We start from the raw sequence: 111,061 nt of genomic DNA on the forward strand, positions 1-111,061 counted from the left end.
TCGCGGAAATCCGCGGGACGCATGGGTGGATCCTTTCGGCGGGAGCCCGGCCAGTCTACGAGGGCTGAGGCGGGAGGGAAGACGTTGCACAGAACGTGTCGATGGGGTGACAAGAAAGCCCCCAGCCCAGACGGCCGGGGGCCGCCAGTGAGCACCATCAGGCAATGAGCCGGTTCTGGCCTCCATTCTCGAAAGCGTTGATCAGATCGACGATCTCGGCGTACACCTGTTCCAGCACGGGTCGGTCGTCCTCGGTGTAGACGGCGACCTTGTCGATGCGGGAGCCGGCCGGGCCGGGGATCTTCTCGGGACGACGGCCGTGCACCTTGAAGTACCGGTTGCTGACCCGGGAGCCGAAGCCGGACTGAAACTTCGCCACAGTCTTCGGCTTGTGGCCTTTCTCGGCGAGGAACGTGGCCGCGTACAGCGGCGTCTCCGACGACTCCAACTCGGGCCGCTCGCCCATCGCTCGGGCGACGATGATCTTTGCCGTCGCGGTTGCGTAGGACTCCGGGAGGACCCCAGCCTGCGCGAACAGGACCACAATCTCCGCCTGCTCTTTGTAAGGGCGCGGGCCGGCCGCTGCGGTGATCTCCTTCATTGCCGGGGGAGCGGCGGCGACCTCGTAGCGGCCGTGCTTGCGCAGGTTCGGCAACACGTCGCCGTAGACCCATGCCTGGAAGCGCTCCACGCGGCTGCGGATCGCCGCGTCACTGATCCTCTTCGCTTGACGCTGGCCGATCACCCGATAGAAGCCGGCCTCGAGCAGAATGTGAACCTCCTGCTCGCCGCCAGGGGTGGGAGACAGCTCCCACCCTTTCTCCTCGTCGGGCACGGTGCGCAGCATGTCTCGGGCTGCGTGGAAGCCGAGGGCGTGTGCGACGCCCGATGCGACCACCTTGAAGCTCTCTCCGCTGGGGATGAGCTCGATGTTGAACTCGCTGTTCGTGAAGCGTTCGAGGCCCCGGTTCTCGCCGGGATCGCTGAGGGATGCGACCATGTGGATGGTCCTTCCGGTCTGTTTGAGCGCAGCGGATTGATCGATGGGCCCGCCCGGTTCTTGGCGGTTCGGGGCGGGCCCGCCACGTCTCACGTTAGCCCCTTCCGTGGGCATCTCGCTACATCCAAAGGTAGCTAGAGGTAACTGGGGGCGTCCGCTAGTGATAGTTACCTGCTGTTGTGCATACTGAGGGCATGACCGACAGCCCGCCTCGCGACTACTCCCGCCTCGCCGGCATGGCGCGCAAGCGGCGAGCAGAACTCGGCCTCGCCCTCAATGATGTGAACGCCAAAGCCGGAGGCCTCTCTAACCGGACCTGGCAGCGCGTCGAGAAGGGCCTGGAGATCCGCGAGACCAATTACGTCAAGATCGATGGCCTGCTCCAGTGGGCCCCTGGCAGCTGCATCAGCATCCTGGAAGGTGGCGAGCCGGTACCGGTGCAAGAAGTCGCCGGAGCCCCGGGCATCCAGAAGTCGCCGGTCCCGCCCGAGGTGGTCGACGGTCAGGCGCGTGACGTCGTGCAGTTGGCTCTCATCGCGACGGCGAAGGGGACCACGGTCGAGGAGATCCGGGAGATGAGCGAGCGCGTCGTGCGTGATCTGCGCGAGCGAGGCCTGTTGTAGGGAATGCAACGAGAAGAGCCCCGGCCGACCGGCCGGGGCTCTTCTCGTGTCCGCACTACTTCCCGTAGCTCCAGCTGCTCCCGGTGCCCCGGTACTCCGAGACCGGGATCGGGTGCGCGCCGTCCCGCATCCGCTGCCGGTACAACAGGCCGTGCAGGTGGTCGACTTCGTGTGCGACGAGTCGAGCCATACCCCGCTCGAAGATCGTGATCCGCTCCTGTCCGTCGATGTCCATGTGCTCGACACTGATCGCCAGCGGCCGGGGGACCCTGCCGCGCACGTCGAAGAAGCTCAGGCAACCCTCGTACTGCTCATCTGTCTCGCGCGACACTTCGACGATGCGCGGGTTGAACAGGGTGATGGATCCGCCGTCAGGGGGGCGGACGATCGCGACGGCCCGGTCGATGCCGATCTGCGTTGCCGCCATACCCATGCCCTTGCCGAAGACGTGCACGGTGGATGCCCGTTCGGCAGCGGAGATCAGTTCGGCGACAACCCGGCGCGCGTCCTCGGCTTCGTCCGGTAGGACGAACGGGCGCGCGGTCTTCGTCAGAATCGGGTCGCCCTCTTGGACGATGCCAACGGCGCGCATCCTCTCGCTCGCGGTGGCTTCGGGCTCCAATACGTGCAATGCATCCTCCTGGTTTGGGCGGGTTCGGAACTTCCATTCAAGCCGATATCGGGCGTGCAGAGGCGGGTCTTCGGTCGACCACGAGAAGACGCGCCGGTCGTCTTCTTCAGTGCGGCGGATTGCGGTGCGGAACGGCATCGCCTCAGCGGTCATGCTCGTCTCCGTGCCCCACACGACTGGGTCGAGTTCGGCGGGGAAGTCGAGGCGAACGCTCATGCGCTGCGTCGGCAGGCGCACCGCTCGCTGGAACCACGAGCCCCACTTCTCGTCGCCCACGGTGTAGCTGTACTCCAGCCACACGGACTCGCCCGGGTATAGCGGGTATTGGCCGAAGAGGAGCCACAACTCCTTGAAGGCGTCCCGGTCGTGCTTCACCCGCCACGTCAGTGGCTCGCCGTCGATCGAAGCGCTGAGGCCGATTTCCTCCCACGTCAGGGGATGATCGCGGTAGTGCCGGTTCGAGCGCTCGGGATCTCCCGGATAGCGGTCGACGGAGATCCGGACCAGGTATCGGGTCACCGGGTCGGGGCTGTCGTTGTACAGCCGGCGCCGCTGGGTGGCTCGGTAGGTGCGGCCGTCGTAGTGGAGCGTCGTGTCCTCGTGCTTCACGATCAGGCTGGTGGCGTGCGAGTCCTCGCCATTCGATGCGGTGTGCGGTGTCGCGGCCGGGCGTCCTTGAGCCTCAAGTTCCCGGAACGTGCGACGCAGAGCGCCGCCGGCGTTGAGGACGTTGTCTGCCTGGTTGGCGAAGGAGCCCGAGGGGGCAAGTTGACCGCCCTCGACCTTCGACACGTAGGACGGCGTGTATCCGACCCGGTTGGCGAGGGCGGATTGCGAGAGCCCTCGCACGTCCCGCCAGTACTTGAGCTCGGCGACGAACGCCTCTGCTGCTGCCTGCTGCTCCGGCATGGCTCCCCTGCCTGTGCCTGTGATTGATGTGTGAGTGATCGACTCTCAGGCTGCCGTCACACCCCGTACTGGCGGTGTCCTCGATAGCGAGAGGCGGGCGTCTGCCCCGCCGCACTTCGAGGAGCGATCTTGGCGGCCAAGCTCAGAGGCTACGAGGGCGCGACGGGCGGCTTGCTGGGCCGCCTCGGAAGCTCGTCCGTTTCGTGCGTGAGCCAGCGAAAGAACGCATTGATGTGGTCGTTCAGGGTGGAGTCCACCTCGGCGACAGCGACCTTGGCGAGCGCCAGGAGCTCGGGTTCCGGGCGGTACGTCTTCGCGGGGATTCTGTGGACTCCATGGGGCATGGCGAAATCTTCGCATGGTGGATTGCCACCGGTCCATAGGTCGGTCTATGGTGGTGGAGTTCCACCGCGGAGCTGTCTTCCACCAGCATCTGTGTGCACAAATGAACGTGGCCCCGCCCTGGGCTTCCACACACCAGGACGAGGCCTGCCAGAACTCCCTGACGTAACCAAGGAGACGGCATGACCAACCATACCGGTGCGTCCGTGCGCGCCGATCACCCCACCGAACGATCGCTGTCCCTGTCCCTCGAAGCCGAGGTGATGGCCGACGCCGACACCGGCCGCCTGGCCCTGGTCGCGTCGACCGACCCGCAGCTCTCCGACTTCGCCGAGACGTCGCCGGCCCGCCTGCGCCAGATGGTCACGGCAGCCCGGGCGTGCCTCGCCGAGTTCGAGCGTCTCGCCGACGAGCAGGAGGCCCGCGACACGCTGGCCGCCCTCCTCGCCGAGCAGGACGTCGCCATGATCGAGGCGCCGCTGGACAAGCTGATGGACGTCAATGACGACCTCGCCGATCGACTTGCCTGCTGGGCGATGGAATCGCCCGACGGACGCCACTACGTCATCGTCCCGGCCGGGCAGGACCCGATCGCCCGCGTCGCCGCAGTCCGCCGCGTGATCGAGGACATGCGGGGTGCGTCATGACCGCCCCGACCGCTCCCCTCCCCGACCTGGCGGTTGCCGCGCTGCACCGTCTGGAGGCCCGTTTGGCGGGTCTGGCGGACGGCGAGTCGGCGACGATCAACGGCGTCGTGTGTACCGCGGTGTCGGTGCGGGTTGCGGATCTGCTGACCCGACACGACCGGCTCCAGTCCCGCTGTCGGCGTCTGTCGGCTGAGGCGGCGACGACGGAGGACTACAACCAGCTGCTGGACTGGCAGGTCATGCTTGCCGACTGCCGCTGCCAGCTCGCTGCCGCCGGTCGGCTTCACCTGGTCGAAGGTGCGTCGTGATCGCCGCCGACGACCACGCGAAGACGAAGGATGCGCTGCCGTCGCGGCCGCGCGGACCGCACCCGTACCGGACGGCGGTGGCGTCATGACCGACCAGATGTACCTGCGGCGCTGGCAGCGGGACGCGCACAGGGCGCTCGGCGAGTTCCTCCGGGTCGACGGCCTTCCCGCCGTCACGTGGACGATCCCCGTCTCCGGGGCGCTGGTGGCCGACGTCGACTCGTTGACGTCGACACCGGACGAGCAGCGTTCGGCGTTCGCCGCCTGGGCCCGTCACTTGGGCGCGGACGTGATGCCGGAGCGGACCGACTCGGGTGGCACGGTCCACCTGTACGCGAAGTTCTCTTGGCGCGGCCAGGGCGTTCGCGCCGCAGTTCGCGGCGCCATCCGGGCATCCATCTACCCGCCGATGGAGGACGACCGGTGACCGACGACCAGTACGCCGAGATGCTCCGCAAGCTCCGCGAGGCCAACAAGCGGTCCGAGGAAAACCAGAAGTAACCCACGATCCGCCGCGGTGCGGTCCGACACCCCCGTCCCGCACCGCGGCACCCCATCCCTGCATCACCAGCCGAGGAGATCAGCCATGTCCGCGTCCGTCGAGACCAGCGAGAACGCCGCCCTGTCGCCCGGAACTATCCACCACTGGGTCATGACCGTCCAGGCCGACGATGGCCGTCAGGGGACGACCGACGGCGTGATCAACGTCGTGCCCGGGGTCCACACCCGCGAGGCCACCTACAGCGAAGTGCTGCGAGCTGTGAAGCAGTGGATCGGGTCCGACAGCGTCACAGTCCTGTACTTCGCTCTGCAGCCCAACCAGCTCTGACTCCAACCTCCCACTGCGCCTGAAAGGCACCGCCATGTCTCCGTTCCTGTTCGACGCCGATCTCGCCGCCACCGATCTGGGCCGCAACGCCCGGGCCGTGACCCTGGTGGGTTCCGTGCCAGCCATGTCGATCTCCGACCTGTTCGCCGAGTACGCGGCCGCGGTCGCCCGCCGGGACACAGCCCGCCAGGCGGAGATCCGCCGCAACGCCGGCCCCGACCTGCTCGCCGAGCTCGACGGCTTCCACTACCTGGCAGCGGCGTGATGCACACCGGATCCGCCGACGAACTCCGCGCCAAGACGGCCCGCAGCCAGGAGATCGGCCACCAGATCGCAGCCCTCTTGAACGAGGCGGAGCGGCTCGCCCCCGGCGGGGTGTCCGCGCAGGTCCGCGGCCTCGGATTCACGGTCCGGCGGACTGTTGCTGGCTTCACCGCAGACACGAGGTGAACGGCATGCGCCTCATCTATGCGGCCGGGATTCTCCTGCCGCTACCGCTGATCGTCATCACCTACCTGATCACTCGCTGACCCTGGAAGGGACTGATCCACCGTGACCGCCACATCCGTCGAGAAGGTCAACGGCACGCCGAAGACCTCGCCCGAGCCCCGGTTCGACCCGGTCGCCCTGGCCGAGGCGGAAGCGATCCGGACCCGCGCCGCCGCCGAAGCGAACGCCGCCCGCATCGACGCCGAAGCCAAGGCGGAAGCCGAGAAGACCAAGGCGGCCGAGGAAGCCGAACGGCAGCGCATCCTCAACGAGCGCGCCCGCATGCGCCTGGAGAAAGAACAAGCCGACCACACCGCTGCGCTCGCCAGGCGCGCCGCCGACACCGCCAAAGCCAACGCCGAACGCGAAAGGGCGGAGAACGCCGCCGCAGAGCAGGACACCGCGGACGCGAAGCGCGAGGCGGAGCAGCGGCGGTCGGAACACTGGTGGAAGTGGGGTGCCCGCAGCATCTACGCCACCGGCCTGATCATCGCCGCCCCCGTCCAGTTCATGCACTTCTGGGACCCCGCGCGGAAGTTCCTCATCGCCGCCCCCGCACTCCTCGAAGGGTTCGCCCTCGTCCTCGCCCTCGGCGCCGCGTGGGCTGTCGCCCACCGCCGCGACGTCCTGCCGTACCGGATCGGCATCATGGCCGGCGCGATCATCGCTGCCGCCGTCAACCTGTACGGCGGCCTTACCGACGAGGCCATCGGATTCAACGCAGGCCTCATCGGCGCCCTCGCCTCCGTCGGCGGCCCCGTCGTACTGATGGCCTACGAGCACGGCATCGCGCAGCGCGCCGACGGCATCCCGTCCAGGCGTGAGCGCCGCGCCGCACGCCGGGCGAAGGAAGCCTCCGACCGCGCGAGGGAGAAGGCCCGCGTCGAGAAGCAGGCCGCCGACGCGAACGCTGCCGCCGATAAGGCCGCCGCACAGAAGGCTGCCCAGGAGGAGCAGGCCCGCAAGGACGCCGACCGTCAGACGAAGCACCCGGACGTGTGGGAGGTCGCCGACGCGCTGCGCTCCGCCCGCGGCTCCCGGTACGTGACGGACCAGATTTGGGGCGAGACGTGGCTCCTCGTCACCGGCTGCAAGACGGTCGGCATCCGCGCCGAAATCGAAGCCCAGTCGCGCGCCGCACAGGCTCACATGCGGACCGTCACCGAAGCCCCCGTTCTCGGATCGTTGTCGCTGGTCAATTCCCAGCCACCCGCGCGCGGAAAGAAGGACCCGAACGCCCCTGACGGGCGCCGAAACAACGGCGGCACACCCCCTATCCGGCGGCCTGGTGACGCCCCTCCGCCCAGCACTCTCGCCCGTACCCAGGCGCGCCTTGAGCGCACCAGCCCGAACGCCGACTAACCCACCACACAGGAGAGATCACCATGTCCACCGTCATCCGCCGGATCGCCATCTCGGGCAGCGCCGCCGTCGCTCTCCTCGGAGGTGTCGCCACCGTCGCCGCCGCCGCTTCGGAGACCACGTCCGCCGGCGAGATTCAGCACCGCATCGACCGCGCAACCGGAGCCCCCGTCACGCTCCCCGACGGACGCGTCATGCACATCCGCGGCCTCGACACCGCCGGCCAGTCCGCGACTCCGGAGCAGCACACCGCCACCGCGGTCCTCGCCGCCTACAAAGCGGATGCCGACGACCCGGCCGGCATCACCAACGGCCTCACCCCCGACAGCGGTTCCGGCAGCGCCCTGCAGAACCCGCTCAACAGCGGAACCGGCGCGGTGCAGACCGGCGTCAACGATCAGATCGTCACCCAGGCCAGCGGCGGCACGGTCGCGGTCGGAATCGTCGCGATCTTCGTTCTCGGGATCATCGTGTTCGTGCGGGTCAAGCACCGCGACATCAAGCCCGGGGACGCCGTCCTCGTGGGCCTGTTCGGCATTGCCATCTCCGGAACCGTCATCGGAGCCATGGGCAATCAGATGACCACCTCCCTCGTCGGCTCCCTCAGCGGAGTCCTCGGCGGCCTCTAGCCACCCCGCGGGGCCCACGCCGGGCCCCGCCACCTCCCGGAAAGGACACGGCCCCGTGGCCACCGAAGCCCAGCCCAACCCCGTCGAGCAGCAGGCAAGCATCCCGCCCATGCCCGCCGAACCGCCCCGCATCCCCGGGCCGTCCCGCAGCGGCCGCGCCAAGGGCGCCCTCAAAGAGCAGTCCGGGCACGCCAAAGCCCGGCTCTCCGACTGGCTGGGCGGCGGCGACCTCGACCCCGTCACCGTCATCCAGCTCGCCACCGAGACCAAAACCCGCAAGCACACCGAGAAGATCGCCCAGCAGCAGCGGCGCGTCGCCGAAGCCCACGCCCGGTTCTCCGTCGCCAAGATGCGGGCCGAAGTCGAGGATGGCGGCAACACGTCCGCCCTGGCCAGCCTCGGCGGGCGGGTCGCCGCAGAGGAAGCCAAACTCGCCGGCCTGCAGGCCACGCCGCTGCTCCCGCCGACCGACCGGGAGATCGCCGCCGCCCGCACCGGCAAGAAGGCCGGCCGCGCCGCCATCGTCGCCGGCAGCAGCCTCGCCACCTTCCCCGCCCTCGGCACCGCGATCGAGCAGGCCGCAGGCGGACAGCCCATGCTGCTTGGCCTCGCCGCCACCGGAGTCGCCTACGGCTGGTACCTCCTCTCCCGCCCCTTCACGGCGCGCACCGTCGAGGGGGTGGAGATCCCTTTCGTGACGACCCCGACCGGCAGCCTGCCCGCCACATTCCAGGCGAGCCCGGCCGGGGGAGCGGTGATGCCCGGCATGAACGGCGTCGTCATGTCCGTCGAGCAGCTGCCCGAAGGCGCCAAGCCGTTCCCGCTGCGGAACGCGTCGACGCCTGACCAGCTCGCCCAGTGCGTCCTGCTGGCCGCCCGCGCCGAGAGCGTGCCCATCGTCGAGGTGTCGGATGTGGTGCGGCAGCCGTGGGGCTGGCAGTGCACCGTCCGCGTCTCCGAGGGCACACCCGAGGTCATCATCACCAAGGCGGGAGATCTGGAGACCCGCTTCGACCTGCCCACCAACGGCGTCCGCCCGCAGCCGATCAAGGCCCGCCGGGCATGCGCAATCCTGCGGCTCATCGACGGCAACCCCTTCGCCACCGCCCCGGGCCTGCCCTACCGGGCCCCCAAGTCCCTGTCGATCACCGACAAGTTCCGTGTCGGCACCTCCGTCGGCGGCGACCCGCTCGAGCTGTCCCTCGCCGGCGTGATGGGTCTGTGGGTGGCAGCGTCGGGCGGCGGCAAGACCGGCATCCTCCAGGCCCTCGCCGAGGGCGTGACGGCCTGCCGCGACAACATCACCATCGACCTCGACCCCTTCGGCGACGGACTCGAAGACCTCGGCGACGCCGTGAGGATCACCGCCCGCACCAACGAGCAGATCGAAGCCGTCCTGCTGTTCTTCCTGGTCATGGCCAAGGGGCGGGCCCGGCTGCGGGCCAAACTCGGCATGGGAAAGAAGTGGCAGGCGAGCCCCGAACGCCCCGCCGTCACGATCTTCTTCGACGAGCTCCCGAAGGCCAGCACGCTCGCCAAGCGGCTGTACTTCGACCTGCTGCTCGTCGGCCGCAAGGAGCTGATCGTCGAAGAGGCCGCAGCGCAGGGCGGCCAGAGCAGCTACCTCGGCGCCAACATCGCCCAGATGGTCGCCCTCAAGGCGGTCGGCCCCTGCAAGGTCGAAGACACCCGGTCGGTGTTCGGGGACGGCTCCGTCAAGGAGGGATACCTGCCCCACAAGCTGTCGCCGGCCACCGCCACCGACCCCAAGGACGCCGGACACATCTTCATCCAGGGCGTGCCCGGCATGGCCGACGAGCCGATCGAGTACGCCATCCATGAGGCGCCATCCGACGTCCTGCGCCAGCTCGCCCAGGAGCGGCTCGAGGCCGGACTCCTCGACCCCGACCAGGACAGCCTCGACGCGATGCGCGGCGTCGACCTGCCCGAGTACGTCGAGGCCGAGTACGACAACGAGGGCAACCTGAAGAAGGCGGCCCCGGTCGAGCTGCTGTCGTGGGAGTCGCTGCTGAAGTTGTGCGGCGCTGAGCCGTCGGCCCGCGCAGAACTGGTCGACGGCCCGGCGCGAGCCGCCGTCGAGGACGCGGTGGCCGTGATGGAGAAGGCGGGCGTCGACCGGATGAAGACCGAGGCACTGCTTGGCGCCGCGCAGGAGTACGACCCCGCCGCCTATGGCGGAATGACGGTCGAAGAGTTCAAGGCGCTGATGACTCAGGCAGGGGCCGGAGGGCCGGTGACGCTCGGCCCTATCGGCGTGGAGAAGAATCCGCGCGGTTTCAAGCTCGCCAAGCTGACCACCCTTCTGTGACCGCAATGCGAAGTATGTACCGCTGATCAGGGCCCGATCAGTCTTGCTCACGCCGTGAACCCGCAGGTCACAGCCGCTCAGGTCGCCGCTCAGGGCCCGCTCTGAGCAGCGCCTGAGCGGGGCCCCGGCTGGTTCTGACCTGCATGTTTACCGCCTGAGCAGGCCTGATCAGCAAGAACAAACCGTCACAAACCAGAAAAGGAGCCTACCCATGCCCAAGACCTGGGGCCGCGGCGATGCCAAGCGGTTCGCCCGCCAGCTCGAGCTCGGCCGGACCTACTGGATCGTCATGAACGTCGCCCGAAACATCGCCCCCTACGAAGACGCGCAACTCTGCTCCGCCTACGTCTTCACCAAGCGGCTCCCGTTCACCGGCACCCCCTGCACCGACGGCGACTACAGCGCCGAAACCCTCTGCCAGAACTTCGGCCCCGTCTACGACGAGAAGCCCCGCGGCATCCGCGACATCGCCGACGCCGCCCCCCAAGTCGCCGGCCCGCTCCCCGCCGGCTACGAAGCAATCCTCGACCACGCCGAAATCCGCGGCATGGAGAAGCTCGCCAGCGACGGATCCAACCCCCGCAAACGCCGCCTCATCGGCACCTGGCGCGTCTGACCCCCACCCGAGAAGGAGAACCCCGATGTCCGACCTGGAGATCACCCACCAGTCCGTGCACGACTACATCGCCGCGAAGAAGCGCGGCGACCGGGCAACCACCGAACAGATCATCGACCAGGCCAAGGCCCGCTTCAACACCCGCACCACCGACGGCAGCGAGATGGCGCAGCTCCTCCACGCCAGCATGCACGTCCGCCTCGGCGAAGACCTGTAGCCGAGCCGGGGCGCCCCTCGAATGCCTGGAAGCGACCAGGGGCGCCCCGTCCACCCCGCCCGACACGAAACAGAACGAGGAGATCGACATCATGCCAGGCCGAATGACCGACCAGGAATGGGAAGCCCAGAACGGCGCCCTCTCGCCGGAGGAAGCCCGCGCGCAGGGCCTCTGCTGGCATTGCACCGGGAAGAGCGTGCTGTACACCGCCTTTGGCGGCGACCAGGTCACAGTCCCGTGCGGCGAATGCCGCGGCGACGGCAAGGACCGGCCGTGACCACTCGGACCGCGGCCCGCACCGCCACCGCGCCCGCACCCGCCGTCGATCTGGAAACCCGGCTCGCCCTCACCGAAGCCGCAATGAACGTGCGCCTCGCCAACGCCTCCGCCGCCATCGAGATCAACACCGCCCACATCCCCATCGACCCCATCCCGCACATCGACGCCGCACCCCTGCTCACCCCCGCCACCAGCCCGTGCCCCTATCGGACCACCGTCGCCACCGCCCTGTGGCGGGCCCGCAACCACCTAGCCGCCCGCGGCTGGTGCACCGGAGCACTCCGCGACGAACAAGGCGCCATCTGCCTCATGGAGGCCATCCGGGTCGCGGCCCCCAGCAGCAGCCTCGCCGACACCGCCATGAGCGTCCTCCTCGAAGCCATCCGGCGCGACTTCCCCGACGCCGTCAGCGTGCCCGCCTGGAACGACCGGCGCGCCACCCCGCACCTCGCCGACCGCTACCTCGACCGCGCCGCCGAACTCGCCCACGCCCGGGGGATGTGACCGTGCCCTTCGAACGCATCAGCAAGATCCTCGAAGCGCCTGACGGGGCATTCGTCTACGCCCAAGCCGACTACGCGGGCCACGCGTTCAGGGTCGTCTGCTCTGGCTGCCCTGATCTGCAGGACACCCCCTACAACAGCAGCGCAGGAGCCCTCCTCGCCGCCTCCTATCACGCCGAACACGACGCCAATCAGCGGCACGTACCCACCCGCAAGAAGTGAAGGAGCGCCCATGTCCATGCCCACGCCCGAACAGATCCAGGAAGCTGGCCGCCAGCTCCAGCGCGGCGGACTCCTCGGAACCGGCAGCAGCAAATACGCTGACAAGCTTGTCGAGCAGGCAGTCGAAGCAGGAATGAACGAACAGGAAATCGCAATGCAGATCCTGGCCGCCGCAGCAGACCACAACCCACGCCCCTGGGCCAGGACCTGACGGCCGGCCGCGGCCAACGGTTCTAGGCGTCAGCCAGGCACGCCAGGGCCCCGACCGGAACCTTCTCCGCCCGGGGCCTTTGCCTTGCCGAGAACGGCCCGCGCCATCCACCGGGCACCCGCCACCTGACGCGGCGGCATCGCCAACTGCAAGCCAGCCGCGACAAGCAGCCGCAGGCCCTCCGCCGTCTCCGACTCGTCATCGCCCTGCACCGTGAACCTCAGCGCCATACCGGCAGTCTGCCCGGCAGGTGGGGGAGGCGGGGCGGGAATCGGAGAAGCGGCTACCCGCTCCAGGCGTCGTCGTAGCCGTTCGAACCCCGGTGCTCGTCGGCGAGCATCCGCAGCTGCATGTCGGCGATCTGCCCCGTCGGGCCGGCGGTACCCAGGTAGGGGACCACGGTCTCGTCGAGGAAGCGCATGCGGGTCTCGGCGGCGTGGACCCTGCCGAATTCGCCCGCCCGGGAAGGGGCGATGTCGAGTTCTGGTACCTGCCCGGTGGCCGCCAAGTTCCGCATCGTCCGGGCCAGTTCCACGCTGCTGGCGTAGCGGCCGCGCAGGAAGTCGACCATCGCCGCTTGCTCCGGGGTCACTCGGCGGCCTCGGGTAGTGCGACCTTGCGGGCGCGGGCGAGTTCGGCTCGGCTCTGGTAGCGGGGGTCGACGGGGATGTCGTTGGCGTCACGGAGACGCCGGAAGGTCTCGGCGGACTCGCCGGTCAGTTCAGCCAGCTGAGCCGGGGTGGCGCCCTTGTGGAGCGCCTCCAGGCCGATGATGCGGGTCGCGGGCTTCAGCTCCCTCTCGACCTCGCGAGCCTTCTTGTAGCGGGCGAGGGTGCGCGCCTCTTCTTCTGTGGGGGTCCAGTCGCTGGTCATGCCTGCATTGTGGCACGCGTTCGAGCACTCAGGGTAGTCCACGCATCAGTCCACATGTGAGGACTCTTGACAGTCCTCAAGAGTGGACTGCATGATGAGGTCATCGCCAAGAAGAACAGCAAGGGGAGATGGAATGACGACCCAACTGATCAGCACGGACAAGCTCCAGCCTGCCGCGATCCGTGCCATCGCCCGGATCGAGTACGCCCACGCCAGGCCTGAGCGGGAACTGGCCGCGAGGGTCGGCAAGGCTCTCGGCTTCCGCAGCGGCTGGCAGCCCAACGCCCACCTCGGCGAGACCGCCACCAGCCTCACCCTGTGGTCCCAGCACGAACTGAACACCGTGTACGAGCGCGTCGGCGGGGCGGTCACCACCCGCCAAGTCGAGCGGGGCGCCTGCGACGGCGACGCCACCTGGAAGGCCACCGAGATCACCCTGACCGTCGAGGTGGACGGCATCGGCCCGGTCCGGGTCTCCACCGACTGGGACGAGGAGTCCGGCGGCCGCGACCTGCCGCTGATGCGCGCCATCCCCGACGCCGTCCTCATCGCCTGACCGGCACAGCCCAGGGCCGCCGCCCCCACGGCGGCCCTCCCCGTCACCGCCCCGACCCGCAAGGAGCAGTCCATGGCCCACCGCCCCTGCTGGAACTGCCGCCAGCCCGCCACCCACACGCTCACCCGCGACGGTTCCATCCCGCTCGACGCCTGCGACAACTGCACCCGCATCGACCGCGAACAGGCGGAGCGGCAGGGCTGGACCATCACCCCCATCAAGCCCGAGACCGCGCAACCGAAGCCTCTCGCCGTGGACCAGGAAGTCGAGTTCGACGACGGCCAGGGGAACACCCTGACCGGCGTGATCACCCTCGTCTGGGACAAGCCGAAGGTCGACCCCTACGTCACCGTCGTCACCTCGTTCGAGGACCAGCCCCGCAAGTTCGTCCGCATGTCCAGCAGGGTCCAGCGCACGGCCCATGCCTCGACGAACGGCGCGCCCCTGCCGGACTGCACGGCCGTGCAGCACGGAGACCGGAGTCTCTGCAGCTGCATGGACTGCATCGAGTACACCGCTGACCAAGACGGCGAGTACGGCTGCTGACCCGCCCGCCCGGTCCTTCGGGGCCGGGCCCCGCCACTGTCCTCCACCCCGTCGACTGCCCCGCCACCGCCCTCGCCGCCTAGGAGCCCGTCATGCTCAACCCCGTCACCGACTGGGAGCCCGGTCTCCAAGTCCGCTACCACGGCACCCTCACCGAGCTGCACGGCGTGTACCAGGCGTACCCGTGCGACTGCCTGCGCTGCGACGACCCGAACTACGGGGCGGTTCGCTACCGGCTCGTCGACGAGCAGGGCGTAACGATCGCGTCCTGCGTCCGCGCCGGCTCCATCACCCCCGAGCCCGAGCCGGACGACAAGGACGGCGACTGCGAGGAGGACTGCCTCGGCATCCACCGCAGCCCGGACGGCTACCGCGACTGCGACGGCAAACCCATCTGACCCATCGCCGCCGCGGCGGCCGAGAGGAGCATCCCCATGCAGGTCATCACCGTCACCGACGACGGCACCCTCCGAATCGAGTTCACCGCCGACGAGGCCAAGCAACTCCGAGAGGACGTCGAAGCGAACTGGACCCAGGCCAGCAGCGCGGGCAAGGAACTGGTCCGCTACATCGACACCCTGTACGGCGAGCAGCGTCCCCGCCACCACCGGCCCACGTTCCCCGGCGGCGGATTCTGACCCGAGCACACCCCGCACCAACCCGCGAGAGGATCCACCCATGACCGTCACCGACTGGCCATACGACGCCGACCGCGACGACCCGCTCACCGAGCTCCGTATCCCCGTCACCAGCACCCACCCGGACTGGCGATATATCGCATGCTTCGACCGCGAGTCCGAAGCGCGACCCACCAGCATCGAAGCGCAGCAACTCGCGTCATACATCGAGCAGTACAAGGTCCACTTCTTCGGCCCCGACGGCTGGTACAAGCGCAAGCTCGAAGGAAAGCCGTTCGACACCGACGCCGTCACCCGAATCTTCCACAAGTGGGGCGACGACGACTGGTCCTATCGCATCGTCACCTGGACGTCCGGCCCGTTCTGGGTGCCGCTGGCACCCCACAGTCGAGGGGGCCGCTACGACACCGTCAAGACTGGCCCACTCTCCCTCGAGCAGATCATGGATCGCGACAAGCACATGCACACCGAATACCCCAGCAAGGACTGGGCCGCGTGGAAGGCCACCCACCCGGACGTATTCCCGACGTGACCACCACAACCGTGTGGCCCTGCTTCGCCGTCCGAAGCAGGGCCCACAGGCATGTCATGGGCCATTGGCCCGGCAATGTCAACCGATAGTGCACCATTGGCTCAAGAACAGCTCTGCTTCCCGCACCACACGAGAGGCCGCGCCATGAACCACCACCCCACCGACCTCGACAGCTACGACTGGCCTGTCTGCGTGACCCCCCGATGCGACCGGAAGTTGTGGGTGGCCGAAGCCGGCCGGTGGTCCTGCCGGCCGTGTGAAGACGTCACCGTGACGCGCCTCGCCGAGCTCCCCGGCCTGTACCGGCAGATCGACACCACCGCCATGCTCATGCGCGGAGCCCGACGGGCCGGCGGCGGAACGTCCGGCAGTAAGACACCGCCCATCCCGCCCCGGCTCGAGATCCTCTCCCTCGTCGGCCCCGGCGGCGTCGCAGCCCGACTCTCGGCCATCGAAGACTCCTGGCGGCAAACCCTCGGCTGGACCATCGCCCCCTGGCGCGGTAGCCCCGCCCAAGCCGTCCCCGAACTGGCCCGGTTCCTCGCCACCAACCTGCTGTGGGCGTGCGAACGCTACGAGCCTGTCGGCCAGGACATCGACGAACTCCGCAAACTGCACGGCGAGCTGAAAGCCCTCGCCTCCGGGGAGAAGCGCGCTGGCCGCGTCGGCATCGGAGCCTGCCCCGCGCCAGCCGAAGACGGCTGGTGCGGGCAGCCACTCACCGCCGCCACCGACAACCACCGCGTCCACTGCCGGACATGCGGGGCCCGGTGGGACGGACTTGCGGAATGGCGGGAACTCCGGGCCGCACAAGAAGCCGTGGCAGCGGAGCAGGCGCAGAAGATGGAGGCAGCGGCGTGAGCGACATCGCCGACTTCCTCCGCGCCCGGTTCGCGGAACGGCGCGCCGTCGCCTTGGCGGCCAGCCCCGGCCCATGGCACGCGAACGCCGAATCCGACGAAGTTGTCGCCGAAGACGGCATCACCGTCGCAGACGGATTCGCCCTCAGCGGGCAGCAGCTACGAGCCACCGTCGACCACATCGCCCTCCACGACCCCGCCGACGTCATCGCCGACCTCGACGCCAAGCTCGGGATCGTCGACCATTACGAGAGGACCCAGGCATACGCAGAGGTCCAGCAGCGGCACGAGTACGTGCTTGCCGCTGGAGCCTGTGCGGTTGCGCTCAAGACCCTTGCGCAGCCCTACGTCGGTCACCCCGACCACCGAGGCGAGGAGTGGACACCGTGAACCTCCGTGACCTCGCCGACGAATGCGACCGCGAGGCCAACAAGGCCTGGCACCACGCTGAACGCTGGCGGCTCCGCGACACTGCCAACCTCTACCGGCGCATGATCTGCAACCGGGCCGCCGCCGACCCCGCCACCCACACCCTCGACCACTCGATGCTCATCGACGTCACCGAACGCTGGTGCCGCCAACACGGATACAGGGTCGTCGCCGGGATCGGCGGTGCGACCATCCAACGCGGCGACGAACCCGCTGTCGTCGTTCAGCCCGGCGACACGCTCCGCTGGGACGGGCAGCGAATCACGGTGGAGGCGTCGGCAACGTGAACGACGCGGTTCCCAATCAACGGCTCTTCAGGCTGTACGCCGCGGCCTGGGTTCTCGCCGCTTCAGCAGCTGTTGCAATCACATTCCAGCTTGTCAGGCCGTCACCGACGGCCGTTTTCATCTACCTGGGCATCGCGGCTGTCATGTGGGGAGTCGACGCAAGGCTGGCCGGGGGCCGCCGACCGCACGGCCATGGCGTCTCGCATGGTCTGCTGATCGCCGCCATCGCCCTCGTGTGGCCGCTGGCCATCGTGGTGCTGGCCGCGCTCCTGGCTGGGGACGTTGCCAAGGGCCTGCGGCGATGACCAGGAAGTCCAGCCAGCCGCTTGACAAATCGGACTGTAAGTCCAATTCTTGATCGTGCAACACTAGTCACCACACGCTTTCGAGGCCCCCGCCGTGAACACACCGGTGGGGGCTTTCGCGTACTCCGGGGGGTGTCGTGGTCGCCTACCCCAACCCGGACGGGCTTGAGATCCACTTCGCCAACCTTGACGGCAAGCGTGAACTTGGCGACCTCTGGGAAGCTGCCCGCGTCGCCAAAGTGAAACCCGGCACGATCCGAGTCTGGGTCACACGGAGGAAGATCGAGCCGGTGATCGATGGCGAAGCAGGCCAGTACTTCCATCTGCCCACCGTTCGCGCAGCGGCAGCAGGCGGAGCCAAACACAGGCCCGCCGACCCCGCCGCCAACAGTCGCGGACCCCACGCCCACGCCGCCTGAAGCTCCTGCGCTGGCGAGGCGCAGGCCGGGCCTTGAAGCGCACCGCGCTCGGCCCAACCGTCCGCCCGGTCCTCGTGGTGCGGGACCGGGCGGACGAAAACTTTCGAGGGAGGCGAGATGGCGGCGATCTACCGGTACGAGGTGCCCGTCGACGACCGCTGGCATCCCCTCCAACTTTCCGGCCGGATCGTGCACGTCGGCTGCCGCAACATGCGCGCCGTCGAAGTGTGGGCCCTCCACGCCGACGGCGCGCAGACAGTGCGCAGCTTCCGCGTCTACGGCAGCGGACACCCCCTCCCGCCCGACGTCGAGCACGTCGGCACCGCGATCGCGCCCGGCGGCCAACTCGTCTGGCACCTGATCGAAACCGCCTAGACCGGGGCTGGCCGCTCACCCCGAGCCCCGACGTCCCGCCGCCCGCGCCACCCCATGCCCGCAGGCGGCGGGACAGCCAACACCCCGACGAGGAGGCCGCCGTGGCCGACACGCACACCATCACCATCACCGTGACAGCCACCGGCGAAGTCACCCACCCACCCCAGCCGGAGACCGAAGAGTCTCCCCACGACGAGGAGACCACCGATGGCTGAGGGACTGTCCACCTCCCTGGTATCCAGCTGGCTCAACACGTTGCGCGCAGCCGGCGCCGCCTTCGGCCCCGTCAGCACCTACGCCCAGCTCCACACCGCGAACCCCGGCGCGGCCGGCACCACCGCCATCAGCGCCGGATCGTCGAGCAGGTCCGTGTTCACGTTCGCCGCGTCGTCGTCCGGGTCCGCGCTCGCGCTGACGGGCACGAACCCGTCGTGGACGAACGGCGGCACCTCGGAGACGATCACCCACCTTTCGATCTGGACGGCGTCCAGCTCGGGCACGTTTCTGTTCTCCGTCGCCCTGTCCGCGTCGAAAGCGTGGTCGTCCGCGGATTCCTTCACGGCGACCGCCATTGGCCTATCCCTCGGCGCCCAAGCAAGTTGATCCAGCCCGCCGTCTGACCGTCGGGAGGCCGTCGTGGCACGGATGTGGACGACGGGCTTCGAACTCCAGTCGACCAGCCTGGAGTTCGGCGTCAACTCTGGGGCCGTCGTCACCGGATCGCCGTCGATCTCCACCAGCGTGCACCGCGCCGGCGCCGCCTCCCTCCGCTCCAACCCGACCGCGGCGACAGCGTTCATCGAGCACCAGCTCACCACCGGCGTCGTCATGCGGACCATGCACCGGCTCTACCTGCGCGTCGACACCCTCCCCGACACCGCGACCAACGTGTACGGCATCGGGCAGAACGGCTACTTCCCCGGCCTGCTCCGGCTCCAGACCGACGGCACGCTGGTCCTGCGCGACGGATTCACCGAAACCACCCTCACCGGCACCTCGGCCGCGCTCACCACCGGCGTCTGGCACCGCATCGAGCTCGACTACACCGACGTCGACAACGGCGGCGTCATCGCGAGCGGAATCTCCGCATTCAAGGGCTACCTCAACGGCACCCTCTTCGCCGACACCCTCTGCTCCAACATCACCGGCTTCAGCCGCATCCGCATGGGCGTGCAGCTCGCCGCGACCACCGACCTGTACATCGACGACGTCGCCGTCAACGACACCACCGGCACAGCCCAGACCGGCCTCCCCGGCGCAGGCAACGTCGTCCACCTGAAGCCCAACGCGGCAGGCGACAACAACGGATTCGCCACCGTCGTCGGCGGCACCGCCGGAGCCGCGAACAACTACACCCGCGTCTCCGAGACCACCCCCGACGACGCCACCTCCTACAACGCCACCACCGCGACCGGCACGACGACCATCGACGACTTCAACGTCGACTCGACGTCGTCCGCCGGCATCGGAGCCTCGGACACGATCACCCTCGTTCAGGTCGGCGGCCGAGTCGGCTCGAACGCGGCGACCGCAGCATCGATCGTGTACCGGATCAAAGGGCAGGTGTCCGGGACCGTCTCCGAGTCCGCATCCGTCTCCGTCGCGGTCAGCGGCTGGTCGACCCACAAGGTCGGGTCGCCGTTCCCGTACCAGCTGACCGCCTACACCAACCCGCAGACCTCCACCGCCTGGACGCCCTCGACGCTGGACACGGCGCAGATCGGCTACCGCGGCAACGTCAGCCAGTCCACCGCCCGGCGCGTCTCCACTCTGTGGGCGCTCGTCGAGTACGTGCCCGCCTCCGCAGTCGAAGGCGGCGGCAGCCTCGCTGCCACCGCCACGGGGTCTGCCACCGGGACGGTCGCGGTATCCGGAACGGCAGCGCTCGCCGCGACCGCGACCGGAAGCGCGACGGGCGACCGGCAGGCGATCGCCAGCGGTACCCTCGCAGGCGTTGCCGGGCTCAGCGGCACGGCGGTACGCGCCACCGGCAGCACGGCAGCCCTCGCGGGCACTGCCACCGCCGCGGCAGACGCGGTCGTCGACGCAGCCGGGACCGCGGCACTCTCCGCGACCGCCACCCCGACCAGCGCAGGCAGCATCGGGCGCGCCATCGCAGGCGATCTCAACGCCACCGCTGCCGCCGACAGCACGGCACTGCGGGACGCTGCGGCAACCGGTGCCCTCGACGCAGTCGCGGCCGGGACCGCGGACGCGGCGATCAGCACAGAAGGCACAGCAGGGCTCGCGGCGGAAGCCACCGCCACCAGCACCGCCTTTACCGGACACGTCAGCAGCGGCCAACTCGACGCCATCGCAACAGCGACCGGCGAAGGCCTCCGCGCCGCCACCGGCAGCGCGGCCCTGGCCGGCACCGCCACGGCAGACGCCTCCGCCACCCTCCAAGCCCGAAGCGGCAGCGCACTCGCCGCAACCGCGACCCCGGCGGCGGATGGAACGGTCACCGGCAACGGCGAAGTCACGGCCGGCCTCACCGTCACAGCCGAGATCGCCGCCGACAGCCACCTCGACCTCGTAGCCGCCGGCGAACTCGCGGCCGCCGCTGCACTGGCCGCTGCAGGAACCCGGGATGCGCGCAGCACGGCAGCACTGCCCGCGTCCGGCACGCTTGCCGCCACCGGCAGGATCGACACAGCCTCGGGCAGCAACCTGGCCGCCACAGCCGTCGCGGCGGCGGCAGGAACCGTCGACGTCCGCGCCAGCGGATCCCTCGCCGTCACCGCGACAGCGTCCACGGCGGCCAGCCTCAACCGGCTCCTCGCCGCGGCCCTCGCAGCCCACGCAGGCATCACCGCAACGGCAGGCGGCGACGAAGGCGCCAACGTGACGCTCACCGTCGGGCCGCCGACATCCCGGTGGTCGGCAGTCGTCCAAGAGCGGCGCCGGACCGCGACCGTGCTCCCGCCGCGATGGGAGGCCAGCGAACCGTGCAGCTAGCCCAGACCAGCCGCGAATACGTCCGCGTCGCCATCACCGCCACCGACGACAACGGCAGTCCGGTCGCCTCCACCAGCCCGCGGCTCGCATTCCTCACAGGCGAAGGCAACCCCGAAGACGACGACTGGCACGACGCCGAAACCGTCAGCGGCTACGCCCGCGTCATGGTCGGACCCGACGCCATCGAACTCGACACCGGCAACTACTGGGTGTGGATCACCGCCACTGCGGGAGCTGAGCAGCCCGTCGAACGCGCCGGCCGCCTCCGCATCTACTAGCCCACGCCACCCCTGAAGGAGCCCGCGCCATGGACGATCTCCTCGTCATCATCCCGACCCGCGGCCGGCCCCAGGCGATCCCCGAGATCATGCGTGCGTGGGACGACACCGGCGCCACGGCCGACGTCCTGTTCTGCGTCGACAAGGACGACCCCGAACTCGCCGCCTACAAGGCGCAGGCCAAGAGGTTCGCGGACGATGGCCGGGTGCGGTTCGTGTACTGGGCGCGGAAACGGCTCTGCGGCACCCTCAACCAGGCCGCGGTGAAGAACGCGGGCGACTACCGGTTCCTCGCGTTCCTCGGCGACGACCACCGCCCGCGCCCGGCCGCGATGGCGTGGGATGCCCGCATCCGCGAGTGCCTGTCCGGCGGACCCGGCATCGTCTACGGCAACGATCTCCTCCAAGGCGAAGCCATGGCGACCGCAGTGGCGATGACGTCGGACATCGTGACGACGCTCGGCCTCATGGTCCCGGAATGCCTGGTGCACTTGTGCGCTGATCTGGTGTGGGTCGAGTGGGGCCGCGGAATGGGCCGGATCACGTACCTCGACGACATGGTCATCGAGCACCTTCACCCTGCGGCGCAAAAGGCGCAGATGGATGCGGGCTACGAAGAGGTCAACAGCGAAGCCATGGTGTCCGCCGACTCGGCCGCCTACATCGACTACCGCGACAACGGCGGGTTGGAAGCCGACCTCGTCAAGCTGCGGGCGCTCGTCGCTGCGGGCTGAGCTTGGTGGAGGCCCAGGGTTCAACCCATCCCGGGAGCACGGGGTTCGCGCGGGCCTCCGTGGACCACCCAGTGATCAGCCGGGTGGTGCTCCATCAGAGCAACCGCAGCAAGGAGGGCCATGGGCGCCGCCGACATCATCGAAGCCTGGGACCGGGCAGACCCGTCCGCGATCCACCCCACCCGAGGCATCGACGAAGACGCCTACTGGGGCAGCGGACGCGACCAGGCAGCAGACCTCGCAACAGTCCTCCCCGCCGGCTGCAAGGTCGTCGACTTCGGGTGCGGTGACGGACGCGTCGCCATCCCGCTACGGACCCTCGGCTACGACGTGACGGCTGTCGACGCCTCACCGACGATGCTCGACCGGCTGCACCAGCACGACCCCGACATGCCCACCGTCCTGAGTCCCGGCGCAGGTCTGTACGCGGCGCTCGGCAAGAAGGCCGACGCCGTCGTCTCCCTCGCCGTCCTCATCCACCACAACTACGCCGACTGCCTCGACCTCCTCACCGAACTACGGCAGGCCGTCAAGCTCGGCGGCACCCTCATCCTCGACTGGCCCATCAGCGACGAGCCCGTCGAAGGACAGGTCTGGCTCGACGTCACCACCTGGAGCCAGGAAGCCCACGACGACGCCTGCACCAGCATCGGCCTCAAGCCCGTCGACAGCGGGCTGCCTTGGGGCGTCTACAAGGCCGTGAAAGCCAACTGATCCCACACCACCCATGCGCCTGCGGTTGATCCCCGCAGGAAGGAAGCCCCGGCGAACTCCAAGCGTCGGGGCTTCCGCACATCTTGGAGACGACCATGGATATACCGGAGACGACCCGCACGATCGCGCGACGGGTGAAGGAACTACGCACCCGCCAGGGCATCACGGCCGAGCAGCTAGCGCACCTGCTGTCGGGGCAGGGCATCCACTGGGACCGCTTCGCGGTGGCCAACCTGGAGAAAGAGCGTCGGAAGAACCTGACCGTCGGGGAGATGCTGGCCCTCGCCCGTGTCCTCCATGTGTCGCCCGTCCACCTGATCGTGCCACCGACGAACGAAGGCACGTTCCAGGTAACGCCCGAAGAGGCTTGCCCCCCGAGCGATGCCAGGGCCTGGATCCGCGGTTCCGCAGAACTGCCCCGAACGGACAGGCGGATCTTCAGGACTGAGGTCCCGTTCAGCGAGCTGGGGCAGTCATGGGCGTGACGGTCACCTGCATCTGCGGCGCCGATTTCAAGACGACGGAGAAGCGCCGAGCGTCTGGTCGCGGGAAGTACTGCTCGAAGGCCTGCGCGTACAGCAACATGCAGCGCCCGAGCGGCCTCAAGTACGACATCACGGCCGTCAACAAGGCGTGGTTCAAGCCCGGCCACGAGGTGCCGACCGGCGAGCAGAATCCCGCGTGGCGCGGCGACGAAGTGACGTACCAGAGACTGCACCGATGGGTCCGACAGCACAAGACGCTGCCCACGGCATGCGAGCACTGCGGCGGCGAAGAGCAGTTGGAATGGGCGAACAAGAGCCGCGAATACCGCCGCGACCTGTCCGACTGGTTGGCGCTCTGCCGACTCTGCCACCGCCGCTACGACTCCGGACCATGGCGTGGCGCTGCCACAGCGAAGTACGGACGAGCAGGCATGCGAGGACTCAGGGGGTGACGCGATGAGGGTGTTTCTCAGTGGAGCGAAAGGCTTCGTCGGCAGGCACATGCACGCCGCGATGGACAAGCGGGGCTGGGACGTCACCGGCATCGATCTCGTCGACGGCGACGACGCCCTCGACTTCTTCCGCACCGACGACCGCACCTGGGACCTCGCCATCCACGCAGCGGCCATCGTAGGCGGCCGGGCTGGCATCGACGGCAGCCCACTCAGCGTCGCCACCAACCTCGCCCTCGACGCCTGGTACATGCGCTGGCTGACCCAGACCAAGACGCCCCGAGCAGTCTTCTTCAGCTCGTCCGCCGCATACCCGGTCGCACTTCAGCAGCCCGGCGACGTGCGGAAGCTGTACGAGGAAGACATCAATCTCGCGTACATGGAAGGGCCCGACGCAACGTATGGCTGGGCAAAGCTGACGGGCGAGAAGCTCGCCGGATACGCCGAAGCCGAAGGCTGCCGCATCCTCATTCCGCGCTCGTTCAGCGGCTATGGCGCAGATCAAGACGACTGCTACCCCTTCCCCGCGTTCATTCAGCGGGCCAAACGCCGGGATGACCCGTTCGAGATCTGGGGCGACGGCGGCAGCACCCGCGACTGGATCCACATCGAGGACCTCGTCGGTGCCGTCCTCGCCGGTCTCGACGCCGGTGTCACCGGGCCGGTCAATCTCGGCTGGGGCAGGGCGACCAGCTTCGACGACCTCGCCCGCATCGTCTGCGCCGGGGCCGGATACCAGCCCCAGCTCAAACACCTGCCGTCCTCACCCCGCGGCGTCCACCACCGCGTCTGCGACCCCGGCCGCATGCTCGGCTTCTACCAGCCGACTGTGACGCTGGAAGAGGGAGTGCGGCGGGCGCTCGCCGTATGAGCGGGCAGTGGCTGGCCAAGCAGGCCAGCGCCGCCGACGTGCACGTCATCCCGCTCGACGATCTGATCGTGCACGACCACACCGACCTCTGCCCGTGCGGGCCAACGCAGCGCCGTGAGCTGCGCGGGGACGGATCGGACGGGTGGATCCACACCCGCCACAGCCTCGACGGCCGCGAAGCCAACGAGACCTGAACCCACGAAAGGACCGCCGCATGAGCACCACCGCCGACAGCACCCGGCACCTCGGAACCGTCTGGCGCGGCGAGAAGCCATGGCACTGGAAGGCCCTCAAGACCGGACACGTCCAGCCGCTCGGCTACCGCACCCACTACAGCAGCCGCTGGCACTGGCAGTTCCACCTCACGCCGATCCACATAGCACGCGACAACAACAGCTGGGAGATCGGCCTCTGCCTCGGCAAGCGGACCCTCTTCCTACTCACCCACCGCTGAGCCCCCACGGAGCCCGCGCCATGCCCGAACCCTTCGCCGCCGAGAGCCTGTGCGAGCACAGATGGGCATACAACAAGCCCGCCCACGCCAGCGCCTCCGTCCGCATCTGCTCGATCTGTCACAAGATCGACGGCGAAGATCTCATGCGGACCCTCAACGAATACACCGAAGAGCAGATGGCCAAGCTCAAGCAGGCACCGACCACCCTGCTCTACGCCCACTCAGACGGCGCGACCTTCAGCTACGTCGACCAGCCCGGCGGCATCCCCGACAACGGGCGCGAGCGGGCCATCCTCCGCGGACTCCTCACCTACGCACTCGCCCAACTCGACCAGCACGAACTGATGCCCGACCTGTTCACGCTGCCCCGCACCTGACCCCTGATCGGAGGTGCCCGTGGCTCTCCGCCTCCGCTTCCTCCTCGCGCTGGTCGCCGCCGCAGGCCTGCTGTTCGCCGCCGCCCCACCCGCCAGCCCGGCCGCCGCACCCGCCTACTCCGGCACCGGCTGGAAAATCTGGACCGGAGCCGGCATCTACAGCCTCAACCCCGACCCCTACACCATCGTCTTCGCCGACACCGCCGCCCGCACCAAACTCAAGCCCTACCTCGGCAAACCGGCCGCGCAAGCATCAACCGTCACCGGCGTGCAGATCACCGTCACCGACACCATCGACACCACCCCCACCGACACCTGCCCGCCCAGGCACCGCATCATCGTCCACTACAGCCACCAACCCACCGGCGAACCCGGCATGTCACAAGCCCGCCCCTGCTACCAGATCCCCGACGGCTCCGCCTGGGGCGGCCACATCCTCATCGACAGCGAGTACTGGACATCACCCGCCTGGTTCTCCACCGACACGGCCAAGAACGACGCCTACCGGTGGAACGTCATCACCCACGAACTCGGGCACACCCTCGGCCTCGCCCACGTCAACCAAGACCTGAACGCCGACGGCATCGTCAAACGCGGCGAATGCGTCGCCACCTCCACCGGCAACAAACCCATCATGTGCGACCCCCAAGGCGGCTACCTCAACCCCGTCGACGCCGGAAAATTCGTCCTCTCCTTCGACGTACCCGGCCTCCGTCAGCTCGCCGCCAACTGGTACCTCCGCTAACCCCACCCAGGAGCCCGCGCCATGGCCCAGTACACGATCAACTACCTCAACGGCGACACCGAGACCGTCACCGCCGAGAGATCCGAATACGACCCCGACTCCCGCCCACTGTTCCTCTACACCGGAGACCAGCCCGTCGCCTGGATCCCGCAGGCCAACGTCCGCAGCGTCCACCGCCTGAACAACCAGGCGGCGACCGACTGATGGCCCGCATCCAGATCCTCGAACTCCCCACCATCTACCGCGACGAAGGCCCCGACGAGACCCCGTTCGTCCTCGTCATCGACCAAGTCGAGGACATCGAAAGCGTGCACGCCTTCCTCGCCGATCCGCCCGGGCTAAAGGATCAGCTCGGCGCCCGCGCCATCCTCGTCTTCGATGAGCGCGTCGAGATCCCCGCCAACGAGACGCCCGTCGACCCCAACGGATACCCGCTCAAAATCCGCGTCGAAGGCGACTTCGAAACGTTCCACCAGCAGGTGCAAGACGAGATCCGCAAGGCGGAAGCCGAGATCCTCGACCGCAGGCAGGCCGCCCTTGACGGGCAGCGCCTCGCGCAGGAACGCACCGGAATCGCCCACACCGGCCAGATCTTCATCCAAACCCCGCAGGGACCTCAACCCGGCAAGGTCGTCGGCAGCGACACCGAACGCAGCCCGGAGAAGTAGCCGTGGCGGTCTGGACTTCGGACGAATGGCGCGCCCATCACGCGCTACTCACTGGCGGACGGATGGGCCCACTCACCGGCGCATGCTCCGACGAGCGCCACGAGGAATGCAGCGGGCGCGCACAGCCCGGCAACCGCTTCTGCAACTGCCTCGTCTGCCATGTGCAGGTTCGGGTCGTCGAACCCGCAGGACAGGACACCTGATGCCCGCCTACCTCGTCATCCACCCCCACGGCCAGAAGCGCGACGACGCCCTCATCGAAGCCCCAGACCTCGTCCTCCACTTCGAAGCAGGCTGGGCCGTACTCGCCGACACCAACGGCATCTGCCTCGCCATCCCCAGCGGACAAGGCGCAAGCATCCAACGCGTCGACAAGAAGACGGAAGACCACGCCGGGGGAGGCTGAGAGCCATGGCCGCAGGACAGGAAGCAACACCCTCTGACGTCGCAGGTGCCGAACGACTCCACACCTATTGGACGACCGGACCCGGCGGGATCAAGATCGCATGGGGAACGCCGGGCGACTTCGACCGCTGCGTCGCCCTCGTCGAACGCCACATGCCCGGCAGAGCCGAGGGCTACTGCAACCTCCTCCACAAACGCGCCACCGGCATGTACCCGGCCGAGCACGCCGAGCTCCTCCGCGACGGCAAGGAGAGCGACTGATGAGCCAAGGCCGGCGCTCAGCGCCGCTGCCCAAGGACTGGGAGCGACGCACTCGGCCCCGCATCCTGCGCCGCGACCGGCACTCTTGCCAGTGGCCAGTGGAGGTTGGCGGAGTCTGCGGCGAACCAGCGAACCAGGTCGACCACAAGATCCCCACTCACCTTGGCGGACCCGAGTCCGACGAGAACTACTGGGCGCTCTGCGAGTGGCATCACAACAAGAAGACCGGACGCGAAGCGGCCGCGGCCTCTCACGCCAAACCGCCGAGGGAAAGGCCACAGGAGAATCACCCCGGGCTCATCAACTGACCCGGGACAATGGGGGGATGAAGACCTGCCAAGTCTGCCCCGCACCCATCGAGCGCGCCGGCCGCAAGGGCGGCCCACTGCCCACCTATTGCTCAGCTAAGTGCAAGCAGGACGCACGACGAGAGCGCGAGGGCCAGGACGGCAGAACCGAGGCGCGTCGACAGCGAGGACTAGAGGCCGCAGCGCGGAAACGAGCACAGCGCCCCACGCTTCCCTGCCCGCACTGCGGCGATCCAATGGACCAGCGGCGCACCCAGTGCGACAAACCCGAGTGCTCCAAGCGGGCGAAGGCTGAACGCATGCGGGACTACATGCGCAAGTACAGGGCCACGGACGGCGGCGGATGCAGACGCCGAGAGATGCAGTACGCCAAGGACTGGCGCGAGAAGAACGGCCACTGGCGACAGCTCTACCCGGCTGCTGCCGCAGCGATCGATGCGCGCCGGCGCATGCTGGTGCAGGCCGCTACCGTCGAGTCCTTCATGCCGCGCCAGGTGTACGAACGGGACGGCTGGCTGTGTCAGCTCTGCCGGCTGCCCATCGACTCAACGATCGCGTGGCCAGACCCGCAGAGCCCTTCGATCGACCACGTCGTGCCCCTGGCCAAGGGCGGTGAGCACTCGATGACCAACGTTCAGGCGGCTCACGTGGGGTGCAACAGCCGGAAGGGTGATCAACTCGGCGTGGATCTCGGGATGGGCTTGATCGCTTAGGCGAGCCTGATGATCACCCTGGGGGGACCCCCAAGATCGTTTCGAATCTCAGGGTCGGCCACGTTAGCTTGGCGCGGTGGCTACGGGTCTGTGACCTGCAATGATCACGCTGTGACGTTGATGGCCGATCGCCGCCCGCAAGGAACTGCCAGGTCAGGACTTCTACTCGTTACGCGGCTCCGCTATCATGGACGCATGGCCAACACGCTGTGTGAGCGATCCGGATGCAAGGCGACGTTGCCGATTGCCGGCCGTGGCCCGGTGCCTCGTTTCTGCTCGACCCGCTGTCGCGTAGCGGCTCACCGCGCTCGTCGCGCTGAGACTGCGCTGCCCGCCGAGATGATTGGCCGCCCACGCTGGGTGCGTCGTGACGAACGGAAGGCTCCGCGCACCGTGGAGGGCGGCTTCGCCTCGGTGACCGCGCCGAACACCTGGTCCGCATACGCTGACGCAGCGTCCTCCGAGGCCGGTGTAGGACTTGGGTACGTCCTGGCGGAAGGCGACGGCGTCGTCTGCATCGACCTGGATCACTGCCTTGACGAGGGCGAGTTGGCGTCATGGGCGCGCGCGATCGTGGACCGCTGCCCGGCGACGTACATGGAGATCAGCCCAGGCGGGGACGGCCTGCATCTGTGGGGGCGTGGCGAGTTGAAGCGCGGCCGCCGTATCCGCCGCGGCGGAGAAGCCGTCGAGGTGTACGGACAGGGCCGGTACGTGGCGATGACTGGCCGCCGGTTCGAGGGCGCTCCGCTGGAGTTGGCGGATCTCTCTGAGGTGGTCGCCTCGCTCATCTGACGAAGGGGGGGGTGCCATGGGCGGCTACGGTCCCCCGCCGTCGGAGAACAAGCGGCGTGCCAACAAGGACGAGTTCGAGGAGCAGGCTGTCACGGTGGCCGACGATGGCCTCGTGCACGGCCCTGCGCTTCCCCACGGAGTGCTGTACACGCCTCGGACGGTTGACTGGTACGAGACATGGCGGAGGGCGCCGCAGACGGCGGCTTTCGTGGGAACCGACTGGCAGCGCCTTCAGATGCTTGCCCCACTGGTCGACGAGTACTTCCTTGAGCCGTCGACGAAGCTCCTTGCGGAGATCCGCCTGAACGAGTCGCTGCTCGGCGCGACGCACGTCGACCGGATGCGTGGCCGCATCAAGGTGGAGCAGCCGAGGCCTCAGAGCCACGCCGCGCCGGCCGGGGTGGCTGACATGACTGAGGCGAGGCGTCGACGGATGACGGATGCCTCGTGAGCTGGTCCACGCTCCAGACCATGACCGGGATCGCTCTCTCGGGCTGCTGGGCTGGGCGTGGATCGAGCACTGGTGCGTGCACGGTCCTGGCGACATCCAGGGCCAGCCGGTTGAGCTCGACGGGGAGTTCGGCGGTTTCATCGTCGACGCTTACGCGTTGCGCCCGGAGGGTCGGAAGCTCTACGACTCGGCGGTCATCTCGCGCGGCAAGGGCCGGGCGAAGAGCGAGCTGGCGGCGTTCATCGGCTTGTTCGAGGCGAAAGGACCGTGCCGGTTCGCGGGCTGGGCTGAGGGCGGCGAGGTCTTCGAGCATGAGGGGTTCCGGTACGAGTATCTGCCGGGCGAGCCGATGGGGCGGATCATCACGTATCCGTTCATCCGCTGCTTGGCGACGGAGGAGTCGCAGGCCGGGAACACCTACGACAACATCTACTTCAACCTGACCGAGGGGCCGCTGTCGGAGACGATGCCCTCGGGCGCCGCCGGTTTGACCCGGGTGTTCCTGCCGGGCGGCGGCGAGATCGTTCCGTCCACTGCCTCGTCGTCCTCCAAGGACGGCGGAAAAGAGACGTGCACGATCTTCGACGAGACCCATCTGTATGTGACGCCGGAGTTGCGGCGCATGTACGTCACGGTCGACCGGAACTGCCGGAAGCGCAGGGACGCGCAGCCGTGGGCGTTGCAGACGACGACGATGTATCAGCCGGGCGACAACTCGGTGGCGGAGAAGACGCACGAGCGGGCGAAGCTCATCTCGGAGGGCAAGACGCGCGCGTCGCGGCTCCTCTTCGACCACCGCGAGGCGCCGGCCGACGTGGACCTTACGGACGGCGACGCCATCAAGTCGGCGCTGCGAGAGGTGTACGGGCCGTTCGCCGATGTCCTGGACTTGGACGGCATTGTCGAGAACGAGTTCTGGAACATCGAGAAGGATATTGAGGACTCACGCCGGTACTTCTTCAACCAGCCGACGGGAGCCCGTGAGGCGTGGACGACGAAGCCGCTGTGGGCGGCCTGCGCGCGCCCGGACATCGTGATCCCGGACAGCGATCCGATGGTGATGTTCTTCGACGGATCCAAGAGCGACGACGCCACCGGGCTTGTCGGCTGTGACGTTCAGACGGGCCATCTGGTCACTCTGGCTTCCTGGGAGAAGCCCGATGGGCCGCTGGCGAAGGGCTGGGAAGTCGATCGCGGTGACGTTGACCGCGTCGTCCGTCAGGTCTTCGAGACGAGGAACATCGTCGCCTTCTTTGCCGACGTCAGGGAGTTCGAGTCCTACGTCGACACGTGGGGAGTGGACTTCGGTGACCGGCTCGTGATCCAGGCCGTCACGGGGCGCAACGCCCACAGTGTGGCCTGGGATATGCGCACCAAGGCGCGCGAGTTCACGGAGGCCTGCGGGCGGGCCGACATCGACATCCGGGAGAAGACGCTGACGCACGACGGTGACAGCCGGCTCCAGCGTCACGTGCTCAACGCGCGCCGGCGTCCGAACAAGTACGGGGTGTCGGTCGGCAAGGAGGGCCGAGGCTCCCCGAAGAAGATCGACCTCGCCGTCTGCGCGATCGGTGCACGGATGGTCCGGCGGCTCGTCCTGGCGTCGCCGGATTGGGTGAAGCGGCAGAAGAAGCGGCAGCGGACGGGCCGTGTTCATGGGTTTGCGTAGGGAGGTGGGCGGCGCGTGGCGGTGATGGGTGCGGATGAGGCGGTGTCGACGGCGCGGCGTCTGCTGAAGCTTCGTGAGGCGGAACAGCCGCGGTTGAAGCGGATCGCGGACTACATGTGCGGCAATCACGCGAGCGTGTACGTCCCGAAGGGCGCGCGGGCCGAGTATCGGTGGCTGATCGAGCGGGCGAAGGTGAAGATTCTTCCGCTTGTGGTGACGGTGGTCAGCCAGAACATGTATGTCGACGGCTATCGGCCGAAGGGTTCCGACGACAATGCGGCCCCGTGGGCTGTGTGGCAGGCGAATCGTCTGGACGCACGCCAGCACGGTGTGCACCGGGCGGCTCTGACCTACGGTGCGTCGTATGTGGTGGTGATGCCGGGCAAGCCGGTGCCGGTGATTACCCCGTTTTCGCCGCGTCGGCTGACGGCCTTGTATGCGGATCCGGTGAACGATGAGTGGCCGATTTTCGCGATCGAGGACCGTCTGGAGAACACGGCGAAGGGGCAGCGCCGGGTGGTGCGGGTCTACGACGACCAGGCCCGGTACACGCTGACGGGCAAGCCTGACGGCACCGAGCTGCAGTTGGACGGCCCCGATGCGGTGATGCGGCACGATCTGGGCGTGTGCCCGGTGGTGCGGTTCGTCAACACCGACGACCTCGACGGCGACGGCGTCCTCGGCGAGGTCGAGCCGTTGATCGACGCTCAGGATCAGCTGAACATGACCACGTTCAATCTGCTGATGGCGCAGCAGTACGCGGCGTTCCGGCAGCGCTGGGTCACCGGCATGGCGCCTCCTCTCGACAACAACGGGAACCCGGTCGAGCCGTTCCGGTCCCGCGTGGACGGCCTCTTCGTGGCCGAGGACGCGGACACGAAGTTCGGGGAGTTCGGGCAGACCGACCTCAAGGGCTATCTGGACAGCCGAGAGGCGACGATCCGGCATATCTCGACGTTGTCGCAGGTGCCGCCCTATCACCTGCTCGGGCAGATGGTGAACCTGTCCGCCGAGGCTTTGGCGGCGGCCCGCGACGGCCTGGACCGCAAGATCGACGAGCGGGAGTCGCTGTTCGGCGAGGGTTGGGAGCAGGCTCTGCGCCTGGCCGGCCTCGCCGCGGGCGACAAGAAGGCGTGGGCGGACACAGCCGCGCAGGTGGTGTGGCGGGATACGTCGGCCCGCTCGCTGGCGCAGACCGTGGACGCCCTGGGCAAGCTCGTCACGATGCTGGGCGTTCCGCCGCAGGAGCTGTGGGAGCGCGTGCCGGGCGTGACGCAGACCGACGTCGGGCGCTGGAAGAAGGCGGCCGAGCAGGGCGATGCGCTGGGCCGGCTGAACGGCATCATCGAAAAGCAGATGGCCCCGGCCGTCGCCGCCCCGGCCGGTCCGGTGCCGGATGTGGCGGCCTGATGGCGGTCGATCCGGCGGCTCCGCAAAGGTATCGCCGTGTTCAGGCGTTGATGGCGGCACGCATGGCGCAGCAGGTCTTGCGCGTGTGGCGTGAGCTGATGAACCCGGCGAAGGTGGACGCCTCGTGGCTGGCGGTGCGTGCGGCGTTGATGCCGATCGTGCAGCAGGCGCGGGAGCAGTCGGCGGTTCTGGCCCGGGCCGCCTACACGGATGCCCGGCGCGATGCCGGCATCGACGGCGAGCTGGATCCGTCGGACCCTCTGCCGCTCGCATTGAAGCGTCTGGAGTCTGCGCTCGATGTGACGGGCCCGGTCGAGTTCAAGAAGGCGATCGCAGCGGGGAAAACGCCTCAGCAGGCGATGGATGCGGCCGCGGTCCGCATGGTGGGCTCCACCCAGTATCTGGCGCTGGAAGGCGGCCGTCAGGTCATGCAGCGGTCGGTGGAAGCGGATGAACGTGCCACCGGCTACGCCCGGGTGACCGATGCCGATCCGTGCGCCTGGTGCGCAATGCTCGCCTCGCGCGGGCCGGTGTACAAGTCGGCGAAGACCGCCGGCGATCCGCGCCAGGGCGGCAACCGCTACCACGACGCTTGCGCCTGCCAGGCGTGGCCGGCCTTCACGAATGACGAGCCGTTCATCGGCGTCGCCGAGGGGCTCTACGACGACTGGCTGCGGGAGACGCGCGGCCGCGGCGGCAAGCACGCGGTGAACGCGTTCCGCCGCTGGTGGGAGGCCGAAGGGCGAGCCCAATACAGGGCTCCCGGACAGCCCAACCCCTAGCCCATAGACCCGGATGCCGACCGGTATCCGCCCGCAAGAACCGCTTTCTGGCGCGCGCCGACATGGTGCGCGCCTTCTTCATGCCCGCACCGCGCCGGCCGACAGGCAGACGCGCATCCCGACATGGGAGATCCGCATGTCCACTCCGACCCCGGAAGGCGCCGGCGGCACGCCGGCCGTTCCGACCCCCGCCGATGCCGTCGCCGCCGGGCAGATCCCGGCACAGGCGCCTGCGACGCCCCCCGCTCCCCAGCCCGTGCAGCAGCCTGCTGCCGGCGCGCAGGGAGGCGGTCAGGGGAAGCCGGCCGAGCCGGCTGACCCGGAGGCTGAGCTCGCCAAGTGGAAGGCCCTGGCCAGGCAGCATGAGAACAAGCATCTCGCGGCTCTCGGCTTCAAGTCGAAGGACGAGATCGACCAGCTGCGGCAGGCCGCACAGAAGCACGCGGAGTTCGAGGACGCGCAGAAGTCCGAGCTCCAGCGCGCCAACGAGCGGGCTGCGAGCGTCGAGCAGCAGCTCGCCGACGTGCGCTCCACGAACGCCCGCCTCATGGCGGCGGCCACGCACGGCATCCCGCCGGACCTGATCGACCTTCTCGGCTCGGGCACCGCCGAGGAGATCAACGCGCGCGCGGAAGTGCTCGCGGAGCGGCTGAAGGCCGCCGCCCCTGCCCCGGCGCCGACGGCCAATCAGCGGCCGGTCGAGTCGCTCACCCCCGGCGCCGCCCCGGCTTCGACCTCGGGCGAGGTCACGCCGGACCAGTGGATCCGCCGCCTGTCCGGCCGAACCACCTGACCTGATCTACACGCAGCACCGGAATCTTCCTCGTCCACGGGGCCGGGCCCGCTGCATTTCCGAAAGGAGACCCCGTGGCCACGTACAACTCTCTGATCTCTCGGGACGCGAGCAATGACCCGCTCGTCCCGACGCCGGTTTCGGCTCAGATCATCCAGGAACTGCCCGCGCAGTCCGCGCTGCTCCAGCGGGCCGCGCAGGTGCCGATGTCGACGAAGACGCAGCGTCAGCCGGTCCTCGACGTCATGCCGATCGCCTACTTCGTGGGCGGCGACACGGGCCTGAAGCAGACGTCGGCGCAGGACTGGAAGAACGTCGACCTGATCGTGGAGGAGATCGCGGCGATCGTCCCGATCCCCGAGGCGTACCTCGACGACGCGCAGATGCCGATCTGGGACCAGGTGCGGCCCCGTCTCGTGGAGGCGATCGGCGCGAAGCTCGACGGCGCCGGCCTGTTCGGACTGGACAAGCCGTCGACCTGGCCGACGGCGATCTATCAGTCCGCGGTCGCGGCCGGAAACGTCACCATCAGCGGCACGGGCGACGACTTCGCCCAGGACGTGGCGGTGGTCGCGGAGAAGGTCGCTCAGGACGGGTTCGCCGTCAACGGGTTCATGTCCCGTCCGGGCCTGACGTGGAAGCTCAACGGGCTGCGGTCCACGGACGGCATCCCGATCTACCAGCCGAACCTGCAGGGCTCCCCCGGGGGCACCCTGTACGGCTACCCGATGTCGGAGCTCACCAACGGGGCCTGGGACACGTCCGAGGCCGAGCTGCTGATGGGTGACTGGCGCAAGGCCATCGTCGGCATGCGGCAGGACATCTCGTTCAAGATGTTCACCGAGGGCGTCATCTCCGACGACGACGGCAAGGTGATCCTCAACCTGATGCAGCAGGACTCCGTCGCGATGCGCGTGGTCATGCGCGTCGCGTTCGCCACGGCCAACCCGGCGACTCGCCTGAACACGAACTCGGCGACGAGGTCTCCGTTCGGTGTCGTTCAGGCGACCACGGCCGCGTCCTGACCGGTGGCGGCCGGCGGCCCGCACAGGGTTGCCGGCCGCCCGCAGATCGGAGTCTCTGTGCGGGTGCTGGCGATGTTCCACGCCTATCCTCCGGCGCACAACGCCGGGGCGGAGTGGGCGGCCCATAGTCTGCTGCGCGAGCTGGCGGCGCGGGGGCGCGAGGTGGACGTTCTCCTCTCCGACCCGCGGTCCGGGGACGCCGCCTACGAGATCGACGGTGTGAGCGTGCACCCGTACCGGAGCAAAGCGGATCCGTCCCGGTGGATGCGCGGCGACGACCGGGCGCAGGTGATCGTGACGCACCTGGAGAACACTGCGCGGGCGTCGGTGCTGGGCGAGATCAACCGGATTCCGGTGGTGCACCTGCTCCACAACACCTTCGAGAAGTCCAAGTCGTGGCTGGTCAAGGGGTCGCCGTCGCTGGTGGTCTACAACACGGCCTGGATGAAGGCGGACGCGGAGGCCTGGTGGCGGATCCACCGCGGCGACCGGCCGATGCCGTGGGGGATCACGGTTCATCCGCCTGTCGCCGTCGCCGACTACGAGGCGACGCCCGGCGACCGCATCACCCTGATCAATCTGACCGCGGAGAAGGGCGCCCGGGTCTTCTACGCTCTGGCGGAGCGGATGCCGCGCCGTAAGTTCCTGGGGGTGATCGGCGGCTACGGGGAGCAGATCCTTCGGGACGACATGCCCAACGTGGAGATCGTCCCGAATACGCCGGGCGACCGCATGGCCAAGGACGTGTACGCCCGCACCAGGTTCCTTCTGACTCCGTCGGCCTACGAGTCCTACGGCAGGGTCGCGGTGGAGGCCATGTGCTCGGGCATCCCCGTCCTGGCGCACCCCACCCCGGGTCTCATGGAGTCGTTGGGCGAGGCCGGGACCTTCTGTGACCGGGACGACCTAGACGCGTGGGAGTCGGCGATCAAGCAGTTGTCCGCTCCGGCCGCGTACAAGCGGGCGTCGAAGGCGTCGTCCGCCCGGGCTGCTTCGCTGAGTCCTGCCGCCGATCTCGACACGTGGTGTGCGGCGATGGAGGGGGTGGCCAAGCGTGGCGTCACTCGCTAGCCTCTCCGACCTCGAAACCCGACTCGGACGCCCGCTTCTGCCCGCCGAGACAGGGCGCGCCGAGGCTCTCCTCGCAGACGCGTCTGCGCTGGTCCGCAGCTTCACCGGCCGCAGCTTCTCCCGAACCGACGACGACACGGTCGTGCTGCGCGCCCAGCAGGGCGAGATCCGACTGCCCCAGACCCCGGTGATCGACGTGACGAGCGTCGTCGCCGTCGGCTCCGGGGGTGCCCCGGATCTGCCTGTCGTCGGCTGGTTCTGGGACGGGATCGACATCATCCGCACTGCCGCGGACAGTCCGGCGATCAACATGCCGGAGCTGTGGCTGGACGAGGACGTCGACTGCTATCCCGGCACGTTCCGCGTCGTCTACAGCCACGGGGACGCGCAGGTCCCGCCCGATGTGGTTGCCGTGGTGGCCCGCATGTCGCTTCGCACGTTCACGTCGCCGACGATGGCCGGCGGGGTGACGGGGGAGACGATCGGCCCGTACAGCTATCGCACGGACGGCTCCGGTGTCGGGACGGGCGTCACCATGACGGACGACGACCGGCGGGCGTTGGAGGATGCCGGCTACCGGCGCAAGTCCGGTATGACCATGGTGAGGTGGCGGTGACGAAGCCGCTGACGATCGTGGCCCGCGTCCACGCTTATCCGCCTGATCACAATGCGGGGGCGGAGTGGGCGCTGCACGAGATGCTGCGGGCCCTGGCCGTGCGCGGGCACGCCGTTTCGGTGTGGCTGTCCGAGCTCGCCGCGAGCCGTAAGCCGTATGACGTGGACGGCGTGCGCGTCATCCCGCATGCGGCAGGCGGCGACGCCCGCTTCGCGAAGACTGTCCCGCAGGCGCATGCCGTCGTCAGTCATCTGGAGAACGTCCCGAGGGCGGCGCCTCTTGCGCGCGGCTTCGGCAAGCCGCTGATCGTTGTGTGCCACAACACGTTCGACCTGACGTGGCAGCCCATGGTCGAGGGGTCGTCGTCGCTGGCGGTGCTCAACTCGCAGTGGATGCTCGCCGCGGCCGAGACTGCTTTCGGCGGGCGCCGTCATCGCCCGGACCGCACTCTCGTGGTGCGGCCGCCGGTGCACGCCGAGGAGTACCAGACGGCCCGCGGTGACTGCATCACCCTCGTCAACTGCACCGTCTCGAAAGGTGCTGCCGTTCTGGGGGAGTTGGCGGAGCGGATGCCGGGGCGCAAGTTTCTGGCGGTCCGCGGCGGCTACGGGGAGCAGGAGCCGCCCGATCTGCCGAACGTTCTGGTCTTGGACCACATGCCGGGCAGGCAGATGCGGGACGCGGTGTATGCGCGGACCAGGCTTCTGCTGATGCCGTCGGACTACGAGTCGTGGGGGCGCGCCGGTGTGGAGGCGATGGCGTCCGGGATTCCCGTCCTGGCTCACCCCACCGAGGGGCTCGTCGAGTCCCTCGGCAACGCCGGCGTGTTCTGTGACCGCGGGGACGCGGGCGCGTGGCAGGCGGCGATCGAGCGGCTGGACGGCCGGGACGCCTACCGTGCGGCCTCGCGCCGGGCGAAGGCCCGGTCCGTGCAGTTGGATCCGACTCGGGATCTCGCCGCGTGGTGTGCCGCCGTGGAGGAGGTGGCCGGTGCATGAGCTGCCTTTCGGCGAGGCCGTGACCATCGTCCGCCCCGGGCCTCCGACCGAAGACATTTACGGCAACGACGTGCCCGGAGCTCCTACCGAGATACCGGTTGCTGGCTGCGGCGTCGCGCCGCGGGACGGGACGGGCGCTGCGGCCAACGAGATCACGGACGCCCGCGACACCGTCATCGTCGGCCTGACGCTGTACGCGCCCTACGGCACCGACATCCGTGCGACGGACCGGGTGCGCGTAGGCGGTGTCTTGTACGAGGTGGACGGCCAGCCGGGCGCTTTTCGGTCTCCGTTCACCGGGTCGACCGGGCCGGTGGTCGTTGCCCTGGAACGCGTGACCGGGTGAGCCCGTGAGACGCAGGACGAGGGAGGGGCGATGGCGGCACGGTTCAAGATGAAGCGCAAGGGCGTCGGCGAGATGCTGCGCATGCCCGGCATGGAGGCGGAGATGCTGCGCCGCGCCGAAGTCATCAAGAGCGTCGCGGAAGCCATCTCGCCCGTGGACGCGGGCGGCCCGCACCCGGGGCACTACAAGGGATCGTGGGAGACGGACAGCACGCCGCGGGGCGGGCGCCGCCGCGACCGGGCCGTCGCCTACGTCCGTAACACGTCCCACTACGCCCGCTGGGTGGAGTACGGCAACGGCACCGAAGCCGCACGCGGCCAGCATGTGCTGCTGCGGGCCGCGCAGCTCGGCGGAGGCAACCAGTGAGCGGCGTCGGCGGCGTCGACGTCGAAGCCGAACTGGTCGCATGGCTGAAGGGCCAGCGCGATGAACGCATCGTGACCGACCTGCCGCCCAACCTCTTCGACGTGGCGCCGGTCGTTCAGATCAGCCGTGTCGGGGGCGACGACGACGGCATCCGACTCGACAGGGCGTTCGTCGACGTCGACGTGTACGACACGACTCGGCCGCTCGCCTCGCAGCTCATGGCTCAGGTGAGGACGCTGATCCTCACCTCGCTGAGGGGGACTGTCACCGATGTGGCCGTGTTCACGTCGGCCCGCACGATCACCGCGCCGGCTTGGCGCCCCTACGAGAACCCTTCTGTGCGCCGTTTCGGCACCACCTTCGAGATTTTCTGCCACCCGGTCTCTTGACCGTTCGGGCCCGCGCCGGTCCCCTTTTCCCGCCCGTGCGCGGGCTCTTCGATGCTGGAGGCATCTCATGGTCAACATCACCCGCGCCGCGGACCTGCTGGAGGTCGGTGCGAACGGCGCCGGCTGGACGGCTCCGCTGGGCACCGCCTCTCCGGGCGATCCGGCGGTCCAGCCGGTGGGCTCCTGGCTGCCGCTGGGCGCGATCTCGGAAGACGGTCTGGTCCAGGGTTTCGACGAGGACAGTCAGAGTTTCACGCCGTGGGGGTACACGGCTCCGATCCGTACCACGATCACGTCGTCGCTGCGGACGTTCGGGCTGACGGTGTGGGAGACGGGCCGCACCACGGTGCAGTCGCTGCAGTACCGGGTGGACGTCGCGGACCTGGCCCCGGTGTCGGGGCTGACGTCGTTCGCGGAGACCGCCTCCCCGGAGCCGGACCGCAGGGCGTTCTGGTTCGTCGTCCTGGACGGCGACTCCTTCCAGCGCGGCTTCTACCTGCCCGAGGCGGAGATCACCGAGCGCTCCGACGTCAGTCACAAGCAGGACGAGGTCGCTGGCTTCGAGTGGACGATCACCGCCTACCCGGACGCCGCCGGAAACACGGTCTACCACTTCGACCGGGTGCCGGCCACGGCCGCGTACACCGGCTCCTGAGACGGGTGGGCGGGCTGTACAGCCAGCCGGCGCGGGCCCGGCCCGCCCACCTCTAGTTGTGCCCGCGCCCTATCGAGAAGGAGGCCCGCGCCATGGCCGCAAACCCGCGTCCCGCCGCCCGTAAGACGGCGGCCCGCGCCCAGTCCCGCCCGCGCGTTCCCGAGCCCGACGTCACGGAGGCGGAGGCCCAGGAGATCGAGGCCGAGGGCCACTACGTAACCGTCGAACTGTGCGGCGAAGATCTGCGGATCATCCCTCCGGCGGCCTGGCGGCTGTCGTATCAGCGGCTGCTGAACGCCGGCCAGGTCGACGCGTTCATCGAGCGCGTCCTGCACCCGGACGACGTGGACCTGTTCGTGGAACTCGACTGCACTGGGGCGGAGTTTCAGCAGTTCATCGTCGACGCCGGGGAGCAGGGCGGGGAGAGCCTGGGAAAGTCGCCGGCACGATCGCGCTCTGGGAAGACCATGCGGAGGCGGTAGAGGCCGATCTGATGGATCGCCGCTACGACATCGCCGACGTGTTGACGGGGCGCCGGTCGTGGCGGTGGCTGCGGGTGTTTGTCGAGCATCTGCCGCCGGAGTCTCACACGATGACTGCGCTGCGGAACAGCCTCTCGGCCGAGGAGCTTGCGTCGCAGGCCGAGCGGGGCGAGCCGGAGAGGGCGCGCTGGTCGCAGGCAGAGCAGCTGCTGGCCGCGGTCTTGGACGCGACGCGGCGTGTGGAGTGGGTGCTGCTGTGCGCCAACATCGAGCAGAAGTCGAAACGCCCTGACCCACCAGAGCCGATGCGCCGTCCCGGCGCGGGCCCGAGGTCGGTGAAGCGGGCGCAGCTTACCGAGGCCAGTGCCGGAACCCTCTTCCAGTTGATCAACGGGGGCGCCGCTTAGGGGTGCCGGAAGGAGGCTTCCGGTGCCTGCTATCAGTGTCGGTTCGGTCGAGGTCGACGTTCTGCCGAATGCGACGGGTGTCCGTGCGCGGTTGCAGGCGCAGTTGCTGCCTGCGGCGAACTCGGTGGGCGACGAGGTGGGCCGTGTCATCGGCCGTTACATCACGTCGCATGTGGCGTCGGCGTTCGTGCAGGGCATCCAGACCGGCGGTCGTCAGGCTCAGCCTGCGGCGGCCCGGCAGGGGCAGGCGACGGGGTCGACGTTCGGCCGTATGTTCAAGGCTCGCCTTGAGGCTGCTTTGGCGACGCTGCCTGAGGTGCGGCTGCGCGCGGATTCCTCGGATGCCGAGCGGGAGATCTATCAGATCCGTGCTCAGATGCGGGCGTTGGCCGATGCCCGGATCGGGATCGATGTGTCGACGGCGACGGCGAACGCGGCGATTGCCCGCTTGCAGGAGCGTCTGGCGCGGCTGTCCGCCTCGGACGCGGATGTCGCGGTGCGGGTGGACGCAGGTGCGGCGTCTGCGCAGTTGGCGGCTTTCCAGTCCGAGGTGAACCGGCTGGACGGCCAGTCGGTGGACATCGACGTCGACACGCGGTCGGCGGCGGCGAGCTTCAATCTGCTGACGACGGCTGCGCTGGCGTTCGGTCCGGCGATCATTCCGGTCTTGCCGGTGGTGGCGGCCGGCCTGGGTGCGGTCGCTGCCGCGGGCGTGGCTGCCGCGGCGGGCATCGGCGCTATCGCGCTGGTGGCGATCCCCGCGTTCAAGGGAATCTCGTCGACTCTGCAGGCGCAGAAGGCTGCCCAGGAGGCAGCGACGAACGCCACCTTGCAGGGCGGGCAGGCGGCTTCGCAGGCGGCGTCTCGGGCGTTGCAGCAGGCGTCGGCGCAGCAGGCTTTGGCGTCGGCGGAGCGTAACGGGGCCCGTCAGATCGCGCAGGCGCAGCAGGCTGTGCGCCAGGCCCGGCAGCAGGCGGCAGACGCGATCGCGCAGGCGGCACGGAAGGTGCAGGACGCCGAGCGCTCCCTCGCGGACGCCCAGCGGGACGCAAGGCAGGCCCAGACCGATCTGACGGCAGCCCGCCGCACCGCGGCGCAGGAGCTTGAGGACATCAACAACCGGCTCGCCGACTCGGTCCTCAGCCAGCGTGACGCGGAGATCGCGTTGAAGGAGGCGACCGCGCAGCGCAACGCGGTCCTCGACAACGCGACCGCGACGGAGCTCGACAAGGCGAAGGCGCTCCTTCAGTACGACCAGGCGGTGCAGCGGCTCAAGGAGCAGACCACCGAGACGAAGCGCCTCAAGGTCGAGACGGCGTCCGCGAACAAGGCGGGCGTCGAGGGCTCGAAGACGGTCACGGACGCCCAGGACCGTCTGGGGGCGGCTCAGCGGAAGGTCGCCGATCAGCAGCAGGCGCTGCGGGACGCCCAGGTCGACACGGCCCGTCAGATCGCCGACGCCCAGCAGCGGGTGTCGGAGGCGACGGCGAACGTGGCAGTCGCACAGCAGTCTGCTGCGGATGCGGTGGCCTCGGCGCAGCGGCAGATCGAGTCGGCTTCCCTGTCGGCGGCCGGGAGCGTGGACCAGGCCGCGATCGCTCAGGCCAAGTACCAGGCTGAGTTGGCGAAGTTGACGCCGGCGGCCCGGGAGACGATGAAGGCGTACACGGGTCTGCGGGGAGCGTTCTCGGAATGGTCTAAGTCGCTGCAGCCTGCGGTGATGCCGATCTTCACGCGGGCGTTGAACGCGATGCGCCGGGCGCTGCCGGGGCTCACACCGCTGGTGAAGGGTGCGGCGGGCGCGATCGGCGAGCTGATGGACCGGGCGTCGGCCGACTTCAAGTCGCCTTTCTGGAAGCGGTTCAAGGACGACCTCGACAAGTCGGTGAGGCCGGCGATCGTCGGGCTGGGCGTGGCGTTCGGCAACGTGTTCAAGGGGATGGCCGGGATCATCGGCGGGTTCCTGCCGCACATGGACTCGATCTCGGAGACGATGCAGCGCGTCACGGGTCGGTTCGCGGATTGGGGCGCCGGCCTGCGGGGGAGCCCGGAGTTCGAGAGGTTCCTGGCGTATTCCGCGCGGATGGCCCCGATCATCTGGCAGTCGTTGAAGGACATTGCCGGCGCGGTCTTGTCTGTGGCGAAGGCGATGGCGCCGATCTCGACGATCGTTTTGAAGACGATCAGTCTGTTCGCGGACGGCATCGACTGGGTGGCGACGAAGGCTCCGTGGCTGGTGCAGACGATCTACGGGATCGTCGTGGCGATGACGGCCTGGAAGCTGGCTGTCGCGGCATGGGCGGTCGTCCAGCGTGTGGCGACTGCCGCCATGTTCGCGTTCAACCTGGTCGGCAGGGCCGGCCCGTGGGGTTGGATCGTTCTGGCGATCACGGCGGTCGTCGTCGCCGTGGTGGTGATGTACAACAAGTTCGACTGGTTCCGGGCTGCGGTCCAGGGCGTGTGGAGCGGCCTGAGGGGCGGCGCTCAGGCCACTGTCGACTGGTTCAAGGGCCCGTTCGTCGGCTTTTTCACGAAGACCCTCCCCGGGGCGTTCCAGACGGCCCTGAACTGGGTGAAGCGGAACTGGCCGTGGATCGTCGGCGCTTTGGGCGGTCCGATGGGGCTCGCCGTCGTCGCGGTGATCAAGCATTGGGATTCCATCAAGGGTGCGTTCTCTTCCGGCTGGGACTGGATCAAGCGGAATGTGTTCTCGCCGATCGGGACGTTCTTTACAAAGACCATTCCGGGCTGGGCGACGACGTTCCAGCAGAAGACGGTCGCCGCGTTCAACCTGGCGAAGACCGGCATCAAATCTGCCTGGGACGGCATCAAGAGCATCACTCGGGCCCCGGTCCAGTACGTGGTGGACGTCGTCTACAACACGGGCATCCGCGGCGTCTGGAACAAGATCGCCGGGGCTTTCGGTGCGACCAAGCTGCCCGAGTTCAAATTCGCCCGCGGCGGCGTCATGCCTGGCTATACGCCGGGGAAGGACGTCCACAAGTTCGTCTCTCCGACGGGCGGGGCGCTGGAGCTGTCGGGCGGCGAGGCAATCATGCGGCCTGAGTTCACGCGGGCTGTGGGCTCGGGGTTCGTGAACACGCTGAACGCGATCGCCCGCTCCCGGGGCGCGCAGGGCGTGAAGGCCGCGCTGGCTCCGGCGTTCGGCGGGAATCCGGCTGCTCCGACGGACCGCTCGCTGAAGTATGCGGGCGGCGGGATCACGCAGTCGTTTGCGGACGGCGGCATCTTCGACTGGATCAAGTCCGCGGGTTCCGCTGTGCTGGGTGCGGGCTCGGCGGCCTGGAACAAGATCAAGGAGGGTGCGTCCTGGCTGACGGACACCCTCCAGGCGTCCGCCCGGGCGGGCGTCAAGAACGTCGTCGACCCACTGCTCAAGTCCTTTCCCGGCATGGACACCGGGATCGGGCAGCTGATCCGCCACATCCCGACCAAGATCGTCGACGCCCTGTTCGGCTACTCGAAGAAAGCTGACGAGAAGGGCGCCGGAGGCATCGGCGGGCCCCGCATCCAGGCGGCGCTGAACTGGGCTAAGGCCCAGGCGGGCAAGCCGTATCTGTGGGGCGGCGTCGGCCCGGCCGGCTTCGACTGCTCCGGGTTCATGGGGGCGATCGAGAACGTCATCCGGGGGCTGAAGCCGAACTCGCGGCGCTGGGCTACCGGGGCGTTCTCCGGCAGCGTCGCGCCTCCCGGCTGGGTGAAGAACGGGGCCTCGGCGTTCCGCGTCGGCATCACGAACGCCGGCGTCGGCCACACGGCCGGCACCCTCGGGAAGACGAACGTCGAGTCGCGGGGCGGCGACGGTGTCGTCGTCGGGCCGCGCGCCCGCGGCTACAAGGACGGACTGTTCACGTCCTGGTACGGGTTCAAGCCGGGGTCCTACGACTCCGGCGGCTACCTGCAGCCCGGCCTCAACCTGGCCTACAACGGCACAGGGCGGCCAGAGCCGGTGTTCACCAGGCAGCAGGCGAACGCCTTGACCTCGGTGGCGGCGCGCAGCAGCGCGCCCGGGCCGGCGTCGTTCGAGGGCGACCTGTACCTCGACAGCGGTGAGTTCCTTGGCAAGGTCCGGGGCGAGGCGACCGCGGTCGTGCACCAGGAGCAGCAGAAGCTGATCTCCGTCTTCAACGCGAACTGAGGAGGCTCCCCGTATGGCGATTCCCGGGAACCTCCTCAGCGCGGCGACGGAGTCGATGGATCCGTCGATCTCCGGGTGGACGGCCAAGCTCAACTGCACGCTCAGCAAGGGCACAGGCGGCCGCAACGGCGACGGCGTCCTCACCGTCAAATCCGTGGCCAGCGGCGAGATGCAAGCGCGGACGGTGTCGTCGTATCCGATCGTCGAGGGGACGCTGTACCAGGCGTTCGCGGACGCGTCGGGTGCGACGGTGCCGGAGCGGATCGGCATCCGCTGGCTGACCGCGGCAGGCGTCGAAGTCAGCATCACGTGGTCGCCGGTCACCGCCGCGGCGTCGGCGACGTGGCATCGGATCAGCGTCGGTGGGACGGCGCCGGTGGGGGCGACGCAGGCGCAGGTGCTGCTGTCGTCCACCCCGGCCGCGGGCCTCGTCAACAGCTTCTACGAGAACGTCTACCTCGGCCTGCCCTACCGCTCGCCCGGCAACTTCCTCAGCTTCAACGCCGAGTCGACGGACGTGGACGCCACCCCGTGGACGTCGGAACTGAACTGCACCGTCTCCCGCACGGTCCCGGCGCTGGACTGGGGCGCGACCTGGTATTACGCCGGCGGCCCGATGGCCACGATGACGGTCACGGCGTCCTCGAACGCGGCGATGAGGCTGACGGAGCGGCCCGCGATCACGGCGGGCCTCGAGTACCTGGGCTACATCTACCTGAACCCACCGACGAGCGGGTCGACGGCCTGGGTCGAGCTGAGGTTTTACGACAGCGGCGGCACCCAGATCCAGGCCACCAAGTCCATCTTGGCGGCCCCGGGCACGGGTGCGTACCGGCAGATCGTGTCGGACTTCGCGCCGGCCGGTGCGGCGACGTGCTCGCTGGCGGTCGGCCTGGACAGCCCGACCGCAGCGCAGGTCCTGCGGGTGGACACTGCGGTCATACGGGCTATGACGCCGGTGATGGCCGGGACGGTCGTCCCCTACTCGTCCGGCAGCTTCGAGCAGTCGGCGGGCGGCTGGACGGTCGTCTCGGGTGTGGCGACTGCGGCCCGCTCCACGCCGTGGGGTGCGGCTGCTTATCTGGCGAGCTACTCGCTGGCGGTCGCTTCGGCCACGGCGACGACGTCGACGTGGCGCTCCCCGATCTTCACTCTGCCGTCCAATCCGGTCGGGCAGAACTTCCGGGCGCAGATCGCCTGCCGCCTGAACGCCGGATCGTGGACGACGATCACGGTGAAAATCCGCTGGTACACGGCCGCCAGCGCCGACCTGGGGGCCTCCACCGGCACCGCCTACGCGCTGCCCGGCGGCGGCGTGTTCTTCGCCATGCCGACGGACGCGGTCGCCCCCGCCACCACGGCGAAGGCCGCCATCGAGGTCGTCGGCATCGCCTCGGCGGTGTCGAGCAGCCTGTGGATGGACGGGGCCGCACTGTGGCCGGTCCTGCCGCTGACCGCGGTCACCGAGCACGACGACCGCGCCTACGTCACGCTGACACTGCGCGAGCTCCTCGTCGACTACCTCATCACCGTGTACCGGGTGACCCCTGACGGAACCCGCACCCCGGTCCGCGGGCCGGCAGGGCTGTACGACCGGGACGTCATCACCTCCGACCTGCTGATCGTCGAAGACCATGAGGCACCGCTCGAGGTGGCTGTCTACTACCGCGTCGAGGTCTACACGGCGGCTGGCGTGCTCACCTTCACCCGCTCTTCGGCGACCGCGACCCTCGACGTCGACGACGTCAACTACGCGTGGTTGAAGGACCCCGGCAACCCGCAGCGCAACCTTGAACTGCTGGTCAAACAGGCACCCGACTGGGGCGACCCGATCGAGCAGACCGTGCACCGGGTCCGAGGCCGGCAGAACGCGGTCGTACTCACCGACGTCCGCGGAGGCCAGGAAGGCACCCTCGCCGTCTGGACCCGCTCCGACGACGAACGCAAGGCTCTGCGCTGGCTCCTCAGCTCCGGGAACGTCCTGCTGTGGCAGTCCGCGCCAGGGATGGGCGAGGACGACGTGTACGTCAACGTCGGCCCCGTCGCCCGGCCGCGGGTCAGCCCGGTGGCGACGGAGCAGTGGCGGGAATGGACGCTGCCGCTCGTCGAGACCGACATGCCGGTCACCGTCGGCGTCAACGGCTCGGCCGACCGGACTTGGCAGGACGTCCTCAGCGGGTTCGCCACCTGGCAGGCCGTCCTCGATGCGTATCCGACGTGGGAAGACGTTCTCCTCGACCAACACAGGTAAGGGGGTGCGGTGTACCCCGTCTCCGATCGCTTCCTCGCCCGCCTCGCCGAGTCGCATCAGGTCGCCAGCGAGGTCAAGCTTTTCCTTACCGACGGGCGCGTGCTCGACCTGGAGCATGAGGGCGGGTCGGTGACGGTCGACCGGGCGCAGGCGATCCGCCGTACCTGCACGGTCACCGTCGCCGATCCGGCGCTGATCCCGCGGACGCCGACCGACCAGCTCGCCACCTACGGGGCGAGGCTACGGATCCGGCGCGGCGTCTACTTCGGCGACGGCACCAGCGAGCTGGTGCCGCTCGGGGTGTTCCGCCTGGATACCGTCGGCGGCGACGTCAACGAAGGCCCGGTCACCCTGTCCGGCAAAGACCTCGCCGCATTCGTTCAGGACGACAAATTCACCGCCCCGTGGAAGTCGACGGGCACGGTCATCGCCGCGATCACGGCGCTGGTCCAGCGGTCCCTGCCGGACGCGGACGTCGTCGCGACGATCGCCGACGCGGCCATCGGGCAGCGGACCTTCGACATCGAGGCCGACCCGTGGGCGGCCTGCCAGGAGATCGCCGCCGCCGCGGGCGCGGAGGTGTACCCGAACGCCGACGGCACGTTCACCATCTCCACCCTCCCCGACCTCCTCACCACTACCCCGGCGTGGGAGATCGCGGCCGGGAAAGGCGGGGCGTACATCCGAGCCAACCGCGGCATGACCAGCGACCAGGTGTACAACGGCGTGCTGGCCCGCGGCGAGAACACGGCCGACGCTGTCGCCCCCGTCTCCTACCTGGCCACGGACTCCGACACGAGCAGCCCCACCTACTGGGGAGGCCCGTTCGGGAGGCGCCCGCTGTTCTACTCGTCGCCGACGCTGACGACGCTCGGGGCGTGCACGGCGGCGGCAACGCTGAAGCTGGCGCAGGCGAAGGCCCCGAACGCGTCCGGCGACATCTCCAGCCTGCCGAACCCGGCGTTGGAGCCGGGCGACGTGCTCCGCCTCGTCCACCCTGATGGCTCCCGCGAGTTGCAGCAGGCTGCCTCGTTCGCCGTGCCGCTCGGCGTGGACGGCGACTTCCCCATCACGACGATCTCCGCAAAGGAGGACTCGTGACCGGAAGGCCGGGCGAGAGCGTCCGCCGGGATCTTGCCGCAGCCGTGCAGCGCGCGATGGTGCGGACCGGGCAGAGCACGCCAGCAGTCCGCGGGGCCGACTGGGAGACGGCCACCGTCACCGCCGTCAATGCGGACGGCACGGTCGACGCGGGCGGCATCGAGGACATCCGCCGCATGGCCGACTACCAGGCCCCCGCGGTCGGCGACCTCATCAAAGTCACCCAGTCGTCGGCCGGGAACTGGCTGGCCGAGGGCCGGATGGTTCCCGCGACGGGCGACGCCTGGACATCGCCGTCCTTGACGTCGCCGTGGATCAACTATCCGGGCGGCGGCAACTACCAGGGGGCCCGGTACAAGCGCATGGCCGACGGCATGGTCGTCATCGAAGGCCTCATCGCCTCCAACTCGGTGTCCGTGTCCGGCGTGAGCAACGTGTTCACGCTCCCGGCCGGCTACCGGCCCACCGCCACGTTGGTCTTCGGGACGCTCAACACCGGCAACGTGATCCGCCAGCTCGAGGTGGTCGAGACGGGCGTTGTCCGGTTCGCCGCCCTGCCCGCCGGGGCTGTCGGGTTCATCTCCATCAACTGCCAGTTCCTAGCCGCCACCACCTAGGAGGACACACGCCTCATGGCCGGACAGGACTCCTACTCGCAAGGCATCGTGGTCGCGACGCTGACAGACGCCCCGAATGCTGAAATTTTGGCCCGCAACCTCGCCGACGCCATCGCGCCGCGCACCGTGATGCGGTTCGCGTCTGCGTCCGCCCGCTCGGCGGCCCTGACCGGGGCGACTGCACCCGTCGAGGGCATGGTGTCCTGGCTGCAGGACACCAACTTGCTGTACGTGTACGACGGCTCCGCCTGGCAGGTGCAGTCGAGCTACGAGCTGATGGCGTGGACCGCGATCACGGCGCTGGGCTCTTTCGCGGGCGGCTTCTCCGCCTCGTCGCCGACGCCGCGCATGCGGAAGCTGTCGATCCTCGGGGTGGAGGTGTGGGAGTACGAGGGACGCATCACCGCCAGCAGCCTCGCCGCGGCCACCACGACGACGATGTTCACCTTCAACGTCGGGCACCGGCCGGCGAACGGCCACGGCTACATGACCTACAACTCCAGCCACTACGCGTCCCGGGTGACGATCTCCCAGACGGGCGTGGTGTCGGTGTCCGTGCCTGCGGAGGCGGGCGGCTCGGTGACGACGATCTATCTGGACGGCATCCGCATCACGAACCCGGCCCTGTGAGGAGCGACATGAAGCGCCGCTTCCTGGCCGTCCCCGCTCTTCTCGCCGCGCTGCTCCTGGCCCCGGCCGGTCCCGCCGCAGCCCCGGCGGCGTCCGCGACTGCAGCCTCCGATGTTCTCGTCACCGAGTCGGGCACCCGGCTCGCCCTGATCTCCTGTGCGCTCCGCAATACCGGATCGGGCTGGGCGGTGATCGCCGATGCCGGGCATCAGCCGTCCGGCTGCGAAGCCGTGGTCACCCACGCTGATCATCTCGAACTCCAGCACGACGTCGACGCGGCGAAAGTCTCGAGCCTTGCGGTCACCGTCGACGAGACCTACGCCAAGTCCGGGCTCCGTGTCGGTGCGTCCGTCGGCTTCGACCTCTCGAACATCTATCTCTACTCCGGCACGGCCGGATCTGCGGCCCTCAACCCAGCCAGCGTCTCAGCGACCAACGGCAACCTGTGGGTGCAGGGCTACCTGGTCCTCCCCGCCGCCTGACACCGCCCGCCACCCCGCACGCCCCGAGCCTCCCGGCCGGGGCTTCGTCATGTCTGGAGCACTCATGGCCGCCCCGTCCGCCCTGCCGCCGATCCTTCGGTACTTCGAGTTCACCCACCTCCCCGAGGACCTCCGCCGGGTCTCCATGCCGTTCTCTGACCTGGCCCACCGCCTGGCCGTCATCCTCCCGCCCGGGCCCGAGCTCGACGTCGCGCTCCGCAAGCTGCTGGAGAGCAAGGACGCGGCAGTGCGCGCCGCTCTCCCGCCGAGGACCGAGGAGGCTACGCGATGAAGCTGGTCACCAGAGCCGAACTCGGCTGGCCGGCATCGGCCGCGCCGACGCAGACGTCCACGAAGGGCGTCAAGGTCCACTACGAGGGCACCGCGGTGAGCACGAAGCTGCTCACCGACCACAACGCGTGCATCGCAGAGTGGAAGGCCATCCGCAAGTCCCACCTGGCGAACACGAAGGAGAACTACTCCGACGTCGCCTACAACTACGCGGCCTGCCCGCACGGCTATCTCCTCGAGGGCCGCGGCATCGGCAAGCGCACCGGCGCCAACGGCAACCAGGCGCTGAACCAGGCGCACTACGCGATCGTCGGACTCGTCGGCAGCGAGGGCCTCACCCAGCCGACGGACGCCATGCTCGGCGCGATCCGCGACGGCATCGAGCTCCTGCGCAAGCACGGCGCGGGGACCGAGATCAAGGGCCACAAGGACGGCTACGCCACCAGCTGCCCGGGCGGCCCGCTGTACGCGTGGGTGCAGAAGGGCGCGCCCCGCCCGGCGGGCACCGTGACGGAGACGACCCCGGCCAAGCCGAAGGTGTCCCTGGCGCGCGTCGTCGCGGCGGCCCGCAAGGACCCGGCCGCCGCGCAGGGCCACACCACCTATAAGGCCGAAGTCCTCCGCGTCGAGCAGGCGCTGAAGGCCGAGGGCATGCTCGACGCTGTCTACGTGGACGGCAGCTTCGGCACGAAGACCATCGACGCCTACGCGCGCTGGCAACGGTCCCCGGCCGGCGGCGCCTACACCGGTGCGGCCGCCGACGGCATCCCCGGCTCTGCCTCCCTCAAGCGCCTGGCCGCCCGGCACGGCTTCACCGTCACCGCCTGACCCACCGAAAGGAACGATCCACCATGTCTGAGATCGACTTCCCCGACGCGCAGACCGTCGTGAAGACCGCCGGGGCCTACGGGCGCGACCTGCTGGAGCGCGTCCTGACGACGTTCCTGCAATCGTTCATCGGCGGCATCGTCGTCACCCAGCCCCTCAACGGCAGCATGTGGTACGCCGCGGGCGCGGGCGGCGTCGGTGCCGCCCTCGCCCTCGGCAAGGGCCTGTTCGCGAGACTGCGGGGCATCACGAACTCCGCGTCGCTCGCCAAGGGTGTGTAAGTGGCCTGCCGTGCAGTCCGGCGGCTCCGCCGGGCACTCGGCCGGCGTGGGGCGTTTCTGCTGTCGTTCGGCACGGTGTGGGCGCTGATCGGGTACGGCCAGGTCACGTCCCCGCCACCGGATCAGCGCGGCCTGAAGCTACTGCTGGACAGGGTGCCGCTGGACGTGTGGGGCTGGCTGTGGATCACAGCCGGGCTCGTCGCGATCGTGTCGTCGTTCCTGCCACAGGGCTCTGACCGGTTCGGCTTCTTCGCCTTGGTCATGGTCGTGGCGCCGTGGATCATCTCCTATCTGTATGCCTGGTGGGACGGCGGCTTCCCCAGAGGGTGGATCGCGGCAGCCCTGTACGGCGGGCTCGCGATCGGAATCATGGTTGTGGCCGGATGGGGGGAGCCTCCGCGGCCCAAGAGAGAAGAGCCACCGTATGCCTGACGGGAATGCCATCGCCACGCTCCTCGGGACGATCGCGACCGGGGGACTGGCGGCGTGGGCCGCACGCTCGGCGAAGCGCACGAAGCGGCAGGAGAACCGCGATGACTTCACCGAGATCAAGAAGGCGCTGAACGAGCGGATCGACGACCTGAAAAACGATCTGACCGGCCAGCAGGAACAGATCACCGGGCAGGGTGCGGCGATCTCGTGGCTGGTCGTGGACCGCCGGAGCCTGGTGGCGACGATCCGTGGCGCGGGGTTGAAGCCGCCGGCCCCGCGCCCGATACCGGACCGGGCTCGCCCCTACCTTGATTCAATCGACGTGTGAGAACTGGAGTGCGATATGCCTACACGTGATCCGTATCCGGTTCAGCCACGCAGCCGGGAGGGCGGCGCCGACATCGGCAGCCTCGTCGCCATGGGCGTCGAGGAGCCCCCGCCGATCCCGGAACCGCCCGCCCCGCCGCCCGGCGTCGAAGAGGGCTGACCAGTGGCCGACGACGAAGACGAGCCGCCGTTCTGGCTGTCCCCGCGGCCGTTCCGCGAACCGAAGCTCCCGCCGCGCGACGAAGACGACTGAACGGGCCCCTCCTTCGGGAGGGGCCCGTCGCTGCATCCCGGGGCCGGTTGGGGGAGTTGTGCAAGTTGCTGGACAAGCAACACGACTTGCTGGTTCAGTAGTGCCACAACTTCATGCACCTCCCGGTGCGCAGGGCAACCTCGGCTACTTCCTTTGGCGAAACACGCCGAACCGCCCACCTTGATCTCGGGAGGCACAGCATCGGGGGTGCCCGGTGCGATGGATGTGCGGTTACTTCTCTGGAATGAAGCGCCTCGTGCGCGCGGGCTCGAAACTCGCAGGACCGCCGCCAACTTGATCTCGGGCACCCCACTGCTGAACCTCCCCTCCACGTGAGGGGCTTTTTCGTTCATGAGCCGTTTCAACACCCGCGCGACCCGCGCCGCCGTCCACTCGCCCGTGACCACCACCGGGCAGACGACACGCACCCACGAAGGCGCGACCGGACACCTCCGGGACGCACGCTCTGAGCTCTACCTACTCGCCGTCAGCAACATGGTCGGCACCAACACCTTCTACGAGACCGGCGGCGACCGCGACGACCGCTACACCCAACTCGTGCGGCAGCTCGCCGTCGAAGACCCCGAGTGGACGGTCGGCCTCCTCGGCTGGCTCCGCGGCGAGGGCAACATGCGGACCGCGGCGATCGTCGGCGCAGCCGAGTTCGTCAAGGGCCGCCTCGAAGCCGACAAGGGCGCGAGCCCCGCAGGCTGGAACCGCGAGACCGCGGCCGAAGCCACCGCCAACGGAGGCTGGAACCGCCGCGCCATCGCCGTCGTTCTCCAGCGGCCCGACGAGCCCGGCGAGCTGCTCGGCTACTGGACGTCCAAGTACGGCCGCCGCCTCCCCAAGCCGGTCAAGCGCGGCATCGCCGACGCCGTCCAGCGCCTCTACACCGAGCGGGCGCTCCTCAAGTACGACACCGACAGCAAGGGCTACCGCTTCGGCGACGTCCTCAACCTCGTCCACGCCGCACCCGCCGCCGACAAGCCCTGGCAGGGCGACCTGTTCAAGCACGCCCTCGACCGAAGGATGAAGCGAGACGAGCCGATCCCGGACAACCTGCCAGCACTCCAGGCAAGCCGGACACTGGCCGCACTCCCGGTCGAGGCTCGGCGCGCCTACGTCCTGGACCCGACGCTGGTCACATCGCCGGGTGGTCTCGGCGGGGCAGGGTTCACGTGGGAGCGACTGGCGGGCTGGCTGCAGGGCCCGATGGACAAGGCCGCGTGGGAAGCCATCATCCCGTCCATGGGGTACATGGCGCTGCTGCGGAACCTGCGCGGCTTCGACGAGGCCGGCGTCTCCGACGAGGTCGCCGAAACCGTCGCCCACAAGCTCGCCGACCCGGAGCAGGTCGCATGTTCCCGGCAGCTGCCGATGCGGTTCTACTCCGCGTTCAATGCCGCGCCGTCGCTGCGCTGGGGTCACGCCCTGGAGAAGGCGCTCACCGCCTCCCTCGCCAACATCCCGCAGCTCGGCGGCCGGACGCTGATCCTCGTGGACACGTCGTCCTCAATGAACGAGACGTTCTCCCGCGACGGCAGCCTCATGCGCTGGGACGCGGCCGCTCTCTTCGGCATCGCTCTCGGGCGGCGCTGCGCGAACGCGGACGTCGTCTCCTTCTCGTCCGCCCGCTACTACGTGCACGACGCGCCCGGCGCGAAGACGAAGGCGTTCCCCCTTGCCCGGGGCGGATCCGTTCTCGGCGACGTGCAGAAGTGGCGGGACGGCGGCTGGTTCCTCGGCGGTGGCACCGACACGGCGGCCGCACTGCAGCAGGAGTTCCTCGGCCACGATCGCGTCGTCATCGTCACCGACGAGCAGGCCGGCTGCGACCACGTCGAGGTGGACCGCGCCATCCCGCAGGCGACGCCGATGTACACCTGGAATCTCGCTGGCTACCAGGCCGGACACGCGCCCTCGGGGAGCGGGCAGCGCCACGCCTTCGGCGGACTGACCGATGCCGCGTTCCGGATGGTGCCGTTCCTCGAATCCGGGCGGGACGCGACCTGGCCGTGGGCCTCCACGGGAGCCTGAGCTGAACCCGGAAGCGCCCCGCCCCTCGACGTGAGGGGCGGGGCGCTTCGCCGTGCGGGGTCAGGAGACTTTCTTCCACTCCTTGCAGCCGGTCGTCTGGAACGCCCCGTCGCTTGCGGAGATGGTGACGGTCGTCGGCCCGGATGCGTTGTTGTTGGTGATGATGTCGTCGAAGTCGCCCGACGTGCTCTTCAGCCGCGCCCAATAGCAGTTTGGGATCACCGAGTCGGCGGGGCCGGCCGACTTGTACGTGCCGGCCTTGATGTCGGTGCCGACGACGAACGTGCCGTCGCCCGGGATGGTGGCGACCTTCGGCTCGGCCTTCTTCGTCGGCTTCGACGTGACCGTCTCCGTGACGGTGACTTCGGGGGCCGGCTCGTCAGCGGCGAGTTCGGCTGGCGTGGCGGTCACTGTGACGGTGGCCTTCGCCGTGGCCGTCTTACTGCTGCCGTCTTCGCCGCCTGCGGCGCCGATGCCGACGCCGACGAGGAGCAGGACGCCGGCGGCGGGGATGGCGATCCGCTTCCGTGCCCAGCCCGGGCGCGGCGGCACGGGCGGCTGCGGGGCCGGGGCCCACTGCGGTTGTGGCGGCGGCTGCTGACCGAATGACATGGGTCCCCCCAGGTTCGTGGAGAGATGACCGTAACGGGGCAGATAAAGGAGATGTGAGGGGCGTGTGCAAGTGGTGACGCATTTGTGACGTGGGGAAGTGGACGTCCGGCATGTGGAGCAGCGCGAGATGAGCGACCCGAACCGCGACGCCCCCGCCTCCTCGCCGCAATGGAGGGGGAGCGGGGGCGCAGTTCGTTCTAGCGGTCCTTGCGAATCGCCTCCGCCAGATCCTTGATCGCAGCACCGACTGCGAGCAGGGCATGGATCTGAGCCCTTGCGAGCAGCGCGGCTCGGTCTTCGGAGTCGGCGTCCCCGGAGTAAGTGTCGTCCAGGTTGTTGAGCGCCCGCGCCTGTAGCTGGTCGTACCTTCGCTCCGCCATGCCCACCCCTTCGTCGCCGATCAACGTCGTGAGTCTGCCCGAGGCGGAGTCGGGTGTCAGCAGGGTCTCCCGGATGCTGTCCGCAAACGAACGTCTGTGAGAGATGGTCGGCGAACTCGCCCGTCCTGCACTTCCGTTGTTACATATCCCGTGTCCGCTTCTATGTAACGATCACCCCGGTTCTCGTACACTGATCCCATGAGACTCGGCTATGGACGCGTGTCCACACGGGACCAGCACCCTGAAGCGCAGCACGATGCGCTCACCGAGGCCGGATGTGACCGGCTCTTCGTCGAGAAGAGGAGTGGCAAGCTCGCTTCCCGTCCTGAACTGGACCGGCTCCTCGAGCAGATGCGGGAGGGGGACACGGTCGTAGTGACCAAGCTCGACCGCCTCGGCCGCAGCCTCGCCAATCTGATCGACCTGGAAGCCAGGTTCCGCGCCGCCGGCGTGGCCCTCGTCGTCCTGAATCTCGGCGTCGACACGTCGACGGCGTCCGGGCGCATGGTCTTCAACATGGTCGGTGCTGTCGCCGAGTTCGAGGCCTCGCTGAACTCCGAGCGGACCCTCGACGGTCTCGCCGCAGCACGCGCCCGCGGCCGGACGGGCGGGCAGAAGCCGAAGCTCAAGACTCGCCAGATCAAACTGGCCCAGGAGATGTACGACGAGCTGGGTGCAGACGGCAAGCGCAAGTACACCGTCCAGCAGATCGCCGACGAGTTTGGTGTCAGCCGGCCCACCATCTATCGGCATCTGGAGCGCACGTGACTGCCGCCAAGCGCGTCTGCGGCAAGCTGACAAAGAAGGGGACGGCGTGTCGGCGCGAACTGCACTGGTGGACCGAAGGTTGCAAGGCCCGCTACGCAGACGGCTGCTGGAGGCACATGGGTGAAGCCTTCCAGGAAGCCTGCGCGGCTCGCAAAGAGGCGGAGGACAGGGAGTGGCTGGCGTTCCTGTACGCCGACCCGATCTGCTGGGGGTGGCCCATGCCCGACCTCCAGACTCTCACCGAAGTCTCCGAAGACAAGGCGACGGAGCTGCTATCTCTCTGGCAGAACGGGCGTTGTGCGATCTGTGGGCATCCCCACGACTCCATCGAAGACCATGACCACACCACCGGCATGGTGCGTGGCTACCTCTGCCGTGGCTGCAATATCCAAGAGGGCATCTACCGCGATCCGGACTGCCTCTTTGGGAAATATCGGGAGCAGCATCCGACGAAGATGCTCGGCTTCAGAGTCCGCTACTGGGGACCCTTCGCCGACGTGTACGGATCACAAATCAGCGAGGCGGCCGAAGCCGACAAGTGGGCCGACGCCGCCAGCAAGGATATCGGTCTGTAAACGCGCCGACGCCCCCGCAGCCGCCAGGCTGCGGGGGCGTCGGCGCTGTGCTGGCTAAGCCCCACCACGTGTCGCTCATCGCGCCTCCCCGGGACGTAGGTGCGGCCACCGAGCGCCCCGGAGGGCTCCACCCGGAGGTGGTTGCGAACTGCGGTGGCCGCCCCGACACGGTACGCGGAAGCCGTCCGTCCTGTCAGCCCTCGTGCCAGACTGCAGTCAGGCCCCGCCAGGCTCCCCCGTCTTGGCGGGGCTTCTGGCGCGCTCGGGTGTTCACCGGCGCCAGGGACGCTCACCGTCGCCGCTCTGCTGCCGGCTCGGCAATCTGACCCGTCTCCAGCACGCTGCGGCCCCGAGGCCGAGGAGCAGACTGATGGCGAGGTCGCCGACGGTGGATGGGGTGTCGGCGCCCTTGGTGGCGGACATCAGGCCGCCGATGGTCAGGCAGGTGAGCAGAATGGCCAGGAGTAGCCAGAGGATCCGCATGTCGCCCCCAAGGTGCTTGGTGAGGGCGACACCGTAGCGGGGTGTCGGGCTTGCTGGTTAGCCCTGCGGGTCGGGGAGTTCTCCGGGTTTGACGGCGACGATTTGGACGCTGATGCAGCCGGCGGCCTCGAGGGCGGTCTTCTGTTCTGCGGCGCTGGGCTTGTCGTAGGCGACGGTGGAGGCGCGGGGTGTGCCGTCGGGGGTTGTCCAGGTGAGTCCGTAGTTCTGCATGGTGGTCGTCATGGGCGCATTCTCGTTGGCGGCACTGACATCGCCTAGTTTCGGCCGCGTTCTATCCTGCTGGCTGGTTTGTGGTGCATGGTGTGTGCGGGTGATCCGGGACCCCCCAGGTGCGGAATCCCCCTTTCGGGCCCTGCCGTGCGTCGCTGTTCTGGCAGGGCCCGCCGCGCCTCCCGGCTCCCCACGGGAGGCCTCGCGGCTGTCCTACCCCGGCAACAGCCGGTTGATCGTGGACCGGGATACCCCGGTGGTCTGCTGCACCTGCGTCCGCGTCACCCCAGCATCCCGTACCGCCCACGTGATCAGCGGGTCGCGCAGATCACGAACGGCGGCCCACCCCGCCAGTAGCTCACGCGCCACCACCTGCGCGGTACTCACGCCAGTGACACCGAACAGGGGCGGCTGCTCCCACGCCGGATGGATCGGATGGACCGTCACGTCTGGAGCTGTCGCAAGCAGGCGGCGCTGGCGGGCCGTCAGCTCGTCCCGCCAGCGTGCCGCGATCAGCCGGGCGAGCGGCATGCCGGCCCACTCGTAGGCGTCGCTGGATTTGGCCTTCTCGATCTCCGCGGGCGTGGCGTAGCTGACGAGTTCGTCGCGCGCATAGTCCTCCAGGGGCCACATGTTGCGCTCAGCCTCGTCGGCCGCCACGATCAGCGGCACCAGCCGGGCCTGCCATGCGCGTGCTTCCGCCACGGCGGCCAGCGCCCGCAGCGTGAGCCCCCACGGCTCGATCTCCTCGGCAACAGCCTGGGCGCGCGCCTCGGCCCGAGACTGCGGTACCTCCAGTTTGCATACGGCGAGCCGGGCCGGCCCGTCCATGAGGTCGAGCCGGACGCCGTGTGCCTGCCAGGTGCCGTGGTCCTCGGCCCACTGCTGCATGCCGGTCTGCTGGATGACGTACAGGCCCGCCGCGCGAGGCTCGGTGGTGATGTCCATGGTGGCTGGTCTCTTCCTGGTCAGGCGGCGAGCTGGGCGCGGAGCTGGGCGGCGAGGTCGAGGACGTCGGCGACGGTGATGCGGGGTACGCCGCCGCGGTAGGTGGTGCGGAGCTGGCCGCCGTCGCGGGTCTGTGGGTCGTCGTCCCAGTCGGCGTCGTGCTGGTCGCTGATGACGATGTGGGCGCTGCGGAAGACGGTCAGTGCGGCTACGCGGTCGCCGTTGTCGGGGATGGCGTCGAAGCGGTCGGCGAAGAGCGGGGCGAGGTTGCTGATGGTGGTGATGGTCTCGCCGGTGGGGCGGGTGCGGGTTTTGACGGTGGGGGTGACGGTGGTGGGGGCGGTGTCTCCGGCGTGGGTGAAGGTGTAGGTGGCGGTGAGGTCGATGCTCACGGTGGCGGCCTTTCGGGTGCGGCGCTGGCCGATGGCGATGCGGTGGGCGAGGGAGGCGGTGTCGATGATCCAGCGGCCTGCCTGCTTGAGGGCGGCGACGGCACCCCGGCGGCACCAGGTGCGGATGGTGTCGGCGGTGACGTTGGCCTGGAGTGCGGCAGCGGTGGTGTTCATCAAGTCCCCCTCGATGTATCGAGTGATACGAGCATAGCGTATCGAACGATACGCAGACAGGGGGTTGCGGCGGGTTCGGCCATCTTCAGTCGTCAACTTGCCCCAGAATTCGAACACGTGCTCTAGTCGACGTATGGCACGACCCCGGACCGAACACCTCACCGACCTGCAGGAGCGCATCCTCGCCGTCATCCGCCAGAGCATCGCCGACCGCGGCGAGAGCCCGACGCTGCAGGAGATCGGTGCCGCCGTAGGCCTCGGTTCGCGCAGCGCCGTGCACTACCAGCTGGCGCAGATCGAACGGAAAGGCGCGATCGCCCGCACCCCCGGCCAGCACCGCGGACTCCGGCTCACGTGAACCCCGACCGATACCACCTCACCCTGACCGCCGGCGGCCGGCCCGTCATGCACGGATGGTGGGCGAGCGAGACCACGGCCCGCGCGCAGTTCACCACCTGGATCGGGTCATGGGGCGGCCTCCCGGGCGCACAGGTCACCCTGGTCGACGAGGAGGCGGGCGAGACGTTGACGACCTGGCCGGAGGAGAGCTGAGCGTCTGCCATGCTGGCGAGAACGCGAGGAGGCCCCATGTCGCACCGCCCGTACCCGAACCGCGAACGCGCCCTCCGGCAGTTGGGCCGGCACGTCGATCCCGCGCCTACGATCCCGGCACCCACCGCCCTGCTGCAGTTCGGAGAGAGCATGGCCCGCATGCGGGAGGGCGCGCGGAGAGTGCTGGCCGCACAGTTCCCCGTCGACCAGTACCAGCTGTCGACACGCCCCGGCGTTGTCGGTGGCGAGGCGTAACCTGAAGGTCCGGCAGTTGTCTTTCGAACAAGTCGGGTTGCTGTGGTTGCTGGTCGCTCCGTCCCGGCGTGATGCACCGGGACGGAGCGCGCTGCCAACCTGTCAGCGGTGTGCGGCACCATGAATCCATGACCCCGCACCTCACCGCCCATGACGGCGTCACCGCCGAAGAGATCCTGTACGTCCTCAACGGCCGCCAGACCGTGCCGCTGAACCGCCTTGGCTTCCTTGCAATCACCGGCACCTACACCCCGCACCGTCTCGAGCCGCAGGACTGGCCGTTCACACCGGGCGAGATCGTCGTCGTCCTGCACGGCCCGGAAGGAACTCGCGAGTTCCTCGGTCGGGGCCGTGACCCGTACACCGCGTGGGAGGACGCCGGCTGGTGCACCTACGAGTGCAGCAGTTTCCAGGCCGCGCTGGACGTCTCCGCTCTGGTGACGAGCGACCGGCCGCGCGGCTACTACGACTGGACCGACGACGGCCTCGCCTACATGGGCGACCAGGACGCGGCGTATCGGCAGTGGTCTGGGGCCCCGGACTGGTATGTGCGTGTCGCCAACCATGCGGGACGCGGCCACTACGCGGCGGCTCGAGAGCGCGGGCGGGCCGGAATCTAGGCGGCTTCGACGACTTCGCCTCGTTCGGCTGCGACGGCGAGTGTCCACTCCGCGACGAGTTCCTCGTACCGTCGCCGCGACTCCCCGTACAGCCATCCGCCGCGCGCGATGACCAGCGCGCGGATCTCGGCGTTCACCACAGCAGACGGGCGCACAGGCCTCCACAGTGACGAGGTGGGGAGCATGCCGTCAGTCTAGGTGCGGGGTCTGACAGCCAGCTACGAGCCGGGCGGCTGGGGCAGATCCGTGACGAACGTTCCGATACCCGGCTCCATGTACGCCAGGCCGGCGTTCCGCAGCTCCGTCAACACGCGCTTCGCGGTCACCTGGCTGATCCCGAACTCGTCGCAGATCGCCATCCCGGAGGGTAGCCGACCGCCAGGCGGGTAGGCGCCGTCCGCGATTCGCTCCTCCAGAACGGCGTACACCTGCCGCCATCGCGGCACTTCCGGCTCCCACTTCATGATCAGGACGCTAGGTGGGCCTACCTAGACACGCGAGACGAGACGGCCTATACGGCCTATACCGCCTATCCCGCAGGGGTAGCCTGCAATTGCACGCACAAGCCCCCGAGGCCGCGGCCCACGCAGCCCCGGGAGCAGCCGACGAACGGAGCGTCGACATGGCACACCATACGGAGCGCAGCGCCGCGCCACACCAGCGCTATGAGTCACTCATCGACGAGGCCGAGCATGCCACCGGCATCCTGCCCACCATCGACGACTGCCGGCGCCTCACCGACGGCCTCCGAGACGCAATCCGCGACCTCGCCGACCAGGTCCGCCGAAAGCAGGACCGGCTCCCCGCCGACGGTATCGACTGGAGCATCTGCGAGCAGGCCCTCCTCGGCGCGCAGGGTGCACTGTGCGGGGACCTCGGCCTCGGCCTGCGATCCGCGGCCCTGCACGTGGCCACGCTGGGTGCCGCCGCCCGCCGGCTCGTCGAGTGCATAGGCCGCGACTGACTCTGCCCGCCCGCGACCGCGGGCCGTTACCCGCAGGAACGTTTGGCCAATGGCTCGACCTGCGGTTACGGAAACGTTCTCACTGCACACATCCGGTCAGATATATGCGTCGATGACCTTGCGGTGATCCAGTCGGGCGTGTTGGGTGTTGACAGAAAGTCAACCCCGGAGGAGGTCGGTGACGTGCACCCTCAGCGCATTGGCGAGCAGCAGCAGGTCGGCGTAGCGGGGGTCCGTGACCGCATTCTCGTAGCGCTGAATTGTCCGCCGCTCGACCCCCATTCGGTCGGCTAACTGATCCTGGGACAGGTCGGCGGCGCGCCGCAGGTCTCCGATGCGGAGACCGAGGGCGATCTGTTTCTTGCGGACCCAGTCAGGGCGCGGGTGTCGGCGGGCTGGCACCCGGTAACGCTCTGACTGAGACGATCTTGCGTCAGTACCAAAACTGTCGCTTTGATCGGTGACCGACCACTTGGCCCTGCGGGCGACCTGGCATATGCCGCAGGGCTCGATGTAGTGTCCACGAATCGAACGCATGTTCACCTGAAGGGGTGAACCACCTCCGGCCGACGCATCCGGTTGAGCAACCCGGGAATCAGGGCAGCGTCCCCGCCGGCCACCGCAACGGGAGAGCAGAGATGGACCGACAGCAGATCCTCGACCTCTACGACTGGGCGCTAGGGGTCTGCTTCCGGCATCCATCCAAGGGCGAGGTGCCGACGGCGGTAGTCGGCGTCATCCACCCCCAGGCATGCGGCGAGCGCGAGGTTCGCGGCTGCGCTGACTGTGTCATCGCCATGGAGGACATAAGGCGCGAGGAAGCCGCCCGCGCGGGGAGCGAGTACCAGCCGGGACGGGTCGGGGAAGCGGCGGGATGACCTGTCCCGACCCTGCTCAGGGCGCCGACGGCTGGGGAGGATCTGGGGAGCGGCGACTGCTGGGGAGCAATGGGGGAGCGCCAGAACTTCAAGTCAAAGTAATTCGCATGAAGTCAAGGGAACTGAAAGGAAGCAGGTCAGCGGGCCGTTGAGGGTGAGCGGTCGCCGGATGCCTGGCCGCTCGGTTGGTGAGATAAGTTCTACCTCAACCGGTACCGGGCCGTCGTCTGGCTGTATCTCGCCGACGAGCTACGGCAGTTCGCCTCCGACAAGACCAACGCGTTCCTGCTCACCGGCCGGACCCCCGAGGTGTTGCGGAGCCAGCTGGCAGCGGGCGTCGACCTGCGGTCGAGGAACTGGCGGGGACGCCACCTGGGCTTCCTGCTCCGCCAGACCGACGGCCCCTGGCAGCGCGCCGGAGCTCTCGCCGGATTCCTCGACCCGCTCCAGGTCGCCGAGATCGTCAAGGACCCCTACGAGCGCGCCCATCTGAACAGGTTCCGGCCGGGACCGCCGGCCCACGGCGCCCCCGGAACGCCCGCCGCACGCCTCGTCGAGAAGATCATGACGGCCGATGACCCCGACGAGCTCGCCTGGCTCAGGTCCGACCTGGCAAACACCCTGGACGAGGCCCGCGCCGACCAGCCCGCACCGCGCCCGGCATCGAAGCCGGCCGTGTCGGGTCCCGCACCGCATCCCGTCCCGCCGCACAGGCCGAAGCAACCGACCGCGTCCGAAGTGCTGGACGCCCCCGGCGTGCTGGACGCACCCGAGGAGCCGGACCGGCCGGCGCGCGGTCTGCTCAGCTGGCTACGCCGTCGAAACGCGTGACGCACCGGACCTAGAGCGCCCGGAACAGCCCCTCCTGGACGACCGACACCAGCAGACGCCCCTCGATGTCGTAGATGCGCCCGCGGGCCAGACCGCGTCCGCCCGTGGCGATCGGCGACTCCTGGTCGTACAGGAACCACTCGTCCGCGCGGAACGGCCGATGGAACCACATCGCATGGTCCAAGGACGCCATGTCGAAGTTCCGCGGCCCCCACAAGGGCTCGACCGGCAGGCGGACGGCGTCCAGGAGGGTCATGTCGCTGGCGTAGGTGAGCGCGCAGGTGTGGACGAGCGGGTCGTCGCCGAGCGGACCGACCGCGCGCATCCACACGGCGCTGCGCGGCTCGGCTTCCTTGACGTCCTCGGCGCTCCAGCGCAGCCGGTCCGCATACCGGATGTCGAAGGGCTGACGGCGCGCCATGCGCTCCAACTGCTCCGGCAACGCGCCCAGATGCTCCCGGATCTCCTCCACCACCGTCGGCAGGGACTCCGGGTCCGGGACCTCGCGGGCCGGCGGCAGCTGGTGCTCGAAAGGACCTACCTCAGGCTTGTGAAAGGAGGCGGTGAGATTGAAGATCGTGCGCCCCTGCTGCACGGCGGTGACCCGGCGGGTCGTGAACGACCGCCCGTCCCGCACCCGTTCGACCTGGTACACGATCGGCACACCCGGCCGGCCCGGGCGAAGGAAGTACGCGTGCAGCGAGTGCACGGGCCGGTCGCCGTCGGTGGTCCGGCCGGCCGCGACCAACGCCTGGCCCGCCACCTGGCCGCCGAAGACGCGCTGCAGGGACTCCTGCGGGCTGCGGCCCCGGAAGATGTTGACCTCGATCTGCTCCAGGTCGAGCAGGTCGACGAGTCTCTCAGCCGGATTCGTCATCGGTGCGCTTCTCCTGTGCCTGCTTCGCTGTCTGTTCCTGTGCTGCCGGTTCCTGCGTTTCCTGCGTTCACAACTGGCCGACGGCCGTGACGCGGACGACCGCGCGGCCCTCGGCGTCGGAGGCCGTGAGGTCGACCTCCGCACTGATGCCCCAGTCGTGGTCGTCGTTGGGGTCGTCGAAGATCTGACGGACGCGCCACAGCGCGTTCTGCGGCTCCTCCTGGATGACGAGCAGCTTGGGTCCCCGGGCGTCCGGGCCGGTACCGAGGTCGTCGTACTCGTCCCAGTACTTGTCCATCGCCTCGCCCCACGCGTCGGCGTCCCAACCGGCCTCCGCGTCCAGCTCGCCGAGTTGGTCGACATGGTCGAGAGCGGCGAGCTCGACACGGCGGAACATCGCGTTGCGGACCAGGACCCGGAAGGCCCGCGCATTGGCTGTGACCGGCTTGACCTCGTCGGCCTTCTCCTGGGCCTCCTCGGCCGTCATCTCCGCCGGGTTGGCGAGCTGCTCCCACTCGTCCAGCAGGCTCGAGTCCACCTGCCGCACCATTTCGCCCAGCCACTGGACGAGGTCCTGCAGATCCTCGGACTTGAGGTCGTCCGGGACGGTGTGATCGAGGGCTTTGTAGGCGCTGGCGAGGTAGCGCAGCACGATGCCCTCGGTACGGGCCAGTTCGTAGTGGGAGACCAGTTCGGTGAAGGACATCGCCCGCTCGTACATGTCGCGGATGACGGACTTCGGCGACAACGGATGGTCACCGACCCACGGGTGGCTCTTGCGGTACGTGTTGTACGCGTGGAAGAGCAGCTCCTCCAGCGGCTTCGGGTACGAGACGTCCTGGAGACGCTCCATGCGCTCCTCGTACTCGACGCCGTCCGCCTTCATCGCGGCCACCGCCTCGCCGCGCGCCTTGTTCTGCTGGGCGGCCAGGATCTGGCGCGGGTCGTCCAGCGTGGACTCCACGACGGAGACCATGTCGAGAGCGTAGGAGGGCGACTCCGGGTCCAGCAGCTCGAACGCGGCCAGCGCGAAGGTGGACAGCGGCTGGTTCAGTGCGAAGTCCTGCTGCAGGTCCACGGTGAGGCGGACGATGCGGCCGGTGGCGTCCGGCTCGTCGAGCTTCTCGACGATGCCGCCGTCCAGCAGCGAGCGGTAGATCGCGATCGCCCGGCGGATGTGGCGCAGCTGCTGCTTGCGCGGCTCGTGGTTGTCCTCCAGCAGGTGCCGCATCGCCTCGAAGGCGTTTCCGGGGCGGGCGATCACCGACAGCAGCATCGTGTGCGTCACACGGAAGCGGGAGGTCAGCGGCTCCGGCTCGGACTCGATGAGCTTGTCGAAGGTGTTCTCCGTCCAGCCGACGAAGCCTTCCGGCGCCTTCTTGCGCACCACCTTGCGGCGCTTCTTCGGGTCGTCGCCCGCCTTGGAGAGGGCCTTCTCGTTCTCGATGACGTGCTCGGGGGCCTGCGCGACCACCAGGCCCGCCGTGTCGAAGCCGGCCCGGCCGGCCCGGCCCGCGATCTGGTGGAACTCACGGGCCCGCAGGGTGCGCACCCGGTTGCCGTCGTACTTGGTCAGCGCCGTGAACAGCACCGTGCGGATCGGCACGTTGACGCCGACGCCGAGCGTGTCCGTACCGCAGATCACCTTCAACAGGCCGGCCTGGGCGAGCTTCTCCACCAGGCGCCGGTACTTGGGCAGCATGCCGGCGTGGTGGACGCCGATGCCGTGCCGCACGTAGCGCGACAGGTTCTGGCCGAACTTCGTGGTGAAGCGGAAGTTGCCGATCAGGTCGGCGATGCGCTCCTTCTCCTCGCGCGAGCACATGTTGATGCTCATCAGCGCCTGCGCCCGCTCCACCGCCTGCGCCTGCGTGAAGTGCACGATGTAGACGGGCGCCTGCCTCGTGTCCAGCAGGTCGGTGAGGGTCTCCGTCATCGGGGTGTACCGGTACTCGTAGGACAGCGGCACGGGCCGGGTCGCCGAGCGGACCACCGCCGTGGGCCGGCCGGTGCGCCGAGTGAGGTCCTTCTCGAAGAAGGACACATCGCCGAGCGTCGCCGACATGAGCACGAACTGGGCCTGCGGCAGCTCCAGGATGGGGATCTGCCACGCCCAGCCGCGGTCGCCCTCCGCGTAGAAGTGGAACTCGTCCATGACGACCTGACCGACGTCCGCGTGCTTGCCGTCGCGCAACGCGATCGACGCGAGCACCTCGGCGGTGCAGCAGATGACCGGGGCGTCGGAGTTCACGGACGCGTCGCCGGTCAGCATGCCGACGTTCTCCGTGCCGAAGATCTTGCACAGCTCGAAGAACTTCTCCGACACCAGGGCCTTGATCGGAGCCGTGTAGAAGGTGACCTCGTCGCGGGCGAGAGCCGCCAGGTGGGCGGCCGCCGCGATCATGCTCTTGCCGGAACCGGTGGGCGTCGACACGATCACGTTCGCGCCGGAGACCACCTCGATCAGCGCCTCCTCCTGGTGGGGGTAGAGCGTCAGACCGCGCTCCTGCGCCCAGGACTCGAAGGCTTCGTACAGGGCGTCGGGATCTGCGGTCGGAGGCAGCTGATCGATGAGGGTCACGACCCCATCTTGCCTGCCCTCGCCCTTGATGGGGGAATCGGCTGCCGGCCCGAAGATCACGGCCGCTACGCTGTGTCGCCGACGGAGCGTCATCGCACCCGGTCAACTGGACAGCGGCACACGAGGAATAGGGCGGGCAACGGCCATGATGGGACCAGCACACTCACTGTCGGGGGCCGCCGCCTGGCTCGGCGTCGGTGCGGCGGCCGCCGCGGCCGGGCACACGATGCCCTGGCCGGTTCTGCTCGTCGGTGCGCTGATCTGCGCCGGGGCCGCGCTCGCCCCGGATCTCGATCACAAGGCCGCGACCATCTCCCGGGCCTTCGGCCCCCTCTCGCGCTGGCTGTGCGAGATCGTCGACAAGCTCTCCTACGCCGTCTACAAGGCCACGAAGAAGCAGGGCGACCCGCGCCGCTCCGGAGGGCACCGCACGCTCACCCACACCTGGCTGTGGGCGGTCATGATCGGCGGGGGCACCTCGGCGCTGGCGCTCACCGGTGGCCGCTGGGCGGTCCTCGTGATCCTCTTCGTGCACATGGTGCTGGCGATCGAGGGCCTGCTGTGGAGGGCGGCCCGGGGATCCAGCAGCGATGTGCTCGTGTGGCTGCTCGCCGCGACCAGCGCCTGGATCCTCGCCGGTGTCCTGGACAAGGCCGGCAACGGCTCGGACTGGCTGTTCACCCAGCCCGGCCAGGAGTACCTGTGGCTGGGGCTGCCCGTGGTGCTGGGCGCCCTGGTGCACGACATCGGGGACTCGCTGACCGTCTCGGGCTGCCCGGTCCTGTGGCCCATCCCGATCGGGCGCAAACGCTGGTACCCGATCGGTCCGCCCAAGGCGATGCGGTTCCGGGCGGGCAGCTGGGTCGAGCTCAAGGTGCTGATGCCCGTGTTCATGGTGCTCGGGGGAGTGGGCGGGGCGGCCGCCCTCAACTACATCTGACGGTCGGCGCGCACTGCGCCGGTTCAGGTCATGTCACCGCCGTCGCCGTAGCGCCGCTCGAAGCGGGCGACCCGGCCCTCCGTGTCCACGGTGCGCGCCTTGCCCGTGTAGAAGGGATGGCTCTCCGAGGAGATCTCCACGTCCACGACCGGGTAGGTCTCGCCGTCGTCCCACTCGATGGTCCGGTCGCTGGTAGCGGTGGACCGGGTCAGGAAGGCGTAACCGGCGGTGCGGTCGCGGAAGACGACCGGGTGGTAGTCGGGCTGCTTGTCCTGCTGCATGAGCACTCCTCGTGCGGTGGAGGTGGTGGCGACGGGCCGGGAGCGGTCGGGTCGGCCACCGGGGGGTCAACCGGACAGGGTGTCCTCGTCGACGATGTGCATCGCGGCCTCCTCGGCGGAGGCGGCCGCGCCGTCGATGCCCACGTCCGTGGCGATCAGCGCGCTCTCCTCGTCCTCGTGGACGCCCTCGTCAGGCGCCACGAGCCGGCCGGAGCGAGCGGCGCCGACCTCGTTGTCGAGGAGTTCCCCGTCGGTGCCGTCGCAGTCGCCGATGCCGTCGCCGTCGGGCACGTCCAGATCCGGTACCTCTTCGGCGAGCCGCTGGTCCAGGCTCTCCCCCTGGCGGCGCTCCGCGGCGGTCACACCGGCGTGTTCCACGGCCCAGGGGCGGTCCGGTGGGGACCAGCCGCGGTCGAGGGGGTCCCCGACGCCGTCGTTGTCCAGCGTGTCCTCCGCGTCGAGCAGTCCCGTGTCCTCCTGGATGTCGGACGAGTCGGGCTGGTAGACGTCGTCTCCCCATCCGTCGGCGCTGTTCACGGCTACCTCCAGTGGGTGACCGGCCGGTACTCCCCGCGGTCGGCGGTGGGGTGCCGCCGCACGGGGCACCGGTCGGGCGCGGCGTGTTCCGGATGGATTCCGACGGTCTCCCGCGCGGGTGCCGCTTTCCAGCGTTCCACCCCGCTTCGGTACCGCGCAACGCCAGAGGACGCACGGAGTCCGGTCCGGGCCGCCTCGCTCAGGGCGTCGGCGCAGCGACCTGGGGTGGCCCGCACCGCCCTCTGTGTCGCCCCGGCTGCGGGGAGCGGCGGGGACACGGGCGCCTGCTCGGCTCCCGGCACGTACTCCGCTGCCGACGGCGGTTCCGCCGAAGGCGCAGGCAGCAGGTCCCGTAGCCGCTCCGGTGCCGGCTGCGACACCTGCACCGGCACCGGTCGTGACACCGGCGCGGATGCAGGTGCCCGCACGCCTTTCACCGGCCCCGGCTCCCCGCGACGGCCGCTTCCCTCCTCACCCGTGCCACGACCGCCACAGCGCCGCGTACGCCCCGTCCGCCGCGACGAGCTCGGCGTGGCTGCCCAGCTCGCTGATGCGGCCGTTCTCGACGACGGCGATGACGTCGGCGTCATGAGCGGTGTGCAGCCGGTGCGCGATGGCGACGACGGTGCGGCCGTCCAGGACACGGGCGAGGGAGCGCTCGAGGTGGCGTGCGGCACGCGGGTCGAGCAGCGAGGTCGCCTCGTCCAGGACCAGCGTGTGCGGGTCGGCCAGCACCAGCCGGGCCAGCGCGATCTGCTGGGCCTGTGCCGGGGTGAGCGTGACGCCGCCGGAGCCGACCTCGGTGTCGAGGCCGTCGGCGAGCGCCTGCGCCCAGGCCTCCGCGTCGACCGCGCCCAGGGCCGCCCACAGCTCGGCGTCCTGCGCACCCGTGCGGGCGAGCCGGAGGTTGTCGCGCAGGGAGCCGACGAAGACGTGGTGCTCCTGGTTGACGAGCGCCACATGGGAGCGGACGCGTTCGGCGGTCATCCGCGACAGCTCGGCACCGCCGAGGGTGATCCGGCCGTCGCGTGGCGCGTAGATCCCTGCGAGCAGTCGTCCCAGCGTGGACTTGCCCGCGCCGGAGGGGCCGACGAGGGCCAGTCTGGTCCCGGGGGAGACCTCGAGCGACACCTTGCGCAGCACGTCGACGCCCTCGCGGTAGCCGAAGTGGACCTGGTCGGCAAGCACGTCGCGCCCGTCCGGCGCCAGCCCGGACTCCCCGCTGTCGGGCTCGATGTCGCGCACTCCGACGAGCCGGGCCAGCGACACCTGGGCCACCTGCAGCTCGTCGTACCAGCGCAGGATGAGGTTCACGGGGTCGACGAGCATCTGCGCCAGGAGCGCGCCCGTCGTCAGCTGACCGACGCCGATCCAGCCCTGCAGGACGAACGCCCCGCCGAGCATGAGCACGGAACCGAGCACCGTGACGTGCACCATGTTGATCACCGGGAAGAGCACCGAGCGCAGCCACAGCGTGTAGCGCTCCCAGGCGGTCCACTGCTGGATGCGCTCCTCCGAGATCGCGATGCGGCGCTCGCCCAGGCGGTGGGCCTCGACGGTGCGGCCGGCGTCGACGGTCTCGGCGAGGGCGGCGGCCACGGCGGCGTAGCCGGCGGCCTCCGAGCGGTAGCCGGCCGGCGCCCGCTTGAAGTACCAGCGGCAGCCGACCACCAGCAGCGGCACCGCGACGAGGACGGCCGGCGCCAGCGGCGGCGCCGTGACGACGAGCCCGCCGAGCAGCAGCAGGGCCCACATCACGCCGATCGTCAGCTGGGGCACTGCCTCCCGCATCGCGTTGGCCAGCCGGTCGATGTCCGTGGTGATGCGGGACAGCAGATCGCCCGTCCCGGCCCGCTCCAGCACGCCCGGCGGCAGCCGCACCGACCGTACGAGGAAGTCCTCGCGCAGGTCGGCCAGCATCCGCTCGCCGAGCATCGCGCCGCGCAGCCGCACCTGCCGTACGAACGCGGCCTGGACGACCAGGGCGACGACGAACAGCGTGGCGGTGAGTCCGAGGTGGAGCTCGCGCGCTCCGTCCGACAGCCGTTCCACGAGGTCGCCGAGCAGCCAGGGGCCCACCATCGAGGCGACCGTGGCGACCGTGTTGACGAGGAGGAGGAGCAGGAAGGCGCGGCGGTGCCGACGCAGGAGTTCGGCCACGTAGGCGCGTACGGTCGCCGGTGCGCCGACGGGCAGGGTGTTCGCCGTCTTCGGTGCCGCCGGGTCGTACGCGGGTGGCGCCACGCCGATCATGCCGTCTCCTCGATCTCTTCGCGCTCGATCTCTTCCATTCGCTTCTCTTCCAGGTCCTTCAACACACCGCTCAGAGAACGCTCTTCGGCCTCCTCCTCGGTCTCCCTGGTCACCACGGCCCGGTATCGGGGCTCGGAGTGCAGGAGTTCGCGGTGCGTGCCGACCGCCACGGCCTCGCCCTCGTGCACGAGCACGACCCGGTCGGCCCGGTCCAGCAGCAGTGGGGACGAGGTGAACACGACCGTCGTGCGCCCGTCCCTCAGTTCCCGCAGGCCCTCGGCGATCCGTGCCTCGGTGTGCGAGTCGACGGCCGAGGTGGGCTCGTCCAGCACGAGGACCTCGGGGTCCGTGTACAGGGAGCGGGCCAGCGCGAGCCGTTGCCGCTGGCCGCCGGACAGGGATCGGCCGCGTTCGGTGATGCGGGCGTCCATCGGGTCGTCGGCGTCCAACGAGCCCTGGACGAGCGCCTCGAGGACGTCCCCGCATCGGGCGGCGGCCAGTGCCGCATCCGCGTCGACCGCACCCGAGGCGGGCACGTCGAGCAGATCGCGCAGGGAACCGGAGAGCAGCACCGGGTCCTTGTCCTGGACGAGGACCGCCGCGCGAGCGGAGTCCAGCGGCAGTTCGTCCAGCGGGACGCCGTCGAGCAGGACCGACGGGCCGTCCTCCGGGGGGTGTCCGCCCAGCCGTTCCGCCAGCCGTCCGGCCGCGTCCGGGTCGCCGCACACCACGGCGGTCAGCCGGGCGGCCGGCGCGAGCAGGCCGGTGGCGGGGTCGTACAGGTCGCCCGAGGGAGCGTCGGCCGCGCGCGATCCGCCGATGTCGGTGGCGCGTTCCAGGGACAGCACGCCGGCGGCTCGTTTGGCCGAGGGGCGGGAGAAGGAGTAGGCCATCGCGATCTCCTCGAAATGCCTGAGGGGATAGGTCATGACCATGACGGAGCTGTAGACCGTGACCAGTTCGCCCACGGTGATGCGGCCCTCGCGGGCCAGATGGACGCCGTAGCAGACGACCACGATCAGCAGCAGGCCGGGCAGCAGCACCTGGATGGCGCTGATCAGGGACCACATGCGCGCGCTGCGTACGGCCGCGTGCCGGACCTCCTGCGAGGCGCTGCGGTAGCGGTCGAGGAACAGTTCCTCGCCGCCGATCCCGCGCAGCACCCGCAGGCCGGCCACGGTGTCGGAGGCGAGTTCGGTGGCGCGTCCGGCCTTCTCGCGCTGGAAGTCGGCCCGTCGCGTCGCCCGTGGCAGCAGGGGCAGCACCGACAGCGCGAGGGCGGGCAGGCCGAGGGCGACCACGACGCCGAGCGCCGGCTGGTAGACGACCAGGCCCACGCAGACCAGCACGATCGTGAGGGCCGCGGCGGTGAAGCGGGACACGGCCTCCACGAACCAGCCGATCTTCTCCACGTCTCCGGTGGAGACGGCCACGACCTCGCCGGCCGCGACCCGCCGGGTCAGTGCGGAGCCCAGCTGTGAGGCCTTGCGGGCGAGCAGTTGCTGGACCCGGGCGGCAGCGGTGATCCAGTTGGTGACGGCGGCCCGGTGCAGGAAGGTGTCCCCGATCGCGGTGGCGGCGCCGCACAGGGCCATCACGCCGCCGGTGAGGGCGAGCCGGGTACCGGAGCGGTCCACGACGGCCTCGATGGCGAAACCCACGCAGAACGGCTGCGCGGAGACGGCGACGAAGTGCAGCAGCCCCCAGGCCAGGGCCTTGAGCTGGCCGCCCAGCTGGTTGCGGCCGAGCCACCACAGGAAGTGGCGCCCTGAGCGTACGTCCGGCACACCCGGGTCGGGGTACGGAAGGTCTTGGATCTGCATGACGTCCCAGTGGCTCGAGTCAGGGGAGGGGGGAGAGGCGGGGGCAGGGGAGGGGTGGGGAGCGGCAACAAACCGTGCAAGGTTCGCTTCGCAGGGTGGTCAAAATCAACCGGTTTTCCATGGCGGCGACGAGATCCGGAAGCCACCCGATGTGACCTTGATGTCCGTAACATGCCGCAAACATCCGGAAAGTGATGCGAGCATGGCCCGATGCGAGACGGCGATGTGCGGCGAGCGGCAGCCTCCGTGGCGACCTGCGGCGTCCTGCTCGCGGCCCTGGCCGCGTGCGGTGGCGCGGGCGGGGAACGCGGGCGTGACGGCACCACGGGGGCGGGTTCCGAGGGCGGCAGAAGCTCGCCGAGAGCGGCCGCGGCGACCCGCGTCCCGGGGGTCGGGGATCGGCTGCAACGGCGGATTCCCGCCGCTTCGCGCCAGGTCCTGGCGGTGTACGGCGACGGAAAGGACTCCGCGGACGCCACCGTCGTGCTCTACGCCAAGCGTGGCGCGACCTGGGATCGGGTCCGCGGCTGGCGGGGACACAACGGCAAGAAGGGCTGGACCGCCGAGCATCACACCGGCGACAACCGCAGCCCCGTCGGAGTGTTCACCCTCACCGACGCGGGCGGCGTCCTGGCCGACCCCGGGACCAGGCTGCCGTACACGCGGTCCGCCGACCTCGCGGCGCCGCGCTGGTGGGCGAGGTCGCACTGGCACGACTTCGACTACGTCATCGCCATCGACTACAACCGGGTCCGGGGCACCCCGCCCGACGACCCCACACGGCCCGAGGGCGAGGAGAAGGGCGGCGGGATCTGGCTGCACATGGACCACGGCAGCGGTACATCGGCCTGCATCAGCCTGTCCAGGACGGCGATGGAGTACCTGCTGCGCACGCTCGATCCGGATCGGCGTCCGGTGGTGGTCATGGGGGACAGGGCCGCGCTGAAGCCCTAGTACTCCCGGCGGAGGCCTCATTGCGGGGAGGGGGCGACGCCCCGTAGAACACCGGCCATGAGAAGTCGGATCATCATGTCCATGCTCACCGGAGCGATCCTCCTGGCGGGCACCGTCCTCGGAAGCGGCGCGGCGCAGGCGGCTGCTTCCACCCCGGAGGTCCCCGCCGAATTCGGCGGGGACTGGCACGATCCCGTGACCGCGGCCCCGCCCGTGGACCGGCCTTCGGGGAAGTCCTGCGAAGTGACCGTCGCCGAGGCGCAGTTCCGGGACTTCACCCCCTACCGGGGCACGTACACCCCGCCGGACGGCTGCGGAGACCGCTGGAGCAAGGTGGTGCTGCGGCTCGACGGCAAGGTCAAGGGGCGGCAGTTCGACCGGCTCGGCTATCTGCACGTCGGCGGCGTCGAGATATTCCGCACCTCGACGCCGGAGCCGTCGCCCGACGGCATCGAGTGGTCCGTCGAGAAGGACGTCACGCGCTACACCGACACCTTCCGTCGTGGCCAGGACGTCGAGATGCTCATCGGGAACGTCGTCGACGACACGTACACGGGCGTGCTCGACGTCAAGGTCACGTTGACGTTCTACGCAGGGAAACCCGCCGGGAAACCCGCCGGGAATCCGGTCGGGAAACTCGTCGGGAAGCCGGCCGCGACCCCGGCTGCGATCCCGGACCGCGTCCTCACCCTCGGCGCGGACAACACCCTCACCACACCGCGCAACAGCGAGCGCATCCTCGCCGAGGTGTACGCCACCGGCTCGGGCGGCGGCTGCGAGGAGTACTGGTACCTCAGCGTGCCCGACTCCGCCCCGTACTCCTGCCAGGCCCACGACGGCCCCTACCGCGAGGTGCAGATCAAGGTCGACGGGCAGCTCGCCGGCATCGCCGCGCCGTTCCCGAACGTCTGGACCGGCGGCTGGTCCAACCCGTTCCTCTGGTACGTCGTCCCGGGCCCGCGCGCCTTCGACGTCAAGCCGATCGAATACGACCTGACCCCCTTCGCCGGGATCCTCAACGACGGCCGCCCGCACCGGATCGAGGTCTCCGTCGTCGGCGTCCCCGAGGGGCAGAGCGGCTGGAGCGCCCCCGTGAACGTCCTCGTCTGGCAGGACGCCCACCGCGCCCGGGTCACCGGGAAGCTGACCCGCCTCGAAGCCGGTGAGCTCGTCAACTCCTCCACGTACACACCCGGCACGGAACACCGCGTCGACACCGAGGGCGGGCACCGACTGGCCGTCGCCGGGTACGTCGACACCTCGCACGGCCGGGTCACGACCGCCGTCACCCGTACCCTCGCCACGACCTCGGCGCACCGCTGGACCGACGGCGAGAACACGGACGGCCTGGACGCCCGCTGGACGGACGACGAGACGGTCACCGTCGACGGCCGGGCCACCAGGGTCGACCGCGTCTACACGATGAACGGGACCACCACCGTCGGCGCGGACGACCGGCTGCGCACCGTCCTGACCCTCGGCGACCGGGCCGACGCCGTGACGACCCGGCACGGCCGACGGACGTCCTGGTCGACCCTCGACGACACCTACACGGGGGACGCCACCTTCACCCTCAACGTGCCCCGGGATCAGCGTCATGCCGTCGGCACGACGAGCGAGCGCTACCGGCTGTACGGCTCGGACGGCTGCCACGACCGCCGGCTGACCACGGTTCAGGGGGTGCTGACCGAGGACCACAGCGGCTGCTGAGCCCCGTATGCGTGCGATGCGTCACTCCGCCGGGGGATTTACACAGCGGAAACGCGGAAGTCTTGTGCGCGATCAACGACGCCTTCAAAGTGATCGCTACGGAAGCCGCTTTCCGTATCGCAGAAGTCCCGTCCCCGGTTTCTGTGTTCCACCGTCCCCCCAAGGAGTGCCCGTGCCGCCGTCCGTCCCGTCCCCGTCGCGACGCGTCGCACGCATACTGCGTACCTCACTCTTCGCGCAGGTCGCCTGCGCGCTCGTCCTCGGCATCCTGGTGGGAAAGCTGTGGCCCGACGTGGCCACGGACCTCCAGCCGCTCGGCGACGGCTTCACCCGGCTCATCAAGACGATCATCTCGCCGCTGGTGTTCTGCGTGGTCGTCGTCGGCATCGCCAAGGCCGGTGACCTGAAGGCCTTCGGCCGCATCGGGCTCAAGGCCCTGATCTGGTTCGAGGTCGCGAGCACGCTCGCCCTGCTCATCGGGCTCCTCGCCGCCAACATCGTCCAGCCCGGCTCCGGGATGAACGTCGACCCGGCCACGCTCGACACCTCGGCGGTCGACGCGAAGACGGGCGGCGGTTCGCTGCCCACGACGACCGAGTTCATCGTGAACGCGCTGCCCACCAGTTTCGTCGGCGCCTTCGCGGAGAACTCCCTGCTCCAGGTGCTCATCCTGGCCTGTCTGGTGGGCGCCGCGCTGCTGCATCTCGGCCACACCAAGGTGCCCAAGGTGCTGCCGGCCATCGAGCAGGCCCAGGAGATCATCTTCGCGATCGTCGGCTTCGTCATGCGACTGGCGCCCATCGCGGTGTTCGGCGCCATGGCCGTCCTGATCGGCAACTACGGCCTCGGCGTGATCGAGACCTACGGCAAGCTGATCGCCCTGTGCTACGCGGCCGCGGCCCTGTTCGTCGCGCTGCTCGGCATCGCCCTGCGACTGGTCACCGGGCTGAGCCTGTGGAAGTTCCTGCGCTACATCCGCGAGGAGATGCTGCTCGCGCTCGGCACCGCCTCCACCGAGTCCGTCATGCCGCGCGTGATGCTGAAGCTGCGCAGGGCCGGAGCCCGGGACGACGCCGTGGGCCTGGTGCTGCCCACGGGTTACTCCTTCAACCTCGACGGCGCCTCGCTCTACCTGTCCATCGGCACCCTGTTCATCGCCCAGGCCGTGGGCGTGGACCTCAGCCTCGGCCAGCAGATCACCGTGATCCTGGTGCTCATGCTCACCAGCAAGGGCATGGCCGGCATCCCCGGTTCGGCCTTCCTCGCCCTGTCCGCGACCGCCTCCTCGCTCGGGGCCATCCCCGCCGGCGCGGTGGCCCTGCTGCTGGGCGTGGACCGCATCATGGACTCGATGCGCGTCGTCACCAACCTCCTCGGCAACTGCGTGGCGGTCTTCGCCGTCTCCCGCTGGGAGGGCGCGCTGGACCTGGAGCGGGCCAGGAAGGTCCTGGACGGCGAGGCCGTCGCCGACGCGGAGGAGGAGCCGGAGGTCGCGGCCGCGGCCGGCGCCGAGGCTGCGGTTCCCGCTCAGCTCACCAAGGAAACCGCCTCTGACGCCGGCTGACGGCCGCCGTCGACACGACGGGCCGCGGCCGCCCCTCCCGCAGTGCGGAGGGGCGGCCGCGGCCCGTTCTCGCGTTCAGCAGGTCCGCCCCTGCTTCTGCTGCGGTTGCTGCTCACCCTCCGACGACCCGCCCACCAGCGCGTCCAGCAGCCCGCCGAGCACCTGGCGCTCCAGGTCCGTCAGCGGATCCAGGATCTCCTCCGCGGCGGACACCCGCGCGCCCCGCAGCTCCCGAAGAGCCGTGCGGCCGGCCTCGGTGAGCTCGATCCGTATCACCCGCCGGTTGGTGGGGTCCGGCATCCGCCGTACCTTGCCGCTCGCCTCCAGCCCGTCCACCAGGGTGGTCACGGCCCGGGGCACCACCTCCAGGCGCTCGGCGAGGTCGGCCATGCGCGGCGGCGACTCGCAGTGCGCCAGCGTGCGCAGCAACCGGGCCTGTGCCGGCGTGACGCCGAGCCCGCTCTGCTGCAGATGGCGCTTCTGGATGCGGTGCACCCGGCGCGTGAGCTGCAGCAGCTGCTCGGCGAGCAGGCTGTCGGAATCGGGGGTGGTCATGTGGGAACAATATCAGGATGCCATTCATTGTGAGTATAGGTAACAATGAGCTATGCTCCGTCAATCCTCACCGTCTCACACTCCGTAGGAGCCATGCCCCGCGACAACATCGACTGGACCCCCTCGCCCGGCACCTCGACCGACGAACCCCGGCAGGTGCGCCGCATCCTCACCCTCTTCAAGCCCTACCGCGCCCGGCTCGCGGTCGTCGGCCTGCTGGTCGCCGCCTCGTCCCTGGTCGCCGTGGCCACCCCGTTCCTGCTGAAGGAGACGCTGGACGTCGCCATCCCCGAGGGGCGCACCGGCCTGCTGAGCCTCCTCGCCCTCGGCATGATCCTCAGTGCCGTCCTCGGCGGCGTCTTCGGCGTCCTGCAGACCCTGATCTCCACCACGGTCGGCCAGCGCGTCATGCACGATCTGCGCACGGCCGTCTACGACCGCCTGCAGCGCATGTCCCTCGCCTTCTTCACGCGCACGCGTACCGGCGAGGTGCAGTCCCGCATCGCCAACGACATCGGCGGCATGCAGGCCACCGTCACCTCCACCGCCACCTCCCTGGTCTCCAACTTCACCAGCGTGGTCGCCACGATCATCGCGATGGTCGCCCTCGACTGGCGGCTCACGGTCGTCTCCCTGCTCCTGCTGCCGGTCTTCGTGTGGATCAGCCGCCGTGTCGGCAACGAGCGCAAGAAGATCACCACCCAGCGTCAGAAGCAGATGGCCGCGATGGCCGCCACGGTCACCGAGTCGCTGTCGGTCAGCGGCATCCTGCTCGGCCGCACCATGGGCCGCTCCGACTCCCTCACGCGGGCCTTCTCGGAGGAGTCCGAACAGCTGGTCGATCTCGAGGTGAGGTCGAACATGGCCGGCCGCTGGCGCATGGCCGTGATCGGGATCGTCATGTCCGCGATGCCGGCCTTCATCTACTGGACCGCGGGCGTGACCCTCCAGCTCGGCGGCCCCGATGTCTCCCTCGGCACGATCGTCGCGTTCGTCTCGCTCCAGCAGGGCCTGTTCCGTCCCGCCGTCAGCCTTCTGTCGACCGGGGTGCAGATCCAGACGTCGCTCGCGCTCTTCCAGCGCATCTTCGAGTACCTCGACCTCCCCATCGACATCACCGAGCGCGAGAACCCGGTCCACCTCGACCAGATCAAGGGCGAGGTCCGCTTCGAGGACGTCGACTTCCGGTACGAGGACAAGGGCGGGCCCGTTCTCGCCGGCATCGACGTCACCGTCCCCGCCGGCGGCAGTCTCGCCGTGGTCGGCCCGACCGGCGCCGGCAAGTCCACGCTGGGCTATCTGGTGCCGCGCCTGTACGACGTGACGGGCGGTCGGGTCACCCTCGACGGCGTCGACGTCCGCGATCTCGACTTCGACACCCTCGCGCGTGGGATCGGCGTCGTCTCGCAGGAGACGTATCTCTTCCACGCCACGGTCGCCGACAACCTGCGCTTCGCCAAGCCGGACGCCACCGACGAGGAGCTGTACACGGCCGCGCGAGCCGCGCAGATCCACGACCACATCGCCGCCCTGCCCGACGGTTACGACACGGTCGTCGGCGAGCGCGGGCACCGCTTCTCGGGCGGTGAGAAGCAGCGGCTGGCCATCGCCCGCACCATCCTGCGCGACCCGCCGGTGCTGATCCTCGACGAGGCGACCAGCGCTCTGGACACCCGTACGGAACGGGCGGTCCAGGAGGCCATCGACGCGCTCTCGGCCAACCGCACCACGCTCACCATCGCCCACCGCCTGTCCACCATTCGGGGGGCCGACCAGATCCTGGTGCTCGACTCCGGTCAGGTGGCCGAACGGGGCACGCACGAGGAGCTGTTGGAGCGGGACGGGCGGTATACGGCCCTGGTGCGACGAGACGCCCGCCTGGAGCCGACAAGATGAAAGTATGGCAAGTTATGCCGGGTTTGTGACGGTGTGAGGGTTACCGTGCCCGCATGCAGATGAACACTCCGCCACGGAGCACGATTCGACTGACGCGCCGGGGCCGTCTCGTCCTCATCGCGACCGGCGCCGTCGTGGCCGGCACCGCCGTGGCGGTGCCGCTGCTGAGCCTGGAGAGCCCGAAGAAGGAGCAGGCGAAGCCGACGTCCCTGGTCATCCCGGAGGGCTGGCGGGCGAGCCAGATCTACGCGGCTGTCGACAAGGCGCTCGCCCTGCCGCCCGGCACGACGCTCAACGCGTTGCCGACGGCCGGTCTGAAGCTGCCGAACGACGCCGACGGCAACCCGGAGGGCTACCTCTTCCCGGCGACGTACCCGCTGGAGAGGGCGACCCCGCGCACGTTGCTGTCGTACATGGTCGGCACGGCGAACAAGAAGTTCAACAAGGCGCCGGTCGCGGCGGGCGCCCAGCGCAACGCGATGAACGTCTATCAGGCGGTCACCATCGCCAGCCTCGTCCAGGCCGAGGCGGTCACCAAGGCGGACATGGGCAAGGTGGCCAGGGTGGTGTTCAACCGCCTGGAGCGCGGGATGCCGTTGCAGATGGACTCCACCATCAACTACGCGCTGAACCGATCCACGCTGATCACGACGGAGAGCGACACCCGCATCGAGAGCCCCTACAACACCTACCAGCGCATGGGCCTGCCGCCGACGCCGATCGACAACCCCGGCGAGGAGGCGATGCGCGCCGCCATCAGTCCCACCCCGGGCGACTGGCTGTACTTCGTCACGGTCAGGCCGGGCGACACGCGCTTCACGGCGAGCTACGCGGAGCACCGGCGCAACGTCGCCGAGTTCGACCGGAACCAGAAGGCGGCCTCCAGGAGCCCGAGCAGTTCGGCGGGCACGAAGGGCGCCAAGAGCACGTCGGCGTCGGCCGGCTGACTCGGCGGATGCGTCAGGCGACGGCTACGGTCTCCTCCGCGAGCAGCCGCCTGATGTCCCGTACGGCCGCGCGTCCGGCCCGGTTGGCCCCGATGGTGCTGGCCGACGGCCCGTAGCCGACGAGGTGGACGCGGGGATCGGCGACCGCACGCGTGCCCTCGACCCGGATCCCGCCGCCCGGCTCACGCAGCCGCAGCGGCGCGAGATGGTCGATGGCGGCCCGGAAGCCGGTCGCCCACAGGATGACGTCGGCGGCGAACCGCCGCCCGTCGTTCCACTCCACGCCGCCCTCGGTGATCCGGTCGAACATGGGCAGCCGGTCCAACACACCGTCGGTCAGCCCCTGCCGGATCGCGTCGTTGAGCGGCAGCCCCGTCACGGACACGACGCTCTTGGGCGGCAGCCCCTGTCGCACCCGCTCCTCCACGAGGGCGACCGCCGCCCGGCCCACCGCCTCGTCGAAGGGCCCCTCGCGGAAGACGGGAGGACGTCGCGTCACCCAGGCGGTGTCGGCCGCGTACGGCGCGATCTCCAGCAGATGCTGGGTGCCGGACGCCCCACCGCCCACCACGATCACCCGCAGCCCGGCGAACGCCTCGGGACCGGGGTACTGCGCGGTGTGCAGCTGCCGCCCGCGGAAGGTCTCCTGGCCGGGGTAGCGCGGCCAGAACGGCCGGTCCCAGGTGCCGGTGGCGTTGATCAGGGCGCGCGTGGACCACGTTCCGTCGGAGGTCTCCACGAGCAGCCGCCCACCGGCGCCCTCCCGGACGGCCGTCACCTCGACCGGCCGCCGCACCCGCAGGTCGAAGGCGCGTTCGTAGGCGTCGAAGTACTCGGCGATGACCTCTGACGACGGCCGTTCGGGATCCGCGCCCGTCAGCTCCATACCGGGCAGCGCGTGCATCCCGTGCACCTTGCCGTACGTCAGTGAGGGCCACCGGAACTGCCAGGCGCCCCCCGGGGCGGGAGCGTGGTCGAGCACCACGAAGTCGCGCTCCGGCTCGAAACCGGTGCGGCGCAGGTGATAGGCGCCGGCCAGACCCGCCTGACCGGCGCCTATGACGACCACCTCGACCTCACGCACGTTGTTCACGCTTCTACCAACGGAACGGTGGGCGTGGATCTTCCCGCGTCGGCTGTGACTACGAGGACACGCGCGCGGGAGTGGTGGAGGGCGGCAGCTCGCCGTTGTAGCGCGGGTCCACGAAGGCCGCGAAGTCCACCTTGCGCGGGATGAGCTTCAGCTCGGTGAACGTGTCGGCGATCCGCTGCTCGGAGGCGATCAGCGGCTTGTCGATCGCGACCGGGATCCGGGTGGAGTTCGTCCGCTTGACCGAGGCCAGCGCCACCTCGTACGGCAGCCCGGTCTCCTTCGCCCACACCTTGGCCCACTCCTCCTGGTGGTCGTACACCCAGGCCGTCGCGCGCCGCAGCCGCTCCAGGTAGTCCTCGATGGCGGCGGCCTTCTTCGTGTCCTCGAGCGCGGCCGGCGCGGCCACCTGGAAGGTGAGGCCGTTGGTGACACCGTCGCCGGTGGTCAGCACCCGCCCCTGCTTCGCCTGCAGCACCTGCGAGGTGTACGGGTCCCACACCGCCCACGCGTCGACCTTGCCGGAGGTGAACGCGGCGAGCGCGTCGGCCGGCTGGAGGTACTTGACCTTCACGTCGCTCAGGGTCAGTCCGGCCGCCTCGAGGGAGGCCACCAGCTGGTAGTGCGCGGAGGAGCCCTGCGCCACGGCGACGGACCTGCCCTTGAGCTGCTCGGGCTTCGTCAGCTCGGAATCGGCGGGTACGAGGACGGCGTCGCCCTTGGACGTGCCGTGGAAGGCTGACACCACCGTGATCTTCGAGTCGGCGCCGGCGGCGAAGACAGGCGGGGTGTTGCCGACGCCGCCGATGTCGACCGCCTTGGCGTTGACCGCCTCCAGAAGCGGCGGTCCGGAGGTGAACGTGGACCACTTGATCTTGTAGTCGAGGTTCTTCAGCTCTCCCGCGGCTCGCAGCACGGCCTCGGAACCGCCCTTCTGGTCTCCGACGTTGAGAGTGAGGGACCCCTTGCCGTCGGTGTCGCCGCCCGCGCCCGTGCCGGCGGACGCGTTCCCGCCGCAGGCGGTGAGCAGCAGGGCGAGCGGAAGGAGCAGGGCCGCGGGGAGGAGGCGTCGTCGCATGGGGGTCCGTTCGGAGGAGGGGAGTACCGGTTGAGGGGCGGAACGGGGCGGAACGGGGCGGAACGGGGCGGGGCGGGGTTGAGCGGCCGAGGCGGCGGCGGTCGGCGAAAGTGGCGGCGGTCGGCGGTCGGCGGAGGTGGCGGCGGCCGGCTGTCAGGCGGCTTCGGCGGCGGCCGGGTCCACGCCGAGGCGGCGCAGCAGTCCGGCGCGCAGTTCCGCGAAGCGGGGGTCGGCGATGTCGCGCGGGCGATCGAGGTCGATCTCCTGCTCGTGCGCGATGACACCGTCGTCCATCACCAGCACCCGGTCGGCGAGCAGCACGGCCTCCTCGACGTCGTGCGTGACGAGGAGCACGGCGCAGCCGCGGCGCTGCCACAACTCACCGACCAGACGCTGCGCGTTGATACGGGTGAGCGCGTCGAGCGCGCCGAACGGCTCGTCGAGCAGCAGCAGATCGGGTTCCCGCACCAGAGCCCTGGCCAGGGAGGCGCGCTGTGCCTCGCCGCCGGAGAGGGTCTTCGGCCAGGCGTCGGCGCGATGCCCGAGCCCCACTTCCGCCAGGGCCTGGTCGGCGACGGGGCGTTCGGGCCGGCCCGGCAGCCCGAGGAGCACATTGCGCCACACCTTCTTCCACGGCATCAGCCGCGGCGCCTGGAACGCGACGGCCTTGCGACGCGGCACCAGCACGGTGCCCTCGATGTCACGGTCGAGCCCGGCGAGGATGCGCAGCAGCGTGGACTTGCCGCAGCCACTGCGGCCCAGCAGGGCCACGAACTCGCCCGGCCGGATGTCGAGCCGGAGGTCGTCGATGACGGGACGCCCGTCGAAGGAGCGGGTCAGCCCCGCCACGCGGACCGCCTGCGGCGTCTGCGCCGCCCGGGGGCTCAACGGCCGGTGAACGTCGGTCGCCATTGCAGCAGCAGCCTTTCGAGAGTACGGACGACGAAGTCGGCGAGCAGGCCGAGGAAGGCGTAGACGATGAGGCAGACCACGATCACGTCGGTGCGCAGGAAGTCCCGCGCCTGCACCATCAGGAAGCCGATGCCGGAGTCGGCGTTGATCTGCTCGGCGAAGACCAGCGCGAGCCAGGCGATACCGAGCGAGTAGCGCAGGCCCGTCATCGCGCCGGGCAGCGCACCCGGCAGGACCACATGCCGCACGAGTCCCCGGCGCGACAGCCCGAGCGACTCCCCGGCCTCGATCAACTGCGCGTCCACGCCCCGGATCCCGGCGTAGACGTTGAGGTAGAGCGGGAAGGTCACCCCGAGCGTGATGATGGCGATCTTCGGGGTCTCGCCGATGCCGAACCAGATGATGAACAGCGGGATGAGTCCGACGAACGGCACGGTCCGCAACATCTGCACCGGGGCGTCGACGAGGTCCTCCCCGATTCGGAACAGCCCCGACACCAGGGCGAGTCCGGTGCCGATGACGGTGCCCAGGAGCAGCCCGGCGGCCACGCGCTGCAGCGAGGTGCCCATGGCCGAGGACAGGGAGCCGTCGGAGACGAGATCACCGGCGACCTGGGCGATCCGGCCCGGCGAGGCGAGGACGTCGGAGGCCAACACGCCCGTCGCGCTGAGGAGTTGCCACAGCAGAAGGAGCAGGACCGGTCCGGTGGTACGGCGCAGCCAGCGGGGGACGCGGGCGCGGCGGGAGGAGCGGGGGACGATGGGGGTGAGCGCGAGAGGACCCTCGGGTACGGATATAGGGGAAATATCCGCCTCGGAGGGCTCGGGTGGGGCGTGGCTGATGCTCATGGGGGCTCCACGGAACGGAACGGAGAGGACCGGCGGCCGGTGGCGGTGGGGGGCGGGGGCAGGGGCGCCTCAGCGCCGCCACGTCACGAGCGCCTCAAGCGCCTCAAGCGCCTCAATCAGCTCAATCGGCGAAGGTGAAGTGAGGCGAAGCGGGGCGAGGGAGGTGAGGTGGGGCGAAGTGAGGGGTGCAGCCAGAGGCTGGAAGACGTCAGCGGCCGCGACGACACGCGGCGGAGGCCACCCGCAGCAGGTCGATGTGACCGCGCGTGGTGAGCAGGGCTGAACGCAACATGCGGCTGAACGTAGTCAGCCTGCATGCCCACGGTCAACGGGCGTCTCGCAGATCGGACTCCGGAAGGTCAGGATGGGGGCATGTCAGCTGCGTTCACCACCCGAGTTCTGCACATCGCCTCCGGTTCCCGGGAGAGGGTCGTCGACATCACCGGCGACTGCGAGGCGTTCCTGCGCGAAGAGGCCGCCGGCCGCAACGGCCTCCTGAACGTCTTCGTCCCGCACGCCACGGCCGGCATCGCGGTCATCGAGACCGGCGCCGGCAGCGACGACGACCTTCTCGCCGCCCTGCACACGCTCCTGCCCGCCGACGACCGCTGGCAGCACCGCCACGGCAGCCCCGGCCACGGCCGCGACCACGTCCTCCCGGCCTTCGTGCCGCCCCACGCGACCCTGCCGGTCCTGGACGGAAGGCTGCAACTGGGCACCTGGCAGTCGGTGTGCCTGGTCGACACCAACATCTCCAATGTCAACCGTCAGGTTCGACTGAGCTTCCTGGGCTGAGCATGATCGTCCTGGGGGTGGCCGCGAATTCTCCGTACCTTGTGCGCTCGAGACGGAGAAGCCTTGCGCGGTACGGACCTGAACATGATCGAACGCCCCTACGACGGCTGCGGCAAGTGCTTGCTCGGCGTACGGCGGCTGTCGCGGATGAAGCTCGCCACGTCGTCTCCGGAGCGCCAGCGGGAGGACGTACTCACCTCAGTCGACGCTGTCGGGGGCCACATCATCGGCTGGGCCGACGACTGGGAGGTCTCGGGAGCCACCGACCCGATGACCCGTCCGAAGCTGGGTCCCTGGCTCCGTGATGAGAGGGGTCCGTACGACGGCCTGGTGGCCGCAGCCGTGGACCGCCTTGGGCGTAACGTCGTTGACTGCACGCTCGCGAGCCCTGTGTCTGATCGCGACGCAGATCGCGCCGAGAGAACCATGGCGAGGCTGAGGGTAAAACGAGTATGGCGGGTTACATCGAAGACCGGTGGCTCAAGAAGCGGCCGAACAAGGAGACGGGCAAGCGCGAACGCACTGCCCTGTGGGGTAAGTGCACGCGCTATCGCGTCAAGGGGATACCGGGGGTCCGCGACCGGTCATTCGACACGGTTGCGGACGCCAAGGCGTGGCTGGCTGAGACGCAGACCGACTCCCGGCGAGGAGACTTCGTCGACGCGCGCGATGGTGCGATCAGCCTTCGTGAGTACGTCGAGAAGCACTGGTGGCCCTCCCAGGTGCATCCCGCTCAGACGTTGGAAAGCATGAAGTACCGAATCTGGGGGCAAGTGCTGCCGCAGCTCGGGGAGCTGGCGCTCAAGGACATCGGCGTCGCGGAGCTGCGCAAGTGGTCGGCTGATGTGCAGCGTGCGGTGGCATCGAGCACGGCGTACATCGCATGGGTGTACCTGAAAGCGATCATGCAAGCCGCGGTCGAGGACAAGCGGCTGTACCGCAACCCGTGCAAGGGCAGCAGCTCGATCAAGCCGCCGAAGAAGCCGGAACGCAAGGCTCGTGCCTGGCAGCAGGATCGCGTTGACAGGGTACGGGAGGCGTTGGCCGATCGGTACCAGATCATGGTCGACCTCGGGGTCGGGTGCGGACTCCGGCAGGGTGAGGTGTTCGGCTTCAGCCCAGACGATGTCCGCGACGGCTTCGTGCAAGTGGAGCGGCAGATCCTCATGTACAAGTCGCAGCTGTACTTCGGTCCGCCCAAAGGCGGAAAGGAACGCGACGCGCCTCTGCCCCAGGCGCTCGCGAAGCGGATCCTCACGCATCAGGAGCACTTCGAACCGATCGAAGTGACGCAGCCGTGGCTGGATCCCGAGGAGCCCGACCTCGCACGCGAGGATCGGCGCAAGGTGACGGTCCGGCTGCTCGTCTACACAGGGCGGCGCGGCGCGATCAACCGCACCACGTGGAACACCAAGGCATGGAAGCCCGCGCTCGCCGACGTGGGGGTCATCCCGCCGCTGCCCAAGCGACAGTCGGGTGAGAAGCCGTCGCGTGTATGGGAGCCGAGCCGCGAGCACGGCTTCCACGTCTTGCGCCATACGTACGCATCGGTGATGCTCGAAGCCGGCGAGTCGATCGTGTCGCTCGCGAAGTGGCTGGGGCACTCCGACCCGGCGTTCACTCTTCGGACGTACACGCACTTCATGCCGCAGGCCGGCGCGCGTGGGCTGTCCGCGATTGAGGCGTGGTTCGCGGACTCGGCCGAAAGTCCCTGAGAAGTCCCAGAGGGCTGGACCAGCCGCCGGATTCCCGCAAACATGCAGGTCAGAGCATGATCGCTCTCTGGGCGGGGCAGAACCCGGCGTACAGCCCGACTCGTCTGCCGCCACCTGCGGATCTGCCTGGGAAAGGGCCTCCGATCTGCGTCGGAGGCCCTTTCTGATCGGCACGGACGTCGTGTGCCGGCCCCGGACTCCCGCCCGGTCAGGACCGCGGTCGGACCGCGGTGACCTTCATCGAGACCGGCACCGGTGCAGCGGTGTACGGCGTGTCGTGGACCAGACCGAGTGCGGCCGTGTAGCGGCCAGGGGTCCGGGTCTCGGGCAGCCTCGCGTCGAGAGTGAGCCGCAGGGTGACGGCGGAGTGTGGCGGGAGGGTGAGCGTGGTGGTCTCCTCGTCGAGCCAGGTGATGTCGTCGGCCTCCGTCTGTCCGTATCCGGGCAGGAGTTCGGTGGTGGTGACGGCGTTCCCGTTGCCCCAGCCGGTGCTGCCGCCGATCTTGTACAGGCCGGCCGCCGCGGCGCCGCGGTAGGTGGGGGTGGTGTTGTCCGGGAGCCGCTGCCAGGCGTCGGCGCCCGGGTCGTAGGCCCAGGTGGCCGCGGTGATGTCCGCCGTGGCCTGGGTGGCGACGGAGCCGCCGGTCAGCAGCAGCCGGCCGTTCGCGGTGGTGTAGGCCGCGCCCCACACGCCGGTGGGCAGCGAGGCGACCGGTGACCAGGTGTCGTCGACCGGGTCGTAGGAGTAGACGTCGTCGACGGCGCCCGTGCCGGGGGAGTTCCCGCCGGCGCACACGACGTGACCGTCCAGTCCGCCGCAGGCGGGATAGGCGATCGGCAGCGGGTACGGTGCCAGGCTCCGCCAGCTGTCGGTCGCCGGGTCGTAGGCCTGGACGGCCGTGACGCCGCAACTGGCGCCGCAGCCGCCGACCATGTACAGCCGGCCGCCGAGGACGGCGCTGCCGGCCACGGAGTACGCCTCGGGAGCGGCGGCACCGGTGGACCAGGTGTCGGTCGTCGGATCGTAGACGGCCACCGAGGTGACGGCCTGGCCGGCTTCGTTCTTGCCGCCGGCGACGTACCACTTGCCGTCGACGAAGCCGTGGACGGGACCGCGCCGTGCTTCCGGGGCGTCGGCGCGCCGGACCCAGGCGGCGGTGCCGTCCGCCTTGGTGTCGTAGGCCCACAAGCCGTTCTGAATGGTGTCGTCGCCCTCCATTCCGAAACCGGTGTACACCGTTCCCCGGTAGGTGTCCGCCGCGTTGTCGATGACTCCGTAGGCGATGTCGGGAGCGGGCTGCCACTCCTGTCCCTGCGGCGGTGTCGCGGTCGCGTCGGCGGACTCCTGGATCCGTACGGTGGCGGTGGCGCCGCCGGTGTTGCGGACGGTGACCGTGGCGCGGGCCGTGGTGCCCTGCCGCACCGAGGCGGCGACGGCGGACGGGGTGGCGGTGATCCGGCCGGCAGGCAGTGCCAGGTCCGTGGTCCGGACGCCGTTGCGTACGACGCTCGCGGTCACGGTGCGGTCCGCGTACAGGGACTTGGCCGCCTTCAGCTTCACCGTCCTGGTGCGTCCGTGGTCACCGGTCGGCGCGAACAGCCAGTACAGGCCGTCCGCGGTGGCCGGGTCGGTGGGCGTCGGGATGGACACGGCGGGCGACGTACCCGTGGCGCCGGCGGTGACCTCGGCGCCGTTGAGCGGCTCCCTGGTGTTGGCGTCCCGGGTGTGGCCGACGACCAGTCCGCCCGGGACCTTGTCGTAGGTGCGGTCGCCGACGAAAAGGTCGTCCACGGCCCACCACCAGCCGTAGCTGCCGGTGAAGTGGAAGCGCAGCTGGACCGCGGCGCGGCCCGCGTAGTCGGGCAGGGGGATCTCGACGTGGGCCGGGCCGTCCACCGAGTCCGTGGTATGCCGCCAGACGGTGGTCCAGGTGGTGCCGTGGTCGGTGCTGACGTCGACGGTCGCGCTCTGCCCGTCGGAGCCGCGGTAGGCGGTGTCGAAGGCGACCCGGGGGGTGGTGCGGTCGGTGAAGTCGTAGACGGGGCTGATGAGTTGGCTGTCCTGGGAGGCGCCGTCCCCGTAGTGGTCGCTGTCCACGACGGCGAACGCGCCCTTGCCGCCGGTGGTGTTGCCGCGCGCCCCGGGGTCGTCGAACGTCCAGCCGCCGGTGGACGGGCCGGTGTCGGCCACCCGCCAGCCGTCCGGTGCTGCTGTGGTCTCGGTGAACGGCTCGGTCAGGCCCGAGCGGTGCACCTCGTAGCCGGGGGCAAGCGCCGCTTCCTCGTTCACGGGTACGGCGACATCGGCCTTCACCGTACGCCCCGCGACCCTCACCTCCCGGGTCATCGCCCGGTATCCGGGGTAGGCCGTGGCGATGCGCAGCGTGTAGGTGCGACCGGTCGGCAGGGACACCGAGTACCGGCCGGTGGCGGGATCGGTCCACACCGGGTCCAGGGGCGTGCCGTCCACCGTGATCGCCGCGTAGAGCGGCCAGCCGTGTCCCGATCCGTCGGTGACGGTTCCGGAGACCGTCCGGCTCGGTACCGGAGTGATGGTCAGGTCGCGGGCGAGGTCGGAGCCGTCGTCGACGCGGACTTCGCCGGGTGTGGCGGTGGCGTAGCCGTAGGCGTCGATCGTCAGGTCGTACGTTCCTGTGGGCAGCGTCATGGCGTAGCGGCCCTGGGCGTCGGTGCCGGCGCGGTGGTCGTCGCCGGCGGAGACGGCGGCGCCCGGCACCGGTTCGCCGGTGCGGGCGTCGGTGACCGTGCCGGTGATCCGGCCGTGCGGGCCCATGCGGAAGGCGGTGAGTCCGTTCGGTGTGCCGAGTCCCGTGGGCCCGTCGTACCCGGTGGCCGCGGTGCACAGGTAGGCGGGATCGCAGGTGCCGTTGGAGCCGTCCGTGACGTCGTTGAGCGCTTCGTCGGGGGCGGCGTAGGGGTAGGCGTTGGGCTCCGTGTCCTCGGCGGCACGACCGGCGGCGGCGTAGACGCCCGCGACGAGGGGTGCCGAGGCGCTGGTGCCGCCGTAGACACCCCAGCCCGCCGAGCCGTAGCTGTCGTACACGGCCACACCGGTGTCCGGGTCCGCCACGGCCGACACGTCGGCCACGGTGCGGTGGTCGCAGCCAGGGTCGTGCTGGAACGCGGGCTTGGGCAGGTAGCGGGAGCAACCCGATCCGGTGCCGTAGCCGTCGTGCGACCACACCGACTCCGACCAGCCGCGTGCCGTGCCGGTCTCCCGGCGCAGACTGGTGCCGCCGACCGCGGTGACGTGAGGTGAGGCGGCCGGGAAGGACACGCCGGCGTCGTCGTCGCCGGACGAGGCGACGATCGCCACCCCCGGGTGGTCGTAGTAGGCGTCCCAGGCGGTCTCGGCCGGGTCCTCGTCGAAGAGGTCGTACCGTGTGCCGTAGGAGTTGGAGACGACGTCGGCGCCCAGGGTGACGGCCTGCTGCACGGCCGCGCCGAGGTTGTCGATGGTGGCGTCGTCCGCCTCCACGAGCAACAGGCGGGCGTTCGGGGCGGCGGCCGACACCATGTCGAGGTCGAGCGCGGCCTCACCGGCCCAGCCTGCCTCGGGCTCCGGATAGTCGGTGCCGCCGCGCTGGTCGACCTTGGTGAAGCAGCCGTCCGCGGTCGTACACGCCGGAAGGCCGAACTGGGCGCGGTAGACGGCCAGGTCCGCTTCCGCGGTGGGGGCGTCCTGGGCGACGACCACGGCGACGGTCAGGCCCTCCCCGCCGTCGTCGGGCAACGTGTAGGCGGCCCGCAGGTCGGCCGGGCCGAAGCCGGGGGGTGCCTGCGCGGCGACGGCGCCGGACCGCTTCGCGGACGGGCCGGTGCGCCGGATGGCGAAGCAGGTGGCCTCTCCGGGCGAGGGCGTGCCGCACAGCGACTCGGTGCCGTCGGCCTTGCCGGAAGAGGACGAAGCGGTGGAGGTGGAGGACGAAGCGGAGAGCGCTGTTCGATCGTCGCCGGCGGAGGCGTCCGCCGCACCGGCCATGGCCACGATCGCGGCGCTCAGGGCGACCGCCGCGATCCGGTTCCCGAGGCGCGGGCCGCTCGGGCCGGGACGTCCGAGGGGTGGTATGTGCACCGACATTCTTCTCTCTCTCACGAGCGCCCCTGTGCGAGATCGACGGCCAGGGGTGCGTCGGCATGCGTGGGCCGCCGCGCTGATGCGGGGTGACGGCGCGTCAACTCGGCCCACGGGATCGGATGGAGGGGCGGGCGGCCGGGTGCCGCCAGGCGGTCGTGCGGGAAACCGCCGGACGGCTTGGCGTCACGCCGAGGTCATCCGGCGATTCCCGCGGCACGTACGACGGTCTGCGTCACGGTGTTGCCGCGGCTGTCCCCGGCCTGGACGCGCAGGGTGAGGTACTGCGCCGAGGCGGGCGCGTGCAGACGCAGGCTGACCTTGCCGTTGCCCCTGCCGCTGAGACGTGCCGTCGTCCAGGTGGTGCCGTCGTCGTAGGACACCTCGACCTTGCGGGTGTTGAGCGCCGCGTTGGAGCCGCCTTGCAGGTGCAGTGGAGTGACGAGCAGGGAGGCGTCGGCGGCTGCCTTGCCGTCGTCGGACGTCGGCAGGGTGTAGTCCACCTGGACGAGCGGGAGTTGCTCGCGGTCGTCGGCGTTCCTGGGCGCCGCGGAGGTGAACGTCCACTCAGTGCGCGTGGCGGTCGAGTAGGGGAAGGCGGCCGTGGCGGTACGGGTCGCCGTGTGCACCAGACGGTAGGTGCCCTTCTTCGCCGGTACGGTCGCGCTCACCCCGGCGCCGCCCTCGCCGACCAGAGTGTCTCCCCGGTACAGCGAGGTCTCCTGGGTGGTGTCGGAGCTGCCGAAGGCGGCGTAGTTGGCGTGGCCGCCGCCGGAGTCGCCCCAGGACGGGATGATGACGTTCACCTCGTCGCCGGTGCGCACGGGCAGTTGGACGCTGTCGTTGATGCGGGGGCGCACCACGGGTCCGAACCACTCCACGTCCGTGGTGCTGCCCGCCGGATAGGTGACGGCTCCGGACGCGCTGTAGGCCAGAGACTGAAGCTCGCCCTCCTCGGTCCACGAGAACGTGTTGTCGGTGCTGACGTAGTCGGTGCGGTGTGCGCCGGCCGTGCTCAGCCGGTTGGTGCCGACCTGGTACCCGGTCCAGGGGTGGACGTCGTAGCGGTTCTCGTACACCTCACGGCCGGTGGGGTTGCGGAAGGAGGTCTCGACGCGGGCCAGTTGACCGGCCGTGGGCGCGTAGACGGTGTTGGCGGGGATGCGGCCCTTCCAGGTGCGGACCAGGTCGTACAGGTAGTCCGTGTCGGGGCGGGAGACGGCCCGCAGCGGCACGCTGCCCGTCGGGCTCGCGTCCACGCTCGCCATGAGCTTGTCGCCGTTCGTGCGGGACAGGCCCACCACCTCGATGGAGGACCTGATGATGGGCTCGCGCAGTCGGCCGTCGAGGTCGTTGACGAACAGCAGCAGCTTCACGCCCGCGGCCTGCGCGGCCCTGATCTGGTCGTCCGCCGTGTCCTCGTCGTCGGAGTCCCAACGCACCACGGCGGCCTTGCCTGCGGCGTCGACGCCTTTGTAGTCCTCTGTGAGGCCGTCGCCCGGGTGGATCACGTCGAGGGCGTAGTCGTCCTCGGGCAGCTTCGCCGAGCCGGGCATGATCCACAGGTCGTCGAACTCCTGCCCGCCGGCGGTCACCGACAGCAGCGGCTCCTGGTTGCGCCAGCGGGCGTTGAGGTACTGCTCACCGTCACTGGGCGCGGTCGTGGGCGCCGTCCAGACGCTGTCGTAGCCGTCGTCGATCAGCGAGTTGTCGGCGACCGAGGAGCCGTCCTCGAACTCGCGGTAGTAGTCCAGGCGCCGGGAGAAGTTCTCGGTCCTCTTCGGCGTGACGGCCTTGACCTCCTTGAGCTTCGTGCCGTCCAGTACGAGGTCGGTGGCGCCGGTCACCTTCACCTGCGGGATGACCATGCGGGCGTATCCGGCCGAGGCGGTGCCGTGCGTACCCTCCACCCTGAAGTCGGCGTAGACGGTGTAGAGGCCCGGCGGCAGCAGTTCATCGGACCGGCCGTCGCCGTAGAGGTAGGTGCCCGCGTACTCGTCGCCCTTGCGGTAGAAGGTGAGGACGCCGTCCGTGGCCTCGCCGGAGCGGCCGGTGACCTCGGTGCGGACGTGGAACAGCTGCTGGCGGGTGCTGACGCCGAGCAGCGTGCGGGTCAGCGCGGCGCCCTCGGCGGATGCCGTCAGCCGTCCGGTCCAGCGCCGGCCATCGCCCGCCTTGTCCAGGTCGGTGGTGACCGTGGCGGTCGCGGTGCCGTGCGCGGGGACCTCGACGCGGCCGGGGGAGACGGTGAAGACGCCGTCGGGAACGCCGGGGGCGTCCACGGCGAGGTCCACGGTGACGGCGTGGTCGCCGGTGTTGGTCCAGGTCGCGGTGGAGTGGACCGGGCCCTTCACCGTGCCCTTGTCCGTGCCGGGCGAGTGGATGCCGACGTCGATCTTGCCGGTGGCGGTGAGCGTCGCCGTGGCCGTCGCGGCGGCGTCCGCCCGGCCGTTGCCGCCGTCGTCCGCGCTGATGTCGGGGGTGGGCTTGACGGTGCTGACCAGGGCGTCCTTGATGCGGCTGCCGGTCCAGTCGGGATGCGCGGCGGCGACCAGCGCGGCCACGCCCGCCACGTGCGGGGTCGCCATGGACGTACCGCTGGCGCTCATGTAGTAGCCGGAGCCGTCGCCGGCGTACTGCGACCGGGCGGCCAGGATGCCGACGCCGGGTGCGGTGATCTCGGGCTTGAGGGCGTCGTCGCCGTAGCGGGGGCCACGGCTGGAGAAGTCGGCGATGGCGTCGGAGGAGTCGACCGCGCCGACGGTGAGGGCCGCGTCGGCGGTGCCGGGCGACCGGACCGTCTGGGCACCGGGACCGTCGTTGCCGGCGGCTATGGCGAACAGGGCGCCGGTCTCGGCACTCAGCTCGTTCACGGCCCGGGCGAGGACGGTCTCGCCGTCGGCGTTCTCGCTGCTGCCCAGGCTCATGCTGATGACCCGGGCGTGGACGTCGCGGGCGGCCCACTCCATGCCCGCCAGGATCCAGGAGTCGTAGCCGTAGCCCTCGTTGGAGAGGACCTTGCCGACGTGCAGGTCGACGCCGGGTGCGACGCCCTTCTCCTTGCCGTCGGAGGCGGCGCCGCTGCCGGCGATGGTGGACGCGACGTGCGTGCCGTGGCCGTGGCGGTCGGTGACGTCCTGACCGGGGACGAAGCTGGCGCTGTCCTCGACCGCGTCCTTCAGGTCGGGGTGGCCCGGGTCGTAGCCGGTATCGAGGACGGCCACGTCGACGCCGTCGCCGGTGTTGCCGCCCGCCCAGACCTCGGGGGCGCCGATCTGGGCGACCGAGTCGCTGAGGGTGGCCTCGGCCTTGCCGTCGAGCCAGACCTTGGCGATGCCGCCGTGGAAGACCGTGGCGGTGTCGGTGTCCGGTGCCTTCGCGGAGTCGGAGTCGGACTCGGACGTGGTGCCGGACTCGATGCCGGTGAGCGCGTTCCACAGGGCGTCGATGTGCTCGCGGTCCGCGGCGAGGGCCACCCCGTTGACGCTGGTGAGGGGGCGTACGTCCGTGACGTCGCCAGGCATGGCGACGGCACGCCCCCGCAAGGTGGAGGCGGACGCCTCCTTGCCGCCGTACGTGACGATGAGCGGCAGGTGCCCCAGCGCCGCGTCGTCGTAGCCGTCGGCCACGAGCCGGGAGACGTTGAAGAGTTGGTCGTCCAGGGCGCCGGACGCCAGGTAGCGGCGGGCGGAGTCGGGATAGACGTAGGTGTCGCCGCCCACGGTCAGCACGCGGGCGCCGGTGGGCTCACCGTCGGGCCCCTGAACGGTGAGCGTGCCGAGGCGGTCGCCCGCTCCGGGGCCCACGGTCACCTTGTCGCCGGTGATGAGGGTGACAACGGATAAGGCAACGTTGTCAGCGGTGCGGGTGGCGCCGGCCGGGCTGTTGGCCGGAGAGGTGTCAGCGGAGGAGGCCACGTGCGGGGTCGCCGCGATGACCAGGAGGGCGGCCGAGACCACGAGCAGGCGGCGCCGTCTTCCGGACGGGTGGTGTGTCAAAGGATTCCCTCGACTTGACTCGACTTGAAGGGCGTACTGGCGGATGAATGCGCAGGGCCAGTCGCGTCGTCGGGACTGGTGGGAGCGTGCCCACCTTGACGGTGTCACGCCATATGGGACAAGATCCGGCCGTCGCGGATTCGCGCAATTGCCCACATGCGCTTGCGTCCCGCGGATGGCGGCGCAGAGATACGGCAGCGATACGGCAGAGGCACGTTCGGCACCGATGCGCACTACAGCAGGAGTGTCAGGCTGCATGGATGTGACGTCGGACAACCCCTGGGCCGGAACCGGGCTGGACGCGCTCAGCGGCCGGGTCCTGGAGTACCTGGTGGGTCACGCCTCCGCCTCTTCCCTCACCGTGGCGGCCGCGGTCGGCGCGCCGCTCGAAGAGGTCGAGACGGCACTGCGGTCTCTGGAGGACGCGCTCCTGGTCATCCCCATCGCCGGCCGGCCCCGGCGGTGGAAGGCCGGCCCGCCACGTTCGTCCCTGGGCTCCCTGCTGGCCCGCAGGCGCGCCGAACTGGCCCAGGCCGAGCTGTACATGGAGCAGCTTCACGAGATCTACGACCTGGCGGCCCGCCCGCAGGCTCCGCACCTGGTGGAGGTCCTGGACGACAACGAGGAGGTCGCCGCACGCTATGCGCATCTCCTCAAGGGCAGCACCCGGGAAGTACTGCACCTGGCCAAGCCGCCCTACGTGACCGGACCCGCGGGTGCTGCCGGTCAGGGGGACGCGGCACGGTCCGATCATGGGGGCGCGGCACAGCCGGAGTTCCGCGAGGGATTACGGCTGCGGTCGGTCTACGACACCGAGGGCTTCACGGACACGGTGTCACTGGAGACGGCGCTGCGGGGCAGCGCCAGCGGCGGCGAGTTCCGGCTCAGCTCCCGACTCCCCGTCAAACTGGTCCTGTTCGACCGGACCGCCGCCCTCTTACCCCTGCACGACGACCGCCCCTCGGCAGGATCCCTGGAGGTCCGCTCACCTGCCCTCGTCGACGCCCTCGCCGCGCTCTTCGAGGCCATCTGGAAGCAGGCGGTGCCGGTGTCACTGGAGAGTCGGGCGGACTGGCCCGCCCCCCGCCAGACCCGGGAGCCGACGCGGATCGACGAACGAACCCAGGCGATCCTCGACCTCATGGCGACCGGAATGAAGGACGACGCCATCGCCCGGGTACTCGACATCAGCCGCCGCACCGTGCAGAAGCACGTGAGCGAGGCAGGCACCGCACTGGGCGCCAGAACACGCTTCCAGATCGCCCTCCGGGCAGCCGAACGAGGCTGGCTGCCGCTGGGAGCACCGAATTCGCCGAACTCACCGGACTCGGACGAGTAAGGGCCTCCCTGAATCAGCTTGATGCATTTCTCGCATTGACGTGGCTCTCAAAGGGAGACGAAAAGCGCCCACGTGAAGCGGACCAAGGAAATGCGAGCGAGCGATTTCATTCTGCTGCCCACTCGCCTTGTCCGGCAAGGGCGAACCGTGCGGCATATGTGATCCTGCACAAGTGAGAAGCCGGTCAGCGGACCCTCGTCCCGATCGGGTCGACGATGACAAGTGCGCGCCAGAATTCGGGGGTTGACAGGCCGTCAACCGGCATCGGCTAATTGATTGCCCGCACTTCATGCGTATTCGCTTTCCGTTGGCCCGTGTTGAGGGCCCAGCCATGATTGGTGACTTGTGTCGATATCCACTCGTGCGAGAGGCGCGTTCCCGGCTTTTCGCAGATTCCATCGCGGCGCGGTGATTCTCGGTGTCGCAACCATGGCGTTACTGGGCGTCCAGCCCCTCGCGCACGCCGCGCCGCCCACGTTCGCTCAGGCCATGACCAGTACGGCCCAGGACGCATCCGCATCCGCATCCGACGCCGAGCCCGACCTGGCACCCGTCTGCGGCACCCCGGCGAAGGGGCACGCGACGTGCTACGCCATGCGCGCCACGGACCAGCCGGCCACGATGAGGCTGGGTTCGTCCGAGGTTCCCGCAGGGCTGGGTCCGCAGGACATCCAGAGTGCCTACAACCTGCCTGCCAACGGCGGCGCCGGCCAGACCATCGCCATCGTCGACGCCTACGACAACCCCAACGCCGAGGCGGACCTGGCCGTCTACCGCAGCCAGTACGGCCTGCCGCCCTGCACCACCGCCAACGGCTGTTTCAGGAAGGTGGACCAGCGCGGCGGCACCAACTACCCGCGCTCCAGCGACGCATGGGCCGGAGAGATCGCCCTCGACCTGGACATGGTCTCCGCGGCGGCACCGGAAGCCGACATTCTGCTGGTGGAGACCGACAACGACGGTCTGGACAACCTCGCCGCCGGTGTGGACCAGGCCGTGGCTCTCGGCGCCAAGTACGTCTCCAACTCCTATGGCAGGACCGGCGACTACCCGACCGATCTGGCCACCTACGGCTCCTCCTACGACCACCCCGGCGTCGCCGTGGTCGCGGCCAGCGGCGACGACAACTACGGCGTCTCCTTCCCCGCGACCCTCCCGTCCGTGACCGCGGTCGGCGGCACCACTCTGACGGCCGACCCGGCCGGCGCCCGCGGCTGGTCGGAGACCGTCTGGTCCAGGGACTTCTACGGGCCGGGCTCCGGGTGCGCGTCCAACCAGACGAAGCCGGACTTCCAGCGGGACACCGGCTGCACGGGACGAAGCGTCGCCGACGTCTCAGCGGTCGCTGACAACGTTGCCGTCTACCTGACCTTCGGCTCACAGGGCAAGGGCTGGCAACGCTTCGGCGGCACCAGCGTCGCGACACCGCTGATCGCCTCCGTCTACGCGCTGGCCGGGCCCCCGCGCCCCGGCACCTCCCCCAACTCCTATCCCTACGCCGCGAACGGCGTCGGTCTCAACGACATCACCACGGGGTCGAACGGAACCTGCTCCGTGGCGTACCTGTGCAACGCCGGCACCGGCTACGACGGTCCGACCGGCCTGGGCACCCCGGCGGGCCTGGCCGCCTTCCGCAGCGGACCGCACGGCACCCTCTCCGGGACGGTCAAGGACTCGGCCACCGGCAAGCCGGTCGCCCGCGCGTCCGTCGGGTCCGGACTGGACATCACCACGACCGACACACAGGGGGCGTACACGCTCGACCTCCCCGCGGGCACGGTCAAGGACCTGACGGTGAAGGCCTTCGGCTACACGACGACCACGCCGGTCACACTCGACATCGCGGACGGCCAGACCCTCACCCGCGACTTCGGACTCTCCGCCATCCCCCGCGAGCGCGTCCGGGGCACCGTCAAAGACGGGTCAGGACACGGCTGGCCGCTCTACGCACGACTCACCGTGAACGGGTCCCCCGAAGCCCCGGTCTGGACCGACCCGGTCACCGGCGCATACGACATGGCCCTGCCGAAGGGGAGCGACTACACGCTGAACGTCACCGCCGCCCAGCCGGGCTACGAACCCCTGGCACGGAAGGTGACGGTGCGCGGCAGGTCCGTCACCGCGCATGTCGCTCTGACCGCCGATCCTGACGCGGCCACCGCCGTCGGCTACCGGCCCGAACTCGCCGACCACGCTGAAACGTTCGACTCCACCGCGACCGCGCCCCAGGGCTGGAGCGTGGTGAACGCGGCCGGTACCAACAACGGATGGGAGTTCGACGACCCGACCCAACGCGGCAACCTCACCGGCGGCGATGGCTCCTTCGCCGTCGTCGAGAGCGACAACGGGCCGATCGGACCGCATCAGGACAGCCAGCTCATCAGCCCTGAGTACGACCTGTCCGCCGCGCAGTCGGCGGAACTCACCTTCAGGACCGCGTACGTGTACAACCCCTACCAGCAGCACATGACCGTGGACGCCAGCACGGACGACGGCGCCACCTGGGAGAACGTCTGGACCGGGCCCAGGGTCAGCGACTCTGCGCAGCGCCTGACCGCGCACGTCCCGCTTCGGCAGTTCGCCGGGCACAAAGCGCTGCGGCTGCGCTTCCATTTCGTCGCCGACTGGGGCTACTTCTGGGCACTCGACGACGTGAACGTCCAGACCCGAGTCCTCGTGCCCACACCCGGCGGCCTGACCGTCGGCACGGTACGAGACGCCAGAAGCCGCGACGGCGTGGTCGGTGCCACGGTCAGGGATACCGCGGACCCGGACGAAATCGCCCTCACCACGGCCACGCCGGAGGACCCGGCCATCGGGGACGGCTTCTACACCTTGTTCTCGGCGAACCCGGGCCCGCACACCCTCCGGGTCACGGCGTCCGGTTACGCAGAGCTGACCCGGAGGACGACGGTTCACCGCGATCGGGTCAGCCGCAAGAATCTCACCCTCAGACCGGACGCATGACCACGACACCGGCCACCCGGCACGTCCACGCCCGCGGCTAGGGTCCCGCCTCGGAACGGTCCTGCCGGAGTATGAACGCCGTGAAAGGACCGCCACCTCGTAGGCGGCGGTCCTTTCGCACCGGATGGCGATACCGCAGAGCCCGGACGCCGACGTGGACCGCCTGATCCGCAACACCTACAAGGTTCTGCTGACCCGGGGCATGGTCGGCACGATCGTGTACTCGACAGACCCGGAGACGAGGGAGGAGCTGCGGGAGCTCGCGGGTGGGATGGCGCGGCAGACCGTACCGGGCTGACGGACGGGCAGGCACCATGCGCTCAGACGATGTCGCGAGCCCAGTGGGCAGAGGCTGCCGGACTCGCGCTGGAAGAAGGCGGCGAGTGTGTCTTTGGCGCCTCTGGCCCAGGCGGCACTCGCACAGAGTCGGAGCACGAGTGCCGAGCGGCGTACCTGAGCCGCTATTTCCTCGTCAGCGAGTTGAGCTCACACAGAGTTCGGTGGTAGCGCAGGTATGTCTCATCGATCTCATGGTCGACGTGCCGACGGAGACGGCCCAAGGAGTTGCCCTCGTGGGTCCGTCTGACGACGCCGTCGATATCGATGCAGATCTCGAGACCGTCGAAGAGAACGTGGTGGTTGGGGCAGAGACAGAGCAGGTTCGGCAGTTCGTCCGGACCGTCGTGCGGGGACCCGAGGCCACGGATGCGGGCGGCCTCGCTGTAGGGCCGGCGCCTGTACTGAAGGCGGGTCTCACAGATCTGGCAAGCACGGCCGTGCAGTTCCTTAGCCGACGTCGAGCACCCGCCCGGGCGTGAGTCCGGCGACCTCGGCCACGAGCGCACCGTTGGGCCGGCCGCTCCACAGCTGTTGTCGGTCGGCGTATCGGTTGTCCCACTCCGCCCGCACTGCGGGGTCTCCGACGTATCCGTCGGCAGGCAGGAGAGCGTCGGGTGCGGGCGGTCCCACTGGGATGTTGTCGGTTACGGGGCCACCGTCGCTCATCGTGTCCCGGTCACGCCACTGCTGTTGCCGGTCCGGCAAAACGGCGTCCACGGGGCGAGGAACAGCCTGGCGTAGCAGTCGCTCGACGGGGCGATCCGGTCCGCCCTGCCGATGGCTCAGGGGCCGGTGGCCCTTGTCTTGCCTGACATCGTTGTCGCGGGGTCGGACACGCCGCTGACGGCGATGCTCCGCGCGCAGGTCGCCGCCGATCAAGCATGGTTCGGCCTCCCGCAGGGCGAGGCGAATCAGGGTGCACGATTTCACGTACGCCGCCCGGGAGGCGTCGTCGACGGCGTCCAGCACGGTGGAGTACTGGTCGGGGAGGCTGGTGTTCGGTGTTTCCTTTCAGTTCTCTCGTTTCGATGGTGTGTTGGTCAGTGGGGATTGCGCTGTGGGTGTCGGGGACGGTGTGAAGGCGCCGTTGTAGCAATCGTGGCCGGTCGTGGGGGTGAAGATCACGTCCAGGAGGGTGGCGTCCGGACTCGACCAGGTGACCAGGACGTCGAGGCCGAGGTCACGGCCCAGCAGATGGAATTCATGCGGGTCAGGCGCGCCCGGCCATGCGGGGGCGGGGAGGCCGTCGGCCTGTCGCGCGATCGTGAGGTCGGCGAGGACGCGGGTGTGGGGAACTCCGGCGACGCGGACCGGCAGGAGGCGGTCCGGCGAGGTCAGCGCGGTCCTCAGGGTGTCGATGCCGGTGACGTCGGTGCCCCAGTGCAGTTCCGGTACGTGGGCGAGCTCGACGGGATGGGCCGGGGCGGTGGTCAGGACGACGTCGTAGCGGTAGCGGGTGAGTTCGTTGGCGGCGGTGCCTGGCTTGGCACGGATGTCGACGGCCGCGACCGTCTCCAGCCGGGCGGCGAGGGTCGTGAAGTATTCGGGTGCGACGAGGAGTTCGTTCTCCGCCGCGACCGCGGCGTCGATCAGGGCCCGGAGGGTGCCGGGGTCGGCGTCGGGCGAGCGGTGGGCCTGTACACCGGCCGTGAGGCAGCGCTGCAGGTGCAGGTTGCGTACGTCACCGACGTAGAGGCGTCCGCCGGGGGCGAGGAAGCCGAGGGCGGTGGTCAGGACGCGCGTGAGGTAGGCCTCGCCGGGGAAGTACTGCACGACCGAGTTGAGAACGACGGTGTCGAACGAACCGGGGGTGAGGGGACCGGTCTCGTGCGCGGGCTGAGCGATCAGTTCGGTCCGCTCGCGCAGTTGGGGGTGTGCCGTCACATGACGGCCGAGTGTGGCCACGGCCACCGGTGACAGGTCGGTGCCCACGTAACGCTCGCAGTGCGGTGCCACGCGGGTCAGCAGGGCGCCGCTGCCGACGCCGATCTCCAGCACCCGGCGCGGCCGGAACGCCAGAAGCCGGTCCACCACGGCGTTACGCCACTCGCGCATCTCGCCCACCGGGATGGGGGCGCCGTCGTAGCTGCTGTCCCAGCCCGAGAAGTCCTCGCCCATCGCGTCCCACGACCCGGTGTAGGAGGCGTCGTAGACACCGCGCCAGGTCTCCAGCCACTCGGATTCGGACTCGGACTCGGCGCGGTCAGCCGACGGGCCGGCCGGCCGCTGCCCGGCGGGGGAGCGCAGGCGTTCGTCGGCCCGTCGCTGTTCGGTGTCGCGATCCTCGATCTCGGGGTCGGGGACCGCGTCGGGCAGATGGTCCTCGACGAGCCGCAACGGCCGGTTGAACCAGGCCCGCAGCGTCCACAGGGTCAGCAGCACCCCGCTGACGACGATCACCAGGGCGAGGCCGCGTCCGGGACCCGTGCCGAAAACGGCACCGGCGGTCCCGGCCAGCGCACCGCCGGGCATGAGCGCGGGCCGGAAGACGTGGTCGCTGAGCGGGCCGATCACCAGCTGGGTGAGCGGCATGGCCAGCGTGACCATTGTGATGAACAGGGCCAGGACACGACCCTGCAGCTCCAGGCCCACCTTCCGCTGCAACAGCGCCACCCAGTGGCCGTCGATGAGCGACTCGGTGAACGCCATGGTGAACATGCCTACGACCAGCACCCACGGATGGTCGCCGAGGCCGACCACGAGCAGCCCGAGGTTGTTCACCCCCATGAACAGCAGCATCCCGTGGGTGCGTCGGCCGGTACCGCCCCAGACGCTCATTGTCAGCGCGCCGAGCAGCGCTCCCAGGCCGCCTGCGGACAGGACGACGCCGAGAGTGGCGGTGCCGTACTCGATGAGCACGAGCGGGGTGATCAGCGCGAAGCCGGCCGCGTACAGGAAGTGGTCGACGGCGAAGTAGCGGAGCATGGCGAGCAGTCCGGGACGCTTCGCGATGTACCTCCAGCCGTGGACGATCTCCGCGCGTACGGATTCCTCGCGCCGTCTGAACAGCCGGTCGGGGAAACGTACGAGGAGCAGGGTGGTCACGGCCACGAGGAAGGTGCCGATGTCGATGAGGAGGATGGTGGACAGAGGCGCGAGGGCGAGCAGCCACGCGCCGAGCATGGGGGCGAACAAGGCGCCCGCGCCGGTGCCGAGTTGGGCGATACCGTTGGCGTTGCCGAGGAACGGTTTGGGGACCAGCTGCGAGACCGCGGCCAGGTAGGCGGGGCGTTGGAAGGCGGTCGTCACCGAGGTGACGGCGCACAGCAGGTACACGGACGGCATGGACAGCCGGTCGGCCGAGATGAGGCCGATCATGCCCAGGGTGGCGAGGGCGCCGGTCGTGTCGCTGAGGATCATGACGGTACGGCGGTCGTAGCGGTCCGCGACGACGCCGGCGACCGGGCCGAGGAGCAGGCCGGGGAGAAGGCTGATCGCGGCGACGAAGGCGAACGAGGTGACGCTGCCGGTCTTGTCGAACACCCACAGGCTCATGACGAGTTGGCTGAGCGCGCTGCCCACCGTGGAGACGAACTGGCCCGCCGCGACGACGGCGAACCGCCGCAGCTCGTCGCGCGGTGTGTCGCGGCGGGACCGCTTGCCGGCCGGTGGTGGAAGTGGCGGCGGTGGGGCGTCAACCGTCTGCGCCGGAACCGGGGGCATGGTGTCCGGTGCGCCGGTGCGGTCGGCCCACGCGGTCAGTTCGCCGGCCAGCTCGGGTGCCTGGTGTTTGAGGAAGCCGTGGCCGGCCTTGGGGATGACGGCGAGGCCGACGCTGCCGGCGTAGTGCTCCCACTCGTGGTGGCGCTCGGTGTAGAGCTCGGTCACCCGGTCCTTGGAGCCGACGACGCTCAGCAGGGGCGCACGCAGAACGGGAGCGCCCTCGCGGCCGTAGGTGCGCGCGTAGTAGTCCTCGGAGCCGCGTTCGTCGTGGCGGACGGACCGCATCGCGAAGGCGTACTCGGCCGGGTCGGTGAAGTCGGCCATGCCACCGCCCAGGGCGCGGATCTCCTCCAGGATGGCGCGGTCCGACACGAGCCGGTCGACGGGCAGGGCGCGGTACAGCCAGTCGAAGAGACGCCCGGGGAGCCGGGCCATGGGGAACATCGCGCCGATGGCGACGCCGGCCAACGGCAGTCCCGCGGCCTCGGCGCGCAGACCGAGTTCGACGGTGAGGGCCGAGCCGTGGCAGTGCCCGTACAGGTGGAGAGGCCCGGACAGGTCGCGCATCTCCTCAAGACAGCGGTCGACGAGTTCATCGAAGGACGGCGCCTCCTCGTCGGGGCGGCTCCAGTCGCGGCCCGGGACCTGGAGGGCGTACACGTTCCAGTCGTCCGGCAGGGCCCGGGCCAGGGGTTCGAAGGAGAGCGCGTGGCCACCGGAGTACGGGATGCACACCAGCGTGGCCCGGCCGCCGCCGGGGCGGGCCGGGGTGAAGCGCTGCAGCAGTGCGCCGGGCCGGTCGTCGCCGGCCTCCGCAGACTCCTCGGCACCGGTGAGCCGGTCGAGGTGGGCCGCCAGGCGCCGCACGGTGGCGTGCCGGTACAGCTCCACCAGGGCGACGCGTACGCCGAAGCGCTGCTCGGTGAGCCGGACCAGCCGCAGCGCCGCGAAGGAGTCCCCGCCCAGTTCGAAGAAGCCGTCCTCGACGCCCACGTCCCGGTGGCCGAGCACGTCGGCCCACAGGGCCGCCAGTTCCTTCTCGGTGGTGCTGTGGGCCCGTGGTGACTCCTGTACGTCTGTGGCGGGCGGCGGATCGGGCAGGGCACGCCGGTCGGTCTTGCCGTTGGCGCCGACCGGCAGGGCGGGGAGAAGAACGGTCTGGGCCGGTACGGCGTAGTGCGGCAGGACGTCCTGCATACCCCGGCGCAGGTCACCGGTGGCGGGAGGCCGGTCCGGGTCGGACGCCACCGCGTAACCGACGAGGCGGGTCACGCCCCGGGGGTCGGTCCTGAGGGCGACGGCCGCCGACCGCACACCCGGCTGGGCGGCGAGCGCGGCCTCGACCTCGTCCAGTTCGATGCGGTGACCGTTGAGCTTGACCTGGTCGTCGAGGCGGCCGACGAACTCCACCACGCCGTCCGCGCGCAGCCGTGCCCCGTCGCCGGTGCGGTACATCCTGGCTCCGGGTACCGGCGAGAAGGGGTCGGGACGGAACCGCTCGGCCGTCAGCTCGTCCCGCTCGTGGTAGCCGACGGCCACGCCCGGACCGCCGATCCACAGCTCGCCCGTCACACCGAACGGCACGGGCTCGGCGTACCCGTCGAGGACGTAGAGGCGGTTGCCCGGATAGGGCCGGCCGATCGGCAGCGGAGCCGAGGCGGGAAGGGCTCCGACATCACCCTCGAAGTACGAGTTGTCGACCGTGGCCTCGGTGACGCCGTAGGAGTTCACCACCCGGCCGGCGGGGCCGACCAAGGACAGGGCGCGGCGGTACTCGTGGACGTACCACTTCTCGGCGCCACCGGCGAGGATGCGGACGGTTGGCAGGACGGGGGCGGTGTCGCCGGACTGTCGGCGGACCTGCTCCACGTGAGTGATCAGGCCGCGCAGGACGGTCGGCACCAGTTCGGCGACGTGTACCTCCTCGTCGCGAAGCAGGGCGAGCAGCGCCGGCGGGTCCAGCAGTGTCTCGTGCGGGCAGACGACCAGGCGTCCGCCGGTGGCCAGGGCCCTGACGGTCTCTCCGACGAAGACGTCGAAGGAGGAGTTCGCGGCCTGGAGGTGCGACCAGCCGGGTTCCAGCGCGTAGGCCTCCTGCCACATGGCGACGGCGTGCCGCAGGTTGGCGTGGGAGACCACGACCCCCTTGGGCAGGCCGGTGGTGCCCGAGGTGTACAGGACGTACGCGGGATCGGCGGCGGATGCCGAAGTCCCCGTCGGCGGCGACTCGTTGTGGTCCGGGGCGTCCGCGTCCTCGCGGGTGACGTCGACGACCGGTGTGCCGTCGTCCGGACGGAACGTCGTGGAGGGGGTGGTCAGCAGCAGTCGGCAGCCGCTGTCGGTGAACATGTGCCGCAGCCGCTCCGCGGGATGTTCCGGGTCGAGCGGTACGTAGGCGGCGCCCGCCTTCCACACGGCGAGTACCGCGGCCTGGGTGAGCGGTCCCCGCGGCAGGTGGATGCCGACCCGGCTGCCGCGGCCGACACCGGCCCGCCGCAGGCACCGGGTGATCCGCTCGGCCTCCTCGTTCAGGCGCTGATAGCTCCAGTGCTCTCCCAGGTGGGTGACGGCGGGCGCGCCGGGGGTGCGGCGCGCGTGTTCCTCGAAGAGCAGGTGGACTCCTCCGCTGCCGTCGGTCTCGGTGGCTCGCCCGGAATGAGGGTCCGGGGTCGCTCCCGCGGCCACGACCTGCGCGCGTTGCGCGGAGGTGAGTACCGGCAACCGGTCGACGGCCAGGCCGGGCCGGTCGGCGGCGGCCTCCACCACTGTCAGCAGCTGCTCCAGCAGCCGCCGGGCGGTCGCGGCGTCGAACAGCTCGCTCGCGTACTCGACACCGAGGGTCGGACCGGCGGCGGGAAAGTCGAAGGTGAAGGTGAGGTCGAGCTTGGTGGTCCCCGGATGGGTGTCCCCGAGGTGCTCGACGCGGACGGGGCCGCACTCGTACGTAGCCACCGGGGTGTTGACGACGATGAGCATCACCTGGGTCAGCGGGCCCCGGTCGGCGTGGGCGCGTACACCGAGGGCCCGCACCAGGGTGTCCAGCGGCTGGTCCTGGTGGCCGAGGGCATCGAGGACAGTCTCGTTCGCGCGGCGCAGGACGGTGGCGAAGTCGGCGGAGCCGGACAGGTCGGTGCGCAGCGGCAGCACACTGATGTAGGCGCCGACGCCGTGCTCGTCGCTCTGGTCCGCGCGGTGCGCGAACGGGGTCAGCACGGTGATGTCGGTGTGTCCGGTGAGCCGGGCGAGGAGCGTCTGCAACGCGGCCAGCAGGAACGTGTGCGGGGTGGTGCCGGCCGAGCGGGCCGCTCGTTCCACCCGGGCCATGAGTCGGGGGTCGATCCGCTGTTCGGTCTTCGCGCCGGCGAAGGACCGGACGGCGGGCCGCGGCCGGTCGGCGGGCACCTCGACCGTGGTGTCGACGCCGTCCATACGCGCGGTCCAGTGCGCCAGCAGCTCAGCGGTCGGGGCCGGTTCCTGGGTCCGGGCGTGGACGTCGTTCAGGTGCGCGGCGTAGTCGGACGGCGTCCGGAGTCGGCCGCCGCCGAGCGCCTGGGCGAGGTCGTCGGCGAGGACGGCGGCCGACCAGCCGTCGAAGACCAGGTGGTGGACGGCGACGACCAGTTCCCACTCCCGCTCTCCCAGGCGCGTGAGCGTGGCCGCCAGCGGCGGTCCCGCCGCCAGGTCGAGAACGGTCCTGCCGCGGGCCGCCGCCAGCTCGGCACGCCGCGATTCCCGCTCGGCGGGCGGCAGTCGCGTCAGGTCGTGCTCGTCGACGTGTATCGCGGGGGTATGGGCGCCCGACAGCATGACGGGTTCGTCGCCATCTCGGCGGAAGACGGCGCGCAGGGCGTCGTGCCGCTCGACGACCGACCGCAGTGCCGTCACCACCGCGGAGGAGTCCTCCGGACCTGTGACGCGGTAGCGCAGGCCGAGAGTGTGCATCGGGGTGCCCGGCTGGAACTGCTCGGCCAGCCAGGCGTCCCGCTGGAACGGGGTGAGGGGCAGCGGCCCTGTTGGCCGCGCGGGGCCCGGGTCCCGCTCGTCAGCGGGCCGGGAGATGTTCTGGGAGATGGGCGACGCACGTTCCACCAGACGGGCCAGGGCGGCGACGGTGGGGTTGGCGTGCGCGTCCGCCGGTGTCAGTCGCACGCGCAGGGCACGCTCGACGCGGGCCAGAACGCGCAGCACCGTAAGGGAGTTGGCCCCGAGCCCGACGAGGGTGTCGTCGGCGCCGACCGTCTCGACGCCCAGCACGTCGAGGATGATCTCCGCCAGGGCGTGCTGGGCGGGTGTGGTGAGCGGGGTGGCGGGCGCTGCTTCGGCGTCGTCGGACGGGAGAGGAAGGGCGGCCAGCGCCGCGGTGTCCACCTTGCCGCGCGAGGTCATCGGGAAGGTGTCGACCTGGAGCAGCCGGGACGGCACGGCGTGGTCCGGGAGCTGGGCGCGCAGGGCACCGGTCAGCGCGGCGAGGTCGAGGCGCGGGCCGGACCCGGCCGGCCGGACGTAGCCGACGAGCATGGCGCGCCGCTCGTCGTAGCGGACCACGGCGTCACGGACCGTGTCGTCGCGGAGGAGTGCCTGCTCGACCTCCTCGGGTTCGACGCGGAAGCCGCGGACCTTCAGCTGGCGGTCCGTGCGGCCCAGGTGGAGCAGGGTGCCGTCGGGCAGTTCGCGGACGAGGTCACCGGTGCGGTAGTACCGCGTGCCGTCGGAGGCGGTGGAGAAACGTTCGGCGGTCAGCTCGGGCAGCCCGACATAGCCGTTGCCCACGGTGGGTCCGCCGATGTGGAGTTCGCCCTCGCCGTCCGCGGCCGGGGTGCCGTCCGGTGCCACGAGGCGGACCCGCACGCCCGGCAGGGGCCGGCCGATGGTGGGCAGCGCCTCGTGGCGGTCGACGGCAAGGGGTCCGGCCAGGTCGTCCCAGGTGGCGACAACGGTGGTCTCGGTGGGCCCGTAGACGTTGACGAGCCGGACCGCCGTCCGCCCGTGCAGCCGCCGCCAGTCGTCGAGCCGGTCGCCGCGCATGGCCTCCCCGCCGACGCTGACGATGCGCACGGACGGCGGCAGCGGCACGTGGTCCTGCGCCATGGCGTCGACGACCTCGTGCCAGTAGGCCGTCGGCAGATGCAGCACGGTCAGCGACGACCGGTGGCACCAGTCGAGGAGGTCGCGAGGAGACGCCGGTTCCCCTTCGTCCCGTACGACGACGGTGGCCCCGGCCAGCAGGGGCGGGAAGATCTCCTCGACGCAGCCGTCGAAGGCTGTCGAGGAGAACTGCAGGACACGGTCGCCCGGGGCCAGTTCGTATCCGGCGGCGATCTCACGACTGAAGTGCTCCAGCGCCCGGCGCGGGATGCCGACGCCCTTGGGCAGGCCGGTGCTACCGGACGTGTGGATGATGTACGCGAGGGCGTCCGGAGTGACGGCTTCGGCCGCAGTGGACGTGTCCTCCGCCTCCTGACCGGTCGCAGCCACGCTCTCCTTCGCGCTGTCGCCGACCGGTACGGGAGGTACGGGCGGCGACAGCGGGCGCAATCCCGCCGCCAGGAACATCTCCCCCCAGCGCTCGTGGGTGACGACCCGTGTCACGCCGGCGCGTCCGGCGGTGTCGCGCAGTCGTGCGGCGGGCGTCGCCGGGTCCAGCGGGACGAACGCCGCGCCCTCGGCGAGCAGGGCGAGCATGGCCACGACGGTGTCGCGGCCACGACGGGCGCAGAGGGCGACCCTGTCGCCCGGCCGTATGCCTTCGCGGCGCAATAAGCGGGCGTAGGCGGCCGTCAGGACGTGCAACTCACGGTAGGTGAGCTGCGTACGGCCGTCGACGACCGCGACGGTGTCCGGGCGGGTGTCGGCGTGCCACGCCAGTGCGGCGAGCACCGGGGGAGTGGCGGCATGTACGGGACGCGGGCAGTCGGGCACGGTGGCGTCTTTCAGTGGGTTGGGCGGGAGAACCAGGTGTGGGTGCGTGCCGGGGCGAGTGCGGAACAGGGAGAGAGGCAGGGCAGGGGGCAGGAGGGAGCCAGGGCGAGGGCGCGGCCCTGGGGAGGGCGTGAGCGGGGCGCGCGGGGACGCCGGCCGTCGGCGTCGGGCGTTGACCGGTCGGCCGCGGCCGACCGGTCCGTCATGTCAGGCGTGACGAGGTGTGACGCGGCCTTGCCCCCGCCCTCGCGTCAGACGCTCTCGCCGCCGCTGCCCCTCAGCAGATAGCCGAGCTCCAGGCCGGTGGAGTCGACGCGCGGGTCGGGATGCGCGAACGCCTCGGTGCGCAGACCGGCGCGCTCGAACAACCCGTCCCAGAACTCCCGCTTCTCCAGCCGCTGTTCGGTGATGACATGCAGCAGGTAGTACGGGTTGTAGTAGGCGCGGCCGAGTGCGTGGGCCATGGTGGCCGGATCGTCGAAGCGGTTGTCGACCTCGATGACCAGCCAGTGCGCGTCGGGCCGGTGCGCCATCGTCTCGCGCAGCAGGTTCTCGACCGCGCCGGTCCCCTCCTGCTCCAGCATCTCCTGGAGGACGAAGGCGGTGAGGAAGCAGACCGGGCCGTCGTCCGGGAGCACGACCGTGCCGGCGTCGCCGGCACGGCCCCGATGGATGGTGATCCGGTCGGCGAGGCCTTCGGCTGCCACCCGCTCCGCAGCCAGCCGGCTCGAAACCTCGTCCGGTTCGACGCCGACGCCACGGAGTCCGGGACGGCTGCGGACGAGTTCGGTCAGGAAGGCGGCGTCGCCGCAGCCCAGGTCGACCACGGTGAGTCCGTCCCCGGGCAGGCCGTCGAGCAGTTGGTTGGCCAGGGGCAGAGCGTCGTACATGCTCATCCCGCACGATCCGGCGCCCACCTTGGCCCCGTCGCGCGTGGCCCACGGCGCGCCCTCGCGGAGTACCGCGCCGAGCTGCCCGAAGGTCTGGGCGTATCCACCGACGAGCAGGGTGTACCAGGGGCGGAAGGGCGCGAGGGCGCGTGCCTTGGCGGTGAGGTGCCAGCGGGGTTCGGCGTCCGGGACGTGCTGTGCCAGATAGCCCTCGTTCGCGAGGTATCGGCACAGTCCGCCCAGCCGCTCGGCGTCGAGACCGTGCCGCTTGGCGAGGTCGGCGGTGGTCAGGCCCGGTTCCCCGGCCAGAGTGTCGTAGACATCGTTGTCCATCACTGTGTACAAGGCGTGTGCCAGGGCGAGATGACGGATCGGCTCGATGGCCTCGACGAGCCGGTGCTCGAAGTCGGTGGGGACCGAGTGGGCCGGTATGGAGTCGGCCTGGTGCGAGTCGGCCGGTACGAGGTCGGGGGTGGTGCTCACGGGGTCGGTGCTCCAAGGGGTCGGGAGGTGAGGCGGGATAAGGGCACATGGGTGTGGACGCTGTCGAGCGCCGACAGGAGGCGGGTGAGGTCGTCGGCCGTACCGACGGAGATCCGCAGCCAGCCGGCCAGGCCCAGCGGAGCGCAGTCGCGCACCCACACATCGGCCTCGGCCAGCGCCCGTGTGACGTCGGCCGAGTCGCTTCCGGGGAGGCACCGGCACACGACGAAGTTGGCGTGAGTGTCGCGGACCTCGGCGAACAGCGGATGCCGACGCAGCGCACGGACGTACCGGGGCCGCAGCGTCAGCACCTGCTCCCGGATGCGGGCACGGTGTTCGGGGTCCTCCAGGGAACCGGCGAGTGCGTGGAGGGCGACCGAGTCGACCGAGTGGAACCTCTGACGGCGGCTCAGCTCCCGAATCAGCGACGGGGCGCCGATCAGAGCGCCCAGGCGGATGCCTGCCAGTCCGTGACTCTTGGAGAAGCTGCGGAAGTGCAGCAGCCGCGGATGCCGGCCGGCTGGGCGCGAGGCAGGTGCCCAGGCCGCGGGGTCGTCGGAGAAGTCGGCGTAGGTCGTGTCCAGGAAGACCAGGTCCGCCCCGTGCACGACGTCGTCGAGCCAATCGGCGCGGAACAGGCTGCCGGTGGGGTTGTGCGGCTGGGCGACGAAGACGGTACCGCGGCCCTTGAGCCGGTGTGCCGCGACGGTGGGTTGCCAGTCGGCGTCGAGGCCGATCCGGTTCATGGCCACGCCGCGGACGACGGCCCGGTCGGGGTATGAGTCGAACCCGGGCGACACGTACCAGGCGGTGTCCGTGAGGGCGAGGACCAGGTCGACGGCCTCGTCCACGCCGTTGGTGAGGAGCACGGCGTCACAGCTGACGTTCTCGTCGGCCGCCACCGCCGCCGTGACCTCGCCCAGGAGGCCCCGGGGATAGCGGTGCAGGGCGGTGGACGCCGCTCGTACCCGGGCGATGCCACGGGGCGAGGGACCCAGGGGGCATTCGTTCC

The 111,061-nt window shown here is 69.9% G+C and carries 125 protein-coding genes and 4 pseudogenes (2 of these 129 only partly in view); 94 read left to right on the forward strand and 35 right to left on the reverse strand.

Annotated features, from left to right (window positions below; genetic code table 11):
* Both ABZ725_RS14280 and ABZ725_RS14285 read right to left on the reverse strand, forming a co-directional pair.
* Positions 1-23, reverse strand: the 5' portion of a protein-coding gene (locus ABZ725_RS14280; protein ID WP_358802973.1) for a hypothetical protein. 367 nt of this gene lie to the left of the window's left edge; only the first 23 of its 390 coding nucleotides appear in the window; its start codon is at positions 21-23; its stop codon lies beyond the left edge, outside the window.
* Between the two features lie 134 nt (positions 24-157).
* A complete protein-coding gene (locus tag ABZ725_RS14285; RefSeq protein ID WP_358802974.1) occupies positions 158-1,000 on the reverse strand; it encodes a BRO family protein in 843 nt (280 codons plus the stop codon).
* 194 nt (positions 1,001-1,194) lie between these two features.
* On the opposite strand from ABZ725_RS14285, the gene ABZ725_RS14290 reads away from it, so the two are divergent.
* Entirely contained in the window at positions 1,195-1,623 is a 429-nt protein-coding gene (locus tag ABZ725_RS14290) for a hypothetical protein (RefSeq protein ID WP_358802975.1), read from the forward strand.
* 55 nt (positions 1,624-1,678) lie between these two features.
* Here the strand turns inward: ABZ725_RS14290 and ABZ725_RS14295 are convergent, their stop codons facing one another.
* Positions 1,679-3,163 carry a peptide deformylase gene (locus tag ABZ725_RS14295; protein WP_358802976.1) on the reverse strand — a complete coding sequence of 495 codons (1,485 nt, stop codon included), beginning with the start codon at positions 3,161-3,163 and terminating at the stop codon, positions 1,679-1,681.
* Positions 3,164-3,312: 149 nt separating this feature from the next.
* Positions 3,313-3,507, reverse strand: coding sequence for a hypothetical protein (locus ABZ725_RS14300; RefSeq protein ID WP_358802977.1), 195 nt, complete (start codon positions 3,505-3,507; stop codon positions 3,313-3,315).
* Between the two features lie 180 nt (positions 3,508-3,687).
* Here ABZ725_RS14300 and ABZ725_RS14305 point away from each other — a divergent pair, with 180 nt between their 5' ends.
* The 15 genes from ABZ725_RS14305 (at position 3,688) to ABZ725_RS14375 (ending at position 12,146) form a co-directional block, all read left to right on the forward strand.
* Positions 3,688-4,152, forward strand: coding sequence for a hypothetical protein (locus tag ABZ725_RS14305; RefSeq protein WP_358802978.1), 465 nt, complete (start codon positions 3,688-3,690; stop codon positions 4,150-4,152).
* Positions 4,149-4,460 (forward strand): hypothetical protein, encoded by a 312-nt coding sequence (locus ABZ725_RS14310; protein WP_358802979.1) that lies wholly within the window; start codon positions 4,149-4,151, stop codon positions 4,458-4,460. The genes ABZ725_RS14305 and ABZ725_RS14310 overlap by 4 nt, the downstream gene beginning before the upstream one ends.
* An 85-nt stretch (positions 4,461-4,545) precedes the next feature.
* Positions 4,546-4,887, forward strand: a complete 342-nt coding sequence (locus tag ABZ725_RS14315; RefSeq protein WP_358802980.1) for a hypothetical protein — start codon at positions 4,546-4,548, stop codon at positions 4,885-4,887.
* A 159-nt stretch (positions 4,888-5,046) separates the two neighbouring features.
* Entirely contained in the window at positions 5,047-5,289 is a 243-nt protein-coding gene (locus tag ABZ725_RS14320; protein WP_358802981.1) for a hypothetical protein, read from the forward strand.
* A 34-nt stretch (positions 5,290-5,323) separates the two neighbouring features.
* Positions 5,324-5,554, forward strand: coding sequence for a hypothetical protein (locus ABZ725_RS14325; RefSeq protein WP_358802982.1), 231 nt, complete (start codon positions 5,324-5,326; stop codon positions 5,552-5,554).
* Positions 5,554-5,739 (forward strand): hypothetical protein, encoded by a 186-nt coding sequence (locus tag ABZ725_RS14330; protein ID WP_358802983.1) that lies wholly within the window; start codon positions 5,554-5,556, stop codon positions 5,737-5,739. Before ABZ725_RS14325 ends, ABZ725_RS14330 begins: the two co-directional genes overlap by 1 nt.
* Positions 5,740-5,841: 102 nt before the next feature.
* The gene (locus tag ABZ725_RS14335; protein WP_358802984.1) at positions 5,842-7,140 is read left to right on the forward strand and encodes a hypothetical protein; all 1,299 of its coding nucleotides are present in this window, start codon (positions 5,842-5,844) and stop codon (positions 7,138-7,140) included.
* A gap of 23 nt (positions 7,141-7,163) precedes the next feature.
* Positions 7,164-7,769 (forward strand): hypothetical protein, encoded by a 606-nt coding sequence (locus ABZ725_RS14340; protein ID WP_358802985.1) that lies wholly within the window; start codon positions 7,164-7,166, stop codon positions 7,767-7,769.
* 55 nt (positions 7,770-7,824) lie between these two features.
* Positions 7,825-10,098 (forward strand): hypothetical protein, encoded by a 2,274-nt coding sequence (locus ABZ725_RS14345; RefSeq protein WP_358802986.1) that lies wholly within the window; start codon positions 7,825-7,827, stop codon positions 10,096-10,098.
* 211 nt (positions 10,099-10,309) lie between these two features.
* On the forward strand, positions 10,310-10,714 hold the full coding sequence (locus tag ABZ725_RS14350; protein ID WP_358802987.1) for a hypothetical protein: 405 nt from the start codon (positions 10,310-10,312) through the stop codon (positions 10,712-10,714).
* Positions 10,715-10,739: 25 nt separating this feature from the next.
* Positions 10,740-10,931 (forward strand): hypothetical protein, encoded by a 192-nt coding sequence (locus ABZ725_RS14355; protein WP_358802988.1) that lies wholly within the window; start codon positions 10,740-10,742, stop codon positions 10,929-10,931.
* 103 nt (positions 10,932-11,034) lie between these two features.
* Entirely contained in the window at positions 11,035-11,208 is a 174-nt protein-coding gene (locus tag ABZ725_RS14360; protein WP_358802989.1) for a hypothetical protein, read from the forward strand.
* Positions 11,205-11,714, forward strand: coding sequence for a hypothetical protein (locus tag ABZ725_RS14365; RefSeq protein ID WP_358802990.1), 510 nt, complete (start codon positions 11,205-11,207; stop codon positions 11,712-11,714). Before ABZ725_RS14360 ends, ABZ725_RS14365 begins: the two co-directional genes overlap by 4 nt.
* A 2-nt stretch (positions 11,715-11,716) precedes the next feature.
* Positions 11,717-11,935: a hypothetical protein gene (locus tag ABZ725_RS14370; protein WP_358802991.1), complete on the forward strand. Its 219-nt coding sequence runs from the start codon at positions 11,717-11,719 to the stop codon at positions 11,933-11,935.
* Positions 11,936-11,945: 10 nt separating this feature from the next.
* Positions 11,946-12,146: a hypothetical protein gene (locus tag ABZ725_RS14375; RefSeq protein WP_358802992.1), complete on the forward strand. Its 201-nt coding sequence runs from the start codon at positions 11,946-11,948 to the stop codon at positions 12,144-12,146.
* Between the two features lie 283 nt (positions 12,147-12,429).
* Here the strand turns inward: ABZ725_RS14375 and ABZ725_RS14380 are convergent, their stop codons facing one another.
* Together ABZ725_RS14380 and ABZ725_RS14385 are read right to left on the reverse strand one after the other, a co-directional pair.
* Positions 12,430-12,738: a hypothetical protein gene (locus tag ABZ725_RS14380; protein WP_358802993.1), complete on the reverse strand. Its 309-nt coding sequence runs from the start codon at positions 12,736-12,738 to the stop codon at positions 12,430-12,432.
* Positions 12,735-13,019, reverse strand: a complete 285-nt coding sequence (locus ABZ725_RS14385) for a hypothetical protein (RefSeq protein ID WP_358802994.1) — start codon at positions 13,017-13,019, stop codon at positions 12,735-12,737. The genes ABZ725_RS14380 and ABZ725_RS14385 overlap by 4 nt, the downstream gene beginning before the upstream one ends.
* A 133-nt stretch (positions 13,020-13,152) precedes the next feature.
* Here ABZ725_RS14385 and ABZ725_RS14390 point away from each other — a divergent pair, with 133 nt between their 5' ends.
* The 11 genes from ABZ725_RS14390 to ABZ725_RS14440 all read left to right on the forward strand — a co-directional run bounded on the left by ABZ725_RS14390 (position 13,153) and on the right by ABZ725_RS14440 (position 17,966).
* Positions 13,153-13,575, forward strand: a complete 423-nt coding sequence (locus tag ABZ725_RS14390) for a hypothetical protein (protein WP_358802995.1) — start codon at positions 13,153-13,155, stop codon at positions 13,573-13,575.
* 72 nt (positions 13,576-13,647) lie between these two features.
* A complete protein-coding gene (locus tag ABZ725_RS14395) occupies positions 13,648-14,121 on the forward strand; it encodes a hypothetical protein (protein ID WP_358802996.1) in 474 nt (157 codons plus the stop codon).
* Positions 14,122-14,213: 92 nt separating this feature from the next.
* Positions 14,214-14,519 (forward strand): hypothetical protein, encoded by a 306-nt coding sequence (locus ABZ725_RS14400; RefSeq protein ID WP_358802997.1) that lies wholly within the window; start codon positions 14,214-14,216, stop codon positions 14,517-14,519.
* A 36-nt stretch (positions 14,520-14,555) separates the two neighbouring features.
* Positions 14,556-14,759, forward strand: coding sequence for a hypothetical protein (locus ABZ725_RS14405; protein ID WP_358802998.1), 204 nt, complete (start codon positions 14,556-14,558; stop codon positions 14,757-14,759).
* A 40-nt stretch (positions 14,760-14,799) separates the two neighbouring features.
* Positions 14,800-15,291, forward strand: coding sequence for a hypothetical protein (locus ABZ725_RS14410; protein WP_358802999.1), 492 nt, complete (start codon positions 14,800-14,802; stop codon positions 15,289-15,291).
* A 270-nt stretch (positions 15,292-15,561) separates the two neighbouring features.
* Positions 15,562-16,152: a hypothetical protein gene (locus ABZ725_RS14415; protein ID WP_358803000.1), complete on the forward strand. Its 591-nt coding sequence runs from the start codon at positions 15,562-15,564 to the stop codon at positions 16,150-16,152.
* Positions 16,149-16,541, forward strand: a complete 393-nt coding sequence (locus ABZ725_RS14420; protein WP_358803001.1) for a DUF6221 family protein — start codon at positions 16,149-16,151, stop codon at positions 16,539-16,541. Before ABZ725_RS14415 ends, ABZ725_RS14420 begins: the two co-directional genes overlap by 4 nt.
* Positions 16,538-16,867 carry a hypothetical protein gene (locus ABZ725_RS14425; protein WP_358803002.1) on the forward strand — a complete coding sequence of 110 codons (330 nt, stop codon included), beginning with the start codon at positions 16,538-16,540 and terminating at the stop codon, positions 16,865-16,867. The genes ABZ725_RS14420 and ABZ725_RS14425 overlap by 4 nt, the downstream gene beginning before the upstream one ends.
* A complete protein-coding gene (locus ABZ725_RS14430) occupies positions 16,864-17,172 on the forward strand; it encodes a hypothetical protein (RefSeq protein WP_358803003.1) in 309 nt (102 codons plus the stop codon). The genes ABZ725_RS14425 and ABZ725_RS14430 overlap by 4 nt, the downstream gene beginning before the upstream one ends.
* 137 nt (positions 17,173-17,309) lie before the next feature.
* A complete protein-coding gene (locus tag ABZ725_RS14435) occupies positions 17,310-17,591 on the forward strand; it encodes a hypothetical protein (protein ID WP_358803004.1) in 282 nt (93 codons plus the stop codon).
* A gap of 117 nt (positions 17,592-17,708) precedes the next feature.
* Entirely contained in the window at positions 17,709-17,966 is a 258-nt protein-coding gene (locus tag ABZ725_RS14440; RefSeq protein WP_358803005.1) for a hypothetical protein, read from the forward strand.
* A gap of 293 nt (positions 17,967-18,259) precedes the next feature.
* On the opposite strand, the gene ABZ725_RS14445 is transcribed toward ABZ725_RS14440, so the two are convergent.
* Positions 18,260-18,538: a hypothetical protein gene (locus ABZ725_RS14445; RefSeq protein WP_358803006.1), complete on the reverse strand. Its 279-nt coding sequence runs from the start codon at positions 18,536-18,538 to the stop codon at positions 18,260-18,262.
* A gap of 64 nt (positions 18,539-18,602) precedes the next feature.
* On the opposite strand from ABZ725_RS14445, the gene ABZ725_RS14450 reads away from it, so the two are divergent.
* From ABZ725_RS14450 to ABZ725_RS14675, 46 genes are all read left to right on the forward strand, one after another.
* Entirely contained in the window at positions 18,603-20,924 is a 2,322-nt protein-coding gene (locus tag ABZ725_RS14450) for a hypothetical protein (protein WP_358803007.1), read from the forward strand.
* A complete protein-coding gene (locus ABZ725_RS14455) occupies positions 20,915-21,202 on the forward strand; it encodes a hypothetical protein (RefSeq protein ID WP_358803008.1) in 288 nt (95 codons plus the stop codon). Before ABZ725_RS14450 ends, ABZ725_RS14455 begins: the two co-directional genes overlap by 10 nt.
* A 29-nt stretch (positions 21,203-21,231) precedes the next feature.
* Complete coding sequence (locus ABZ725_RS14460; RefSeq protein WP_358803009.1) at positions 21,232-21,936, forward strand: glycosyltransferase family A protein; 705 nt, start codon at positions 21,232-21,234, stop codon at positions 21,934-21,936.
* 120 nt (positions 21,937-22,056) lie between these two features.
* Positions 22,057-22,650: a class I SAM-dependent methyltransferase gene (locus ABZ725_RS14465; RefSeq protein WP_358803010.1), complete on the forward strand. Its 594-nt coding sequence runs from the start codon at positions 22,057-22,059 to the stop codon at positions 22,648-22,650.
* Positions 22,651-22,733: 83 nt separating this feature from the next.
* Entirely contained in the window at positions 22,734-23,135 is a 402-nt protein-coding gene (locus tag ABZ725_RS14470; RefSeq protein ID WP_358803011.1) for a helix-turn-helix transcriptional regulator, read from the forward strand.
* Positions 23,126-23,587: a hypothetical protein gene (locus ABZ725_RS14475; protein WP_358803012.1), complete on the forward strand. Its 462-nt coding sequence runs from the start codon at positions 23,126-23,128 to the stop codon at positions 23,585-23,587. Before ABZ725_RS14470 ends, ABZ725_RS14475 begins: the two co-directional genes overlap by 10 nt.
* 4 nt (positions 23,588-23,591) lie before the next feature.
* Positions 23,592-24,458 carry an NAD-dependent epimerase/dehydratase family protein gene (locus ABZ725_RS14480; protein ID WP_358803013.1) on the forward strand — a complete coding sequence of 289 codons (867 nt, stop codon included), beginning with the start codon at positions 23,592-23,594 and terminating at the stop codon, positions 24,456-24,458.
* Entirely contained in the window at positions 24,455-24,652 is a 198-nt protein-coding gene (locus ABZ725_RS14485; RefSeq protein WP_358803014.1) for a hypothetical protein, read from the forward strand. The genes ABZ725_RS14480 and ABZ725_RS14485 overlap by 4 nt, the downstream gene beginning before the upstream one ends.
* A gap of 20 nt (positions 24,653-24,672) precedes the next feature.
* Positions 24,673-24,912 (forward strand): hypothetical protein, encoded by a 240-nt coding sequence (locus tag ABZ725_RS14490; RefSeq protein WP_358803015.1) that lies wholly within the window; start codon positions 24,673-24,675, stop codon positions 24,910-24,912.
* Between the two features lie 20 nt (positions 24,913-24,932).
* Complete coding sequence (locus ABZ725_RS14495) at positions 24,933-25,289, forward strand: hypothetical protein (protein WP_358803016.1); 357 nt, start codon at positions 24,933-24,935, stop codon at positions 25,287-25,289.
* Between the two features lie 19 nt (positions 25,290-25,308).
* Positions 25,309-26,034, forward strand: coding sequence for a hypothetical protein (locus ABZ725_RS14500; protein WP_358803017.1), 726 nt, complete (start codon positions 25,309-25,311; stop codon positions 26,032-26,034).
* A 21-nt stretch (positions 26,035-26,055) separates the two neighbouring features.
* Entirely contained in the window at positions 26,056-26,238 is a 183-nt protein-coding gene (locus ABZ725_RS14505) for a hypothetical protein (RefSeq protein WP_358803018.1), read from the forward strand.
* Positions 26,238-26,702, forward strand: a complete 465-nt coding sequence (locus tag ABZ725_RS14510; RefSeq protein ID WP_358803019.1) for a hypothetical protein — start codon at positions 26,238-26,240, stop codon at positions 26,700-26,702. Before ABZ725_RS14505 ends, ABZ725_RS14510 begins: the two co-directional genes overlap by 1 nt.
* A 202-nt stretch (positions 26,703-26,904) precedes the next feature.
* Positions 26,905-27,108: a hypothetical protein gene (locus ABZ725_RS14515; RefSeq protein WP_358803020.1), complete on the forward strand. Its 204-nt coding sequence runs from the start codon at positions 26,905-26,907 to the stop codon at positions 27,106-27,108.
* Positions 27,109-27,113: 5 nt separating this feature from the next.
* Positions 27,114-27,368, forward strand: a complete 255-nt coding sequence (locus ABZ725_RS14520) for a hypothetical protein (RefSeq protein ID WP_358803021.1) — start codon at positions 27,114-27,116, stop codon at positions 27,366-27,368.
* The gene (locus ABZ725_RS14525) at positions 27,368-27,676 is read left to right on the forward strand and encodes an HNH endonuclease signature motif containing protein (protein WP_358803022.1); all 309 of its coding nucleotides are present in this window, start codon (positions 27,368-27,370) and stop codon (positions 27,674-27,676) included. Before ABZ725_RS14520 ends, ABZ725_RS14525 begins: the two co-directional genes overlap by 1 nt.
* A 359-nt stretch (positions 27,677-28,035) precedes the next feature.
* Positions 28,036-28,389: an HNH endonuclease gene (locus tag ABZ725_RS14530; RefSeq protein ID WP_358803023.1), complete on the forward strand. Its 354-nt coding sequence runs from the start codon at positions 28,036-28,038 to the stop codon at positions 28,387-28,389.
* A 360-nt stretch (positions 28,390-28,749) separates the two neighbouring features.
* Positions 28,750-29,184, forward strand: a complete 435-nt coding sequence (locus tag ABZ725_RS14535) for a bifunctional DNA primase/polymerase (RefSeq protein ID WP_358803024.1) — start codon at positions 28,750-28,752, stop codon at positions 29,182-29,184.
* Between the two features lie 16 nt (positions 29,185-29,200).
* Positions 29,201-29,635, forward strand: a complete 435-nt coding sequence (locus ABZ725_RS14540) for a hypothetical protein (protein ID WP_358803025.1) — start codon at positions 29,201-29,203, stop codon at positions 29,633-29,635.
* Positions 29,625-31,304 (forward strand): Terminase, encoded by a 1,680-nt coding sequence (locus tag ABZ725_RS14545; protein ID WP_358803026.1) that lies wholly within the window; start codon positions 29,625-29,627, stop codon positions 31,302-31,304. The genes ABZ725_RS14540 and ABZ725_RS14545 overlap by 11 nt, the downstream gene beginning before the upstream one ends.
* Before the next feature lie 24 nt (positions 31,305-31,328).
* A complete protein-coding gene (locus ABZ725_RS14550) occupies positions 31,329-32,714 on the forward strand; it encodes a phage portal protein (RefSeq protein WP_358803254.1) in 1,386 nt (461 codons plus the stop codon).
* Complete coding sequence (locus tag ABZ725_RS14555; RefSeq protein ID WP_358803027.1) at positions 32,714-33,496, forward strand: hypothetical protein; 783 nt, start codon at positions 32,714-32,716, stop codon at positions 33,494-33,496. Before ABZ725_RS14550 ends, ABZ725_RS14555 begins: the two co-directional genes overlap by 1 nt.
* Positions 33,497-33,632: 136 nt before the next feature.
* Positions 33,633-34,289, forward strand: a complete 657-nt coding sequence (locus ABZ725_RS14560) for a hypothetical protein (protein ID WP_358803028.1) — start codon at positions 33,633-33,635, stop codon at positions 34,287-34,289.
* Positions 34,290-34,363: 74 nt separating this feature from the next.
* Entirely contained in the window at positions 34,364-35,314 is a 951-nt protein-coding gene (locus ABZ725_RS14565; RefSeq protein WP_358803029.1) for a phage major capsid protein, read from the forward strand.
* A 72-nt stretch (positions 35,315-35,386) separates the two neighbouring features.
* Positions 35,387-36,385: a glycosyltransferase family 4 protein gene (locus ABZ725_RS14570; protein WP_358803030.1), complete on the forward strand. Its 999-nt coding sequence runs from the start codon at positions 35,387-35,389 to the stop codon at positions 36,383-36,385.
* Complete coding sequence (locus ABZ725_RS14575; RefSeq protein WP_358803031.1) at positions 36,369-37,001, forward strand: hypothetical protein; 633 nt, start codon at positions 36,369-36,371, stop codon at positions 36,999-37,001. Before ABZ725_RS14570 ends, ABZ725_RS14575 begins: the two co-directional genes overlap by 17 nt.
* On the forward strand, positions 36,992-37,999 hold the full coding sequence (locus ABZ725_RS14580) for a glycosyltransferase family 4 protein (protein WP_358803032.1): 1,008 nt from the start codon (positions 36,992-36,994) through the stop codon (positions 37,997-37,999). The genes ABZ725_RS14575 and ABZ725_RS14580 overlap by 10 nt, the downstream gene beginning before the upstream one ends.
* A complete protein-coding gene (locus ABZ725_RS14585) occupies positions 37,992-38,345 on the forward strand; it encodes a hypothetical protein (protein WP_358803033.1) in 354 nt (117 codons plus the stop codon). The genes ABZ725_RS14580 and ABZ725_RS14585 overlap by 8 nt, the downstream gene beginning before the upstream one ends.
* A gap of 30 nt (positions 38,346-38,375) precedes the next feature.
* Positions 38,376-38,711 (forward strand): HK97 gp10 family phage protein, encoded by a 336-nt coding sequence (locus ABZ725_RS14590; protein ID WP_358803034.1) that lies wholly within the window; start codon positions 38,376-38,378, stop codon positions 38,709-38,711.
* On the forward strand, positions 38,708-39,100 hold the full coding sequence (locus ABZ725_RS14595; protein ID WP_358803035.1) for a hypothetical protein: 393 nt from the start codon (positions 38,708-38,710) through the stop codon (positions 39,098-39,100). Before ABZ725_RS14590 ends, ABZ725_RS14595 begins: the two co-directional genes overlap by 4 nt.
* A gap of 67 nt (positions 39,101-39,167) precedes the next feature.
* Positions 39,168-39,755, forward strand: a complete 588-nt coding sequence (locus ABZ725_RS14600) for a phage tail protein (protein ID WP_358803036.1) — start codon at positions 39,168-39,170, stop codon at positions 39,753-39,755.
* Between the two features lie 92 nt (positions 39,756-39,847).
* Positions 39,848-40,237 (forward strand): hypothetical protein, encoded by a 390-nt coding sequence (locus ABZ725_RS14605; protein WP_358803037.1) that lies wholly within the window; start codon positions 39,848-39,850, stop codon positions 40,235-40,237.
* 11 nt (positions 40,238-40,248) lie between these two features.
* Positions 40,249-40,644 carry a hypothetical protein gene (locus tag ABZ725_RS14610; protein ID WP_358803038.1) on the forward strand — a complete coding sequence of 132 codons (396 nt, stop codon included), beginning with the start codon at positions 40,249-40,251 and terminating at the stop codon, positions 40,642-40,644.
* Between the two features lie 22 nt (positions 40,645-40,666).
* Positions 40,667-44,803 (forward strand): hypothetical protein, encoded by a 4,137-nt coding sequence (locus ABZ725_RS14615; RefSeq protein WP_358803039.1) that lies wholly within the window; start codon positions 40,667-40,669, stop codon positions 44,801-44,803.
* A gap of 13 nt (positions 44,804-44,816) precedes the next feature.
* Positions 44,817-47,054, forward strand: a complete 2,238-nt coding sequence (locus tag ABZ725_RS14620) for a hypothetical protein (protein WP_358803040.1) — start codon at positions 44,817-44,819, stop codon at positions 47,052-47,054.
* Between the two features lie 9 nt (positions 47,055-47,063).
* On the forward strand, positions 47,064-48,155 hold the full coding sequence (locus ABZ725_RS14625) for a DUF5047 domain-containing protein (protein WP_358803041.1): 1,092 nt from the start codon (positions 47,064-47,066) through the stop codon (positions 48,153-48,155).
* Positions 48,152-48,772: a hypothetical protein gene (locus tag ABZ725_RS14630; RefSeq protein ID WP_358803042.1), complete on the forward strand. Its 621-nt coding sequence runs from the start codon at positions 48,152-48,154 to the stop codon at positions 48,770-48,772. The genes ABZ725_RS14625 and ABZ725_RS14630 overlap by 4 nt, the downstream gene beginning before the upstream one ends.
* Before the next feature lie 15 nt (positions 48,773-48,787).
* Positions 48,788-49,402, forward strand: a complete 615-nt coding sequence (locus ABZ725_RS14635; protein ID WP_358803043.1) for a hypothetical protein — start codon at positions 48,788-48,790, stop codon at positions 49,400-49,402.
* An 8-nt stretch (positions 49,403-49,410) separates the two neighbouring features.
* On the forward strand, positions 49,411-49,884 hold the full coding sequence (locus tag ABZ725_RS14640) for a hypothetical protein (RefSeq protein ID WP_358803044.1): 474 nt from the start codon (positions 49,411-49,413) through the stop codon (positions 49,882-49,884).
* Between the two features lie 64 nt (positions 49,885-49,948).
* Positions 49,949-50,176: a hypothetical protein gene (locus tag ABZ725_RS14645; protein WP_358803045.1), complete on the forward strand. Its 228-nt coding sequence runs from the start codon at positions 49,949-49,951 to the stop codon at positions 50,174-50,176.
* On the forward strand, positions 50,173-51,003 hold the full coding sequence (locus ABZ725_RS14650; protein ID WP_358803046.1) for a peptidoglycan recognition family protein: 831 nt from the start codon (positions 50,173-50,175) through the stop codon (positions 51,001-51,003). The genes ABZ725_RS14645 and ABZ725_RS14650 overlap by 4 nt, the downstream gene beginning before the upstream one ends.
* A 23-nt stretch (positions 51,004-51,026) precedes the next feature.
* Positions 51,027-51,284 (forward strand): hypothetical protein, encoded by a 258-nt coding sequence (locus ABZ725_RS14655; RefSeq protein WP_358803047.1) that lies wholly within the window; start codon positions 51,027-51,029, stop codon positions 51,282-51,284.
* A 75-nt stretch (positions 51,285-51,359) separates the two neighbouring features.
* Entirely contained in the window at positions 51,360-51,716 is a 357-nt protein-coding gene (locus ABZ725_RS14660) for a hypothetical protein (RefSeq protein WP_358803048.1), read from the forward strand.
* Positions 51,709-52,044: a hypothetical protein gene (locus ABZ725_RS14665; RefSeq protein WP_358803049.1), complete on the forward strand. Its 336-nt coding sequence runs from the start codon at positions 51,709-51,711 to the stop codon at positions 52,042-52,044. The genes ABZ725_RS14660 and ABZ725_RS14665 overlap by 8 nt, the downstream gene beginning before the upstream one ends.
* A 15-nt stretch (positions 52,045-52,059) precedes the next feature.
* Positions 52,060-52,203 (forward strand): hypothetical protein, encoded by a 144-nt coding sequence (locus ABZ725_RS14670; RefSeq protein ID WP_358803050.1) that lies wholly within the window; start codon positions 52,060-52,062, stop codon positions 52,201-52,203.
* Between the two features lie 444 nt (positions 52,204-52,647).
* On the forward strand, positions 52,648-54,336 hold the full coding sequence (locus ABZ725_RS14675) for a TROVE domain-containing protein (RefSeq protein WP_358803051.1): 1,689 nt from the start codon (positions 52,648-52,650) through the stop codon (positions 54,334-54,336).
* A 60-nt stretch (positions 54,337-54,396) separates the two neighbouring features.
* Here the strand turns inward: ABZ725_RS14675 and ABZ725_RS14680 are convergent, their stop codons facing one another.
* The gene (locus ABZ725_RS14680) at positions 54,397-54,948 is read right to left on the reverse strand and encodes a hypothetical protein (RefSeq protein ID WP_358803052.1); all 552 of its coding nucleotides are present in this window, start codon (positions 54,946-54,948) and stop codon (positions 54,397-54,399) included.
* Positions 54,949-55,145: 197 nt separating this feature from the next.
* Positions 55,146-55,328: a hypothetical protein gene (locus tag ABZ725_RS14685; RefSeq protein WP_358803053.1), complete on the reverse strand. Its 183-nt coding sequence runs from the start codon at positions 55,326-55,328 to the stop codon at positions 55,146-55,148.
* A 198-nt stretch (positions 55,329-55,526) separates the two neighbouring features.
* On the opposite strand from ABZ725_RS14685, the gene ABZ725_RS14690 reads away from it, so the two are divergent.
* A complete protein-coding gene (locus ABZ725_RS14690; protein WP_358803054.1) occupies positions 55,527-56,096 on the forward strand; it encodes a recombinase family protein in 570 nt (189 codons plus the stop codon).
* Positions 56,093-56,671, forward strand: coding sequence for an endonuclease domain-containing protein (locus tag ABZ725_RS14695; RefSeq protein ID WP_358803055.1), 579 nt, complete (start codon positions 56,093-56,095; stop codon positions 56,669-56,671). The genes ABZ725_RS14690 and ABZ725_RS14695 overlap by 4 nt, the downstream gene beginning before the upstream one ends.
* Before the next feature lie 270 nt (positions 56,672-56,941).
* Here ABZ725_RS14695 and ABZ725_RS14700 read toward each other — a convergent pair whose 3' ends face one another.
* From ABZ725_RS14700 to ABZ725_RS14715, 4 genes are all read right to left on the reverse strand, one after another.
* Positions 56,942-57,154, reverse strand: a complete 213-nt coding sequence (locus tag ABZ725_RS14700; RefSeq protein ID WP_358803056.1) for a hypothetical protein — start codon at positions 57,152-57,154, stop codon at positions 56,942-56,944.
* A gap of 57 nt (positions 57,155-57,211) precedes the next feature.
* A complete protein-coding gene (locus tag ABZ725_RS14705) occupies positions 57,212-57,397 on the reverse strand; it encodes a hypothetical protein (protein WP_358803057.1) in 186 nt (61 codons plus the stop codon).
* Positions 57,398-57,598: 201 nt separating this feature from the next.
* Positions 57,599-58,333, reverse strand: coding sequence for a hypothetical protein (locus tag ABZ725_RS14710; RefSeq protein ID WP_358803058.1), 735 nt, complete (start codon positions 58,331-58,333; stop codon positions 57,599-57,601).
* Positions 58,334-58,353: 20 nt separating this feature from the next.
* A complete protein-coding gene (locus tag ABZ725_RS14715; protein ID WP_358803059.1) occupies positions 58,354-58,899 on the reverse strand; it encodes a hypothetical protein in 546 nt (181 codons plus the stop codon).
* 133 nt (positions 58,900-59,032) lie between these two features.
* Between ABZ725_RS14715 and ABZ725_RS14720 the strand changes: the two genes are divergently transcribed.
* The 4 genes from ABZ725_RS14720 to ABZ725_RS14735 all read left to right on the forward strand — a co-directional run bounded on the left by ABZ725_RS14720 (position 59,033) and on the right by ABZ725_RS14735 (position 60,326).
* A complete protein-coding gene (locus ABZ725_RS14720; RefSeq protein ID WP_358803060.1) occupies positions 59,033-59,257 on the forward strand; it encodes a hypothetical protein in 225 nt (74 codons plus the stop codon).
* Positions 59,254-59,451 (forward strand): hypothetical protein, encoded by a 198-nt coding sequence (locus ABZ725_RS14725; RefSeq protein WP_358803061.1) that lies wholly within the window; start codon positions 59,254-59,256, stop codon positions 59,449-59,451. Before ABZ725_RS14720 ends, ABZ725_RS14725 begins: the two co-directional genes overlap by 4 nt.
* Before the next feature lie 36 nt (positions 59,452-59,487).
* Entirely contained in the window at positions 59,488-59,706 is a 219-nt protein-coding gene (locus ABZ725_RS14730; RefSeq protein ID WP_358803062.1) for a hypothetical protein, read from the forward strand.
* 128 nt (positions 59,707-59,834) lie between these two features.
* Complete coding sequence (locus ABZ725_RS14735; protein ID WP_358803063.1) at positions 59,835-60,326, forward strand: hypothetical protein; 492 nt, start codon at positions 59,835-59,837, stop codon at positions 60,324-60,326.
* Here the strand turns inward: ABZ725_RS14735 and ABZ725_RS14740 are convergent.
* Both ABZ725_RS14740 and ABZ725_RS14745 read right to left on the reverse strand, forming a co-directional pair.
* On the reverse strand, positions 60,323-60,511 hold the full coding sequence (locus ABZ725_RS14740; RefSeq protein WP_358803064.1) for a hypothetical protein: 189 nt from the start codon (positions 60,509-60,511) through the stop codon (positions 60,323-60,325). The two genes, ABZ725_RS14735 and ABZ725_RS14740, sit on opposite strands and share 4 nt — an antisense overlap.
* Before the next feature lie 33 nt (positions 60,512-60,544).
* Positions 60,545-60,790, reverse strand: a complete 246-nt coding sequence (locus ABZ725_RS14745) for a winged helix-turn-helix domain-containing protein (protein WP_358803065.1) — start codon at positions 60,788-60,790, stop codon at positions 60,545-60,547.
* Positions 60,791-60,948: 158 nt separating this feature from the next.
* Between ABZ725_RS14745 and ABZ725_RS14750 the strand changes: the two genes are divergently transcribed.
* Positions 60,949-61,290, forward strand: a complete 342-nt coding sequence (locus ABZ725_RS14750; RefSeq protein WP_358803066.1) for a DUF6415 family natural product biosynthesis protein — start codon at positions 60,949-60,951, stop codon at positions 61,288-61,290.
* A 159-nt stretch (positions 61,291-61,449) separates the two neighbouring features.
* Here the strand turns inward: ABZ725_RS14750 and ABZ725_RS14755 are convergent, their stop codons facing one another.
* Positions 61,450-61,827: a helix-turn-helix transcriptional regulator gene (locus ABZ725_RS14755; protein ID WP_358803067.1), complete on the reverse strand. Its 378-nt coding sequence runs from the start codon at positions 61,825-61,827 to the stop codon at positions 61,450-61,452.
* Between the two features lie 101 nt (positions 61,828-61,928).
* Between ABZ725_RS14755 and ABZ725_RS14760 the strand changes: the two genes are divergently transcribed.
* Positions 61,929-62,168 carry a hypothetical protein gene (locus tag ABZ725_RS14760; protein WP_358803068.1) on the forward strand — a complete coding sequence of 80 codons (240 nt, stop codon included), beginning with the start codon at positions 61,929-61,931 and terminating at the stop codon, positions 62,166-62,168.
* Positions 62,169-62,363: 195 nt separating this feature from the next.
* Positions 62,364-62,999 (forward strand): annotated as a pseudogene (locus tag ABZ725_RS14765) (DUF6397 family protein); the annotation flags it as partial.
* A 10-nt stretch (positions 63,000-63,009) separates the two neighbouring features.
* Here ABZ725_RS14765 and ABZ725_RS14770 read toward each other — a convergent pair.
* Together ABZ725_RS14770 and ABZ725_RS14775 are read right to left on the reverse strand one after the other, a co-directional pair.
* On the reverse strand, positions 63,010-63,876 hold the full coding sequence (locus tag ABZ725_RS14770) for an acyl-CoA thioesterase II (protein WP_358803069.1): 867 nt from the start codon (positions 63,874-63,876) through the stop codon (positions 63,010-63,012).
* A 67-nt stretch (positions 63,877-63,943) separates the two neighbouring features.
* Positions 63,944-66,457: a DUF3516 domain-containing protein gene (locus tag ABZ725_RS14775; RefSeq protein WP_358803070.1), complete on the reverse strand. Its 2,514-nt coding sequence runs from the start codon at positions 66,455-66,457 to the stop codon at positions 63,944-63,946.
* 145 nt (positions 66,458-66,602) lie between these two features.
* On the opposite strand from ABZ725_RS14775, the gene ABZ725_RS14780 reads away from it, so the two are divergent.
* Positions 66,603-67,397 carry a metal-dependent hydrolase gene (locus ABZ725_RS14780; protein ID WP_358803071.1) on the forward strand — a complete coding sequence of 265 codons (795 nt, stop codon included), beginning with the start codon at positions 66,603-66,605 and terminating at the stop codon, positions 67,395-67,397.
* 23 nt (positions 67,398-67,420) lie between these two features.
* Here the strand turns inward: ABZ725_RS14780 and ABZ725_RS14785 are convergent, their stop codons facing one another.
* From ABZ725_RS14785 to ABZ725_RS14800, 4 genes are all read right to left on the reverse strand, one after another.
* Entirely contained in the window at positions 67,421-67,678 is a 258-nt protein-coding gene (locus ABZ725_RS14785; protein WP_351902947.1) for a type B 50S ribosomal protein L31, read from the reverse strand.
* 66 nt (positions 67,679-67,744) lie between these two features.
* A complete protein-coding gene (locus ABZ725_RS14790) occupies positions 67,745-68,215 on the reverse strand; it encodes a DUF5709 domain-containing protein (protein WP_351902950.1) in 471 nt (156 codons plus the stop codon).
* Positions 68,216-68,686: 471 nt separating this feature from the next.
* Positions 68,687-70,468: an ABC transporter ATP-binding protein gene (locus ABZ725_RS14795; protein WP_358803072.1), complete on the reverse strand. Its 1,782-nt coding sequence runs from the start codon at positions 70,466-70,468 to the stop codon at positions 68,687-68,689.
* Entirely contained in the window at positions 70,465-72,291 is a 1,827-nt protein-coding gene (locus ABZ725_RS14800) for an ABC transporter ATP-binding protein (RefSeq protein ID WP_358803073.1), read from the reverse strand. Before ABZ725_RS14800 ends, ABZ725_RS14795 begins: the two co-directional genes overlap by 4 nt.
* A 210-nt stretch (positions 72,292-72,501) precedes the next feature.
* Here ABZ725_RS14800 and ABZ725_RS14805 point away from each other — a divergent pair, with 210 nt between their 5' ends.
* The 3 genes from ABZ725_RS14805 (at position 72,502) to ABZ725_RS14815 (ending at position 76,519) form a co-directional block, all read left to right on the forward strand.
* Entirely contained in the window at positions 72,502-73,245 is a 744-nt protein-coding gene (locus tag ABZ725_RS14805) for a L,D-transpeptidase family protein (RefSeq protein ID WP_358803074.1), read from the forward strand.
* 57 nt (positions 73,246-73,302) lie between these two features.
* A complete protein-coding gene (locus tag ABZ725_RS14810; RefSeq protein ID WP_358803075.1) occupies positions 73,303-74,955 on the forward strand; it encodes a peptide-N4-asparagine amidase in 1,653 nt (550 codons plus the stop codon).
* Between the two features lie 172 nt (positions 74,956-75,127).
* A complete protein-coding gene (locus ABZ725_RS14815; protein ID WP_358803076.1) occupies positions 75,128-76,519 on the forward strand; it encodes a cation:dicarboxylase symporter family transporter in 1,392 nt (463 codons plus the stop codon).
* Positions 76,520-76,594: 75 nt separating this feature from the next.
* Here the strand turns inward: ABZ725_RS14815 and ABZ725_RS14820 are convergent, their stop codons facing one another.
* Positions 76,595-77,074, reverse strand: a complete 480-nt coding sequence (locus ABZ725_RS14820) for a MarR family transcriptional regulator (protein ID WP_351916371.1) — start codon at positions 77,072-77,074, stop codon at positions 76,595-76,597.
* A 93-nt stretch (positions 77,075-77,167) separates the two neighbouring features.
* Here ABZ725_RS14820 and ABZ725_RS14825 point away from each other — a divergent pair, with 93 nt between their 5' ends.
* Both ABZ725_RS14825 and mltG read left to right on the forward strand, forming a co-directional pair.
* Positions 77,168-78,970, forward strand: a complete 1,803-nt coding sequence (locus tag ABZ725_RS14825; protein WP_358803077.1) for an ABC transporter ATP-binding protein — start codon at positions 77,168-77,170, stop codon at positions 78,968-78,970.
* Between the two features lie 53 nt (positions 78,971-79,023).
* Complete coding sequence (gene mltG / locus ABZ725_RS14830) at positions 79,024-79,917, forward strand: endolytic transglycosylase MltG (RefSeq protein WP_358803078.1); 894 nt, start codon at positions 79,024-79,026, stop codon at positions 79,915-79,917.
* Positions 79,918-79,930: 13 nt separating this feature from the next.
* Here mltG and ABZ725_RS14835 read toward each other — a convergent pair whose 3' ends face one another.
* From ABZ725_RS14835 to ABZ725_RS14855, 5 genes are all read right to left on the reverse strand, one after another.
* Positions 79,931-81,010 (reverse strand): NAD(P)-binding domain-containing protein, encoded by a 1,080-nt coding sequence (locus tag ABZ725_RS14835; RefSeq protein WP_358803079.1) that lies wholly within the window; start codon positions 81,008-81,010, stop codon positions 79,931-79,933.
* Between the two features lie 49 nt (positions 81,011-81,059).
* Positions 81,060-82,085, reverse strand: coding sequence for an ABC transporter substrate-binding protein (locus ABZ725_RS14840; RefSeq protein ID WP_358803080.1), 1,026 nt, complete (start codon positions 82,083-82,085; stop codon positions 81,060-81,062).
* Positions 82,086-82,238: 153 nt separating this feature from the next.
* The gene (locus tag ABZ725_RS14845; protein WP_358803081.1) at positions 82,239-82,997 is read right to left on the reverse strand and encodes an ABC transporter ATP-binding protein; all 759 of its coding nucleotides are present in this window, start codon (positions 82,995-82,997) and stop codon (positions 82,239-82,241) included.
* Positions 82,970-83,845, reverse strand: a complete 876-nt coding sequence (locus ABZ725_RS14850; RefSeq protein WP_358803082.1) for an ABC transporter permease — start codon at positions 83,843-83,845, stop codon at positions 82,970-82,972. The genes ABZ725_RS14845 and ABZ725_RS14850 overlap by 28 nt, the downstream gene beginning before the upstream one ends.
* A 208-nt stretch (positions 83,846-84,053) precedes the next feature.
* Positions 84,054-84,137: a putative leader peptide gene (locus tag ABZ725_RS14855; protein ID WP_313884353.1), complete on the reverse strand. Its 84-nt coding sequence runs from the start codon at positions 84,135-84,137 to the stop codon at positions 84,054-84,056.
* Positions 84,138-84,217: 80 nt separating this feature from the next.
* Between ABZ725_RS14855 and ABZ725_RS14860 the strand changes: the two genes are divergently transcribed.
* The 3 genes and pseudogenes from ABZ725_RS14860 (at position 84,218) to ABZ725_RS14870 (ending at position 86,355) form a co-directional block, all read left to right on the forward strand.
* Entirely contained in the window at positions 84,218-84,640 is a 423-nt protein-coding gene (locus ABZ725_RS14860; protein ID WP_358803083.1) for a secondary thiamine-phosphate synthase enzyme YjbQ, read from the forward strand.
* A 147-nt stretch (positions 84,641-84,787) separates the two neighbouring features.
* Positions 84,788-85,006: pseudogene (locus ABZ725_RS14865) on the forward strand (recombinase family protein); the annotation flags it as partial.
* 86 nt (positions 85,007-85,092) lie between these two features.
* The gene (locus ABZ725_RS14870; protein ID WP_358803084.1) at positions 85,093-86,355 is read left to right on the forward strand and encodes a tyrosine-type recombinase/integrase; all 1,263 of its coding nucleotides are present in this window, start codon (positions 85,093-85,095) and stop codon (positions 86,353-86,355) included.
* Positions 86,356-86,563: 208 nt separating this feature from the next.
* On the opposite strand, the gene ABZ725_RS14875 is transcribed toward ABZ725_RS14870, so the two are convergent.
* Positions 86,564-90,451 (reverse strand): carboxypeptidase regulatory-like domain-containing protein, encoded by a 3,888-nt coding sequence (locus tag ABZ725_RS14875; RefSeq protein ID WP_358803085.1) that lies wholly within the window; start codon positions 90,449-90,451, stop codon positions 86,564-86,566.
* 197 nt (positions 90,452-90,648) lie between these two features.
* A complete protein-coding gene (locus ABZ725_RS14880; protein WP_358803086.1) occupies positions 90,649-94,449 on the reverse strand; it encodes a S8 family serine peptidase in 3,801 nt (1,266 codons plus the stop codon).
* A gap of 256 nt (positions 94,450-94,705) precedes the next feature.
* Between ABZ725_RS14880 and ABZ725_RS14885 the strand changes: the two genes are divergently transcribed.
* The 3 genes and pseudogenes from ABZ725_RS14885 to ABZ725_RS14895 form a co-directional block, all read left to right on the forward strand.
* Positions 94,706-95,788 carry a LuxR C-terminal-related transcriptional regulator gene (locus tag ABZ725_RS14885; protein ID WP_358803087.1) on the forward strand — a complete coding sequence of 361 codons (1,083 nt, stop codon included), beginning with the start codon at positions 94,706-94,708 and terminating at the stop codon, positions 95,786-95,788.
* A gap of 489 nt (positions 95,789-96,277) precedes the next feature.
* Entirely contained in the window at positions 96,278-98,755 is a 2,478-nt protein-coding gene (locus ABZ725_RS14890; RefSeq protein WP_358803088.1) for a carboxypeptidase regulatory-like domain-containing protein, read from the forward strand.
* A 139-nt stretch (positions 98,756-98,894) separates the two neighbouring features.
* A pseudogene (locus ABZ725_RS14895) lies at positions 98,895-99,053 on the forward strand (DNA/RNA helicase domain-containing protein); the annotation flags it as partial.
* 163 nt (positions 99,054-99,216) lie between these two features.
* Here ABZ725_RS14895 and ABZ725_RS14900 read toward each other — a convergent pair.
* The 5 genes and pseudogenes from ABZ725_RS14900 to ABZ725_RS14920 form a co-directional block, all read right to left on the reverse strand.
* Complete coding sequence (locus tag ABZ725_RS14900) at positions 99,217-99,600, reverse strand: HNH endonuclease (RefSeq protein ID WP_358803089.1); 384 nt, start codon at positions 99,598-99,600, stop codon at positions 99,217-99,219.
* Positions 99,545-99,760: pseudogene (locus tag ABZ725_RS14905) on the reverse strand (methyltransferase type 11); the annotation flags it as partial. The pseudogene ABZ725_RS14905 and the gene ABZ725_RS14900, both read right to left, overlap by 56 nt.
* Positions 99,761-100,105: 345 nt before the next feature.
* Positions 100,106-108,634, reverse strand: coding sequence for an amino acid adenylation domain-containing protein (locus ABZ725_RS14910; protein WP_358803090.1), 8,529 nt, complete (start codon positions 108,632-108,634; stop codon positions 100,106-100,108).
* A gap of 293 nt (positions 108,635-108,927) precedes the next feature.
* Entirely contained in the window at positions 108,928-110,049 is a 1,122-nt protein-coding gene (locus tag ABZ725_RS14915) for a 2-ketoarginine methyltransferase (protein WP_358803091.1), read from the reverse strand.
* A protein-coding gene (locus ABZ725_RS14920) for a histidinol-phosphate transaminase (RefSeq protein ID WP_358803092.1) crosses the window boundary here: on the reverse strand, positions 110,046-111,061 show its 3' portion. Its footprint extends 46 nt past the window's final position; only the last 1,016 of its 1,062 coding nucleotides appear in the window; its start codon lies off the right edge, out of view — the gene reads right to left on this strand; its stop codon occupies positions 110,046-110,048. The genes ABZ725_RS14915 and ABZ725_RS14920 overlap by 4 nt, the downstream gene beginning before the upstream one ends.

The organism is Streptomyces sp. NPDC006872 (assembly GCF_040635845.1).
In the GTDB taxonomy this organism is placed as follows: Bacteria; Actinomycetota; Actinomycetes; order Streptomycetales; family Streptomycetaceae; genus Streptomyces.

Coding starts and splice junctions, on each gene's coding strand:
- ABZ725_RS14285 (WP_358802974.1), bottom strand. CDS start 1,000: ATGGTCGCATCCCTCAGCGATCCCGGCGAGAACCGGGGCCTCGAACGC.
- ABZ725_RS14290 (WP_358802975.1), top strand. CDS start 1,195: ATGACCGACAGCCCGCCTCGCGACTACTCCCGCCTCGCCGGCATGGCG.
- ABZ725_RS14295 (WP_358802976.1), bottom strand. CDS start 3,163: ATGCCGGAGCAGCAGGCAGCAGCAGAGGCGTTCGTCGCCGAGCTCAAG.
- ABZ725_RS14300 (WP_358802977.1), bottom strand. CDS start 3,507: ATGCCCCATGGAGTCCACAGAATCCCCGCGAAGACGTACCGCCCGGAA.
- ABZ725_RS14305 (WP_358802978.1), top strand. CDS start 3,688: ATGACCAACCATACCGGTGCGTCCGTGCGCGCCGATCACCCCACCGAA.
- ABZ725_RS14310 (WP_358802979.1), top strand. CDS start 4,149: ATGACCGCCCCGACCGCTCCCCTCCCCGACCTGGCGGTTGCCGCGCTG.
- ABZ725_RS14315 (WP_358802980.1), top strand. CDS start 4,546: ATGACCGACCAGATGTACCTGCGGCGCTGGCAGCGGGACGCGCACAGG.
- ABZ725_RS14320 (WP_358802981.1), top strand. CDS start 5,047: ATGTCCGCGTCCGTCGAGACCAGCGAGAACGCCGCCCTGTCGCCCGGA.
- ABZ725_RS14325 (WP_358802982.1), top strand. CDS start 5,324: ATGTCTCCGTTCCTGTTCGACGCCGATCTCGCCGCCACCGATCTGGGC.
- ABZ725_RS14330 (WP_358802983.1), top strand. CDS start 5,554: ATGCACACCGGATCCGCCGACGAACTCCGCGCCAAGACGGCCCGCAGC.
- ABZ725_RS14340 (WP_358802985.1), top strand. CDS start 7,164: ATGTCCACCGTCATCCGCCGGATCGCCATCTCGGGCAGCGCCGCCGTC.
- ABZ725_RS14350 (WP_358802987.1), top strand. CDS start 10,310: ATGCCCAAGACCTGGGGCCGCGGCGATGCCAAGCGGTTCGCCCGCCAG.
- ABZ725_RS14355 (WP_358802988.1), top strand. CDS start 10,740: ATGTCCGACCTGGAGATCACCCACCAGTCCGTGCACGACTACATCGCC.
- ABZ725_RS14360 (WP_358802989.1), top strand. CDS start 11,035: ATGACCGACCAGGAATGGGAAGCCCAGAACGGCGCCCTCTCGCCGGAG.
- ABZ725_RS14375 (WP_358802992.1), top strand. CDS start 11,946: ATGTCCATGCCCACGCCCGAACAGATCCAGGAAGCTGGCCGCCAGCTC.
- ABZ725_RS14385 (WP_358802994.1), bottom strand. CDS start 13,019: ATGACCAGCGACTGGACCCCCACAGAAGAAGAGGCGCGCACCCTCGCC.
- ABZ725_RS14390 (WP_358802995.1), top strand. CDS start 13,153: ATGACGACCCAACTGATCAGCACGGACAAGCTCCAGCCTGCCGCGATC.
- ABZ725_RS14395 (WP_358802996.1), top strand. CDS start 13,648: ATGGCCCACCGCCCCTGCTGGAACTGCCGCCAGCCCGCCACCCACACG.
- ABZ725_RS14400 (WP_358802997.1), top strand. CDS start 14,214: ATGCTCAACCCCGTCACCGACTGGGAGCCCGGTCTCCAAGTCCGCTAC.
- ABZ725_RS14405 (WP_358802998.1), top strand. CDS start 14,556: ATGCAGGTCATCACCGTCACCGACGACGGCACCCTCCGAATCGAGTTC.
- ABZ725_RS14410 (WP_358802999.1), top strand. CDS start 14,800: ATGACCGTCACCGACTGGCCATACGACGCCGACCGCGACGACCCGCTC.
- ABZ725_RS14440 (WP_358803005.1), top strand. CDS start 17,709: ATGGCGGCGATCTACCGGTACGAGGTGCCCGTCGACGACCGCTGGCAT.
- ABZ725_RS14445 (WP_358803006.1), bottom strand. CDS start 18,538: ATGGCGGTCGCCGTGAAGGAATCCGCGGACGACCACGCTTTCGACGCG.
- ABZ725_RS14460 (WP_358803009.1), top strand. CDS start 21,232: ATGGACGATCTCCTCGTCATCATCCCGACCCGCGGCCGGCCCCAGGCG.
- ABZ725_RS14465 (WP_358803010.1), top strand. CDS start 22,057: ATGGGCGCCGCCGACATCATCGAAGCCTGGGACCGGGCAGACCCGTCC.
- ABZ725_RS14475 (WP_358803012.1), top strand. CDS start 23,126: ATGGGCGTGACGGTCACCTGCATCTGCGGCGCCGATTTCAAGACGACG.
- ABZ725_RS14480 (WP_358803013.1), top strand. CDS start 23,592: ATGAGGGTGTTTCTCAGTGGAGCGAAAGGCTTCGTCGGCAGGCACATG.
- ABZ725_RS14485 (WP_358803014.1), top strand. CDS start 24,455: ATGAGCGGGCAGTGGCTGGCCAAGCAGGCCAGCGCCGCCGACGTGCAC.
- ABZ725_RS14490 (WP_358803015.1), top strand. CDS start 24,673: ATGAGCACCACCGCCGACAGCACCCGGCACCTCGGAACCGTCTGGCGC.
- ABZ725_RS14495 (WP_358803016.1), top strand. CDS start 24,933: ATGCCCGAACCCTTCGCCGCCGAGAGCCTGTGCGAGCACAGATGGGCA.
- ABZ725_RS14505 (WP_358803018.1), top strand. CDS start 26,056: ATGGCCCAGTACACGATCAACTACCTCAACGGCGACACCGAGACCGTC.
- ABZ725_RS14510 (WP_358803019.1), top strand. CDS start 26,238: ATGGCCCGCATCCAGATCCTCGAACTCCCCACCATCTACCGCGACGAA.
- ABZ725_RS14515 (WP_358803020.1), top strand. CDS start 26,905: ATGCCCGCCTACCTCGTCATCCACCCCCACGGCCAGAAGCGCGACGAC.
- ABZ725_RS14520 (WP_358803021.1), top strand. CDS start 27,114: ATGGCCGCAGGACAGGAAGCAACACCCTCTGACGTCGCAGGTGCCGAA.
- ABZ725_RS14525 (WP_358803022.1), top strand. CDS start 27,368: ATGAGCCAAGGCCGGCGCTCAGCGCCGCTGCCCAAGGACTGGGAGCGA.
- ABZ725_RS14530 (WP_358803023.1), top strand. CDS start 28,036: ATGCAGTACGCCAAGGACTGGCGCGAGAAGAACGGCCACTGGCGACAG.
- ABZ725_RS14540 (WP_358803025.1), top strand. CDS start 29,201: ATGGGCGGCTACGGTCCCCCGCCGTCGGAGAACAAGCGGCGTGCCAAC.
- ABZ725_RS14545 (WP_358803026.1), top strand. CDS start 29,625: ATGCCTCGTGAGCTGGTCCACGCTCCAGACCATGACCGGGATCGCTCT.
- ABZ725_RS14550 (WP_358803254.1), top strand. CDS start 31,329: ATGGGTGCGGATGAGGCGGTGTCGACGGCGCGGCGTCTGCTGAAGCTT.
- ABZ725_RS14555 (WP_358803027.1), top strand. CDS start 32,714: ATGGCGGTCGATCCGGCGGCTCCGCAAAGGTATCGCCGTGTTCAGGCG.
- ABZ725_RS14560 (WP_358803028.1), top strand. CDS start 33,633: ATGTCCACTCCGACCCCGGAAGGCGCCGGCGGCACGCCGGCCGTTCCG.
- ABZ725_RS14570 (WP_358803030.1), top strand. CDS start 35,387: ATGTTCCACGCCTATCCTCCGGCGCACAACGCCGGGGCGGAGTGGGCG.
- ABZ725_RS14590 (WP_358803034.1), top strand. CDS start 38,376: ATGGCGGCACGGTTCAAGATGAAGCGCAAGGGCGTCGGCGAGATGCTG.
- ABZ725_RS14600 (WP_358803036.1), top strand. CDS start 39,168: ATGGTCAACATCACCCGCGCCGCGGACCTGCTGGAGGTCGGTGCGAAC.
- ABZ725_RS14605 (WP_358803037.1), top strand. CDS start 39,848: ATGGCCGCAAACCCGCGTCCCGCCGCCCGTAAGACGGCGGCCCGCGCC.
- ABZ725_RS14610 (WP_358803038.1), top strand. CDS start 40,249: ATGGATCGCCGCTACGACATCGCCGACGTGTTGACGGGGCGCCGGTCG.
- ABZ725_RS14620 (WP_358803040.1), top strand. CDS start 44,817: ATGGCGATTCCCGGGAACCTCCTCAGCGCGGCGACGGAGTCGATGGAT.
- ABZ725_RS14635 (WP_358803043.1), top strand. CDS start 48,788: ATGGCCGGACAGGACTCCTACTCGCAAGGCATCGTGGTCGCGACGCTG.
- ABZ725_RS14640 (WP_358803044.1), top strand. CDS start 49,411: ATGAAGCGCCGCTTCCTGGCCGTCCCCGCTCTTCTCGCCGCGCTGCTC.
- ABZ725_RS14645 (WP_358803045.1), top strand. CDS start 49,949: ATGGCCGCCCCGTCCGCCCTGCCGCCGATCCTTCGGTACTTCGAGTTC.
- ABZ725_RS14650 (WP_358803046.1), top strand. CDS start 50,173: ATGAAGCTGGTCACCAGAGCCGAACTCGGCTGGCCGGCATCGGCCGCG.
- ABZ725_RS14655 (WP_358803047.1), top strand. CDS start 51,027: ATGTCTGAGATCGACTTCCCCGACGCGCAGACCGTCGTGAAGACCGCC.
- ABZ725_RS14665 (WP_358803049.1), top strand. CDS start 51,709: ATGCCTGACGGGAATGCCATCGCCACGCTCCTCGGGACGATCGCGACC.
- ABZ725_RS14670 (WP_358803050.1), top strand. CDS start 52,060: ATGCCTACACGTGATCCGTATCCGGTTCAGCCACGCAGCCGGGAGGGC.
- ABZ725_RS14675 (WP_358803051.1), top strand. CDS start 52,648: ATGAGCCGTTTCAACACCCGCGCGACCCGCGCCGCCGTCCACTCGCCC.
- ABZ725_RS14680 (WP_358803052.1), bottom strand. CDS start 54,948: ATGTCATTCGGTCAGCAGCCGCCGCCACAACCGCAGTGGGCCCCGGCC.
- ABZ725_RS14685 (WP_358803053.1), bottom strand. CDS start 55,328: ATGGCGGAGCGAAGGTACGACCAGCTACAGGCGCGGGCGCTCAACAAC.
- ABZ725_RS14690 (WP_358803054.1), top strand. CDS start 55,527: ATGAGACTCGGCTATGGACGCGTGTCCACACGGGACCAGCACCCTGAA.
- ABZ725_RS14700 (WP_358803056.1), bottom strand. CDS start 57,154: ATGCGGATCCTCTGGCTACTCCTGGCCATTCTGCTCACCTGCCTGACC.
- ABZ725_RS14705 (WP_358803057.1), bottom strand. CDS start 57,397: ATGACGACCACCATGCAGAACTACGGACTCACCTGGACAACCCCCGAC.
- ABZ725_RS14710 (WP_358803058.1), bottom strand. CDS start 58,333: ATGGACATCACCACCGAGCCTCGCGCGGCGGGCCTGTACGTCATCCAG.
- ABZ725_RS14715 (WP_358803059.1), bottom strand. CDS start 58,899: ATGAACACCACCGCTGCCGCACTCCAGGCCAACGTCACCGCCGACACC.
- ABZ725_RS14720 (WP_358803060.1), top strand. CDS start 59,033: ATGGCACGACCCCGGACCGAACACCTCACCGACCTGCAGGAGCGCATC.
- ABZ725_RS14730 (WP_358803062.1), top strand. CDS start 59,488: ATGTCGCACCGCCCGTACCCGAACCGCGAACGCGCCCTCCGGCAGTTG.
- ABZ725_RS14735 (WP_358803063.1), top strand. CDS start 59,835: ATGACCCCGCACCTCACCGCCCATGACGGCGTCACCGCCGAAGAGATC.
- ABZ725_RS14740 (WP_358803064.1), bottom strand. CDS start 60,511: ATGCTCCCCACCTCGTCACTGTGGAGGCCTGTGCGCCCGTCTGCTGTG.
- ABZ725_RS14745 (WP_358803065.1), bottom strand. CDS start 60,790: ATGAAGTGGGAGCCGGAAGTGCCGCGATGGCGGCAGGTGTACGCCGTT.
- ABZ725_RS14750 (WP_358803066.1), top strand. CDS start 60,949: ATGGCACACCATACGGAGCGCAGCGCCGCGCCACACCAGCGCTATGAG.
- ABZ725_RS14755 (WP_358803067.1), bottom strand. CDS start 61,827: ATGCGTTCGATTCGTGGACACTACATCGAGCCCTGCGGCATATGCCAG.
- ABZ725_RS14760 (WP_358803068.1), top strand. CDS start 61,929: ATGGACCGACAGCAGATCCTCGACCTCTACGACTGGGCGCTAGGGGTC.
- ABZ725_RS14770 (WP_358803069.1), bottom strand. CDS start 63,876: ATGACGAATCCGGCTGAGAGACTCGTCGACCTGCTCGACCTGGAGCAG.
- ABZ725_RS14780 (WP_358803071.1), top strand. CDS start 66,603: ATGATGGGACCAGCACACTCACTGTCGGGGGCCGCCGCCTGGCTCGGC.
- ABZ725_RS14785 (WP_351902947.1), bottom strand. CDS start 67,678: ATGCAGCAGGACAAGCAGCCCGACTACCACCCGGTCGTCTTCCGCGAC.
- ABZ725_RS14795 (WP_358803072.1), bottom strand. CDS start 70,468: ATGATCGGCGTGGCGCCACCCGCGTACGACCCGGCGGCACCGAAGACG.
- ABZ725_RS14800 (WP_358803073.1), bottom strand. CDS start 72,291: ATGCAGATCCAAGACCTTCCGTACCCCGACCCGGGTGTGCCGGACGTA.
- ABZ725_RS14805 (WP_358803074.1), top strand. CDS start 72,502: ATGCGAGACGGCGATGTGCGGCGAGCGGCAGCCTCCGTGGCGACCTGC.
- ABZ725_RS14810 (WP_358803075.1), top strand. CDS start 73,303: ATGAGAAGTCGGATCATCATGTCCATGCTCACCGGAGCGATCCTCCTG.
- ABZ725_RS14820 (WP_351916371.1), bottom strand. CDS start 77,074: ATGACCACCCCCGATTCCGACAGCCTGCTCGCCGAGCAGCTGCTGCAG.
- ABZ725_RS14825 (WP_358803077.1), top strand. CDS start 77,168: ATGCCCCGCGACAACATCGACTGGACCCCCTCGCCCGGCACCTCGACC.
- mltG (WP_358803078.1), top strand. CDS start 79,024: ATGCAGATGAACACTCCGCCACGGAGCACGATTCGACTGACGCGCCGG.
- ABZ725_RS14840 (WP_358803080.1), bottom strand. CDS start 82,085: ATGCGACGACGCCTCCTCCCCGCGGCCCTGCTCCTTCCGCTCGCCCTG.
- ABZ725_RS14845 (WP_358803081.1), bottom strand. CDS start 82,997: ATGGCGACCGACGTTCACCGGCCGTTGAGCCCCCGGGCGGCGCAGACG.
- ABZ725_RS14850 (WP_358803082.1), bottom strand. CDS start 83,845: ATGAGCATCAGCCACGCCCCACCCGAGCCCTCCGAGGCGGATATTTCC.
- ABZ725_RS14855 (WP_313884353.1), bottom strand. CDS start 84,137: ATGTTGCGTTCAGCCCTGCTCACCACGCGCGGTCACATCGACCTGCTG.
- ABZ725_RS14860 (WP_358803083.1), top strand. CDS start 84,218: ATGTCAGCTGCGTTCACCACCCGAGTTCTGCACATCGCCTCCGGTTCC.
- ABZ725_RS14870 (WP_358803084.1), top strand. CDS start 85,093: ATGGCGGGTTACATCGAAGACCGGTGGCTCAAGAAGCGGCCGAACAAG.
- ABZ725_RS14885 (WP_358803087.1), top strand. CDS start 94,706: ATGGATGTGACGTCGGACAACCCCTGGGCCGGAACCGGGCTGGACGCG.
- ABZ725_RS14890 (WP_358803088.1), top strand. CDS start 96,278: ATGACCAGTACGGCCCAGGACGCATCCGCATCCGCATCCGACGCCGAG.